The organism is Clostridium mobile, assembly GCF_018918285.1.
Classification (GTDB): domain Bacteria; phylum Bacillota; class Clostridia; order Clostridiales; family Clostridiaceae; genus Clostridium_AW; species Clostridium_AW mobile.
Genome location: NZ_JAHLQF010000004.1, coordinates 173,014 through 288,356, shown reverse-complemented (window position 1 = coordinate 288,356; position 115,343 = coordinate 173,014). Strand labels below are relative to the sequence as shown.

Genomic DNA, 115,343 nt, shown 5'->3' with positions numbered 1-115,343 from the left:
AGAAATTTATAATTTTATAACATTAGCCGCTTGAATTCCTTTAGGACCTTTTTCTACATCGAATTGAACTTCTTGCCCTTCATCAAGACTTTTTCTTGCTTCATTTCCTTGTATTGCTGTGAAGTGAACAAAAACGTCTTCTTCTCCTTCAACTTCGATGAATCCAAAACCTTTTTCAGAATTAAACCATTTTACTTTTCCAGTTTTCATTAACTGACCTCCTATAGTAAACACTCAACATTAGTGTTTTTTTCTTTATATTACTAGTATACCACAATAATTAAAAATTAACAAAAAACTTTATTCTATCACAGATTATAAAATCCATGCAATATAAATTTTAAGAAGAAAAGAATTAAATTTAGGATTTTTTTTCATATATTGATAGAAATGTTATGAATAAATACGAAGTAATAAGTGTAAGAGCTCTTATAGGAATTAAAGGAGGATAAAAATGAGGACTAGGGAGGACGACGTTGTAAAGCTTTTAAAAAGAAGAAAAGAAAAAGCTTTAGATTTACTCATAAATGATTATGGTGGACTTATAAAAAGTATAGTTGGAAAACATCTAGAGAAGGAAGCTTATGAAGTAAATATTAGATAGTACAATTTTTAATATGAATTAGTATATAAAAATAACATCCAGTCTTTAAAAAAGAAAGGATGTTATTTTGTATATGGAAGTACTATTTCTTAAATAACAACATATATCTTGTTAAGTTATAAAAAGAAATTACATTGCCCTAATAACCCCACAAGCCAAACGTTTACCAGCGTTGCCAGCGGGTTGTGTTCTATAGTCGTCAGGATTCTCATGTATTATCACTGCTTTACCAATTACATCAGTTACTTTAAATCTGTCTGTAAAGAAGCACATCATAGCACGACCGTTATTTGAAAATAATACTGGAAAATCCCCAGCATGATTACCATGAGGTTGATTATCGGGATTCCAATGTTCTCCAGCAGCTTGAAAAGGGTCTTTTGGATCTCCTACTTGGCAGTTGCCAAATTGATGCAAATGAAAACCGTGAGGACCAACAGGTTGAGTTTTTGCGGTACCTGGCTTGTATTTTGGAAGTCCATTAATCGTGGCGCATACTTGTGTTCCACCTGGTACATCTATGAAATATACTATTCCATTTATGTTAGGGGCAAGTGGTCCACCTTTTACATTAGCATAAGCAGTTGAACTCATATTTCTAAAATAAGGATTATACATTTTATACCTCTTTTTTAATATTATTCATATTTATAATATGATGTATTAAAGAGAATTGTGAGCGGGTAAGTATATAAACGCAACCTGTGAAGTGGTTGAAATATTAAATAGTAGTTGATATAATCATTCATATATAATAAAAATTTCATAAACTATTTTGGTACCTATAAGGTTTAATAGGGAAAGTGGTGAAAATCCGCTGCAGCCCCCGCTACTGTAGACGAGTACAAAGCCAATTCCACTGGAGTAAACCTCTGGGAAGGATGGTAGAGGATGATTCGTGAGCCAGGAGACCTGCCAAGATCAATATATGTAACTTCGGAGGGAAGTGAAATTATATAAAAACATTAGATAAGGATGAAATGTTTTATTTGCTGACCATTGAGTTTTATCCTGTTTTATATAAGCATTTTGCATATAAAACCTCCGTTTGTGCGGAGGTTTTATTTTTGCAAAGAATATGTATCTAAGATAAATATTGTTATAAGTAAAATGAATTTATAAAAGAAATGGAGGATTTAAATGGAATATGCGCAAAATATATTAAACAATTTTGAAGATGAGGCAAGTGTAGTGGAGAAGAGAATATTTGGAACTGCTCCAGAAGGGAAAAAAATTGAAAATTTGGTTTCGGTTCTTTTGAAATTGTCTAATGGGGAAGTTCCTTCCATAATGGAAGGTTTATGTAAGGCATATAATATGAATTATAAGTATATGAAAAATAATCCTTATGAACGAGACAAAGATGGGGATACCAATCTAATGGTATTAAATACTATAGAGGATATAGGTAGAACAATAATAAGCAAACTTCACAGTTTGGACTATAGGGAGGAAGCAATAGAAATTATATTAAATGAATATTTTGTAGGGGAGAGCAGAGACAAAATCGAAGACCTAGTTAAGACTCTTAAATTTGCAACAAACATAGTTATGGATAACTTAATTAAAGCTAATGATGAAACCCACTACGTTATAGATGAAATAAATGGGGAATTTATCCCATTAATGGTTTAGGTGCTCCGAAGATGTTTTTAATAAATAGGCTTATCTTTAAGATAAGCCTATTTATTTTTTTAACGAATTTGTCTAGAGGAGTATATAAAAAATAGTAGATAAAATAACTAATTTCACCAATAAGTTAGTAGAAATTTATAAAAGATTAAAGAAAATGTAATTCAATTGCGAGATAATTTGATAAAAATTTATCAAATTATTCATTTTAAATTGTTAAAATTTTAATTAATTTATAATTTAATTAAAAAAATTATGTAAAAAAGGGAAATTTAAGAGGAATATTCTAAAATACATAGAATAAATATATATGAGGAAATAGTTCAAAAAATCAAAAATTCAAATATCAGAATATTCTTGATTATTTTTAAGAAAAGTAGATGAGTTCAAGGGGGGATTTAAATTGTCAGTAAATGAAAAACATTGCTGCTGTGGAGATATTAGAGAAGATGAAAGAATTGAGGAAGTTAAAAAGATAATTGAAGAACTAAGAGATGTAAGGGGGAGGTTAATTCCGTTATTGCATGGTATTCAAGGTATATATGGATATCTCCCGGAGGAAATTTTACAATATGCTTCAGAAAGTTTAGATATACCCATGTCTGAAATATATGGTGTAGCTTCATTTTATCATTTCTTTTCTCTTGAGCCAAAGGGAAAACATATCATAAGAGTATGTATGGGTACTGCTTGTTATGTTAAAGGAGGACAGACAATTCTCAATAGATTATCTCAGGAGTTAAATGTTAAGGCAGGAAATACCACAGAAGATAGGAAGTTTACATTGGAGGCGACAAGATGTGTAGGAGCTTGCGGTCTTGCTCCTGTTATTACTATAGACGATAAGGTTTACTCAAAAGTAACTCTAGATGATATAGGAAGAATTCTTGATGAGTATATAGAAGAGGAGGAGTAATATGAAGACTATAGAGGAATTAAACGAAATAAGAAAAAATACTTTTGATAAAGTTAATCAAGGGAGAGATAGAAAAAAACCTAGAGTAGTAGTAGGAATGGCAACTTGTGGTATAGCCGCAGGGTCAAAATATGTAATGGAAGCTATAGAAGATGAGATAAGAGAACTAGGTATTGAAGATGTGGATTTAGTAAAAGCAGGATGTATTGGAATATGTAGATTAGAGCCTATAGTAGAGGTTATAATGCCGGGACATGAGAAGGTTACCTATGTAAAAATGAGTGCAATGAAGGCTAGAAGGGTTATAAGAGAGCATATTAGAAACGGTAAAATTATTGAAGATTATACTATGCACGTCATTGAAGATAAAATTATGAATGATTACGTAGTGCTAAGCGACTAATTAGAGGGGGGATATATATGAATTTATTTCGTGCTCAAGTTTTAGTTTGCGGTGGAGTGGGATGTAGCAGCGAAGGTTCTATGGATATTGCTAATGCATTAAAGATTGAGCTTAAGAAACATAGAATGGAAAATGAAATAGAATTAATAAGAATAGGTTGCCTAGGCCTTTGTCACTTAGGGCCTATGCTTATTGTGTTTCCAGAAGGAACTTTTTATAGCAAAATAAGTATAAAGGATATACCTGAAATAGTAGAGCAGCACTTAGTAAGTGGCAGGAAAGTAAATAGGTTAGCATATTACAAGTCCTTTTATAACTATAGTGTAAGATCTTTAGAAGATGTAGAATTTTTCAATAAACAGACAAGAATAGCTCTTAAAAATTGTGGGGTTATTGATCCTGAGAATATAGATGAATATCTTGCTTTTAATGGATATAAAGCACTAGAGAAAGCTTTAATGGACATGACTTCAGAAGAAGTTACAGATATATTAAAAAAATCAGGATTAAGAGGAAGAGGTGGCGGTGGCTTCCCAACAGGAGTAAAATGGGAGCTTACAGCTAAGCAAGTAAATGATCAAAAATACATGATATGTAATGCAGATGAAGGAGACCCAGGAGCTTTTATGGATCGTTCTATATTGGAAGGAGACCCACATTCTGTGATAGAAGCTATGGCTATTGGTGGATATGCTATAGGAGCTAATGAAGGATATATATATATTAGAGCAGAATATCCATTGGCTGTTGAAAGATTAAAATTAGCTATAAAACAAGCAGAGGAGTATGGACTTTTAGGTGAAAATATATTAGGTACAGGCTTTGATTTTAAAATAAGTATAAGACTAGGTGCTGGAGCCTTCGTATGTGGTGAAGAAACGGCATTGATAAATTCAATAGAAGGAAAAAGAGGAATGCCTAATCCTAAGCCACCATTCCCAGCGCAAAGTGGTTTATGGAGAAAGCCTACAGTAATAAATAATGTTGAAACCTATGCTAATATACCTCAAATAATATTAAATGGACCAGAATGGTTTTCAAATATTGGTACTGAGAAAAGCAAAGGAACAAAAGTTTTCGCATTAGGAGGCAAAATTACAAATACAGGTCTTATAGAAGTGCCTATGGGAATTACTTTAAGAGAAGTTATTTATGATATCGGTGGAGGAATACCAAACGAAAAGAAATTTAAGGCTGTTCAAACGGGAGGACCTTCAGGAGGATGTATTACCACGGAAAATCTTGATACACCAATTGATTATGATACACTAAGCGCATTAGGATCCATGATGGGATCAGGAGGAATGATTGTATTAGATGAAGATAATTGCATGGTAGATGTAGCAAAGTTTTATCTTGATTTTATAAAAGATGAATCCTGTGGTAAATGTACACCTTGTAGAGTTGGAACTAAAAGAATGCTTGAAATTTTAGAGAAGATAACTAAAGGTGAAGGTACCATGGAAGATTTAGACAGGTTAGAATATCTAGCAAAGCAAGTCAAATCAATATCTCTATGTGGGCTTGGTCAGACTGCCCCTAATCCTGTATTATCAACCTTAAAGTATTTTAAAGATGAATATATTGCACATATAGTAGATAAGAAGTGCCCTGCAGGAGTTTGTCAAGAGTTAGTGCAATATGTGATAAATAGTAGTGAATGTAAGGGATGTAGTATTTGCGCAAGGCAGTGTCCTGTTAATGCTATAAGCGGAGAGATTAGACATCCTTATACTATAGACATGGAAAAATGTATTAAGTGTGGAGCCTGTGTAGCTAAGTGTCCATTTAAGGCAATCGAGAGAAGATAATTTTCAGTGAGAGGAGTGAAGATTGTGGATTTTGTAAAACTTAAAATAGATGACAAGGAAGTTCAAGTAAAAAAAGGAACGACAGTATTAGAAGCAGCTAGAAGCATAGGTATTAAAATACCTACATTATGTTACCTAAAAGATGTTAATCAATGTTCTTCCTGCAGAATTTGTGTTGTGGAAGTAGGAAATAAATTTATAGCATCCTGTTCTCTTCAAGCTGAGGATGGTATGGTAGTTAAGGTTAATACTCCAGCAGTAAGAGAGGCTAGAAGAATTGTAGTAGAGCTTTTATTATCCAACCATAAGAGAGAATGCACAACTTGTAATAGAAGTGAAAATTGTGAATTACAAATAGCTGCCAGAGATCTTAATGTTAGAGATATAAAATATATTGGAGAAAAAATAAATGAGCCATTGGATATATCATCTCCTTCAGTAGTAAGAGATAGGGAAAAATGTATACTATGTGGTAGATGTATAAGCACCTGCTCCAACGTACAAACGGTTAGTGCCATAGGATTTGCGAATAGAGGCTTTAATACAAAAGTTGAAACCCCATATGAAAAGCCTTTAGGAGAAACGGTATGTATAAATTGTGGACAATGTATAATGGCATGTCCTGTTGGAGCGTTAAGTGAAAAAAGTGATATTGATAAAGTTTGGAAGGCTTTAGAAGATAAAGACAAGTATGTAGTTGTTCAAACAGCTCCAGCAGTAAGAGTAGCTCTAGGAGAAGAGTTTGCTATGAAAGTGGGTTCTAGAGTTACAGGTAAGATGGTATCAGCTCTTAGAAGACTTGGATTCTACAAGGTCTTTGATACAAACTTTGGAGCAGATTTAACTATTATGGAAGAAGGTACTGAATTGCTAGGAAGACTAGAAAAAGGAGGGGACCTTCCATTGATGACTTCATGTTGTCCAGGATGGGTTAAGTTTGTTGAGCATTTTTATCCAGAAATGATCAATAATCTATCTACCTGTAAGTCCCCTCACGAAATGGAAGGAGCACTTATTAAGAGTTATTTTGCTAAGAAGATGGGCATAGATCCAAAGAAAATAGTAGTTGTATCTATAATGCCTTGTTCAGCTAAAAAATTTGAAAATGGAAGGGAAGAGTTAGGCAATAATAACCTTCAGGATGTAGACTATGTTTTAACCACAAGAGAGTTAGCTCAAATGATTAAAGAAAGTGGTATGTACTTTGAAGATTTACCTGATGAGGAGTTTGACAATCCTATGGGAGAATCTACCGGTGCTGGAGCAATATTTGGTGCTACAGGCGGGGTGGCAGAGGCAGCTCTAAGAACAATATTTGAAATAGTTGGAGAAGAAGAGCTTAAAGAAATAGATTTTAAAGCTATTAGAGGTATAGAAGATATAAAAATAGCAGAAATTGAGCTTCCAAATGGCAATACTATTACCACAGCAGTAGCCCATGGTCTAGGTAATGCTAGAAAACTTATAGACATGGTTAAAAGCGGAGAAAAAGAAATTCATTTTATTGAGGTAATGGCATGTGAAGGAGGATGTGTAACTGGAGGAGGTCAACCAATTGTAAATCCTCACATATTAGAACATTTAAATATAAAATTAGAAAGAGCAAAAGCTATTTATGAAGAAGATAAAGAAAAGCCTATAAGAAAGTCTCATAAGAATCCATATATAATTAAAGCTTATGAGGAGTTCTTAGGAAAGCCTAATAGTGAATTAAGTCATACTTTACTTCATACTCACTATGAAAGAAGAAAAAAATATTAAATTATAGCAAATAATTGTAAATGTTGTACAAGAATTCTTGTACAACATTTATTTTAATTTTTATTTCTAGTTCCTTGATCAGCAAATTCTTTGCTAGAATTTCCTCTATTCATATATCCGTGTTTAGAGTATCTACTATCATTACTGGCAGCTTCAGCAGCTTGATTTATAGTTTTTATAGTCTTCTTTTTTGACATTGTAAATTTCCACCCTTTCATTAATTAGTTTAAATTAAGAGTAATCATCTAATAACTTGGGCTAATTTATAATAACACTAATAATATTATTATGAAACGTAGCTTATTTAATTATTCATAGTAAATCATGCTTAAAATCACTAATTTTTAGAATACAGTAACCTAACTATTCACATAATAAAGGTAAAATTACATTATGTTGGAGGGTACTGTTTATGGAAAAGTTTGAAAAATTATTGATGGTAATGTGCATTATTTTTTTAATAGGATTTAATTACTCTAATAAGATGATGCTAAGCTCTAAAGGTGTAAAATCAAATAATATAGTGCGTTCTAAATTATATGATGATAAAAACATAGTTGAGCTTAAAAGTATAGATAATATAGATTTATCAGGCATTCAATATTTTATTTCTGAAAAAAATAGAGATCCAAGACTTGAAGAAGCTATAGCAAAAGCCTATAACTTAGAAAAGGGAAAAGATAAGTTTAAATATTATTTCAATAGAGTGCAGCTTAATAATGATATGGAACCTGAAACTTTTGTATATCTTGTAGGGCCAAAATTTTCTGGAGAAGATGGATGTAGTGCGGCAATTTTTTCCTGTGAAAATGGAGAGTACAAATTACTTTCAAGATTTACATTGGTTAATAATCCTATAATAATTACTAACGGCTGGACTAATGGATATCGTGATATTATAGTACATGTGTCAGGCGGAGGAGCTAAAGAATCATATGCTTACATGAAATTTGATGGTGCTAAATATCCAGAAAATCCATACATTCAACAAAAAGTAGTGCCTAATACTAAGTTAACAGGAGTAGCAATAATTGCAGATGATGTTAATAAGAGTTCGGGAATAGAATTTTAAGAAAAATAGCGATGTATTAAAAATTATAATTTAAAATAAAGGATTTTAAAAATTTTAGAATGAACTAAATTATTTTCATGTTGTAAGTCTCTATAGAGATAATTTGCTGTACGAAGTAGAGAGCTAAGTAGGTAGTGAGGCTGCTCCGGAAAAAGTCGATATTTTACTACATGCTTAGTTTTTTGTGATTTACAGATATATTTCTAAATTTATATTGTGATAGATTATTTTTTCGTTTGTAAGTTTTTACAAAGATATTTTAGTATCCAAAAGGAGAACTAAGTACATAATGACGTCACTTCGAAAAAGGCGTTCCTCCCATTATATACTTAGTTCTTTTATGTTTTACAGATGTATTTTCAAATATATGTTATGACAGATTAGTTTCCTAAATATTTATCTTTATAATTTTAGTGTGTAAAACTTAAAAATGCTACATAATGCTTCTTATTGCAGTGAATTAGCATAAGAAGCATTATGTAGCATTTTTTATTTGTTGAATACCTAAATTGTTTTCACATTTATAAGTTTCTACAAGAATAATTTAGGTTTTACAAATATATTTCTAAATATTGATTATTATATATTGTGAATACTTATATATTGTGGGGATAAGATTTATAAGCTTTAAAAGTTTTATCGCAATTTTTGCTTTTTATGATAAAATTATTATATTATAATGCTAATTACATATTTAAAAATGTTGATTACATATTTAAAGTTAGGAGGATTTCATGCTGAAGATATGGGGAAAAATAATGAAAGATAACAAAATAGTTAGAGATGAAGTAGTTCAATGTGACACTCATGAAAGCTATCAAGAAAATTTAAAAGCATGTATTATAGAGTTATGTTATAAATTTGATATTTCAAAGCCTTATTGGCTACCATCTAATGTAAATGAATATAATAGAAGGTTAAAAACAAGCTTTGACCAAAACAACTTTATAGAAGAAATAGATTTTCACCAATTTGTAATAGAAGAGTTAGGAGAGAAAAAATAATGTATACATTAATTGCAACATCAACTTTTGGACTTGAAAAGGTAGTGGCGGATGAGTTAAAAGAATTAGGCTATGATGATTTAACCATTGAGAATGGAAAGGTAACCTTTGAAGGAGACGAAATGGATATAGTCACCTGTAATATGTGGTTGAGAACAGCGGATAGAGTACTAATAAAAATGGCAGAATTTAAGGCGGAAAGCTTTGAAGAGTTATTCCAAGGAACTCTAGCTGTAAATTGGGGTGATATCATACCTATAACAGGCTTTATGCATGTAGTGGGCAAGTCAGTTAAATCCAAGCTTTATAGCGTACCTGATTGTCAATCGATAGTTAAAAAAGCTGTGGTGGAGGCCATGAAAAGAAAATATAGAAGGGATTTGTTTCCTGAAGATGGAGCTACATACAAAATAGAAGTAGCAATATTAAAAGATATAGTAACCTTAACTTTAGATACTACAGGACCAGGATTACATAAAAGAGGATATAGAGAGCTGGCTGGAGAAGCTCCTATGAAAGAAACCTTAGCAGCAGCCCTTGTACTCTTAAGCAAATGGGAGCCGTCAAGAATGCTTGCTGATCCATTTTGTGGTTCAGGAACTATTGCCATAGAGGCAGCAATGATTGGTAAGAACATAGCACCAGGACTTAATAGAAGTTTTGTATCGGAACAATGGGAAATAATATCCCAGGACTTATGGGAAGACATAAGAAAACATGCAAGAAATTCTATAAATAATAAGGAATTCAGAATAATGGCGTCAGATTTTAATGGAAGAGTGTTGAAAACTGCCATGGAAAATGCTAAAAAAGCAGGGGTAGGAGATTATATTGCTTTTCAAAAGATGGATATGAGAGATTTTTCCTCTAAGAAAAAGTATGGATTTATTATAACTAACCCTCCTTATGGAGAAAGAATTGGAGAATTAAAAGAGGTTGAATGCTTATATAAAGCCATGGGAGAGGTTTTTGAAAAATTGCAGGATTGGTCCTATTTTGTGATTACTTCTCATGATGAATTTGAAAAGTTATTTGGCAAAAAATCAGATAAGAATAGAAAATTATATAATGGAAGATTAAAATGCTATTATTATCAGTATTTTGGATTAGAGCCAGAGGAAAAATGGAGTAGTAAAAAATAATAAGAATTTTAAAATGAGTATTTCTTACAAGTAGAGATGCTCATTTTTATTATACAGACTTTATGTATAGATTGAGCATATAAACTGTGAATATTAAATGCTTCATATCCATAACTGTATAAATAATTTGGTATAATAAATAAAGATATAGTTAAAATTTTCATATTTTTACAAGAGAAAGGAATGAGGATATGAAACGAATACTTCTTATTGAAGATGATGAAACAATTCGTGGAGAGTTGTCTATAGTCCTAGAAAACCACGGTTATTCTGTATATGCTGTTACAGATTTTCCAAAAGTAATAAATGAGATAAAAGAGCAAAATCCACATTTGATTCTTTTAGATATTAATTTGCCTTGTAAAGATGGTTTTAAACTGTGCACTCAAATACGTTCCTTCTCAACGGTCCCAATTATTTTTGTTACTAGTCGCAATACAGATATGGATGAACTAAGCAGTATAACTTTAGGTGGGGATGATTATATAACAAAACCTTATAATATTTCTATTTTACTTGCAAGGATTGATTCACTGTTAAAACGCGCTTATGGTGATTTTAATGAACAGTATGAATTAAGATATCGAGATTTGAAGCTATGTTTAGATGTTGGAGAAGTAGAATATAGAGGTAAATGCGTAGAACTTACAAAAAATGAAATGAAGATATTATATTATCTTTTTAAACATAACGGAAAAATTGTCTCCCGCGCAGATATTATTGAATATCTTTGGGACAATAAGATGTTTGTAGATGATAACACGTTGAGCGTAAATATAACGAGAATACGAAATAAGCTTGCTGAAATAGGGATAGCTAATTTTATTATTACAAAACATGGGCAGGGATATATGATATGAGATTCATAGACTATTTAAAAAATAAAATTTATAGTATTTTATTGAATATTATCTGCATGGTTTTCCTATCTGCTTATCTGTTATCAATTGGAACGGGTATCAGTGAAATATTAACAATTCTTATATTCTGGGCTATGGTTTTAAGCATATTCTTATTTGCTTCTTTTCATAGTAGAAAGAAATATTTATCTAAACTTATGGAGGGCGTTGAAAGTCTAGACCAGAAATATCTGATTTCAGAAGTTATGGACAAGCCTGATAGATTTGATGACATGGTGTATTATGAGGTTTTAAGGCTTGCCAATAAATCCATGCTTGAAAACATAGCTCATGTAAGAAATGAGAGAAAAGAGTACAAAGAGTATATAGAACGGTGGATTCATGAAGTTAAGACCCCGATATCGGCAATAAAACTTATTTGTGAGAATAACAAGTTCGACACAACAAGAAGAATTATCACAGAACTTATAAAAACGGAAAATTATGTGGAGCAAGCTTTATTTTTTGCAAGAAGCGAAAATGTGGAAAAAGATTATATGATAAAAGAAATAAAACTTTGTGATTGCATAGACGACATGATAATTAAAAATAAACAGATGCTAATACAAAATAATATTAACATACAGATAGAAGGTTGCTCAGATACTGTGTATACCGATAGCAAATGGTTGGAGTTTATCTTAAACCAGTTGATTATCAATTCTGTTAAATATAGAAAGGAAGGTAAAGCTGTTATAAAAATCTATTCTAAAAATATTGATAACGGTATCGCTCTTAGTGTTGAGGACAATGGTATTGGAGTTTCCCAAAGCGACTTGCCGCGTATGTTTGAAAAAGGCTTTACAGGTAAAAACGGAAGAAATAATCAAAAGTCTACAGGTATTGGATTATACCTTTGCAAGCGGCTCTGCGATAAGCTTGGGTTAAAAATAACAGCAAACTCGGAAACTTACCGATATACAAGGATAACTATATTTTTTCCAAAAGGTACACTTGTAAAAATTCAGGATTGATGTTTTTCAGTTCTTTCACTTTTGTAAGAACTTTGTAAGATAAATCAATACACTTCAAATGCTTATTAAATTAAACTTGAATGGAGGTGAAGAATATGAGGCAAATTTTGAAAATAGACCACATGGAAAAATATTATGGAAATAAAAGCAACGTTACAAAAGCAATTGATGACATTAGCATTGAAGTATTTGAAGGGGAATTTATTGGTATTATGGGAGCATCAGGCTCAGGGAAAACAACAATGCTTAACTGTATTTCAACAATTGATACTGTTAGTGCAGGCCATATATTTCTTGATGGAAGAGATATTACAGAACTAAAAGAGAAAGAGATTGCAAAATTCCGACGAGAAAATTTAGGGTTTATTTTTCAGGATTTTAACTTATTAGATACTCTTACTGTTGGAGAAAATATAGCCCTTGCCCTAACCATTAACAGAGTGTCCCCAAAGGAAATTGACAGGAAGGTTGAGGAAATTGCAAGTAAGCTGGATATATCATATATACTTGAGAAATATCCTTATGAAACATCAGGAGGACAAAAACAGCGATGTGCCTGTGCAAGAGCTATTATTAATAATCCAAAACTTATTCTTGCCGATGAGCCAACAGGGGCTCTGGACAGCAAATCGGCTCAAATGTTGCTTGAAACTATAAAAAGTATGAATGAGGATTTGGGTGCTACAATTCTAATGGTTACACATGATGCCTTTTCAGCCAGTTATGCTAAACGAATTTTATTTTTAAAAGACGGAAGGATTTTTAATGAGCTGATAAAAGGCGAAAAATCAAGGAAACAGTTTTTTAACGAAATCCTTGATGTGATGTCGTTGTTAGGGGGGAACCTTTCTGATGTACTTTAAGTTAATCAATAAAAACTTTAAAAAGACATTTCAGAACTATGCTATTTATTTTGCAACATTAAGTATCAGTGCAGGATTATTTTTTGCTTTTATGTCTTTGACAAGTAGAAATAACACTATTTTAAGTGATACCCCCCAATATTCTTTTGGGATGTTTCAACAAATAATAAAATATGCTACTTATAGTATTTCCCTTGCATTTGTAGTTCTGATTAATTATGTAAATAAACATATGCTAAAAAAGCGATCAAGAGAATTTTCAACTTATATGATATTAGGCATGGAGCAATCAAATGTAGCGTTCTTATTTTTTATGGAAACCCTGATGGTCGGTATTCTTGCTGTTATTGTAGGAAGTGTACTGGGGACTATTTTATCTGGAGCATTGACATCATTAATTCTAATATCCATAACAAATAGCTTTAAATTCCACTTAGGTTTCTACCCTGATACATTTGTGATAACTCTACTTTTCTTTACTATTGTTTTCATTTTAATTGGTTTTATGAATATTAGAAAGTTAGCAAAATCTAAATTAATCGATTTACTGTCAGATGATAAAATAGCAGAGGGTAAAAAAATTAGCAGTATCCGATATATCCTTTCTACGGTGATTACTGTTATCTGTTTTTCCTGTGCTTTTACAATCATAAAGGATTTTTTTAGCATGGGCAGAAATTATACAGGCAATATTCCTCCTGATATAAGCAATAGATTTCAAACATTATTATTTATAAGTCTTATTTTAGGTGTATTTTCAGGATATTATAGCATTTCTTACGTCATAGTCTTAGTTAAGAAAAAACTGACAAGCTTTAAATATTTAAACTTGAATTTAATCTTACTCAACAATTTGTATTCTAAGATTTCTTCCAATGCAAAAGTGATGACAACTGTAACCATCGCCATTGTGATTGCTGTGGCAGGATTTATGTTAGCTCCTGTTCTTGCGGATATTTCCGAAGGATATTTAGACTACAGGGTGCCTTATGACATTATAATCAATAACCAATACAACTATATTGATAAAATTGAGGATATTCCAGAGATAGATTACAGTTTTATAGATGATATTTTACAGGAACATGATATTGAAATAGAGAAAAGCTGTCAGATGGAAGGGTATTTTATATGGGATGATTTCAAAAACAAGGAGACAAGGAAAAATAAATGGGATTATCCAAGGCTAGCAATTTCCATTAGTGACTATAATCAGATAAGAAAAATGTCAGGATATGAGCCAATCAGTTTAGATGATAATGAATTTGTCATGCATTTAGACTATGAAATGGATAAACAACAGGTATTAAAAAGTATAGAGGCTAGTTCTAAATCCATCAAACTAAATGATGGAACTGTATTAAATCTGAATCCCGTTAAAATTTATAATGAACCATTAACTAGCTATATGTTTAATTTTAACACAGATGATGTGTTGGTGTTTCCAGATGAGGTTTGTGAAGGTCTTCATATTGCCATAACAAACTATTATGCTAATACAAAGCAGCCCATAAATTATAACTTATGTGAAAAATTAGAGATGACTATAGGGCAGACCTTCAAAGAAAAATACAGCTATTTATATGACAAATATGAAGTTAAATATAGTAGTGATAAGGATTATAGGGATTTTATTCACCCCATACGATTTAAAACAAAAGAAAAGAATGATGTTATGTTAGGGGCAGTCTCTGTAAGATTATTGGGCATCTATATAGGTATTATTTTCTTCATTATGTGCTTAACTGTCCTTGCATTACAACAGCTTACAGACTCTATAGAAAATAAAGGGAAGTTTGCTGTTTTAAACAAGATGGGGGTTGATAAAGAAAATATATTTAAAATTATTACAAAGCAAGTCACCATCTACTTCGGAGTGCCCTGTGTCTTTTCTGTTTTATGTTCTGTTATGCTCTTGTATACATTTATACTTCGTTTTGGAAATAAAGTAGGAGTTTATATAGGCAATCTACAATTTATTTATAACATATCTATTCCTATGGTTTTAATGGCTATTATATTAATAAGTTATTTCATGGCCACCATTTACAGTTATAGACATAACGTTAGAAGTATTTTTAATAACAAGCACAGATTATAAATTTATGGTCATATGATTATGATTAAGTATTTTTGCTTAGAACCAGAGAAAAAAATGGAGTAGTAAAAAATAATAAAATTTTTTAGAATGAGTATTTCTTAAAAGTAGATATACTCATTTTTTTATTGTATAGATTGTATATATAGATTGTGAAGATTAAATGTTTCATATCGATAACTGTATGGAGAACTTGATATGATTAATTAGATATATAGTTAAAATTTGCATTTATTCAGGAGGTTTATATGGAAAAAAATTATAATTTTCAAGTGAATTTAGATGGAATAATTTCTCTGCTCTCAGAAAACTTATATAGCAATCCAGGAGTATATATAAGGGAAGTACTGCAAAATGCAGTTGATGCTATTACAGCACATAAAAAAGTAAATGATGATTTAGAAGGTGTTGTTAATTTTGAATTATATAGTAATACACTAATTATTGAAGATAATGGCATAGGATTAACATTAGAAGATATTCATACTTTCTTATCCGTTATTGGACAATCATCAAAACGTAAAAATTCAGAGTTAAGCAGCAATGATTTCATAGGAAGATTTGGAATAGGGTTGCTGTCCTGCTTTATTGTTTGTGATGAAATAACATTAATCACAAAATCTATACATAGTGATGAAACTTATGAGTGGAAAGGAAAAAATGATGGTACATACACCATAAAGAAAATAGATGGATCTTTAGAGGCTGGAACACGAGTATATCTAAAGGCAAAAGAAGACTGCGAAGAATTTTTTGATTATGATTACGTATATGATACTTTAAAATATTATGGTAAGTTTTTACCTTATAAAATCCTATTAAATAGCGAAGATAAAAATAAAAAAGTCAATAAATATTTTGCTCCATGGAAAAAAGATGTATTAAACAAAGAATACTGGCTTTTAGTAGGGAAAGAAGAATTTAAGGAAAACTTTATAGATTGTATACCTATAAAGTCTTCTACAGGAAATTTAAATGGGGTAGCTTATATTTTATCTAGAAGCATTAGTATCAGTTCGAAAATTAAAGGGAAGATTTATGTAAAAGATATGTTTGTTTCTGATAATTGTGAGAAATTAATGCCTTCTTGGGCCTTTTTTATAAAACCATTGCTTAATGCTGAAGACATAAGACTTACGGCATCCAGGGAAGACTTCTTTGAAGATAAGGCTTTGGAAAAAATGAGAGATGAAATTTCAGACTGCATTAAAAATTATTTTTATAAATTAGCAGCAGCAGATCAAAAAAAATTAGTTGATATCATCAATGTGCATTATGATTCTTTAAAATTAATGGCAATTGAAGAGGACGAGCTGTATTCTATTTTAATTAATTATCTTCCCTTCCAAACCACTTTAGGAAAGAAGAGCCTTTGGAATATTTATGAAGAATTTAAATATATAAAATACACATTAACAGTAGATGAATTTAAGCAAATAGAAAAAACGGCCAAAGCTCAAAATATTTGTATTATCAACGGAGGGTATGTAAATGATGCAGATTTAGTAGAAAAATTTAATGAATGCATCAAACTAGGAGCTGTAGAGAGGGTAAAACCAGAAGATATTACGGAAGAATTTGAAGGATTAAGTATTAATGAAATGAATAAGACTTTTGATTTTATTGATTTTGCTGATGGAGTTTTAAGAAGAGAAAAATGTAGTTGTAGCATTAAAAAATTTGAACCTGAAGAAATTCCAGCTATATATAACATTAGTGAAGAAGCAAAATTTTTAAAAGAAATTAAGGAAACTAAAGAAGAGTCATTTAGTAGCAGTATTAACCTATTTGGAGAAATAGCAAGTATATTTGAGGAGGAAATTCAGGAAAGCTTTGCTAGTTTATGCTTCAATTACAATAATTTTTTAGTAAAAAGACTTATAGGATGTAATGATAAGGAAGTGAAAAAAGCTGTTATAGAAATTCTTTATGTTCAAAGTTTAATGCTTGGGAATCATCCTATTAAAAATGTAGATAATGAACTTTTTACAAATGGAGTTAATAAGTTAATAAACTTAGTATTAGAGGAGAAATAGGCATATGAATTATGAAGATGAAATGAAAGAATTGGTTTTTAAAGCTTATGATTATGATGATGCAGGAAAATATTCTTTAGCTGTACCCTTATTAGAAAAGGCAGCAAGTATAGCAAGAGAGAATAATGATATATTAAATGAGATGTATTGTAAATTTGATTTAATAAAAGTATATATATTTTCCGGACAGGGAAAAAAGGGGATAATTACTTTCTTCTGGTGTGTGGCTCAAATGGAGAAAGGATATACAAATGATGAAGTAGTATATCAAGTTCTTTGGGAGTACAAATATATACTGAGTAATATGGTTGAATACATAGCTATTCCTAGTGAGAAAATAAATGAGACTTTTGAAAAAATGAAAAAGTTATATTTAGAAAATAATTTAAGCCTTAGTCCATACTATTCCCTAAAAGTACGAGCTTGTAGGTCAGGGATTGATGATGGTACTAGTATAGAAGAATATTATAAAAAGTGGATTACATCATCTGTAGATGATAGATATGAAGATTGCAAAGCTTGTACTATAAATAAAAAAGTAAATTATCATATTTTTATGGGAGATTATAAAAGAGCCCTACAAGAATCAGAAGATATTATAAATAGGAGATTTGAATGTGGAGAAGTTCCCGACACTACCTTTGCTGACTTCTTGATTCCAGCTTATTCTTTAGGAGAATATGAATTAGCAGAAGAATTTCATAGAAAAGGGCTTAGGTTAGTCAACGGAGATGAAGACTGTATTATGTATGTATCAGCTCATATAATGTACTTATCTATTACTAATATAGAAAAGGGAATTGAAGTTTTCCAAAAAAATTATCCTAATTTATTCAAAAGTGAGAATGATGAGGATAATATGTGGTTTAATGCTGCTTCCTTTGCCTTATTCTCGAACCTACAGAAAAAAGATGTACAGAAAATTAAATTAAAAATTTCAAAAAAATCACCTATATATTCACAAAGCGAATACGATGTTATCAAATTAAAAGAGTTTTTTGAAGAAGAAGCTAGAAGGTTTATGGATGGATTTGATAAAAGAAATGGAAATACTGTTGTATCAGATGAATTGAAAAGATATTTAAAAGTTTGTGGATGTTAAAATTATTTATAAAACTTCTATGGAGTTTGCTTATATAAAATGCAAACTCCATAAGAAAATTATATAACTAATATATAACTAAAGAATTTTTACTTTATTGGACTTTATCTTATACAATTCCGAAAAGAGCAAAAATAGTATAGAAATTATTGCAAAATATCTTGCTGAATATAAACTTATAATCATATTTATATCAATATTTATAGTAGGAGCTACAGCGATTACTATAAGCTTTGATAAAATAGCTATTGGTAATACATATGAAAAAGATTCAATAGCTGATTTTATATTATCCTCTGATGAATTTGTTATTTTAGATTTTTTTATAAAAGTTATAATACAAAATAGCGAGGCTGTTATTAAAGAGCCCAACTTAAACTGTAGTTTGAAGGAAAATAACATATCTAAGGAAAGCCACATGATTATGTAAATAATAAATTCTTCAATAAATCCTACAGATTTTAATACAAAACTTTTTGATTCATTGTATTCATCTATTATGGAGTCACAAAACTCTTTATGATCCTTTCCTAAAAATAAGTTTATATCTTTATTTTCCATTTGTGATTGGAGCATTATATCCAATATTTGCTGAAAAACTTCTTCTTTCTCGAAAAAACTCAAAGTACTTTTTACTATATATTCTTCCATTACTTTAAAAATTTCATGATTTTCTCTATTAAGCTTCTTTTCTTCTCTACCTCTTATTTTTAAAAGTTTTAATTCTAAAAACATAGTCATTCCCCCAATACGTTCTCTACATTTTTTTTGATTTCATTCCAAGTGATAATAAAATTATTTAATTCAATACTACCCTCATTACTAATATAATAATATTTTCGCATAGGGCCTAAAGGAGAGGGCTTCATAACAGAATATATAAGTTCTTTTTTTTCTAGCCTTATAAGAATTGGATAGACGCTTCCTTCTGTCACTTGATTAAATCCAAATGTTAGTAGCTTCTCACATATTTCATAACCATAAGTTTCATTTTCACTTATGATTTTCAATATACATCCCTCTAATATACCCTTTAACATTTGAGTGTTTTGTGCCATTATATCACCTACTTTGCATTACATAGTAGTTTATATAAAAATAATACTACGACTACTTTGTAATGTCAAGTAGTCGTAGTAAATGCACTTTTAGAATGTATCCATACATTTTGAATATTATAGTTTTTATTATATCATGTAATTAAAGGTAAAATTACAAAAATATGAAAGAGTTAGGGGGAGTCTAAATGAAAGAGGACATTGTAAGAAGAGAGTTGGGCAATTCAAGAACACTGGAGATTACTCAAATGGCTCTTATGACGTCTATAATATGTGTGGCTACTATGATGATAAGGATACCTACGATTATGGGCATTGGGTATGTTCATTTAGGTGATAGCATGGTTTTTCTAGCGGCAATTTTATTTGGAAGAAGAAAAGGTATAATAACATCGGCACTTGGAATGAGTTTAGCGGATTTTTTATCAGGATATGCCTATTATGTGCCATTCACTTTTTTAATAAAAGGAATAATGGCGTTGATAGTTTCATCTATTGCTTATAGAAAAGACTACCGAGGTAAGAATTTATTAAACAACATATTTGCATTTGCAGTCTCAGGAGTTTGGATGGTATTTGGATATTTTATAACCAAAATAATTCTAGTTAAATTTATACTATTTAAAGCGGATACTTATAGAGAGGCATTAGCAATAGCGCTTGCAAGTATTCCAAATAATATTGGACAGGTAACTGTAGGAGCGATTATTGCAATACCCTTGGTTAAATTATTGTATGGAAAAATAAATATTATAAGAAAATAAACTGAAAGTAAAAAATAATATATTTTCAAATTTTGATTGTAATCATATTTTTAAAAAATATAAACCTATATAATAAAAACATAATAAAGATTAATTAAGATTATAAATAGAAAAGTTTTATTTATATAGGAGGCATAAATTATGGATAATAAAAAAATCGAAAAATTAACAGAGATTTTAAGGAAGCTAAATACTTACGGAATAACAGAAGAACTAAGAAATGAAGCTTTAGATATTGTTAAGAACATCAATCCAATAGAACTATCCATAGCAGAACAAAAACTTATAGAAGAAGGTATGAATCCTCAAGACTTAAGACATTTATGTGATATTCATATGGAAGTGTTAAAAGATGAACTAAATAAAATAAAGACAAAAATTTATTCGGGGCATGTAATTCATACCATGATAGCAGAACATGATAAAATACTTCAATTTTTAACTGAGCTAGAAGAAGTGAATTCATATATTCAACAAATGAATTTATATAAGTCTTCCAAAGTAGAATTTGACAAATTGATAGTATTAGCAGACAACATTTTAGATGCAGAAAATCATCATCAAAGGGAAGAAAAAGTTTTATTCATGGAATTAGAAAATAGAGAAATAACAGGACCTACTAGAATTATGAGAATGGAACATGAAGATTTAAGAGAAAAGAAAAGAGAATTAAAAAACCTAGCTAAAGGCATCAGTCAATTGGATTTTGATGAATTTAAAAAGTCATTGGATCAGGTTGCTAAATATATAATATTTAATTTGAGGGATCATATATTTAAAGAAAATTACATTTTATATCCATCTGCAATAGAAGCTATTAAAGAAAAAGAAAAATGGGATGAGATGAAAAAAGAGTGTGATAAAATAGGATATTGTAGCTTTACACCATAATATAAGAAATAAATCCCTACTTTTATAAGTACGGATTTATTTCTTTTAAATTTTTATTAACCTTATCTATTGCAGGATATATATAGTCTTTATTATATTTTGATACTCCTATTTTAGGATGTTTGCACATTTCGTAATGATAATTAGTTGATTTCATATCGTTATATATGGTTGATAAAGTATTGACTAAAATGACAATATTTTCCTTTGATAGTTTGTGTGGAATAGAATCTGTATTATTTAGATTTTCGGAATAAATTTTTAAATTCGATTGTAAAAGTCGATAACATTCATCTAAGGCTGAATTTTCTGGAAATTGCATTGATATAAGCTATAGGTCTTTAAAAGTATTAAGCATATATTTGCAATCATCTTTAGACCAATCATCTATACTATCAACACGATCTAGTTCTATATTTAATTTTCCACGTAAATGCTGAATATTATTAAAATATATGTAGTTTAATCTACTTTGAAGATTAAGATTTGATTTATATTGAGTATAGCTTATAGAAGATAGAATGATAATAATTAATAGTAATATATAACCATAATATTTTTTTAGGACTTTCATTAACATCACTCCTAACATTCTTCCAAGGTAAATACTATTATAACATTTTATACCAAAATATGGAACAAGGTAGTGCTAATTTATTTTGCACTATCTTGTATTATATAATACCGTATATTATACTATACAGTAGGAGGTGGAAATTTGGATATTCAGTTAAAAAAGGGTGTACTTGAATTGTGTGTATTAGAAAGTTTATATAGAAAAGATTGTTATGGCTATGAATTAGTGGATCAGGTTTCTAAAATTATAGATATTTCAGAAGGAACAATATACCCTCTTCTTAAAAGACTGCAGAACGACAAATATTTAGAATACTATATAAAAGAGTCTTCAGTAGGACCTCCAAGAAAGTATTATAAAATAACTTTGAGCGGTATTGAACATTATAAAAATCAAAGGGAAGAATGGTTTAGAATATTCAATTCAGTAACAGATTTTTTAAAAGGAGTTGATATTAATGAATAAGGTCAGTTATTTAGAGCAGTTAGAAAAAAGCCTGGGGAATTTACCTAAAAATTATAGAAATGATATATTAAAAGATTATTATAATCACTTTGAAGAAGGTATACTAATTGGTAAGTCAGAAGAAGAAATATCAAGTAATCTTGGTGATGTTAATGTTATTGCAAGAAATATTATATCAGAATATCATGCTGAGCATTCAGATCAGGTTAAAAACACAAAGAATAATTCTAGTAAATTGTTTGCCATTGCAAATATAATAATTGGAATATTCAATATGCTTGCAATTGTACCATTAATTTTGAGTATAAGTCTCCTTATTATTACTTTATATATTTTAGCTTATATATTGCTCACAACGCCTGTTTTCCTTATATTACATTGGATCTTCCCAAGTCTTCCAATAAATATAGGTTTCGAAAACTACTTAGTACAGTTGGTAGTTACGGCCTTATGTACAGCACTTGGTTATTATCTACATAAATTATTAAAAACATATACAGGAAATTACTTTAAATGGGTTTCTATATATCTTAATAAAAGTGTAAAGTTTCAAATATTGAGCAATGGATATGAGAGCTAATGTAAAATGGTATGCTAAAATAATAAACTAGCATACCGTTTTTATCGAAAAAATGTTTTAATTAAGTAAGGATTTTTCTCATTTTGCATTGTACCATCTCTTTGAAAAAATGAATGTTACTACTCCATTAAAAATAAGGTAAAATAGCATAATATTGAAGGAATAATGAAAAACTTCAAATCTATTTAATAGTTTGGACAATATACCTAATGAAAGAATGATGGGCATAATGGATAATAGCCAAGTATTAATCGCCCAAAATAAATACTGGTTTTTTATTTCAAAATGCTTACTAAAATATAAAACCTCAAAAATGCATATTCCAGCGATTTGAATACCCATGCCTAATGCAGCAGAGGTAAATTGCCAATAGAAAAACAGAGTTCCATCATTAGCCATTGCTAAAGCGATAATAAGACCTATTGCAATTATTGCGGTAGAAATAGCAATAGGGATATTTCCGCTCTGTTTCTTTGTTTCAGTTCTTAAGATCACATTTTCATCTATATACTCATCTTTTAACAGATAGTCTGTGGTAACACTAAAATAGTTGCTTAACGCAATAATTTTATCAACATCAGGAATTGATGTATTACACTCCCATTTTGATAGAGCCTGTCTAGACACTCCAAGACCAGAAGCCATTTCCTCTTGTGATAAGCCCTTTGACTTTCTACACATTTGAATTTTTTCACCTAATGTCATTGAAACACCTCCCTTGTTTTATGGAATAAGTTTAACATTCTTTACGGTTGCACACCATCAAATGGCCCTTTCAATTTCGCAACTGCCAGTTGCAACCCTTATGTTAAGATGATAAGAAAATAGAAAACAGCAATAATACTTGTTAATATTACTGCTGTTTCAATGCTAGTATTTATAGTACTTTCAATAAAGTGCTACATATTGAACTACTAGAAAATTTTAGTAGTCCAATTTTCGCAGTTCCACACTTCTGTTACCACATCTTTATAAAATTCTGGTTCATGGCAGATTAAAAGTACGCTTCCTTTATAGGACTTAAGTGCACGTTTAAGCTCTTCTTTAGCATCTACATCTAAGTGGTTTGTTGGTTCGTCTAGAACTAGTAGGTTAGTTTCTTTATTGATTAATTTACATAATCTAACTTTAGCTTGTTCTCCACCACTTAATACAACTATTTTACTTTCTATATGCTTTGTGGTAAGTCCACATTTTGCAAGGGCTGCACGCACTTCGTATTGAGTAAAGCCTGGGAAATCGCCCCATACCTCATCTATACAAGTGTTATAATTAGCTTCTTTAATTTCCTGTTCAAAATATCCTATGTGCAGGTAGTCACCTAGAGCTGCATAACCTGATATTGGATTAATTTCTCCTAAAATACTTTTTAATAGTGTAGTTTTTCCTAGTCCATTAGCTCCAACAAGAGCAATCTTTTGACCTCGTTCCATGCGAAGATTTAAAGGTTTAGACAAAGGTTCACTATATCCAATTACTAAATCCTTCGTTTCAAAAATTAGCTTTCCAGAGGTTCTAGCATCTTTGAAATTGAACTCAGGTTTTGGCTTTTCTTTAGCAAGTTCTATTACTTCCATTTTGTCTAATTTCTTTTGTCTAGACATAGCCATATTTCTTGTAGAAACTCTAGCTTTATTTCTAGAAACGAAGTCTTTTAAATCTTCAATTTCTTGTTGTTGCTTTTTATAAGCAGCCTCTAATTGTTGCTTTCTTGCTTCATAAACTTTCATAAAATCATCATAAGAGCCAACATAACGGTTTAATTCTTGATTTTCCATATGGTATATAAGATTAATAACACTATTTAAGAATGGAATATCATGAGAAATTAAAATAAATGCATTCTCATATTCTTGAAGATAACGCTTTAACCATTCTATATGTTGTTCATCTAAGTAGTTAGTAGGCTCGTCTAAAAGAAGGATATCTGGCTTTTCAAGCAATAATTTTGCTAGTAAAACTTTAGTTCTTTGACCACCGCTAAGATCACTTACATCTTTATCTAAGCCTATATCTATTAATCCCATACCACGGGCTACTTCGTCAACCTTTGCATCTATGATATAAAAGTCATTATGCGTTAAAATATCTTGAATTGTACTCATATCTTCTAATAATTGTTCTAATTCTTCAGGCGTGGCAGTTGCCATTTTATCGCATATTTCATTCATTTCAGTTTCTAAATCAAATAAATATTTAAATGCACCTTTTAAAACCTCTCTAATTGTCATTCCACGCTCTAATGCTGTATGTTGGTCTAGGTAACCAATTCTAACACGCTTAGCCCATTCTATTTCTCCTTCATCTGGATCTAATTTGCCAGTTATGATACTCATAAAAGAAGATTTTCCTTCACCATTAGCGCCGATAAGTCCAATGTGTTCTCCTTTTAAAAGTTTAAAGGACACATTATTTAGAATAGCTCTGTCACCAAAACCGTGGCTAAGATTTTTAACTGATAGAATACTCATTTCTCAATTCCTTTCTCAATGGTTTCAAATTTTAAAACATACATAAAAGATTATATAAGATTGTAGAAATTTTTTAAAGTAAAATTATTATATTTGCTCTTTTTTTTACTATATGTTATAAAGAAAATAAAAGTAAATCTCTTTAAGAAAGGAAATAACATGAATTTAATAAGTATAGAAAACCTATGTAAAAGTTATAGTGAAAAAGAACTGTTTAAAAATATAAATTTAGGCATAAATGATGGAGATAAAATTGGAGTAATAGGTATAAATGGGACAGGAAAAACCACATTACTTAAGATAATAGCTGGAGAAGAAAGTATAGATGAAGGAAGAATAATAAAGGGTAACTCAGTAAATATAGAATACCTTTCTCAAAATCCATATTTTGAAACTGAAGCTACAGTATTAGAACAAGTATTTAAAGGAAATTCACCAATTATGGAGTTGATAAGAGAATATGAAAAAGCCATAGAAAATGTTAATAGCTCAAGTGAATATATAATGAAGCTTACTGGTAAAATGGATGCTATGAATGCCTGGGGAATAGAAAGTGAAGCTAAATCCATATTGATGAAATTGGGTATATCAGATTTTAACGCCAAGGTAGGGAGTTTATCTGGAGGGCAGAGAAAAAGAATAGCCTTAGCCTCAGCTCTTATCAATCCTTGTGAATTGCTTATTTTAGATGAGCCTACAAATCATTTGGATAATGAAACTATAGATTGGCTAGAAGAGTACTTGAATAAAAGAAAAGGAGCTCTTCTTATGGTTACCCATGATAGATATTTTTTAGATAGAGTAGTAAATAAAATTGCTGAGATAGATAGAGGAAATATATACACATATGATGGTAACTATGAAAGCTTCTTAGAAAAGAAGATGGAAAGAGAAGAGATGGAAGAATCTCTTGAAAAAAAGAGACAAAATATTTTAAGAAAAGAACTTTCTTGGATAAAAAGAGGTGCAAAAGCAAGAAGTACTAAACAAAAAGCTAGAATAGACCGTTTTGAAAAGTTAAGCGAAGAAAGTATAGAATCTTTTGATAAAAAAGTTGAAATCTCTGTGGCAGGGAGCTATCTAGGTAAAAAAGTTATGGAATTAAAAAATATAAATAAATCCTTTGGTGACAAGGAAATAATAAAGGACTTTAATTATATAGTAACTAGAAATGATAGAATAGGAATAGTTGGCCCAAATGGTTTTGGGAAATCAACTCTTATAAATATAATGTCTAATAGAATGAAGCCAGATAGTGGAGAAGTTGAAGTTGGAGAGACAGTTAAAATAGGTCTATTTTCTCAAGAAACCAATCATATGAATGAAGACTTGAGGGTTATAGAATATATAAAAGAAGGGGGAGAAATAATAACAACTGCTGATGGTGAGAAAATAAGTGCATCGCAAATGTTAGAAAGATTTTTATTTACCCCATCTATGCAATGGACACCTGTATCTAAACTTTCTGGTGGGGAAAAGAGAAGATTATACTTACTAAGAACGCTTATGGAGGGCCCTAATGTATTGCTTTTAGATGAGCCTACTAATGATCTAGATATTGAAACATTAACAATTTTAGAAGATTATATTGATAATTTTCAGGGGGCAGTTGTCGCTGTTTCTCATGATAGATATTTTTTAGATAGGGTAGCAGAAAAAATATTTTTATTTAAAGGTTATGGAAATATATCTCAAAATACTGGTAATTACTCGGATTTAAAAGAAAAAATTAATAATGATAGAGAAATAAATAAAAATATAAACAATAATAATGAAGGAATACAGATAACACATAAGGAAAATAATTCACAAAGAAGAAAAGATAAGCCATTAAAGTTTTCATATAAAGAGCAGAGGGAGTATGAAGAAATAGACAGCGTTATTTCTGAACTTGAGGATAAATTACAACAACTTGAGATTAATATTAATAATGCCGCTGCAGAATATAGCAAATTGCAAAATCTATTGATAGAGAAGGAAGAGGTTGAAAAGCAATTAGAAGAAAAAATGGAGACATGGGTTTATCTTAATGAAATAGCAGAAAAAATTGCTGAAGAGAAAGCTAATGATAATACAATAGATTAAATTATTGTTGTGGACATATAATGTCAAAAAAGATATAATTATATTAAATATATAATTAAAACCTTTGAAGGTAAATCTAAGAAGATAAAAAATAATTATTTTGTGGATACAGATAACCTCCGCAAAAGTATGGGCCGTATACATAATGTGTATACGGCCTTTATAGGATAAAAATTAATGTTATTATAAATCACTCAATTATTACTCTTATGTATGTTTATTATATTGAAATGCTAATATATTATCTACTTTGGTAAAGACTTAACATTCTTTCTTGGTCATCGAAAACCCTTACAAATTTAATAGAATATATATCACACATTAACATATCATTTGTTCCACTTTCTCGTATGACAACATAACTAATTCCAACCTCTAATAAAACACCTTCACGGTCAATTAGCATATTGGTTCCAATTAGAAACTCGATTTTAACATAGTTTCCTATTTGTGTTGTTAACCAACCTTGAGTATAATTTGTATCTTGTTGAACCGGTGGAGCAGGTTCTATTACTAAGCTAGGGCCTCCTGTGGTACCAGGACGTGGTGGAGGTGTTGGTGTTGGTGTTGGTGTTGGTGTTGGGGTTGGGGTTGTAGCAGGTGGAAATTCTTGTCTCTCGTAAGATGGTGTATCAAAATGAATTTCTGGTTTTGTTGTATAGGGATAATCCATAGCTGGTTCGTCCCACATTGGATAATCGTAATAATTATTTGGCATTCTTGTAAACAAAAGAACGACCTCCTTATAAATTATATTATTATAGATTAAGTTTGGGCATAAAGCTCTGTAGGATTGTAGAAACAATGATTGGCAACCCTAACTTGAAAGCTACCGCTACCATTACGAGGGAAGATATAAGGGCATGTTTCTACATAAGGATTAAAATACCATAAAGAAGCACCGGTAGTATACAATCTATTTCCAGCTAATGCCCAATCCGCAATTTCAAAATGTATTTCCTCCGGAGGACTGGCCCAAATTGTTTGGGGATTAGGCACCCCATATAGTTCAGAAGCAACACAATCAAATTGACCAGGTTGGAAAATAATTTTTCTTATATCACCTTGGCCTAGTCTATGATACTCACCGTAAGATACATTAACCCTGTTCATAACTACTGAAGCAACTGCTCTCATGCCATTATCACCTTCACCGCCGGCTTCACATTTTATAAGCCTAGCTAATAGCTCTCTATTATCATAAGACATTAAGTTCATCTCCTTAATAAAGCTACAGTATTAGTATATTTATTAGAGAGATAAAAAGTTCTTGAAAAACTACAATATTTTAACTAAATTAAATTATTTATGTTAATATTTAAATATAAAGTAAAATGTAATATAAAGCATAAGTTGAAATGTATAATAATTTTTAAGGGGGTATTAGTATGGATATTGCTGTAATCGCAGGAACTCCAGTTGATACAAAGTTGGGGCAAAAATTTTTAAAAAAGCATGGATATGATTCTGAAGGGTATCCTATTTCAAGAATACCAGATGAGCAATCGATTCTTCAGGTTTTATATCCAGATTTACTAAAAGATATGGTTAAAGAGAAAATAAAAACTATTAAAAGCAAGGGCATAAAAAATATATTTGTATATTGCAATTCATTAAGTGCAGCTGTTGATATGGAAGAGTTAGCTAGGGAATTTAATATAAATATTGTGACTCCTCTTCAAGTATATGTTGATATGGGGGAAAAATTTAATATTATAGGAGTATTGGCAGCTAATAATCAAAGTACTTTTGGTATTGAAAAAATTATACAAAAGTGCAATCCGAAAGCTCATATAATAGGAATTGGCGCATTACCTATTGTAAATGCAATTGAAATGAGTATGGAACCAAAAGAAATTATAGAGAAACTTGCTTTAGATAAGGCTATGGAATTTTTAAAAGGCATTAAATGTGAAGTAATAATTTTAGGTTGCACTCATTTTCCTTATTTTTGCAAAGAGTTAAAGGAAAAAAGCTCTATACCCATTATAGATCCGGCTGTTAAAATGTTAGATAAATTAATAGTTTAAGAATAAAGATTTAAAGGTGAAGAATTAAGAATGAAGAATATTGGTATGAACTTTGTGGAAGGCCTATCATTATATTCTTCATTTTTTATTTGTCGCTATTCACTTCAATTTAAGTATAAATATAGGATTGTGTTGCAAAATATACTTAAGAGGATTTATAGATAGAGGTGGATAAATTGAGTGAAGGATTGGTAGTTGTAGTAAGATCTATTATAGGGTATTTTTCTCTTTTTATTTTTACTAGAGCTTTAGGAAAACAACAAATAAGTCAGTTAACATTTTTTGACTACGTATTAGGGATAACAATTGGTTCCATTGCTGCTTCATTGACTACGGATTTATCTAGTAGGGCATGGCCACACTGGGTAGGGCTTTTTACATGGGCAATACTAAGTTTTTTACTGCAATCCATGACTATAAAATGGATGTATATAGCTAAATATGTAGATGGCGAACCTACCATAGTAATTATGAATGGCGAAATAATGGAAGATGCGCTAAGAAAAATGAAATATAGAATAGAGGATGTTTTGCAACTCTTAAGAAATAAGGATATTTTTGATTTGAGTGAAGTTGAATTTGCTATATTAGAGCCTAATGGCAACATTTCTGTTCTAAAAAAAGCAGAGCATAATCCATTAACACCTAAAGATATGAACATATCTGTTCAGCCATCTAATATTAGTACTGAATTAATCTATGATGGAATGATTATTGAGGAAAACCTAGCTAAAATTAAAAAGGATAAAAATTGGCTTATAAAAGAATTAAAGAAACAAAAAGTAAAAGATATATCACAAGTGTTTTTAGCTACGTTAGAGTCTACAGGGAATCTTTATATTGATAAATATGAGGATAATGGAAAAAATAAAGATAATACAAAAAAATAAGTAAGGAGAATATAATATGAGGAAGTTTTTCGAGAAAGCCATTCCAGTTGTTATATTGATATTCTTTATATTAATTATGTTAAGTGGTAATTATTTAAAAAGACCCTTAGGTAAAAATGATAATCTTCCGCTAATTATTGAAACAACTATAGATCAGGTTAATCATGAGAATTGGAAGCAGGTTGATGAAAGTATAAATTTATTGGACGATGCATGGAGAAGAATAGTGAAAAGGGTGCAATATAGCTCAGAGAGAGACGAAATAAATTCACTAGGAGCTAGTTTAGCTCGTTTAAAAGGAGCTGTTATGGCTCAGGATAAGTCATCAGCTTTAATGGAATTAAATGAAGCTTATGAGCATTGGCGAAATTTAGGAAAGTAAATAAAATTTTATTAACATATACCACTGTTTTTATTTTATTGTATAATATATTCTATATCATACAATATTTATTTAGATATTTTTGATTACAGGCTTAACATAAGTCAATTAGGAGGATTTTATGAACATCATCATAATTGGAGCGGGTAAAGTAGGTTATAACTTAGCTGAAAATTTAGAAAAGGAAAACCATAATGTGGTTATAATTGATAAAAGCCCCCAAATTTTAAGAAAAGCAGAAGAAAATTTAGATGTAATGTGTATTAAAGGCAGTGGTACTAGCACTAATATTCTATTAGAAGCAGGGGTAAATGAAGCAGATTTGCTTATGGCTGTAACTGGAAGTGATGAAATAAACATGGTAGCTTGCCTAACTGGGAAAAAATTAGGAGCGGCACATACTATTGCAAGGATTAGAGATCCGGAATATGCCAAAGAACTTTCTTTATTAAGAGAAGAGTTGGAACTAGAAATGGTCATCAACCCAGAATTAGCTGCAGCGGATGAAATAGCACAATCTCTCAATTTCTCTCCAGCTATAAATGTAGAAAGCTTTGCAAAAGGTAGAGTAAAAATGATTCAATTAAAGTTGACAGAAGGTATGCCCATCATTGGGAAAAATTTAAAGAATATTTTTTATAACACCAATATATCAGCTTTAGCTGGTGCTATTATAAGAGGAGAGGAAGTAATTGTTCCTAGTGGAAATATAGTGCTTCAAGAAAATGATAGTATTTATGTTATAGGAAAGTCTTCGAGTTTATATAACTTTTGTAAATTAGTAGGGTTAATACCTTTAAAATTTAAGAATGTTATGATCCTAGGCGGAGGAAGAATTGCTTATTATTTAACTAATATAATATCGGAGATGGGAATGAAGGTTAAGATTATTGAAATAGATAGAGAGCGCTGTGTAGAGCTTTCAGAGCTTCTCCCTAAAGCGCTTATTATTAATGCAGATGGTACTGATGAAGATATATTACTATCAGAAAATTTACAGGACATGGATGCATTTATTGCTGTAACAGGAATTGATGAAGAAAACTTATTATCATCTCTTTTGGCAAAACAAAGTGGAGTGAAAAAGGTTATAGCTAAAAATAGTAGAAGCAATTATATGAATGTATTAAATAACTTAGGTATTGACCATGTTATAAGTCCTAAGGCAATTACTACAAATCAAATATTGAAATATGTCAGAGGAAATAAAGTGGAATCTTTATATCGTATTGTAGAAGGAAAGGCTGAAATATTAGAATTTATAGCAAAGGATAAAAGTAGCTATATAAATAAGCCATTAAAGAATATAAAATTTAAAGAAGATTCTATTATTGCAACCATAGTTAGAAAAAATGATATTATAATTCCCAATGGTAATGATTCTATTATTCAAGGAGATCGTGTTATTGTAATCACAAAATGTAAAAATGTTAATAGCATTGATGATTTAATCGCAAGTGCAAATGGAGGATTGGAAAATGAATTTTGGAATGGTCTTAAAAAATTTGGGGATTTTATTAATATGTGAAGCTTTTATAATGGTTCCTTCTCTTTTTGTATCTATTATAAATAAAGGTTACGATATTAGAGCTTTTATAATTACCATAGTTATACTATTAATAGTAGGATTTTTAGCAGCATCAGTAAAACCTAAAAATAAAAATATCTACGCTAGGGATGGATTCGCTATTGTTGCTATTGGGTGGATACTAATTTCTTTTTTTGGATCACTACCCTTTGTTTTTAGTGGAGTAACCTCTTCTTTTATAGATGGTTTTTTTGAAGCAAGCTCAGGGTTCACTACGACAGGTGCAAGTATTTTGACGGAGATTGAAGGGTTGCCTAAGGGTATTTTGTTTTGGAGAAGCTTTACTCATTGGGCAGGAGGAATGGGAGTACTAGTGATGACCTTAGCTCTATTACCTTCTGTTGGAAAAGGAAGTCTTCAGATAATGAAGGCAGAAAGTCCTGGCCCAACACCAGGAAAGATTGTTCCAAGACTAGGACATACAGCTAAGATATTGTATATAATATACTTCGGTATAACTATTATTCAGGTAGTACTACTTGTGCTAGCAGGCATGCCCCTATATGATTCCTTGGTACATACCTTTGGAACAGTAGGGACGGGAGGATTTTCTATTAAGAATTTAAGTATAGGAGCATATAATAACGTTTATATAGAGATTATAATTACAATTTTTATGCTAGCTTGTGGAGTAAACTTTTCTTTATATTACCAAGCTTTAAAAGGAAATGTTAAAGCAATTTTTAAAGATGAAGAATTTAGACTTTATATGGGAATAGTTGCAACATCAATAATTCTAATAACAATAAATATTTATGGTAATGTATTTAAGAGTTTAGGACAAGCGTTGAGACACTCCTCATTTCAAGTAGCGTCAGTTATAACTACTACAGGATATGCTACTACAGATTTTAATCAATGGCCGTCTTTTAGTAAGATAATATTAATATTATTAATGTTTGTGGGAGGATCCGCTGGCTCTACAGGTGGAGGAATAAAAAATATTAGAATACTCCTACTTTTTAAAGCTATGAAAAGAGAATTATTGAAGATAATACATCCTAGAGCAGTTTATACAGTTAAATTCGGTAATAAATCTATTGAAGAGGAAACTTTAACAGAGATACTTTCATTCTTCTTTATGTATATTTTCATATTTATTATAGCTCTTTTAATAATATCATTAGAAGGAAAGGACATGTTAACTTCCTTTACATCTGTAGCTGCTACTTTGGGAAATATAGGTCCAGGACTTGGAATGGTAGGACCAATGGGAAACTTCTCACAGTTTTCAGATCTATCAAAGATGGTATTATCCTTATGTATGATTATAGGTAGACTTGAAATATATCCAATGTTATTATTGATATTTCCAACCTTTTGGAAAAAGGTAAATGTATAAAATAAAGTATAGATGAAACCGTATACCTGATGTGTATACGGTTTTATTGCATTATATTTTAGTATAAATCCCCAAATATGTCACACAATATATTATAAGATCATATTCTATCAAGTTAATTTAATTAAAATAAGGTTAAAAAATAAAGTTAAATGTGAGGTAAAATACTATTGTTTAATAGAAAACATATAAGAGGTATTGTTGCTTTTGTATGGCTTATAGCTTTTATTGGTTTATGGGCTATATTTTATAAAATTTTACCCAAAAATGATATAGAAATTAAGCTTCAACAGATAGAGCATAGCATAAGTAATGACAATTGGCAGGAGGCCAAAAAAGGTATGAAAGAGTTAAAAGAAATTTATATTGAAAAAAGGCCTATAATTCAAATGAATAATGCTACAGAGGCATTTATTAATTTTGACTACATATTTGGACAATTGGATTATGCAGTTCAACAGGAATCTAAAACGGCCTTAGAGTATATAGGATCCCTTAAGTATTCTATTGATTATGTAATTAGACCCTTTTCTGGACCTTAATGTAAATGATGGCTATCGTATAAATGAGGATTTGATTTCAAGGAGGGTTAAATATGCAACAGTTTTTTATATATACTTTTAGAGTTGTAGTAGTATATTTCTTCACTTATCTTTGTGCAAGAACTTTGACTAAAAAGGCTATTGCACAGATGACTGCTTATGAAATTGCTGGTATCATGATTTTATCTAACGTAGCTGCAGAGCCACTAGTGGATAAAGTAATTGTAAAATCAGTATATGGTTCAGGATTATTAATATTACTGATGCTACTGACTTCTCGTTTGGCTATTATAAATAAACTAAACCCAATATTTGAACATCTCCCAACTATTGTTATAGAAAATGGACAGTTAGATATGAAGGCTTTAAAATATATGGGATTAAGTTTAAACCAATTAAAAGGTCTACTTCGCCAGCAGGGGTATGATAATATATCAGAGATACATACAGCAATAATAGAACCGCAGGGTAATGTATCAGTATTTCCTAAAGCTGAGAATAGTCCTGTTAAGCTAAAAGATTTAAATATAAAATCTAAAGAGGAAGGAATTACTATTCCGCTGATTATGGATGGAGCCATTTTGCATACTAATATAATACATATTAAACGTAATGAAGAGTGGCTTATGCATCAGTTAAAGAAAGAAGGAGTAAAGGATTATAGAGAAATAGCCTTAGCTGAATTAACTCCATCATGGAAATTAAATATTGTAAAAAAATAATCATATTGTAATTGTAAGAAAAGCAGTATGATTTTTTTTACCCCTTAACGACTTTTTGTGCTAAAATATTACTTGTTGTAAATTTAGAATATTATTAAGAGGTAAAGGAAGATATGGAGAAAAAATTAAACTTAACTGAAGGAAATATATTAACAACACTAGTGAAATTATCTATGCCAATTATAGGGACATCCTTTATTCAAATGGCATACAATCTTACGGATATGCTGTATCTAGGAAGATTAAGCAGTAAGGCTGTAGCAGCGGTAGGTACTGCTGGTTTCTTTACTTGGTTTGCTAACTCAATCATTTTTTTGTCGAAAGCAGGAGCGGAAATTGGAGTAGCCCAGTCCATTGGTAGAGGAGACACTAAAAGGGCTAAAAAATATATAAAGAATACAGTAAAGCTAAATATTATAATGGGATTTGTTTATGCATTAATTTTGATTATATTTAGGAAAAGTTTAATAGGATTTTTTAATTTAGGAGAAAACTCTATTGTGAAAATGGCAGAAGACTATCTTTTAATTGCTGCGCTAGGATTAAATTTCTTTTTTATAAATCCTATTTGTACATCAATATTTAATGGATATGGAGATAGTAAGACGCCTTTTAAAACTAATATTATAGGATTGTTAGTTAATATAGTTTTAAATCCTGTATTGATTTTTGGCTTTGGACCTATTCCTAAGCTTGGGGTAGCAGGGGCGGCCATAGCTACAGTTTTTGCGCAATTTGTAGTTTCATTTTGCTTTATATATACAATAGTTAAAAAGACGGATTTATTAAAAGATGTGAATCTATTAGAGAAATTTGATATTGATTGTGTAAAATCAGTATTTAGATATGGGATGCCTGTAGCATTGCAAAATGGACTATTTTGTATATTCGCTATGATTATAGCTAGAATAGTTTCGGACTTTGGCGATGCATCTATTGCGGTTCAAAAGGTAGGGTCTCAAATAGAAGCGATTTCCTGGATGACTGCTGGAGGATTTTCTACAGCTCTAAGTGCCTATGTAGGACAAAATTATGGAGCGAAAAAATGGGATAGAATTTACGAAGGATATTATAAGGCATTATTAGCAGCTAGCATTTTAGGAATAGGTACTACTCTTTTACTTTATTTTGGATCCAAGCCTTTATTCGCTTTATTTATTCCAGAGAAGCATGTTATACCATTAGGTGTGGACTACCTTAAAATATTGTCTTATTCTCAGCTATTTATGTGCATTGAAATTACAACTGCAGGAGCTTTTAATGGTTTAGGTAAAACTGTACCACCTTCATTGATAGGAATAATATTTACAGCACTTAGAATACCAGCAGCTTTAATATTATCTTCTGAAAAATTATTAGGACTTAATGGAGTATGGTGGAGTATAAGTTTAAGTAGTGTGCTTAAAGGAATAATTCTAACATCATGGTTTGTAATATACTTAAACAGGAAATATAAAAAAGTTAGAATAAAAGAAAATTTACCCGTACCAAACGGATATTAGTTTCAAGGATAAATTTTATTAGTAGTCTAAAGAAGATTAATTATGTATAATTACATTAAAACTTTTTTTATGTAAAATTTTAATTCTTAATTCTTATGTAAAAATTGTACAAGCAATTTTTAAAAAAGGAGGTTCTTATGTTTAATTTAGATGATTGTATCGGAATTATAACTAGTAGAGGCACGAAGGAAATTGTGGAGGCTTTTAATCATAGATTAGCTCTTCATGACATAACAAGAGTTCAATGGATTGCCCTTTATTATATAGGAGAAGAAAAAGGAATAACTCAAAAAGATTTAGCAGATAAGATGAATATTAAAGAATCTACTGTTGCAAGATTGATTGATAGAATGGAGAAGGAAGGCACTGTAGAAAGGATAAAAAATACTGAAGACAGAAGAGTAACAAAGCTTCATTTGACAGAGAAAGGTAGTGAAAAAAGGGAGGCGGTTATACCTATCGGAGAAGAATTTTCAAGAGAGGGAATCCATGGTATTAGCCAAGAACATTTAAAGATATTTAAAGAAGTATTGCAACAGATTATAACAAATGTAAATACAAAAAATAACCAGTAGAAATACATTGAAAACTTTTTAACAAACTACTATTGATAATACCACCTTATAGTGGTATTATTATTTATAAGAATACTTGCTATAGCAAGTATTGGCATGTAAACAATTAGCATAACAAGTTAAATTAATAAGGAGTGAAGAGGTATTATGAAGAAAGATCCAAGAGAAATGTTAAATGCTTTTTTAGGTGGATTACAAGATTTAGGAGCTACTAATGGTGAACATGTAGAAGCTTTTATGAATTTATTAGGGACTACATATGCTCCAGGAAAATTAGATGTTAAAACAAAAGAGCTTATAAGTGTAGCAGTTGCAGCATATAACCGTTGTGAATATTGCATAGTATTCCATGTATTCAAAGCATTAGAAGCAGGTGCAACTAGAGATGAAATAATGGAAGCAGCTATGGTAGCAGTTGCCTTTGGTGGTGGTCCAGCAATGGCATACTCAGTAACTCTTCTTAAAGATTCAATTGATGAATTCGAAAAAGATTTTAAATAATTTCAAGTAATCTCAAATAATTTTAAATATATACCTGTGCATGAACTTGCACAGGTATAGTTATATTCTTTTTAGGAGGGAAAATAATGGTTGAATTGAAGATAGAAAAATTAGCAGGTCATAGCAAAAAGGGAAAAGTAGGTAAAATAAACGCTAATGTAGGGAGCGATTTAAAAGAAGGCGACCTTATTTTACAAGTTGAATGTGATAAAGGAAATGCGTCAATAAAATCTAATTGTTCCGGTTTGTTAAAGGAATTAAAGGTAGAAGAAGGTGACGAAGTAAATGTAGGAGATATTGTTGCCCTCATAGAAGGAGTAGTAAAAACTGAGCAAAAACCTAAAGGAATGGACTATTTTGCTTCTATGCTAAAACCAACAAAAAGAGAAGTAGAATGTGATTTAACTGTTATAGGTGCTGGTCCAGGAGGATATGTAGCTGCCATTTATGCTGCAAAAAAAGGGCTGAAAACTGTATTAGTTGAAAAAGATAGATTAGGTGGCACATGTTTAAATGTTGGATGCATACCGACAAAGGCTTTAGTGAGATCTTCAGAAGTATTTAATGATATAAAGCATAGCGAAGATTTTGGTATAAAGGTTTCAGAAGCGTCAGTAGACATGGGGAAAGTTATAGATAGAAAAAATGGAATAGTAGATAAATTAGTAGGTGGTATAGACTTTTTATTAGGAAAAAATTCTATAGAAAAAATCACTGGTGCTGGTGAGATAATAGATAAAAACAAAGTATTTGTAAAAGGTAAAAGAGAAGAAGTGACTATCAATACAAAAAATATTATTATTGCGACAGGTTCAAAGATTTCTAAAATTAATATAGAAGGTTTTGATAGCGATAAGGTATTAAATAGTACTACAGCTTTAGATATGAGAAAACTTCCAAGCAAAATGGTAGTAATAGGCGGTGGAGTTATTGGAATGGAATTTGCATTTATATATGCTAATTTTGGTGTAGATGTTACTGTAGTAGAATATATGCCAAAAGTACTTTGTACAATGGATGATGATGTAATTGATGAAATAGTTTCTATAGGAAAAGAAAAGGGAATAAAATTCTACACATCATCTAAAGTAACCAGTGTTAAAAACAGTGAAGATGGAGAGGCTATTGTTGTTTTTGAAACCAATGGAGAGGAAAAATTAGTAACTTGTGATAACGTTATAGTAGCCATTGGAAGAGAACCTAATTTAGAAGGCTTAGGCATTGAAAAAGTTGGAATAGAATTGAATGATAATAAAAAAGGAATAAAGGTTGATGACAGATTAAGAACCAATGTAGAAAATATTTATGCAATAGGAGATGTAAACAATAAGATAGGGCTTGCCCATGTAGCATCTCATGGTGGCATGATAGCAGTAGACAATATTTTAGGAGAAGAAAAAGAAATAGATTATTCAGCAGTTCCAGGAGTAGTATACACAATACCTGAGGTTGCAACTGTGGGAATAACAGAAAACTTGGCTCTAGAAAAAGGAATGAATATAAAGGTTGGTAAGTTCCCATTTATGGCTAACGGAAAAGCACTAACCTATGGTGAAGAAAAGGGCTTTGTTAAAATAATAAAGAATATGGATTCAAATGCTCTAGTTGGTGCTTCTGTAGTTGGACCACATGCTTCAGATTTAATTGGAGTATTGACTTTAGCAATTAAAAACAACCTTACAGAAGAACAAATTAAAGAAACAATATTTGCTCATCCTACTACCGGAGAAGCTATACATGAAGCTGCATTAGCATTGACAGGTGGTGCTATACATTTTGATATCTAAAAGAAAAGTAATAATATCAAATAGCTTTAATCCATACTTTAATCTTTCTTTAGAAGAATACCTATTAAATAATATAGAGGAAGATGAGATGGTATTATACCTTTGGAGAAATGAAAATACAGTAGTTATAGGTAGAAACCAAAATCCCTGGAAGGAATGTAATTTAGAAAAACTTTCTAATATGAAAGGTAAGATAGCTAGAAGACTCTCAGGGGGAGGAGCTGTCTATCATGATTTAGGAAATCTTAATTTTACTTTTTTAACTGGGGAGAAAAACGAGGATTTATCTAAGCAATTATCAGTAATAATAGAGGCTTTGAAAGAACAGGGAATTGAAAGTAGTTTTTCTGGAAGAAACGATATTTTAGTAGATGGCAAGAAGATATCAGGGAATGCTTTCTATTGGGATAATAACAAATATTATCACCATGGAACTTTACTTTATAAAGTAGATGTGGAAAAACTTACGGCAATATTAACTCCACCAACTCATAAATTAACCTCCAAGGGTATAGATTCTGTAAAGAGCAGAGTTGCTAACTTAAAAGAATATAGGGAGGACTTAACAATAGAGTCCCTTATGAAATCTCTAATAAGAGCTTTTGAAGTTAAGTATGGAGAGATAAATGATATAAAATATTTGGATGAAGAAGTTTTAGACCTCCATGAACTCACAAATAAATACTCAAGCTCTCAATGGATATATGGAGATAGTCCTGATTTTCATATTTCTATAGATAGAGTAACCAGCGAGGGTAAAATAGAAATCAATATTTCTGCAGAAGATAGTGAAATTAAAAAATGTAAGATATATACGGATTCTCTTTACACAAAAGAATTTACAATAATAGAAAAAATACTTGAAGGCTGTGTATTTAATAAAGATAATATCATTGAAGTTTTAGACAAAAATAGACAGCTGTTTTCCTGTAAAGGAAAGATTATATTAGATTTAGTTAAAGAAATGATTATAGAAAATGTTCCAAAATTAATATGAATAGTAAAAGTAAGAAATAGACTTTTTAATTGATAATTATAATAAATTAAGAGTTGAGAATTCTCTCAACTCTTAATTCTTAACTTTTTAATCAACTTTATGTTCTTACAAAAATGTTGTACATTTTTTAAATATATAAAACATATCTAACCATTAACCAATAATGGCAAAAGCTTCCCGCAAGTGTGAATATATGAAATACTTCATGAAAACCAAAATGTTTAAAACTAATATTTGGCCATTTCGTTCCATATATAACGCCTCCAATAGTATAAGCTATTCCTCCTATTACTAACCATAACATTCCGCCACTTGGAATAACCTTAGATAAAGGATAGATAGCTATAATTACTAACCAGCCCATAAGAAGATAAAAGGAGGTAGAAAGCCATCTAGGCGCATTAAACCAAAAGTTTTTAACAACTATCCCAATAATGGCAAGACTCCAGATAATAGTAAATATGCTCCAACCCCAAACGCCTTTTAATGCAATGAGGCAAATGGGCGTATAGCTTCCGGCAATGAGTACATAAATCATAGAATGATCTATTCTTCGTAGTAATTTTATTAATTTTTCAGAGCCCGGGATGAGATGGTAAATAGAACTGGCAGTATATAAAAGTATTAAACTAGCGCCAAAAATAGAAAAAGCTATCACATGCCAGCTCGTTTCATTAATGGATAGTATTATTAATACTATTAAACCTACCACAGAGGCAAGTGCGCCGAATAAGTGAGTCAATCCGCTAACAGGATCTCTAAAATTTTTGAACATATATACCAATCCTCTCTTCTTATATAGTTAATACCATGATATGTAGTATTGAAAACTATATTATGTTATATTAATATATTATACTAATTAAAATAATATTTCAATAGGTATAATTAATATATTTTAGTGTTATTTTTATTATGAACTAATATTTTAAATTTATCCGATGGATGAGGAGTAATGAACTGTCATTTACAAAAATATTAAATAGTATTAAGAAATATTAAAGAGTATTAATATGTAGATTAGTAGTATTAAATACTATATAATTATACTATGAGGTGATAGGAGTGGCATTTAGAGAAGAAGAAATATATGAAGTAATTAATGAAGTTACTTCTTTTGAGGATATTAATCTTTCTGATATTCCAGATATTGATTTATATATGGATCAAGTTATTACTTTATTTGAAATGAAGCTTAATAATTTAAGAAGAAATAAAGATGAAAAAATAATGACAAAAACTATGATAAATAACTATGCTAAAGCTAAGATTCTTCCGCCAGTAAAGGGAAAAAAGTATAATAAAGAGCAGATAATACTATTAAATTTAATATATAATTTAAAGCAAAATTTATCTTTAGCTGATATTAGCACTTTATTTAATCATATTTCAAAGATTCCACAACAAGAAGAAAGTAACCTGTCAACAGTTGAAAACCTATATCAAAATTTTTTGGAAATTAAACAAAGTCAAGAAAAAGTAGCTCAGGAACAATTGAATGAATTAGTACATATTATCAACGAAAAAGCGGATAATTTTAAAGAAGATGAAGAATATATTAAGTTGATATTACTAGTACTTACCCTTATAAATAGAGCCAATATAGAAAAAAGATTAGCGGAAAAAATTATTGATAAATTTTTCTAAAAAAGCAGAAAACATATTGACTGAGAAAGAGTTATATGTTATGATGTAAAAGTTAGAAGAAATCTAACGTATTATTGAAAAAGATTTAAGTGATGAACAACATTCCCATTTTGAGGAAAGTAGGTTAGTCATGTTTTAAATCTTGAATCAAAAGGGAGGAATGTTGAAATGGCAGATAAAACATTAGTATGTAAAGACTGCGGAAAAGAATTCATATTCACTGAAGGAGAACAAGCGTTCTACAAAGAAAAAGGATTCGAAAACGAACCACAAAGATGTGCTGATTGCAGAAGAGCAAGAAAGCAACAAAACAACAACAGAGGATTCAGAAGATAATTTTTGAATGCTATACCCCTATAAGATTAATCTTATAGGGGTTTTTGTTTATTGTCTAAAACACCTAATTTCAAGTCTCTGGAATCTCATCAACAGTATGTTACATTTCTTCTTTAATAAAATTCAAAATATCTAAATTTTCCAAGTGGGGAGAACCTACAGCATTTGAAATCCATTTACAAATAATGTTAATATTGTTTTTAAGTGCTATAATAGTATTAAGGATGGTAGTCATCGGATAAATTTTTCCTACTAATGTTTGGAGGGAATGTTTTGAGAAATAAAGATAAAATATTACAGACTGTTTCGGTATTGCAGAGAAAAATGCCAGAAGGTGTATCAGCTATTGATATTAGTAAGACTTTAAATCTTAATAGAGCAAATGTCAGCAGATGTCTTAATGAGCTTTATTCAGAAAAAAAACTTGAAAAAATTCAAGGGCGCCCTGTACTATATAAAATCATAGAAGAAGATGTGATTAAAATTGAAGAGGTTAAGAATAGTAGTCTGGATAGTCTTATAGGTGCTCAAGATACTTTGCAAGTAGCTATTCAGCAGGCAAAAGCAGCTATACTTTATCCCCCAAGAGGATTAAATACTCTCATACTTGGAGAAACTGGAGTTGGAAAATCTCTTTTTGCGGAACTTATGTATAAGTTTTCTGTGGAAACAGGAATGCTTTTTTCTGGAGCACCATTTGTACATTTTAATTGTGCAGACTACGCAGATAATCCTCAGCTTTTGATAGCTTATATTTTTGGAGTAAAAAAGGGTGCTTATACTGGTGCAGATAAAGATAGAGAAGGATTACTAAAAAAAGCTGATGGTGGAATTATATTTCTTGACGAGGTACACAGATTACCTCCTCATGGGCAAGAAATTCTTTTTACATTTATAGATAAAGGATATTTTAGAGCTTTAGGAGAAACAGAAAAAAAAGAACAAGTATCAGTTCAAATAATAGCAGCGACTACAGAAAATCCTCAATCTTATCTTTTAAGTACATTTACTAGAAGAATCCCAATGATAATAACCTTACCAACCTTGATGAATAGATCTATGAAAGAAAGGTATAGGCTTATTGAATTATTTATAAAAGATGAGTCAAAAAGATTGGCTAAAAGTATATATATAAATCGAAACTCTTTAGAATCTTTGTTATTATATGATTGTCCCAATAATGTAGGACAATTGAAAAGTGATATACAGTTAGCTTGTGCAAAGGCCTTTTTGAATTATAAAGCTCAAAAAAAGAATTATATAGTAATCACTCAAGAAGATTTACCTAGCTATGTGAAAAGAGGAATTTTAAAGATAAAAAACAATAGAGAAGAAATAAATAATATTTTAAAAAGTAGTGGAGAAGTTCTTAAATTTTACTATAAGGAAAAAGAATATAAAAACTTAGGACAGAGTCATAAAGGACAAGGAGATTTTTATGATGATATAGAAAGAAAACTTCAAAGTTTAAAGGCATCCGGTATTCAAGACAATGAAATTAATCAAATTCTTAATATTGATATAGAAAGTCATTTTAAAAAACATATTGAAGATATGACATTGAAGGTTAATAGAGATGAAATAATAAATATAATTGGAGAAAAGATAGTTAATACAGTGGATTATATATTAAATTATGCACAAAACAAATTATATAGAGAATATGATGAAAATCTATATTTTGCTTTTGCATTACATTTAAATGGAAGCGTAAAAAGAATTGAAAATGGAAATAAGATATATAACCCAAAGTTAAATTTTATAAGAGCAAAATATAATGAAGAATTTTTAATAGCTATGGAGATGGCGAAAGTTATTGATAATAATTTTCATATTGAAACACCTCTTGATGAAATAGGTTATATTGCCATGTTTTTAGCAGCAAGTTCTTTTGAATTAGAAAGTGAAGATAAGGATAAAGTTGGAGTACTTGTGATGTTTCATGGGAATAGTACAGCTAGTAGTATGCTTCAAGTGGCTAATGAATTGATTGGGATAAATCACGGAGCTGCCTTGGACATGCCTTTAAATATGAATGTAGAAGAGGCGTATAAACGAGCAAAAGAGAAGGTTGAAGAGATAAATAAAGGCAAGGGGGTGTTACTTTTAGTAGATATGGGATCCTTAGTAAACTTTGGAGATATGATATATGAAGAAACAGGGATAGTTGCTAAAACTGTAGACGGAGTAAGTACACCTATAGTAATTGAAGCCTTAAGAAAAGCAGTTTTAGGCAGAGATTTAATTGAGATATATGAAAGTTGTAGAGAAAACAATTATTCTACAAGAAGAATAATTAGAAAAACCAATATAAAAAAGAAAAACATTATAATAACTGCTTGCTTTACTGGAGATGGGGCAGCAGAAAGATTAAAAAGAGTTATTTACGAAAAGTTGTCAAATCTTGAAAATATAGAGATAATTCCAATGAATATTATAAATAGAAGAGAATTTTTAAGTTCAATAGATTACTACAAAGAAAATTATAATATTTTAGCTATAGTTGGAACGGTAAAAATTCATATAGATGACATACAATTTATATCTGCTAAAGATTTATTAATAGACAGTGGAATAAATACTCTAAAAGAGATAATTGAAACTAATAATAACTATACTAAAATCAGTTCATCACTTAAAGAACATTTAAACTTTGAGGGCTCTGAGAGAATTGTTGAGGATGTAAAACAAGCAATTGAAGATATAAAAGCCCAATTAAAAAAAGTTATTAGTGATGAAGTGGAAATAGGAATAATAATTCACATGTGCTTTTTAATAGATAAACTTAAAAATGGCGGTGGAGAATCGACATTCAAAGGTTTGGAAGAATTTATGAATGAATACAGCAGAGAAATTGTGCAAATAAAACAAAGCTTGAGAAATCTTGAAGAGCAATATGATGTAAAAATTGGAGATAATGAATTGACTTATATTTGCCGCATGTTTATGTATAATGAATCAGATTAGTGTTTTCAGTGTAATCTGTGTAGCATATAAAAATAGTGTGTAATTGAATATACACACTATTTTTGTACATAAATATATTTTAATCCTTTAAATAAAATTAGTACTTAGTTAACTTTATTTCATAGCTGAAGTAAGAATATTTACGCTTTAAGCTGTTGAAAGAAGCTATTTATTATTGATAAAGAAGAAAATTTAAAGCTGTTATATATAAACAAAAGTTTTGGCACGGTATTTGCTTTAATTATTAGTGTAAAGGAGGTAAGCTATGAAAAAATTAAATGTAACGGTAAAAAGTAAATCAGGGCTTCATGCACGGCCAGCAGCTGCATTGGTTAATTTGACACAACGATTTAAATCTAACATTACCATTGAAAAAGATGGAAGATCAGTAAATGCAAAAAGTATAATAGGAGTTTTAAGTATTGGGGCAGAAAGGGAGGACATTATATCTGTCTTAATAGATGGAGAAGACGAGACAAGAGCATTCAATGAACTAGAAGAATTATTCAATAAAACTTTACTTAATGAATAACAATTAATGTCCCATTACGAGAAGGAGGATTATATGGGTTATTATATTGGAATTGATGGAGGCGGCACCAAAACTATTTGCCTTTTAGGAAACTGCAATAATGAAGTTATAGACAGTTTTAAATCTGGTCCTACAAATTATCACAGTATAGGCGTAAAGCAAACAGAAGAAGTATTCAGCTCTATGTTTACTTATTTTTATAATAAACACAATATTGATAAAGATAATATTATCGCAATATGTTTAGGCGGAGCTGGAGTTGACTGTGAGGAGGATGAAAACCTTTTAAGGAATATTTTTAAGGCATTAGGTTATAAAAATAAATTATTAATATTTAATGACTCCATAACTACTTTGGTTGGTGCAAATGGTGACATGAAAGGTGCCATTTTAATTAGTGGTACTGGCTCAATATCCTATGGCATTGATATTCATGGGAATGCGGTTAGAGTGGGAGGCTGGGGACACATAATTGATGATGATGGAAGTGGATTTGCTATTGGAAGGGATGCTTTAAAGAAGATAATGGAAAGCTACGATGGAAGAAGTGAAGAAACTATACTATGGGAAAAGGTAAGTAAAACTCTTGAAATTTCAAACTATGAAGAACTTATACCATTTATTTATAATTCAAAAAAACAATATATTGCGGACCTTGCACCTCTTGTATTAGAAAGCTATTATTCCGATAAAATTTCTAGAGATATTGTAGATAAAGCAGTAGAGGACTTATTTAAAATAGTTAAAACTCTTTCATTTAAAATTAAAATTCAGAATTTTCAACTAAGTTTTGGAGGCAGCATACTTTTAAAATCATCTCTTATGAATAATTTATTAAAGAAAAAGATAAATGATGAATTCCCTAGAATAATAATTCATACTCCTTATGACGACTCAGCCCATGGTGCATTAAATTTAGCCTTAAAAAGTAATGGATATTAAAAAGGAGAGGAAATTATGAAAAAAATAATGTTGGTTTGCTGTGCAGGAATGTCTACTAGTTTACTAGTAAAAAAGATGGAGGATGCTGCAACTAAAGAAAACTTAAAAGTTGAAATATTTGCAGTAGGAGAAGCAGATGTGAAAAATCATGAAGATGTAGATGTGGTTTTACTTGGACCTCAAGTTAGATATTTGCTTAAAAAGATGGAGAAATTAATGGTACCAAAAGGAATACCAGTAAAAGTCATTGATAGTATTTTATATGGAACTATGAATGGAGAGGCAGTATTAAAGCAAGCTATCGATATGATTAAGTAAATAAAATCTCTTTTATAAATATTGGGGGGGTAAAAAATGAAAAAATTTATTAGTTTTATGGAAGAACATTTTGTCCCTATAGCAGGGAGAATAGGTGCTCAAAGACATCTTGTAGCCATAAGAGATGGATTCGTAACTTTAATGCCGCTAATTATAGCGGGTTCATTAGCTACATTAATCAATGCATTACCAATACCAGCATATCAAAATTTTATGACTAATGTGTTTGGTGAATCGTGGAAAAGTTTTGGAGGAAATATTTGGTCAGGATCTTTTGCTATAATGTCTTTTCTTGTGGTATTTACTATAGCTTATAATCTTGCAAAGTCCTATGAATCTGATGGACTTACAGCAGGTGTTGTAGCTTTTGCAGCATTATTAGCTATAACAAAACCTACAGCAGATGGTTCTGGAATACCTTATAGTGCAGCTGGAGGAGTAGGATTATTCTTAGCAATAATTGTAGCAATTATCTCTACAGAAATATTTGTAAGGCTAAGAAGAAAGAAGTCACTTATTATTAAAATGCCAGATAATGTTCCGCCAGCAGTTTCTAAATCCTTTGCATCATTATTACCGGTTATGATAACAATAGCTATATTTTCAGTAATTAAAATTTTATTTGCTGTAATTGGAGTAGATGATATTCATAAATTGATTTATGATGCACTACAAGCACCTTTAGAAGCTGTAGCAAATACACTTTGGTCAGCAATATTAATTGCACTTTTAAATCATTTATTCTGGTTCTTTGGATTACATGGTTCAAATATATTAGAACCAGTTATGCAAGCAGTTTATCTTCCAGCACTTGAGAAGAATATGGCAGCTGCTGTAGCTGGAACGGCTATACCAAATATCGTTACAAAACCATTCTTCGATGCTTTTGTATATATGGGAGGTTCAGGTGCAACAATTTGTTTGATAATTGCTATTTATATAGCTTCAAAGCGTAAGCATCATAGAAATATGGCTAATCTTTCATTAGGACCAGGATTATTTAATATAAATGAATCTATGATATACGGTATGCCTATTGTATTAAATCCAGCATTTATAATACCATTTATTTTAACACCAGTGCTATTAACAATAATAAGCTATATTGCTATTGCCACAGGGCTAGTTCCTCATACTATTGCTATGGTACCATGGACAACACCACCTTTAATTAGTGGATGGATTGCAACTGGATCAATTAGGGGTTCCATATTGCAAATAGTAAATCTTGTTATCGGTGTGATTATATATATTCCTTTCATTGTTTTAGCAGAAAGAATTGATGATAAAAAATCTGAAACTATTGTGAAAGAAACAGATAATAGTATAAAAGGTTAAGGTTTAAAACTATGCATGGAATCTACAATATTCATTGTAAATTCCATGCATAATTCAAAAAAACTGCTTTCCTATTTAAAGGAAAAGTATTATACAATTATACAATTGGAGGGGGAAACATGGAAGGTATTAAAATTGCTGTAATTGGTGGAGGTAGTAGTTATACTCCGGAACTTATTCATGGAATAATACAAAGAATTGAGGAATTCCCTGTAAGAGAAATAGCATTAGTAGATATACAAGAGGGAAAATGGAAACTTGATATAATTAGCAAACTTTCTTTAAGAATGTTAAATAAACATAATATCAAAACGAAAATAACTTCAACTTTAAATAGAAGAGAAGCTATAAAAGATGCAGATTTTGTTGTTGCTCAATTTAGGGTAGGAGGGCTAGAAGCAAGATCAAAGGATGAGACAATGCCATTAAAGTATGATCTCATTGGTCAAGAAACTACTGGAGTAGGAGGATTTATTAAAGCACTCAGAACAATACCAGTGATACTTGATATATGTAAAGATATTAGTGAGTTAGCTCCAGATGCATTTTTAATTAATTTCACAAATCCAGCAGGAATTATTACTGAAACTGTCTTAAATCATACAAAAGTTAAAGCTATTGGAGTATGTAATGTTCCAATAACAATGAAAAATAATATTGGAAAATTACTTGATGTAGAAGTAAATAGAATAAGAATAGATTTTTTAGGACTTAATCATATGGTTTATGGAAAATCTGTTTATCTTGATGGTAAAGATATAACAAGAGAGATAATCGAAAGGCTTTCTAATGGTGCTTCTATAAATATGAATAATATTCCTGATTTAAAATGGAATGAAGAATTTTTGAAATGTTTAAATATGATTCCTTGTCCTTATCATAGATATTTTTATATGAAAGATGAAGTTTTAAAAGAAGAGTTAGAAAGTATAAAAAGAGGAGAAGGAACTAGAGCGAAACAAGTAATGGAGATAGAAAATAAATTATTTAAAATATATGATGACGAGAACCTTGATGAAAAACCATCAGAGTTAGATAAAAGAGGAGGTGCATATTATTCAGAAGCAGCAGTTTCTCTTATGAGTGCTATATATAATGATAAAAATGAAATTCATACTGTAAATGTAAAAAACAATGGAGCTATATTAGATTTACCATATAATTCTGTTATAGAAACAAATGCCATTGTAAATAAAACTGGAGCAGTACCTATATCATCAGGGGCTTTACTAAATTCTGTAAAGGGTCTTGTGCAACAGATAAAGCTCTACGAAATTCTTACAATAGAAGCGGCAGTAAATGGAGATTATAATCAAGCTTTTTTAGCATTAATCAATAATCCACTAGGCGGTTCAATAAATATTACTAAAAAATTACTAAAAGATATATTAGATAAAAATAAGGAATATTTACCTCAATTTAAGTAGGGAGGAATTAAAAATGGAGAATATAATATTTAAAATAATATCTTATAGCGGAGAGGCTAGAAGTCTTTCTATGGAATCTATAGTTCATGCAAAAGCAGGTGATTTTAAAAAAGCTGAAAGATGTATTGAATTAGCAGATACAAGCCTAGAAGAAGCACACAAAGAACAAACAAAGCTTATTCAATCAGAGGCAAGAGATGAAAAAGTCAAGATTACATTGCTTATGATTCATGCGCAGGATCATTTAATGAATGCCATAACAGTAAAAGATTTAGCAATAGAGTTTATAGATATGTATAAAAAAATCTTAAATAATAATTAAATTTTAAAGTAAAAATGGAGGGAGTTAAATGGGTAAGTTAGGAGTATCAGTATATCCTCCACAAGGAGAGATAAAGAAATATAAGGATTATTTAAAAATGGCTGCAAAATATGGATTTACTAGAGTGTTTACTTGTCTTATATCCTTAGGAGAAGATATAGATAATAATTTAAATCAATTTAAAGAAATAACCAATACTGCAAAAGAACTGGGAATGAAAGTTATTGCAGATGTAGATCCTTCAATTTTTAAAAAGCTAAATTTAAGTTATAAAGATCTTCAATTTTTCTCTGAACTAAATTTAAGTGGAATAAGATTAGATTTGGGATTCTCGGGAATGGAAGAAAGTATAATGAGTGTAAATCCTTATGATCTCAAGATTGAAATAAATATGAGTAATGGAACAAAATATCTTGATAATATTTTAAGTTATTGTCCTAATAAAGATAACATAATAGGATGTCATAATTTTTATCCACATAGATATACAGGATTGTCAAGAGAACATTTTTTAAATACGTCAAGAGAGTTTAAGGAAAAGGGTATAAGAACTGCTGCTTTTATTAGTTCATCCAGCGGAACCTTTGGACCATGGCCAACCTACCATGGACTCTGTACTTTAGAAGAACATAGATTTTTACCTATTGATGTTCAAGCAAAGGATTTATTTAATACAGGATTGATAGATGATGTTGTAATAGCAAATTGTTTTGCATCAGAAGAAGAACTTTATACACTTGGTGTGCTAAATAAAGATATTATAGAATTTAAGGTTAAACTATTAGAAGATTTACCAGAAATAGAGAAAAGGATAGTTTTAGAAGAAAGTCATTTTAATAGAGGAGATATATCTGAATATATGATCAGATCAACGGAAAGCCGTGTAAAATATAAAGATCATAAATTTGAGTTATTTAATGCAAAACCTATAAAGAGAGGAGATGTATTGATTGAAAGCTCTCTTTATGAAAGATATAGCGGAGAACTTCAAATAGCATTAAAAGATATGGAGAATAGCGGTAAAACCAATGTGGTAGGCAGAATTGATGAGGATGAAATTTATTTATTAGATTATATTAAACCATGGCAAAAATTTAAGTTTAAATTATAGATTTTAAGATATGGCAAAAAGCCAATATTTTTATGAAAATGTACAAGTTATTAGTCAATTATGGAATAAGGAAATAAATTGGGAAAAATATAAAGGTAGGTAAATATATGACCGTAAAATGTATCAAAAATGGTAAGATAATTTTAAAAGATAAAATTTTACATGGAAAATCAATTATATATGATGAAAAAATAATTAAAATTGTAGAAGATAAATATTTGAATGAAGATATAGAAACTATTGATGTGGAAGGAAATTATATATCTCCTGGATTTATAGATATGCATGTCCATGGATCTAAAGGTTCTGATGTTATGGATGGTAATATTGAAAATATGGAGACTATTAGTAAAAGTCTTTGTAGTCATGGAGTTACGGCATTCCTTCCTACAACTATGACAATGCCAATGGAGGATATTCACAAAGCTTTAGATGTAATAAAAATTTCTATGAACAAAAATTTCCATGGTTCTAAAATTCTTGGAGCGCATTTAGAAGGTCCTTTTATCAGTCCGAAATATAAAGGAGCACAAAATGAAAAATATATTTTAACACCATCAGCGGAGACCATAAAATCTTATGTTGATATAATTAAGGTAATTACTATTGCTCCCGAAATGGATGAAAATCACACTTTTATTAAATCAATGAACGGGAATAAAAATATATTATTATCAATAGGACATACAAATTCTACTTATGAAGAAGCTATGAGTGCTATAGAAGATGGTATAAAAAGTGCAACTCATTGTTTTAATGCTATGACTCCACTTCATCATAGAAATCCTGGCACAGTTGGAGCAATTTTAAACAGTGATATTTACTGTGAACTTATTGCAGACACAATTCATGTACATCCTGCATTATTTAATATTTTAGAAAAAATTAAAGGAGATGATAGGATAATTTTAATAAGTGACGCTATGAGAGCAGCTTGCATGAAATCTGGCAGTTATGATTTAGGGGGACAAAAGGTATATGTGTCTAAGGATAGAGCAGTTCTTGAGGATGGTACATTAGCTGGAAGTCTCTTAACTTTAGATAGGGCAGTAAAGAACATGAGAATCAACACAGAATTGGAACTAGAAAAAATAATTAAGATGGTTACAATAAATCCTGCCAGTGCCATTGGTATGGATAATATGAGGGGAAGCATAGAAGTAGGGAAGTATGCTGATTTTGTAGTGTTTAATGAAAATATAGATATTTTATATACAATTGTAGAAGGAAACTTATGCTTTAGAAAGGAATCTTAAATTATGAAAATTATCAAAGTGAAAGATTATAAAGAGCTAAGTAGAAAGGCATCAAGTATATTAGCCGGTCAACTTATATTAAAACCTAAAAGTGTTTTAGGGCTTGCAACAGGGTCTACACCTATAGGTACTTATGAAGAACTAATTCGTTTATATAATGAAGGAGTTGTAAGCTTTTCAAATGTAATTACTTTTAACTTAGATGAATATTGTGGATTGAAATCTAATGATATAAATAGTTATTGCAATTTTATGAAAACTAAATTGTTTAATCATATAGACATAAGAGAAGAAAATATCCATATTCCAAATGGATTAGCCAAAGATATTCAAAAAGAATGTGAAGATTATGAGAAAAAAATTAAAAAATTTGGTGGCATAGACATACAGTTACTTGGGATAGGAAGGAACGGACATATTGGTTTTAATGAACCAAATCTTAAATTTGAATCAAAAACGTTTTTAGTAAATTTAGATGAGGATACAATTAAGGCTAACTCAAGGTTTTTTAATAGTATTGAAGATGTACCAAGACAAGCAATAAGTATGGGAATAAAAACTATTATGAGTTCTAAGAAAATTCTTTTACTTGCTAATGGTGAAGAAAAAGCAGAAATATTATATAGAGCTATTTATGGTGATATAATTCCACAGGTACCTGCATCAATACTACAATTACATCCAGATGTAACCATAATTGTAGACGAAAAGGCAGGTAGTTGCTTAAAATAGTTATTTTCTAAAAGTTTGCAATTAAAACTATGAAGAGGTGCTGGAGGAGGTCGTTATATGAAAGGAATAGGCGCATCTGCAGGTATTGCTATTGGCAACGTATTAGTTAAAGGTAATAAAATTGAAGTTAAAAAATATAAAATTGAAGATTGTGATAATGAGATAAAAAGATTTAGAAAAGCATTAGATACATCAATTAGCCAAATAAAAGACCTCATTGTATTTACAGAAGATACATTGGGAAAGGAAGAAGGAAAAGTTTTTGAAGCTCATATTCATATGTTAAAAGATGAAGAGCTCATTACTCTTATTGAAAGCAAAGTTAAAGAATCTAAGTTTAATATTGAATGGGCGGTTAAAGATGCCACAGATTTTTATGTAGACATGTTCAATTCTTTAGATAATAGCTATATGCGTGAAAGAAGCATTGATCTTATAGATGTTTCAAATAGAATAATAAATAATTTACTAAATTTGGACACCATTGATTACAGTAAGTTAAATGAAGCTGTCATATTAGCAGCTAATGATTTAACACCATCTGAAACAGCCCAGTTACCTAAAAATAAGGTGCTTGGTTTTATAACAGAGGCAGGAGGCCCAACATCTCATGTTGCTATTATAGCTAAAAATTTGGGGATTCCAGCTATTGTAGGTGCCGGTAAAGTATTAGATTCATTTAATGAAAAATCTTTAATAGTCATGGACGGTGGCACAGGTGAATTTTTTATTAACCCAGATAATCTTATAATAAATCAATTTAATGAGAAAAAGAACTATTTAGAGAAGGAAGAAGAACTTAATAAACATGTACTTGGTATGGAATCTATTTCAAAGGACGGTAAAACCTTTGAAATAGTGTGTAATATTGGTGCGCCAGAAGAACTGAATCAAGTAATAGAAAATGATGGTGAAGGAATAGGACTTTTTAGAAGCGAATTTATATATATGGGCAGAGGAGAAGCACCTAGTGAAGAAGAACAATTAAATTGCTATAAAAAAGTGGTGCAAGGTATGAATGGAAAACCTGTAATAATTAGAACTTTAGATGTGGGAGGAGATAAAGAAATTCCTTATTTAAACATCGAAAAGGAACAAAATCCTTTCCTCGGCTTTAGAGCTTCAAGATATTGTTTAAAAGAAAAAGAATTATTTAAAGTTCAATTAAGGGCAATTTTAAGATCAAGTGCTTTTGGAAATGTAAGAGTGATGTTTCCTATGATATCTAGTGTTCAAGAAGTTAGAGCTATAAAGAAACTTCTTGAAGAATGTAAAAGTGAATTAAAAGCTAATAAAATAGCTTATGACGAAAACATAAAAATAGGTATAATGATTGAAATACCTTCAGCTGCTATTATTTCTGATATTCTTGCAAAAGAAGTGGATTTTTTTAGTATAGGCACTAATGACCTTATACAATACACTATTGCTGTAGACAGATTAAATGAAAGTATATCAGAATTATATACTCCATACCATCCAGCAATACTTAGACTTATTAGCACTGTAATAAAAAATGGACATAAAGAAGGTATAACAGTAGGTATTTGTGGTGAAGCAGCCAGTGATATAAAACTTCTTCCTGTATTTATGGGAATGGATCTTGATGAGTTTAGTGTAAGTCCAGCTTTAGTTTTAAAACTAAGAAGACACATGAAGAAGTTTTCCACTACAGAGGCAAAGGAAATTAGCAATAAAATTCTTAAATTAGAGGATTCTGAGATCATTAATAAGCTATTGGAAGATACAATGAATTGTTATGAAAAAATTGAATAATGAAAGTAAGTTTATCTTCTCTTTTAACAATAAAGTGCTGTCTCACAATAGAAATATTTCTAGGTGTGACAGCACTTTTGCTTTTTGTGTACACCCAGCATGGGCGACAACTCAAGAATTAACTTTTATATTTGATGAGGAATTTTCTAAATATATTGAAGCCCTAGGATACAAACACGATTTTTGCTGAGTTTTTGAATGATAAGTGAAATCCATGTAGAATATTAATAATAGGTTTCGAAATATTATGGATATTCAAGAGGGTTTAAAAAGGTGAGGGGATGGAATTTGATTAAGATAACTTTTGTTATTCCATACAGTGAAATTCAAAATGAAGTTTATAATTCTCTTATGGAGTCTAAGGAAGAGGGGGTTTCCTTTAAAACTATTCACATAATTGGCACACAAGACCTTTTATTAAAAGAAATAGATTCTGATATTATTATTGCTAGAGGGTTAACTTATCTAGCTCTTAAAAATGCTCTAGTAGATATACCGGTGATAGAAATAGAGGTGACTGGATATGATGTTATTAGGGCTATTAACGAATGCAAAAATAAATATAATCCAAAGAAAATTGCAGTTGTAGGCTCTGAAACAATGATATTTGGTGCTGAAAGTTTAGGAGAAATTATGAATCTTCATATAGAGGTTTTTAAGATTGATAATGAAGAAGATGTATTAAAAACTTTACAAACTGCTAAAGAGCATGATATAGACGCTATTGTAGGAGGATTAACTACTTATAATATGGCGGAAAGTCAAGGATGGAAATGTGTATGGATAAGAACTGGTAAAGAAGCCATAAGGCAGGCTATCAAGGAAGCCATTAATGCTGGAAGTGTAGTAAAACATGAAAGAGCTAAGAATCAGTTATTTAAAATAATACTTGATAATGCTAAAGAAGGCATTGTAGCAGTAGACAAATTTGGAAGGATAAAAGAAATTAATAAATCTGCATATAAGAATTTGCAAATATCTCATAATAGAAATATAAAAGGAGAATTTTTGAAGAAATTTCTTCCTAAAAGCAGATTAGTAAAGTCAGTTGAAATTGGGGAAGAGGAAAGTGACATTATCGATAATATAAATGAAACTATGATAGTATCAAGCTTAGCTCCTATAAGAGTCATGGGAAATAATGAAGGTGCAGTCATTACAATGCAAAATGTTGATAAGATACAAGAAACTGAGAGTAAAATTAGAATGGGTCTAAGTGATAAAGGGTTAAGAGCCAAATATAGCTTTGGAAATATTGTAGGTGAAAGTAAAGAATTAAATAGTATTATTCAGATGGCATATAAATATAGCCAGGTGGAATCAAATATTTTATTGATTGGAGAAACGGGTACTGGAAAGGAGCTATTTGCGCAAAGTATTCATAATGCTAGCAATCGAAAGTTTCAGCCCTTCGTAGCAGTAAACTGTGCAGCTTTACCAGAAAATTTATTGGAAAGTGAATTATTTGGGTATGTAGAAGGAGCATTTTCTGGAGCTTCAAAAGGAGGGAAGATAGGATTATTTGAGTTAGCCCATAATGGAAGTATTTTTCTAGATGAGGTTGGAGAAATATCCCTTACTTTGCAAGCTAAACTTTTAAGAGTGCTTCAGGAAAGAGAAATAAGAAGAATAGGTGATAATAAAGTAATTCCCATAGATGTTAGAGTTATCTCTGCAACTAATATTGATATTAAGGAAAAAGTTAAGAAAGGGGAATTTAGACAAGACCTACTCTATAGATTGGATGTATTAAACTTAAGAATACTGCCATTAAGAGAAAGAAAAGAAGATATAAAGCATATTGTATATCATTTTATTGAACAGTACTGTAAAAAAATCAATAAAAGTACAGCTATGATAAAACCTGAAGGATTAAGTATCTTAAGCAGTTATAGTTGGCCGGGAAATATAAGAGAACTGAGAAATATATGTGAGAGATTAGTTGTACTAATGGAAGGAGAGTATATCACTGAAAAGGATGTTTTAGAACAGCTAAATTTAAAAGAAGAAGTAGAAATATTTGAGGGAGAAGTAGAGGAATGCAAAGAGGAATATAAAAATGAAGATATAATTTGTACATCCATTGAAGATATAGAGATGGATGCCATAAAAAAAGTTTTACATACTGTAAATAACAATAAAACTGAAGCTGCTAAAATACTAGGAATAAGTAGAACTACTCTATGGAGAAAAATAAAACGTTTAGAGGGTATTTCAAAATGAAACATTTATAAGTTCCATAATGAAACATCATTGTTTCGTTATGGAACTTATTTTGATTATTAATAAAGAAATATTTGAAAAAATAGGCTAATATACAATATTTCATCATTGGCATAATCTTTGCTCAATATGTTAGTGAAATGAAAACTACATATTTTAAATAAGGGGGAGAGAGACAATGTCTAGTAATCAACTTGGAGAAAAACCCGTGTTAGGTATCCTCTTAGGGGATGCAGCGGGAATTGGTCCTGAGATTGTTGCTAAAGTGGCGGCAAAGGGCATACTTGAAAAATATTGTTATCCAATAATTATTGGAGATGTTAGAGTGTTAGAAATGGGAATGGATATAGCAAAGGTTAATTTCCCATATAAAATTGTTGAAAATGTGGATAACTTAGATTTTACCAATGGAATAATTGTTTTTGATCAAAAGAACTTAAACTCAGAAGAGGTAAAAGTAGGAGAAGTGGACTCTTATGTAGGAAAAGTTACTGGAGATATGCTTATAACTGCTATTAATCTTTATAAAGAAGGGAAAATTGAAGGTTTTTGTTTTGCGCCTTTAAATAAAGGGGCGATGAAAAAAGGAGGCCATACTTTTGAAAGTGAACAAATGCTATTTGCTCATTATTTTAATTGGACAGGACCTTTTGGGGAAATGAATGTTTTAGGAGATCTATGGACATCACGTGTAACAAGTCATATACCGGTTAAAGAAATAAGCAATAAATTAACTTCTGAGTCAATTTTAAGAGCAGTACGTTTGGCGGATAGAACGCTAAAGCGTGCAGGATTAGAAAATGCTAGAATAGCCGTAGCTGCGCTAAATCCTCATGCTGGTGAAAATGGTTTATGTGGAAGAGAAGAAATAGATGTTATTGAACCAGTCATAGAAGAAGCAAAAAAACAAGGTATAAATATAGTTGGTATGTATCCTGCTGATATATTGTTTGTAAAAGCCTTTGAGGGGAATTTTGATGCGGTGGTTACCATGTATCATGATCAAGGACAAATAGCTATGAAGCTTAAGGGATTTGATCAGGGAATAACTGTTGCGGCGGGCTTTCCAGCACCAATTGTCACAGCAGCTCATGGAACGGCTTTCGATATTGCAGGAAAGGGAATAGCAAAGACAACAGCGTTTGAAAATGCAATAAAAATGACAGCTAGAATTGCTCAATGCGATAGAAGGAATAAGGGGATCTAAGTAAAAATATTTAGATAAAAATATTTAAATAAATAGGAGGGGCTAAAATGAAAAAATCCATAAACTTATTAATTTCTTTGGGATTGACATTAGGTTTGCTTGCAGGATGTGGCAATGCTGAGGGTAAAAAAGAGGAGGGGAAATATCCTCAAAAAGAAATTGAATTTGTAGTTCCGTCAAGTGCTGGTGGTGGAAGTGACTTAAACGCTAGAACAATTGCGGATATAGCTTTTAAGAATAAATTTACTCCTAAAAATTTTATGGTAGTAAATAAGCCAGGTGGATCAGGGGCGGTTTCTTTTTCTTATGTTTATAACAAAAAAGAAGATCCACATACTTTGATGGTTCTACACTCAGGGCAAGTTATGAGCGCTATTGTAAACGATTCCCCGATTAAAGCAGATGCTCTTACTTATATCGGTACAGTTGCGTTAGATGAGTTAGCTATATGTGTAAAATCTGATGGAAAATATAAGAACTTAGAGACTATGTTAAAAGATATAAAAGAGAAGTCAGAAAGTATTAAAATAGGCGGATCTCAAAGAGGTAATGGAGATCATTTAGCTTTTGAAATGTTAAATAAGTATACAAATTCAAAGTTCACATATGTTCAATTCAATAGTTCAGGAGACGCTATGTCAGCATTATTAGGTGGCCATATAGATGCTGGTATATTTAATCCACTAGAATGCATAGGTCAAATTGAGGCTAAGAAAGTTACACCAATTGCTGTTTACTCACCTGAAAGATTGACGGAATTATTCAAAGATGCACCTACTTTTAAGGAATTAGGTTATGAAGAAATTGAATTAAGGGAAATAAGAGCTATATCAGGTCCTCCTAACATGCCAGCAGAAGCAGTTAAATTCTATGAAGACTTATTAAAGAAAGTTACAGAAACTGAAGAGTGGAAGAAGAATTATATAGAGAAGAACCTAATGACCAATTACTATTTAAATTCCGCAGATACTAAGAAATACTTCGATGAACAGTCAAAATTATATCATGACATGTTTAAAGAAGTAGGTTTAATCAAGTAATTTTATAGAATTGGGGGGCTTTAATTGAAAAAGATAATTCCAATATTATCGATAATAACTGGATGTTATTGGGTCATATATGGATTTAAGTATGGATTTTGGATAAGAAAAGGTCCAGGAGGGGGATTTTTGCCTGTAATTTCAGGAATTTTAGCAGTAATCTTCGCAATATTAGTACTTAAATCACAAAAAAATGATAAAGACAAGATTAAGTTTAATTGGAAAGCTTTTTTACCTGTAGTTGGTGTGATTTCTATGTTGTTAATCTCATATTTACTAGGGTTAATATTAGCTATCGCTATATACATTTTCTTATGGCTTAAATATATAGAAAAATATAAAACATTAAAATCATTAATTATAGGTTCTTGTTGCTCTGTTGTAGTTTATGGAATATTTGTCCTGTGGCTAAGTGTTCCATTACCAACAGGCATATTAGGATTATTATAAAAGTATCAATAATTTAAAAGAAAGTGAGCTTGATACTATGAATAATTTAGATTTATTAATGGAAGGAATTAAAACTGCTTTGGGTATTCAAAATCTTATAGCGGCTTTTGCAGGAGCGATAATGGGGTTAATAGTAGGGGCTATGCCTGGCATCGGGTCTTTAGCGGGGGTAGCATTGTTGCTTCCAATTACTTTTAAGATGAACCCTACTACAGCAATTATAATGCTAGCAACCCTTTACTATTCTAATATGTATGGTGGATCTTTTAGTGCAATTTTATTAAACATTCCAGGAGACTCTCCAGCGGTGGCAACATCTTTAGACGGATATCCACTAGCTAGAAAAGGAAAGGCTGGTAGAGCTTTATTTACTGCTACAATTTCATCTTTTATAGGTGGAACAGTTGGAATAATTATACTTACCATATTTGGTCCTATGCTTGCAAATTGGGGATTGGTTTTTGGTCCACCAGAACTTGCTTGGTTAATATTATTTGCCTTAACATCCATAGGATGGGTATTAGGAGATAATCCAAGTGCAGGGTTACTATCTACAGCATTAGGAATCATGCTAGCAACCGTTGGAGTTGATAAAACACTGGGTCAGCCTAGATTTGATTTTGGTAGTGTCAATCTTTTAAGTGGGATTGCATTTATACCACTTGTTATAGGAGTGTTTGGGTTTAGTCAGGTTATAGATATGGTTGTAAATAGGAGTAGCTATGAGAATGAAGAAGTTAAAAGTCCTACTATTAAAGAAAGCATATTGTCCAAAGAAGAAATGAAAAAAGTTTTCCCCGTAGCTACTAGATCTGGTTTATTTGGATGCTTTGTTGGAGTTTTACCAGGAGCAGGAGCTACTATGGCAGCGTTCTTAGCTTATATCATGGAAAAAAGGATAGGTAAGAATAGAGAAAATATGGGGAAGGGAGCATTAGAGGGAGTTGCAGCTCCAGAAGGAGCTAATAATGGAGCGGCAATGGGGGCTTTTGCACCGCTACTTTCTTTAGGAATTCCAGGGTCAGGAACCACTGCAGTACTTTTAGGAGGGCTTATGATGTGGGGGCTTAGGCCAGGACCTATGTTATTTAGTGAAAATCCTGAATTTGTTTGGGGATTAATTGGATCAATGTATATTGGTAACATTATTTGCCTTGCAATAGCTATCGCTTGTATACCAATACTTATGAGAATTGTTAAAGTTCCAAGTTCTATTATGATACCAGTAATTTCGGTGGTATGTGTAATTGGAACCTATTCTGTAAACAACAGTATGTTTGATGTTATATTTATGCTGGCTATGGGGATTTTAGGATACATTATGAAAATGGGAGATATTCCGGCAGCTCCACTATTATTAGCTTTTGTTCTAACTCCTATGCTTGAAACTTATGTAAGGCAAGCCTTTGATATGTCAGCTGGTAGTATAAGTGTATTTTTAGGCAGCACTATATCAATTGTATTGATGATTTTAACTATAAGTTTCTGCTTGATTCCTATCATCATGAAAAAGATTGAAAAGGCTAGACAGAGCAGTAGTAAATCAGTAGCTTAAAATTTAGATGTTTTGATAAATGTAAGAAAACTATATTAAGTTTTGAAGGTAACATCAAAGAATTTTAAAAAGAGTTTATTAAATAGTCATATAAGGAGGAATGAATATGAAGTTATGCTATCAAGTGGCAACGCCAGATGTGGCTATATCACCTGCAGTAACAGCTTTCCAAGGTAAGCTTGATTACACTTTTGGGCGTTTAGGGGAGCTTGGGTACGATGGTGTTGAGCTTATGACATTAAATCCCTCAGAACTTAGCTGGGATGAAGTTTGTGAAGAGGCTCAAAAAAATAATTTAGATATAGTTCTTGTATGCACGGGAGAAATATTTGGTCAACAAAATCTATCCTTTATGGATAAAAATTTAGAAGTAAGAAATAAATCAATAGAAAGAGTAAAGGAAATAATTGATTTTGCCTCATATTTAGGAGCAAACATAAACATTGGAAGGGTTAGAGGTGAATATTGTCATGATCTCCCTAGAGAAATTTCTTATGGGTATGCTATAGATGCTTTTAAAAATATTAGTGAATACGGTGGAAAAAAAGATGTAAAGATCGCTTTGGAAAGTGTGACATTAATGCAGACTAATTTTATAAACACAGTAGAAGAAGGAGTTAAAGTAGTACAGGATGTAGACAATGAATATTTTAGGATTATGATGGATATTTTCCATCTTAATATTGAAGAAAAAGATATGTTTAAGGCTATAGAAAAGTATGCAGATTATAATATTCATGTCCATCTTGCAGATAACAATAGAAGATATCCAGGTCATTGTGCTTTTGATTTTGAAAAAATTATACAAGCTTTTAAGGATACAGGATACGATGGGGCTTTTTGTACAGAGATATTTCAAATTCCTAACCAAGAAATTGCCACAGAAGAAGCAATAAAACATCTAAGACCAATATTTAATAAAATTTATGGAGGAAAATAGTTATGACAATAGTTCTAATTCATACTGTACAAAGCGTACTTCAAAACTTTGGTGAAAAAGTGAAAAAAGAACTAGGAGATATAAAAATTATAAATATCTTAGATGAATTCTTGGCTAGTGATCCTGCGGAAAAAGGAGAATTTACAATAAATAATATGAATAGGCTATTTAACACAATAAAAAATGGAGAAATGACTGGTGCAGATGTCGTGGTGGTAACTTGTTCAACTTTATCTCCTACAGTTGAAAAGATAAGAGATTTTATCTCAATTCCTCTTATAACAATAGATGAGGCTATGATAAAAAAAGCAGTGAGCATGGGAACAAAAGTTACTATTATGGCTACAGCGGAAAGTACAATAAAGCCTACCAGAGATAAGTTATTAAGTGAATCTATTAAATTAAATAAAGCCTTAGATATAGATATAATTTGTTGTGACCAAGCTTATGATGCCATAAAAAAAGGAGATAAGGAGCTTCATGATGAGTTGTTAAGGAAAGGGGCATTACAAATAAAACAAAGGGACGTTGTTGTTTTAGCTCAAGCTTCTATGTCTCATATGGAAGAAATAATCGAAAAAATATGTGGATGCCCTGTATTGTCTAGTCCTAAGCACTGCATAAATGAGCTCAAATCTATAATTTGTAGAGAGAAATATTAAATTAAAGAAAGGAGTAATAGACTTGGTATTATCGCCTGAAAGAATAAAATTTTTAGAAAGCAAATGTAGAGAGTTTAGAATTGAATTAATAAAAACTCTATATCCTATACAAACGGGACATCCTGGAGGATCCTTATCTACTGTAGAAATATTAACCACATTATATTATGAAAAGCTTAATGTAAATCCACAAGATCCCAAAGATGAGAATAGGGATAGGTTTATACTTGCAAAAGGACATGCAGCACCAATGTTATATATTGTATTAGCTGATAAGGGTTACTTTAAAAAAGAAGAATTAAAGACTTTAAGGCAAGTAAATAGCATACTGCAAGGTCATCCTTGCTCTGTGAAAACGCCAGGAGTTGAATTGTCAACTGGACCATTGGGATTAGGGTTATCTGCTGGAGTTGGAATGGCAACAGCTCTAAAGTTAGATAAGAAAGAGAACTATGTTTATGTGTTAATGGGAGATGGAGAACTTCAAGAGGGAATTGTTTGGGAAGCTTCCATGGCGGCTAGCAAATATAAGTTAGATAATTTGATAGCTATAATTGACAGCAATGGGGTACAACTTGACGGTACTACTGAGGAAGTTATGCCCCTTGGGGATCTAGCGAAAAAGTGGGATGCATTTGGATGGAATGTAATAGAAACGGATGGACATGATATACAAGCTCTTTCACAAGCATTGGATAAAGCTAAAAGTATTAAAGGAAAGCCAGCAGTTATTATAGCTAAAACCGTTAAAGGAAAAGGAATTTCATTCATGGAAGGCAAGAACACATGGCATGGAAAACCTATTGGAGACGAAGAATATGCCAAAGCTTTAATGGAATTGGAGGTAAGGTAAATGAAAAAGAAAGGAATAAGAGATGCCTATGGAGAGGCTTTATTAAAGCTTGGTGGAGAAAGAGAAGATATAGTAGTACTGGATGCTGATGTGTCAGGATCAACAAAGAGTGCCTTGTTTGGAGGAAAGTTTCCTGAAAGATTTTTTAATGTAGGAATTTCTGAGGCAAATATGGCAGGAATGGCAGCGGGAATGGCCCTTATGGGAAAGATTCCATTTATAAATACCTTTGCAGTTTTTATGATGCTTAGAGCAGGAGATCCTATAAGAAGTCTTATAGCTTATCAAAAATTAAACGTGAAAATATGTGGAGCATATTCAGGATTATCGGACTCTTATGATGGTGCAAGTCACCATGGAAATAAGGATATAGCATTTTTTAGGACAATTCCTAATATGACTGTTATATGTCCATGCGATGGAGTTGAAACAGAAAAGGCAGTAAGGGAATGTTTAAATATTGAAGGGCCTGTTTATTTAAGACTTAGTAGAGCAGAGATGCCAATTATATTCGATGAAAACTACCAATTTCAAATAGGAAAAGGAGCAGTATTAAGAGAAGGAAAAGATATTTCTATAGTTGCTACAGGATTAATGGTTCACAAAGCACTAGAGGCAGCAGAAATACTAGAAAAAGAAGGAATAAATGCTAAGGTAGTAAACATGCATACTATTAAACCTATAGATAGAAAATTGATAATAGATTGTGCAAAAGATACAGGAGCTATTGTTACTGCGGAGGAACATAGCATATATGGAGGATTATATGGAGCAGTAACAGAAGTTTTGGCTGGAGAATGTCCAGTAATATCTGGAAGAGTAGGCATTGAAGATACCTTTACCGAGTCAGGGGACTATGATAATCTCTTACAAAAATATGGGTTAAGCACAGAAAAAATCATTTATGAAGTAAGAGAAGTTATAAATAAAAAGAAGGGGGAATAAGAAATGACAGAATCAATGTATAAGTATATGAAGGTAGGTATAATACACTTTATGGTATATCCTTCAACTATTAAAGGTGAAGGTCCTATACTGGAGAGCCTAAAAAAAGTAGCTATAGATGATTATTTTAATGCAATCGAAATAACATGGATTAAAGATGATGAAACAAGAGAAAAGGCTAAAGAAATTCTTGAACAAAGCCATATAACTGTTGCTTATGGAGGACAACCAAGACTACTCACCACAGGACTTAATATTAATGCTATAGATGAAGAAGAAAGATTAAAGGCTTTAGATTCTTTAAAAGAAGGCATAGATGAGGCTGAATACATGGGAGCTAAGGGATTTGCTTTCTTAAGTGGAAAATATGAAGAAGAAACAAAAGAGGAAGCCTATAATGCTTTAGTTAAATCCACAAAAGAACTCTGTGAGTATGCAAAAGATAAAGGAATAACTGTAGTTTTGGAAGTATTTGATTACGATGTAGATAAAAAATCTTTAATAGGACCTGTGGATCTTGCTAAAAGATATGCTGAGGACATTAGAAAAGAATATGATAATTTTGGTTTAATGGTTGATTTAAGTCACATTCCTCAGCTTCATGAAACAATTGAGGAATCTATACTTCCTATAAAGGACTATATAGTTCATGCTCATATGGGGAATTGCGTAATTAAGGATAGCTCCATGCCGGCCTATGGAGATCAGCATCCAAGATTTGGTTTCCCTAATGGAGAAAATGATGTAGAAGAATTAGTTCAGTATTTGAGAGTTTTAAAATCTATAGGATTTTTAAATACAGAAAATCCTCCAATAGTAAGTTTCGAAGTAAAACCATGGGGGGATGAAGATCCTGAAATAGTTGTAGCCAATGCTAAACGTACATTAAACGAAGCTTGGGCTAAATTATAAATATTCTAAATATTGAAACATATGCTTTTGTATAGTAGAGTTTATATAACAATTATAAAATAAGTATATTTTATGAAAGGAGAATTGTTCATGAAAATTGTAGTTTTAGATGGGTACACATTGAATCCAGGGGATTTGACTTGGGATGAATTAAAAGAATTGGGAGATCTAGAGATTTATGATAGAACTTCAAGTGATAAAATATTAGAAAGAATAGGAGACGCTGAAGCTGTATTTACAAACAAGGTACCTATAACAAGGGATACTTTAGAAAAAACTAACTTGAAATTCATAGGAGTACTTGCTACAGGATACAATATAGTAGATGTGGAAGCGGCAAAGGAAAAGAGAGTTGTTGTTACAAACATACCGACTTATGGAACAGATTCCGTAGCTCAAATGGTTTTGGCTCACATTCTTCACATATGTCATCATGTATCTGAACATAATGCAGCGGTGAAAAATGGAGAATGGACAAACAATGTAGATTGGTGTTTTTGGAATTATCCGTTGATAGAACTAGCTAATAAGACTATAGGTGTAATAGGTTATGGTAGAATAGGTCAAGCTACAGGAAGAGTAGCTCAAGCTTTAGGAATGAAGGTTCTTGCCTATGATGAATACAAAAATAAAGATTTGGAAGATGAAAATATGAAGTATGCAAAGGACTTAGATGAATTATTAGCCAACTCAGATGTAATAAGCTTACATTGTCCGCTGCTTCCAAACACTAAGGGTATAATAAACAAGGATACTATAGCAAAAATGAAGGATGGAGTAATAATAGTAAATACTTCAAGGGGGCCTCTGGTAGTAGATGAAGATTTAGCAGAAGCTTTAAACAGTGGTAAGGTTTATGCAGCAGGATTAGATGTGGTTTCAGTAGAGCCTATAAAAGCTGATAATCCTTTACTCAAAGCTAAAAATGCATTTATAACTCCTCATATAGCTTGGGCTCCAAGGGAATCCAGGGATAGGCTTATGAATATAGCAGTGAGTAATTTAAAAGCCTTTATGAGTGGAGAGCCTGTAAATGTAGTTGACTAATCAAGAGAGTATACTTTTTACCTATTTACAGATAATAAAGTGGTAAATTTATTATTTGGAGGGTTAAAAGATGTATACTGGCATTGTAAAATGGTATGACAACAAGAAGGGATATGGATTTATCTCTGGAAATGATGGAGAAGATGTTTTTGTTCATCATTCTAACATAAAAGAAAAGGGGCATGACAAAGACTTGCATGAGGGTCAACACGTTACCTTCGATGTAGTGGAAAGAGAAAAAGGACTTCAGGCCACCAATGTTCAAAAAATGGAATAAAAATTTTAGGCTGTTGTAGATTTACAACAGCCTTTTAATATTATTGATGAAATTATAATTTTACAAACGTATGCTTAAATAGTTAAAGTATTCTTTTTATATTAAGTCATCTACATAAAGGTTTAATGGATAAGTAATGTATTTTGCGTTAGGCATTTTTTCAGTAGTATAATAACCAGCTGGAGACATAATAAGTTGAGGTATACGGTTTACTGTAGTTGCGCATGTAAGCTCAACAGTTGCTGGTTGTTCAATTCTAACAGTGGTATTTGGCTCTCCTTCTATAGTCCAAATATTTTTATCAACTTCCCCTTCAGGATAAACCTTTCCTATACACTCAGTTACCAATACAGGACCTTGATTTGTCACAATCGTAACAACAGCAGACATACCTAATGCATTACCAGCTTTAATAGTCATTCCAAGAGTAGATGAATATATATCTTTGTCATGGAATATAGGAACTAATTTTTGCTCTATGGATTTTATGCTCCATCCAAATTGAGAACATAACCATTCGCTAGCATTCCACATATAAGATGGTAGGTTTTCATTTTTAACTATATTTTCTTCGAATTCTTCTGGAGTTAAACCAGCACCATGAACTTCTGCTAATGCAATACCGTAATCTTCTACATTATAGCTTGAAGATCCGTGAATTTTAATTATTTTATGAGTTGAACCAGCTAAAGTTGTTATAAGGTTTCCCCAGTAAACATCTTGATATCCAGAGCCAGCTAGGGTACAATTATTTTCTTTTGCTAACTTATCTAATTTATTAGTTATTGCTGGTGAAGTAGTCCAAGGATATAAAGCTTCTTCGCATGTAGAAATAGCATTTACACCGTGCTTTGCAGCAAGCTCAAAAGCTTCATAAACATCTTCCATAAGGCTAAGTGTAGATATTATACAAACATGTGCATCGCACTCTTTAAAAACATTCTCTGCGTCTGAACGAACTGGTATATTTAATTTAAAGCCAAGACCAGCAATTTCTCCAACGTCTTTTCCTACAATAGCTGGATTGCTATCGATAGCGCCAACTATTTCTGCTCCCTTTTCATAAAGATAACGTAAAAATACCCTTCCCATTTTTCCACATCCATATTGGATAACTCTAATTTTTTCCTTCATGATTAAAACCTTCCTTTCAAAATATTGTCTATATTTTAACAATACACTTTATACTAAGTATAAAGTCAAGAGGTTATTTCAATTCTATAGGAATTTGTAATTTTATAAACATATTCCTTTCATTTTCAAGGAATACAGGGAGATCTGCCACTACTTCACAAATATAATCTCCAATTATTTTATACCCTTTTTCTTTGATATGATTTAGGAGTTGTTTTGCATATTTTTTCTCTTCCCAGAAACTATTACAATAGATGCATGCAAATGTGTTAGAGGATATTATTTCTACATTATCTTCAATTTGAAAATCTTCATCAATAAAAAGACAAACCTCAGTAGATATGAGCTTTTCTTGATTTAATATATCTTTACGGAGTATTGAACCAACATTAGAAAAATACATCATAGGCAATTTGTTTAGTAGTATATGCTCTTTTAAGTGCCTTAATATATATTCATATGTCTCTAATCCATAGTCATATATATTTATTCCTCCGTCATAGCAATATATTCTACGCTCCGGTATATATTCTAGTACAACCACGCCTTCTTTAGGTGCAACTTCATAGCGATCAAAGTTTTCTACTGATTTTGTTATAGCTCTTTTCATTAGTTGAAGCTCGATAATTTTTTCGTCTATAAGCTTCTTTTGACTATTGAGCATTTTCTTCACTGTGCCAATTTCCTTATAATCCAACTGTTCTTGTATCTTTTTTAAAGGCATTCCAAGAGATTTCATATATTGTATCATGTCTAGACGAGCGCATTGTTTTATGTTGTAATACCTATAACCTGTATTTTCATCAATATAACAAGGTTTTAAAAGACCTTTGCGATCATATAATCTTAAAGTTTGTTCAGAAACATTATTTAGTTTTGCCATTTTCCCTATTGATATTCGTTCCATAACCATACCCCCTTGTATAGTATTATTTTATAATATAAACTTTATGCATACTATAAGGTTTTGCAAAATTTTAATGCATTTTATGGAAAATTTAAGGAGGATTTTAAACCTTTACTGTTAAATATAATATAATTAGTGATATAATTTATATTAAGAAGAATTTACAAGGAGAGTAAGATTATGGTAAGTATTACTTCGATTATATCTATGATTATAACTATTATACTATCAATTGGATTCCCTATAATTATTGGAATATATTTTTATAGAAAACATAAAATGTCCCTATGGCCTGTAGCTGTAGGAGCCTTTGTATTTATATTATTTGTAATGATTTTAGAAAGAAGGATGCATAACTATTTATTATTCACTAATTTTAATACCTCTACTTTTTTAGAAAATCCATGGGCATATGCCATATATGGCTCTTTTGCTGCAGGAATTTTTGAGGAATGTGGAAGGTTTTTAGCCTACATAACATTGCTTAGGAAGAAAAGAAGCTGGACTGATGGAATAGCTTTTGGTATAGGCCATGGAGGCATAGAAGCTATACTTATAGGTGGGATGACTGCAATACAAAATTTAATACTTTCTATAAATATAAATTTAGGCAATATAAATGCTCTAAATAAATATAACATGCCATCTGCTATGATAGAGAGAATTAAAAGTTCTTTAATAGACACCCCTTCATATGCTTTTTTAGTACCGGGAATAGAAAGGATGTTTGTAATTTTTATACAAATTGGGCTTTCGGTTCTAGTATTGCAAGGTGTCAAAAACAAAAAATATATTTATCTACTCTATGCTATATTATTACACGCGCTTATTGATTTTCCAGCGGCGTTGTTTCAAAAGGGTATGCTTACAAATATTTGGGCCATAGAAGGATGGGTAGCTATAGCAAGTATTTTACTGCTGCTATTTACCTTAAGATCTAAATCCAATTTCGGTGGGGAAAAGGGGGAAATACAAGATGAAATATAGAAAAATATTATATTTAACTATAATATTATCTCTATTTATATTTGCTGGTTGTACAGCAAAGAAAGTGGATAATGTGGATAAAACAAATAAAGTAGATACAATAAATAAAGAGGAGGGCGAAAAGATTAAAGCCAAAGTAGAGCCTGTGGCTGAGAATATTTTACAGAGTTTAAAAGATAAAGACTATGAATCTTTTTCTAAGGATTTTGATGATGATATGAAAAATATTATGACAGAAGAGCTTTTTAAAGAGTTATATGATACTATTACTCCAAGTATAGGGAAATATCAATCAAAGGAATTTTGGATGATAGAAGAAGATGAAGAAAATTACACAGTGTTCTATAAAAGTAAATTTGACAAAGAGCGTAAGGATGTCATAGTCAAAGTTGTTGTTTCAAATAAAGATGAAGATGCTAAGGTTACAGGATTTTTCGTAGATTCTCCTAATTTAAGAAAGTAAATTTAAGAAAGTAAAATATAAACCGTATGAGATTTAATCATACGGTTTTGTTTTAATGAGAAGATGATATAATTATCAAATAGGATTAATCTTATAAGAAATTATCATCAAAGGGGGCTTTAAAATGAAAATAAATATAGAAAGAGTCATGAGAGATTTAAAAAACCTATCAAAATTTAATGAAACGCCAGAAGAAGGATGCACAAGATATTCCTATACAAAAGAAGATAAAGAGGCAAGAGATTATCTGATAAATGAAATGAAAGCTTTAGGTATGAAAGTAGAAGTGGATTCTATAGGAAATATAAGGGGAAGATTAGAAAATGAACATAACAAAGATAAGCCTTTAGTCATCAGTGGCTCTCACATAGATACTGTTTATAAAGGTGGAATTTATGACGGAATATTAGGCGTAGTAGCTTCCTTAGAATCTGCGAGAGTTTTTGTAGAGAAGGGAACAAAAATGAGCTATCCCTATGAAGTAGTTATTTTTACAGAAGAAGAAGGTTCTAATTTTGGGTATAATCTTGTGGGAAGTAAAGCATTAGTAGGAAAATGTACTTTAGAAGATATAAAAAAAGTTAAAGATAAAAACAATAAGAGTATGTATGAAAGAGTAAAAGAATTTGGTTATCCTATAGATTCTTTAGAAAAATGTAGGATAAGAGAAGCTATAAAAGCCTTTATAGAACTACATATTGAACAAGGAAGTGTTCTACATACAGAAAAGAAATCTCTTGGTCTAGTTAAAGGCATTGTAGGATTAAGATGGTTTGAGATAGAGATAGAAGGAAAGGCGAATCATGCAGGGGCTACCCCTATGAATCTTAGAAGGGACCCCATGGTAAAGGCTAGTGAACTTATAAGTAAACTTCCTCATATAGTTGAAGATATTGATGATGATAGCATGGTTGTAACTGTAGGAAGTGTTAAATGTTATCCTGGCAATGTAAATGTAATCGCTGAGAAGGTAGTTTTTACAGTAGACCTTAGAGGAATAAATCCTTCAAATTTAGATAAAGCAGAAGAGGAAATTAAAGAGAGACTAAAGTTTATTGAAGAGGAAGGTTTTGCTTACAGTATAAAAAGGCTAACAGAAGTTAGTGAAGTTAATATGGATAAAAACCTTATGGAAGTAATAAAAAATTCAATTGAGGAAGAAGATATAAGCTATAGAGAAATGTATAGTGGGGCAAATCACGACACTAGTTTAATGGCTTCTATTTCCCCTGTAGCTATGATATTTGTTCCAAGTGTGGAGGGAAGAAGCCATTGTCCAGAAGAATTTACTGAAGAGGAAGATATAGCTTTCGGTATAGAGATATTATATAAAACATTGCATAAATTAATAACTGAATAGATTTTTCGAAATAAGCATCAAAGAAATAATGTTCGTAAATTATTTCTTTGATGCTTGTTTTTTTAGTTTTAAACTATAATTATTAGCGAAAACACGAACAATATAATATAAAATAGCAATTAATGTTGACAAATGTCTTAATAGCTATTACAATGGTCATATCAATATAGAGAAATATCTCGGGAGGTAATTTATGTTAGAAAGTCTATTTAAACTAAAAGAACGTAATACAAACGCAAAAACAGAAATAGCAGCGGGCATAACAACTTTCATGACCATGGCCTATATTCTTATTGTTCAGCCTTCATTTATGAAAGCAGCAGGCATGGATGTGGGAGCAGTAACCGTGGTAACAGCACTACTTTCAGCAGTATTTAGTATTTTTATGGGACTTTATACAAATCTCCCATTTGCTTTAGCGCCAGCAATGGGAAGTAATGCATTTTTTGCTTTCACTTTAGTGGCTGGTGGACTTGCAACTTGGCAACAAGGATTAGGAATGACATTTATATCAGGAATTATATTTATATTATTAACTATATTTGGACTAAGAGAAGTTATTGTGAAGGTCATACCTAAAAATGTAAAAATTGCTATAGGAGCGGCAATTGGTTTTTATATTGCACAATTAGGATTTAAGAATGGACACTTAATGCTTATAGCTGATGGTTCAATAAAGATGGGAAATTTACATGATCCTAAAACTCTACTTACAGTAATCGGAATATTAATATTAGTAGCTTTAATGGCAAATAAGGTAAAGGGAGATGTGCTTATTGGTATTATTTTAACTACATTAATTGGAATACCAATGGGAATAACAAAAATACCAGACTCCTTTATTTCCATGCCACCTTCAATAGCACCAATAGCTTTTCAGTTAGATATACTTGGAGCTCTAAAGTGGAGTTTCTTCCCACTTATGTTTACCTTCTTTGTAGGAGATTTCTTCTCTACATTAGGAACGGTTTTAGGGGTATCTGCTAAGGCAGGCTTATTAGATGAAAATGGAGATTTACCAGGAATAAACAAGCCATTTTTAGTAGATGCAATTGCTACAGTGGTTGGTGCAGTAATGGGTTCTACTGTTGTTACAACATATATAGAATCAGCATCAGGAGTTGAAGCAGGAGGAAGAACAGGATTAACTGCAATATCTACAGGAATGTGTTTCTTATTTACACTATTCTTTACTCCTATTGCAGCGATGATACCTGCTGAAGCTACAGCGCCAGCATTAATTTTAATAGGATTACTTATGATTTCTTGTGTTAAAGACATAGATTTCTCAGATTTTACAGAAGCTTTTCCAGCTTTTGCAACAATTATATTTACTACATTTACTTCTAGCATTTCAAATGGTATCAGTATAGGTATAATATCCTACGCTCTTACTAAAATTGTATCAGGAAGAATAAAGGAACTAAATTGGGGAATATTTATACTTTGTATTCCACTAGTGTTTTACTTTATAATTATGTAAAAGGTATCTATGGCTATGATTTAAAATTAATATTTTAAATCATAGCCTGTTAAGTATAAAAATTAGATGAGAAGGAGCGAGATTACAATGAGAATACAGCCAAAGGATAAAAAAGCGTTAATAGAAGCAGCTTTAGGAAAAAGAGAGTGTCATTTAGTTATAGAAAACGCTAATATTTTAAATTTATTTACTGGGGAAATATATGAAGGGGATGTTGGAATTTACAACGGCTTTATAGCTCACATAGAGTGTAATCCTGACGGTAATGTAGAAAAGAAGAAGATCAAAGGTAAAGAATATTATGATGCAAAGGGCATGTATTTAATACCAGGTCTTATTGACGCTCATATACATATTGAAAGTACTATGATGACACCAAGAAATTTTGCCAAAGCAGTTATACCACACGGAACAACTACTGCAGTTACAGATCCTCATGAAATAGCTAATGTTTTAGGTATTGAGGGAGTTAAATATATGCACGAGTGCAGCAAAGGTGTTCCTATGAGACAGTATATTTTAGCTCCTTCCTGTGTGCCAGCAGTACCAGGAAAGGAAAATGCAGGAGCAGAATTTTTAAGAAAAGAAATAGAAGAATTATTCAGCCTTGATAGAATAATAGGACTTGGAGAAGTTATGGACTTTTTAGGGGTTATAAATAATAATCCTAGAATGGTAGAAATATTAGCTGCAGCGGAAGAAAAAGGATTGTTCATTCAAGGACACGCTCCATTTTTAGATGGTAGAGCTCTATCTGCTTATCTTTGTGCTGGACCTGTAAGTGACCACGAATCAAGATCTCAAAAGGAAGTAAGGGATAAATTGAGAGTGGGAATGTATGTAGACGCAAGAGAGAGCTCTATTTCAAAGGATATAAAATCTTTAGTTGCAGGAGCAAAGGATTTTAGATATTTAGATAATTTAACTGTGTGTACGGATGATAGAGAACCAGAAGATATTGTAGAAGCAGGTCATGTAAATGATGTTATAAAGCAAGCTGTATTAGGAGGGCTGCATCCAATTGATGCAATAAGATGTGCTACTTTTAACTCTGCAAGAGAATTAGGAATAAACAACTTAGGTGCAATAGCTCCAGGATACGTAGCAGACTTGATAATTACAGAGTCTTTAGAGGACATAAAGCCAAAAGCGGTATTCTTTGAAGGAGATTTAGTTGCAGAGGAAGGTAAACTTGCAGTAGATATGGAATTCATGGACTTTGAAGTAGAAAATAGAAATACTGTATATGTAAAAGATTTAACTTTAGAGGACTTTAGAATAAAAGCTCCAATAAAAGAAGGAAAAGTTAGAGTAAATGTAATCAACTATACGAGCTTACTTTTCTCACCAACAAAGTTGAATACGGAAGAAATTGAAGTTAAAGATGGATATCTAGACATATCAAAAGATGAAAATCTAAAATTTGCAATAGTAGTAAATAGACATAATGGATTTGATACAAAAGCATATGCTATAATAAGAAACTTTGGAACAAAAGAAGGGGCAGTAGGCAGTACTGTTTCTCATGACTGTCATAATATCACTATAGTTTACGACAAACCAGAAAATGCTTTAATGGTATTTAATGATTTAAAAGCTACAGGTGGAGGAATAAGCTGTGCTAAAGATGGAGAAGCATTAAATCATCTAGCGCTACCAGTTGCTGGACTTATTTCAACAAAACCTTGTGAAGAATTAGCAAAGGAATGTGGCTCAATGAAAGATACCCTTAGAGAGCTAGGATTAAAAGAAACCCCTAATCCTCTTTTAAGAATTGCTACACTAGCATTACCTGTAATACCAGAAGTTAAAATGTCCGACTTAGGAATGATTGAGGTTGCAACTCAAAATATAATTCCATTATTTGCAGAATAAATCAAGTGATTCTTAGCTTCAGATGGAGTTTGCTTAAAAGGAATACTTACTCCAACTGAAGTTTAGAAGAACTTATCCAGGGACGTAGCATCCGTTATTTCTCACTAGTAGAAGATGAGAGTATTATGGATGGTAGTCATTGGATAAAGTTTGGGAAGCAAAACTAGCTAGAACAAATTTTTTCGTAAGCATAAGTTTTTACAAAAATAATTATGGTTCCGAAGCATAGAGCTAAGCAGGTAATGAAGCCGCTCCAATAAAAAGTCGCTATTTCACTACCTACTTAGCTCTTTTGTATTTTACAAAAATATTTTTAGAATTAGGTTATATAAGATTAGTTCACAATTATAAATTTTCACGATGATAGTTGAGTATTTAAAAGAAGAACTAAATACATAATGATGTCACTTCAGAAAGAAACGTTCCTCCCATTATATACTTAGTTCCTTTATGTTTTACAATTATATTCCAAATATTGATTATTATAAGCATTATGAATACTTACTTATTGTCTAAAACTTTAAAAATGCTATGTAATGTGACCTATGCATTTGAGCGAAATCTAGAAATTCTTAATTTATTTTAGAAGTTCTTATTAAAGCGAGACAGCATAACAAACATTATATAGCATTTTTTATTTATTGAAATTAAAAGCTTACAAATGCATTTATTCCCCATTACGATATTTATTTGGAGACACTCCCATATAGTTTTTAAAGGCTCTGCTAAAATAGTGTTGGCTGCTATAGCCCACCATGTTAGAAATATCGTTTATGCTGTAGTTATTATCCTTATCTGTCAGAAGTTTTGTTGCCATGTTGATTCTTAGTCTATTAAGGTAGTCTGTGAAACTAACTCCTGTTTTTTGCTTAATCACTCTAGTAAGATAGGATTGACTAATATGAAACTGCTGGGCTACTAAATTTAAAGATAGCTGATTTTGAGAAAAATTTTCTTTCATATAGGCAATTGCAAGTTTGCCTACATCCTTACAGCCTTCATTTTCAGCATCTCCTTCTTTTAGTTTACTTACCTCCCACATTCTTTGGGAATAAGCGTCCATTGCCTTGAGAAGAATGTTTTTAAAGTCACGATAGTTGATAGGTTTAAGTATATAGCTAAACACTCCTAGTTCTAAAGCTTTTTGAGCGTACTCAAACTGGCTATATCCAGATATTATAATAATTTTAGCATCTTTATCTGTTTCACGGACTGTTTCAATGATTTCTAATCCGTTCATAAAGGGCATATTGATATCCATTAAAATAATTTCAGGGTGGTATTTTTTAATGACCTCTATGGCTTCTTCACCGTCTTGGGCAGTGGCAATTACTGATAAATCCAGTTCATAGGATTCAATCAAGCGTTTTAAACCATTGCGAATGGTCTCCTCATCATCGGCAATTACTACTCTAAACATTCAAATCCCTCACTTATTACAGGTATTTTCAACAATACCTTTGTACCTATTTCAAATTCACTTTCTATTATAATGCTATATTTTTCTCCAAAGGCAAGTTTTAATCGTTCGTTAATGTTATATAGTCCATAATGATCTGATTCAATGGATTGAGCCAGATTTTTACGAAGGATTGTCAGTTGCTCACTGTCCATACCCAAACCATTGTCTATAACCTGAATAATAAGATATCCCTCCTCAGTGGAGATGTTTATATAAATTGTGCCATTTTGCTTTCGAAGTTTCAATCCATGATATATAGAGTTTTCCACCAAGGGTTGTATAATTAGCTTAGGGATAAGATATTGTTCAACTGAATCATCCACATCAATATGATAACTGATTTTGTCTTTATAACGCATCTTTTGAATTTCTAAGTAGCTTTTTACGTGTTCTGCTTCATCAGTAATGGTGATGAATTCCTTTCCATCACTGAGAGAAATTCTAAAAAATCCAGATAGAGAATTAATCATATCAGCAACCTCAAAGGCATCGTACTCCAAAGCTTTCCACTGTACTGTATCTAGCGTGTTATATAAAAAATGTGGGTTTATTTGGGATTGTAGTGCCTTTAGTTCCGTACTTCGTTTCTGTGCCTGTACCTGATAGACTTGATTAATTAGATTCTTAATATCAGCTACCATTTTGTTAAAAACTTGTCCTAGTATAGAAATTTCATCATTATGTTCTATCTTATAATAGCTATGGAGATTACCATTAGATACTTCCACCATATTTTCTTTCAATCGCTGAATAGGCTTTACAATAGAGCCTGAAATAGCAATAGCTAGTAGTGTAGCAGTCAACAGCAGAATGATTCCCATGACAATAGTTAGATTAATGATGCTATTGGTTTGTTCATGAATCATACTATTTTCTATCATGATGCACAAAAGCCAATCTTCTGTATAGGGGACAGAGGAAAAAAATACTGTAGTATCATTGTTAGATAGATTTTTCAGTGCAACTGTGCCTGAATTTTTTATTTCTGCATCTTCAATAATTGTATTAAGTGACTCAGAAGAAATATATTGATTATTCAATTCCTCTTTAGTAATAGAGTAGGTGTCTGTATCTTTGTTCATAATCCATGCAAATCCATCATAAATATCGATATCATGGGCGATTTGAGAGATCTTGTCCAAATTTACAGAACCATTGATAAACCCCATTTTATCATTTTTATCATTGATAATGGGATAGCATATAAGAAAAATGGGCGTATTGTCAGATTTTGAAACAACGGGCTTGCTGATAACATATTCTACATTCGTTGACATTGCCTTTTTGAAATATTCACGATTAGACACGTCAATGGTAAGGGTATCATTAATCCAGCCTTTTCCGTCCAATCCTCCAACGGCGAAAGTTCCGTACCTATCTCCCAGCACATGATTTAACTGCGTTAAATAAAGTTTTAGTTCAGGAAAGTCCAGTTCTTTACAGGAAGGATGCTCATGGATAACTTTAATTTCGCTTATACGCTGATTCAGCCAAGAACCGATTTCATTGCTTTTAGAATCGATTAACTGCAGGGTTTGATGCTCCAGCTGTTTCATATTGTAAGTTTTAGCTTTGGTTTGCATCATATATAACAGAGGAGAAAAAGTAAGCATAATGCACAACATAAAAGCTGTAATAATTTTTAAACGCAAAGACATGGTTACCCTCCTCATTTTTGTATAGTATTTCACATTTAAAATATTAATTTAGTGTGTATATTCACTATTTATTATATATGGTTCGCATATTTTTTCAAATATTGTAGCTTAAAATGCAAAAACAAGCAAATAAATGTAAATACTTTGTGAATATTAAATGTTAAAATAATATCAATATAAGTTAATGATTTAACAAATTATAAAGCATAATTAGGAGGAATGAAATTGAAAAGATTTTTGACAATTTTACTAGCAATTTTTATGACTATAAGCCTTGTTGCTTGTGGTAATGCTAATAAATCACAGACAGCAATTGCTAACGGTACATATAAAGGAGAAGGAAATGGTAAAGGCGGAAAAATCTCCGTTGAAGTAACTATTAAAGATGATACTATCACTGATGTTAAGGTTTTAGAGCAGAAGGAAACCCCTGGGTATGAAACTGCTATGGATACCTTAAAAGAAAACATTCTTTCAAAAAACAGTCTTGAGGTTGATATAGTTGCAGGTTGTACATTAACTTCTAAAGGTTATCTTGAAGCAATTACTGCAGCTTTAAAAGCAGCAGGTGCAACACCTGATATGTTAAAGAAGAACCAAGGAAAAGACGCGGATGTAACTAAAAAAGAAGTTAGTAAAACTCATGACATAGTTATTATTGGTGCAGGTGGTGCAGGTCTTTCAGCTGCAATAGAAGCAAAGCAGGCAGGTGCTGATGTAATTGTTTTAGAAAAAATGCCTATGGCCGGTGGAAACACATTAATTTCTGGTGCTGAATATGCTGCTCCAAATAACTGGATACAGAAGAAGGAAGGAATTAAAGATAGTCCTGACCAGTTTGCAAAAGACACGATTAAAGGTGGGGACAATGAAAATGACCCTGAATTAGTAAAGGTTGTGGCAGAAAATGCCCTTGCAGGTGCGGAATGGCTTAGAGATGAAGTTGGAGTTGTATGGCAAGATGATTTAATGTTTTTCGGTGGACATTCTGTAAAGAGAAGCTTAATTCCAGCTGGCGCAAATGGTAAAGAAATTATTAGAAAACAAGTTGCTAAAGCTGAGAGTTTAAATATTCCTATATTATATAATACCACTGCAATGTCCCTTATTACTGATTCTAATGGTAAAGTTATTGGTGTAGAAGCAGAGGGCGAAGATACAAAATATACCTTTAATACAAACAAAGCAGTAATAATTGCATCAGGTGGATTTGGTTCAAATATTGAAATGAGAGTTAAATACAATCCTGCTATGGATAAAAAAGTTCTTTCTACAAATACAGTAGGAAGTACAGGGGATGGTATTGTTATGGGAGAAAAGATTGGAGCAGAATTAGTTGGCATGGAACATATCCAAACCTATCCAGTTTGTGATCCATTAACAGGTACACTACTTTACTTTGGTGATGCAAGAATGTATGGACATACAATAATGGTAAATAAAGAAGGTAGACGTTTTGTTGAAGAACTTGAAAGACGTGATGTAATATCTATGGCAATCAAGGAACAGACAGATAGTGTATGCTATCAGTTACTTGACCAAAAAGGTTTAGAAGCAAGCAAGTTAGAAGAACAACATGGAGCAGAAATGGAATACTTATACAAAAATAAGTTACTTGTAAAAGCAAACACAATAGAAGAAGCAGCAGCTTTCTTTGATATAGACGCAAAAGAGTTTAAAGCAACTCTTGATAGATACAATGGTTATGTTAAAGATGGTAAGGATAAAGAATTTAATAAGAGAAGTATGCCATCTACTATAGATACAGCTCCATTTTATATATTAAAAGCAGCTCCTGCTGTTCATCATACAATGGGAGGACTTAAAATTAATACTAAAGCTGAAGTAATTAACAAAGATGGTAAAGTAATTGAAGGACTGTATGCAGCAGGTGAAGTTACTGGAGGAGTACACGGTACAAATAGATTAGGAAGTAACGCTCTTGCAGACATTACTGTATTTGGTAGAATTGCTGGCCAAAATGCAGCTAAATAGAATTAAAATTTAAAAAAGATTTATAACATATAAAAGAGTTAAGTATATAGTGAAATAGTGACTTTTAGAGCTACTTCATTATATGCTTAACTCTTTATTTGTATATGTAAAATATAAAGTTTTATGTAATTATACTAATGCTTTCATTATGAAATGAGAACCTTGTATAATTAGTAATTGAAAAAAGTTTCATAATTGGAATAAAAAAATTTTTAAGACTTATTGTCGTTTATTTGCTAATAATATATAATATTTAAGAATAATCATTGTCTATTCATATCGATTATAGGTAAAAATTTGTATAATATGAATTAAAACCAGGAATATACATATTTATCATTACAAGATTTAAAAAATATCTATATAAAAGAGTATAGGGGGAGGGGGAAAATTTATGGATGTTTGGAAAAAAGAATTAAAAAGAAAGAAATTACACCTTATTATTTTAATTCTGCTTATGATATCAATGTTACTTACATCTTGTTATAAAGGTAAAAATAAAGCAGATACAAAAAATCCTGATTTTAATGAATATAATTCCTATGCATTAGATGAAAATATGGATGAAGAAAAGATATTGGCACTTGTTCAGTCTGCTGATACATCCAAACTAAAAACTATTTCTAAAGTTAATACAATTTCAAAATCTATAGCCTTAACTTTAGAGGGTATGGGTGATAAGGATACTATGGATAGAATACTGGACTTATTAGATAAATACAATTCAAAAGCAACTTTTTTTCTTCCGGGAATGCGTGTTGCGGAAGAACCTGATATTGCTATGAACATTGTAAAAAGAGGACATGATATTGGAAATAACACACTTAATAGAAAAAGCAAGTTGGACAGTTTAGATATTAAAGAAATTTATAAAGAAATTGCTTTATCAAATCAAATTATTGAAAAGGAAACAAAGGTAAAAACTAATCTGTTGAGGGTTAAGGGAGCAAATTATACAGATCATATCTTAAAAGCCGCTGCTGCAGATGGATATGTTGCTGCTGTAGGCTACAATTTCAATATGCAAACCACTAGCAAGACTAACTCAGAAATCAAGAAATACTTTAGTTCTCATATAAATCGAGGAGATATTGTAACTATAGACGCAAATAAAGAAGATGCCTTAGACCTTACGGAATTTGTTTTAAAAGATGCAGTAAGACAAGGGTATAACATATTAAATGTCAATGAATTATTAAAAAAGGAGTACATAACAGATAAAAGTATATTTTCAGCATCTGAAAATAAAGGGAGAAATAAAGGAGTTTTCTCTTATGCATATACAACAAAGAAAGCGGTAGCACTTACCTTTGAAGGTATGGGAGATAAAGCAATGATGAACGGTATTTTAAATGCTTTAGATGAAAATCATATAAAAGCAACATTTTTTCTACCAGCCTTTGCAGTTTACGACCATACGGATATAGCAAAAGAAATATTAAAAAGAGGGCATGAGATTGAAAGTAATTCATTAGAAAGAAAAGATTTAACACAACTTGATTATAATAAAGTCCTTGAACAAATTCATATGGCGGATAAAATATTTAAGGACAAATTAGGGATATCACCTAAATATTTACGACCAACCTTTGGGAGTGCTAATGACACTGTATGTAAAGCAGCGGATGCATTGGGGTATACCGTAGTGACTTACAGTAAAAATCCTAAAGATACGGATATGAAAAGCGCTAAAGAGATTGAAGAATATATCAAGAAGAAGATTACTAGGGGAGAAATTATTACTTTAAATGCTAGTACTAATCCTGCTGTAATAGAAGCCATACCTCTAATTGCAAAACATGTAAGATATACAGGATATGATTTTGTAACTATAGATGAACTATATAAAAGTCAATATGAGCGTAAACCATTAGAACAAATTCCTGGGTTTAATGCTGCAAGTGTAAAATTAAATAATGGTGGTATTCAAAAGGAGCTTATTCATAAACTTCCTAAATCAGCAGGAAAAACTGTGGCTTTAACCTTTGATGATTGGGGTAGTGATAGAACTGTCACAGCAGTTTTAGATATTCTAAAAGCTAATGGAATAAAAGCTAGTTTCTTTATTCGTGGTAAGGGGGCTGAGGCTAATCCTAATCTGCTTATGGCAATAGCTCAAGATGGTCATGATATAGCAAATCATACCTACAGTCATACAACCACAGGTGAACAAAGCATTCAGGAATTACAGGAGGATATTGTTAAATGTCATCAGGTATTAACCTCTGCAATTCAGCGTCAGCCAGAGATGTTTTTCAGACCTCCCCAGTTTAAAATCGATGAAGAGAGAGCTGCCGCAATTCAAGCCTCTGGTTATAGAAATGTAATTATGTCTGAATTAAGTCCTCACGACTGGAATACTCAAAAAAGTCCTAAGGAAATCTTGGATGATATTTTTAATAGAGTAGAAGATGGTAGCATTATAACTTTGCATATTTTAGACGATTCCAGCGTATTGGAAGTTTTACAGCCTACAATTGATGAACTTAGAAGAAGAGGATATTCCTTTGCAAAAATATCAGATTATATTAAATAGGTAAAATGTGAGATAAAAACAAAAGAAAGGAGAGTAAACTAAGTTGAGAAAAGATAAGAAGAAAATTGTTAAAGAAGTATTTCCTATATCGAAATCTGATAGAAGAATGTTACCTAATGTTCCAGATAGCGAAAAAATTAGGATAAAGTTAGATAGAAGGGGACTTAGCCAAAAGGATGATTCTATTAAAGAGAAGAAAAAATCTATTGAAGATTTTTATAATGTTGGGAAGCGTTATGTTACTGATTATAATGTAGAAATTAGACTAGATAAAAAGACAGGAAAGATGTATCAAGAGAAATGCATTACAAAATCCATTGATACATCTGCCTCTGGTATGTTAGTGGAAATTTCAGATCCTGATATAAAATTAAGCCTAGGAGAAGTTTATTGGCTAAAATTTAAGATTCTCCCCGGTAGCATGCCTGAAGGATTTGAATCAATGATTAAAATCAAAGCAAAGGTTGTAAGGATGGAGGATGCTGCTAGTAATCGAGGAAAATTAGTGGCATTTCAGTACGAAGAAACTTTGCTAGAATATTTTCAAAAACGTAGGTGGAGATATTCTATCAGCTTTTCTAGCTTACTTATTTTTATTACAGTCGCCTTTATTATGCTAATGCGTGCAGAAAATATCATATACTTTAGGTATAATAAATTTTTGTATTTATATAGCATTATTGCTGCAGTATTCTTACTCTCCCGTTATTTGTTTGGAGCACTTTATAGAGATGTTCCCATTAATCCTAATTTTACTCCAGGTGTATCAATAATAATTCCTTGCTTTAATGAAGAGGAATGGATTAGTAGAACTATTATGAGTTGTATGAATCAAGATTATCCTATTGATAAGATTGAAGTAATTGTGGTGGACGATTGTTCAAATGATGACTCCCTTGAAAAGATACGAGAAACTATGGATAAAATGGTTAATGAGGGGCAACGATTTAAAATTGGTGAACGCTTAAAACTTGTAGTACAAGAAAAGAATGAGGGTAAAAGAGCAGCCCTTGTTGCCGGAGCTGAAATAGCTAAGCATGAGTTAGTTGTGTTTGTCGATTCAGATAGTTTTTTAGAACCTACAGCTATTAAAAACCTTATTCAGCCTTTCCAAGATCAAAAAATGGGTGGAGTTACTGGACGTACTGATGTTGAAAATAAGTATACAAACATAATTACAAAGATGCAGGCAGTTAGATACTATGTAGCTTTTCGCATTATGAAAGCAGCGGAATCTTATTTTGATGCAGTTACCTGCCTTTCAGGACCTATTTCCTGTTATCGAAAGGATTTAGTTTTAAAATATAAAGAGGAATGGCTTAACCAAAAGTTTTTAGGCCACCCAGCAACTTTTGGCGATGATAGAAGTATGACAAATTTTATTCTTAGAACTCATAGGACAAGCTATCAAGATAATGCTATTTGTCATACTATTGTTCCCTCTGATCAAAAGGTGTTTTTAAAGCAGCAAATGCGTTGGAAAAGGTCTTGGCTTAGGGAATCCCTCATTGCATCAAAATTTATATGGAGAAAAGAGCCTTTCATGTTCTCACTTTTCTATATGGGTTTGATTGTACCTATCGCAGCACCTATTGTTGTAGTTTATAATCTCATTATTATACCTATTACTCAGAGCATTTTTCCAACTACCTTTTTAACAGGGCTTTTGCTAATGGCTTTACTTATGAGTTTTGTAGATCTGTTCTTTAGGAAAAGTTCTATTTGGATTTTTGGTTTTATTTTCTGTTTATATTATGAATTTATTTTATTGTGGCAGATGCCTATAGCGTGGGTGACCTTCTGGAAATCTACATGGGGAACTAGGATGACACCTGAAGACATTAATGCTATAAATAGAAAGAAAAATAGATGGAGCAAAGAGAAAAAAGAAGTGGAGTGAAGGAGGTAGTGAACGATGGAAAAGAATGAAAAATATATTTTAGATTATAAGAAAAAAGATAGGAAAAAATCCATAAGAACAGTTTTTCAAATGTCATTTTTAGTAGTGGTTTTTGGAATTTTAATAAATGCATTTTTTAATATAAAGAGCTATGAACCCTTAAATTCTTCACTTTACAATAACAATGAAGGTTTTATTGCTATCTCCTATTTTGGTGTGGATAGAATTCAAAAGCCTACCTTAATAGATAATGATATGCTGTCTAAACATCTTAGTGCCATGAAGGCTTCTGGATTTGAAACCATATCTCAGCAAGATATAATAGAATATTATAAAGAAGGAAAACCTCTTCCTCAAAAGGCAATGTATATTTCTTTTGAGGATGGGCGTAAAGATTCTGCTTTATTTGCACAGCCTATAATGGAAAAACTTAATTATAAGGCTACCATGTTTACATATGCTAATAAATTTGTCATAGGTGATATGAAATTTCTTATGCCAAAAGACTTAAAGAAAATGGAGAAAAGTACTTTTTGGGAATTGGGTTCAAATGGTTATCGATTTGAATACATTAATGTATTTGATAGGTTTAACAATTTTTTAAATATATTAAATCAAGATCAGTTTAATATGGTAGCTAAATATATGGAAGAGGATTATAATCATTATCTTATGGACTTTATTCGAGATAAAAATGGAATTCCAGTGGAAAATCGTACGGAAATGGAAAAACGTATTAAGTGGGATTACGCACAGATGAGGGATATCTATACTAAGGAACTAGGGGGAATCCCAAATGCTTACATGATTATGCACGCCAATGGACTATATGGAGACGCAAGTCCACTAGCCACTAATGTAAACAATGAGGAAATTAAAAAGACTTTTAAACTTCATTTCAATAATGAGGGAAAAAGTTTTAATGGAAAAGAAGAGGATATTTATAAATTAACACGTCTACAAGTACAACCTTATTGGTATACTAATCATTTACTTATGAGAGTATGGCAGGAAACAGGTAAGGATGTAGCTTTTGAGCAAGGTGATGTTGAGCGTGCAAGGTTATGGGAAATCGTTGAGGGGCAAGGGGAATTTATAAAAAGTAAAATAGTTTTAACATCTCCTCCAGAAAAACCAGCGTTTATGTATCTTAAAGATAAAAAAGAACTTAGGGACCTTAAAATATCCGCAAGTCTTGAGGGAAATGTTGTTGGAGAACAAGCTATTTACCTTCGCTATAATTCAGATAATAGTTCATTTGTACGGGTTTCACTGAAGGATAATGAATTATTTGTACATGAAAAAAAATCAGATAATAGTATTACTGAAATTTTCAAATGTAATTTAAAAGATATTGATAAAAAACCTGCACAGTCTATTGCTGAAGTTATGTTAGAAGCTGAGATAAATGAAGGTAATCTTAATATGAAAAGGGCTAGAAATGAAGAAGAAAAGAACAAAATAAAAGAACAAGTTACGAAAAAGAAAGAGCAAATTACTGAAAGCATAGAGGATGGTGCAAAGGAATTTGTACCAAATTTAAAAGCTAATCAACTGGGAAAACGTATGGTTGAAATCAGAATAAAAGGCAGTAATCTAGACATTTTAGTTGATGGAAAAGTGGCGGTGAAAGATTTGAAAATTGATGAAAGTATTACAAGTGGATATTTAGCTCTTGAAGCTTCTGCAAGTGAAAGAAACACTAAGGACAAGGTGTATGATGGTGTCTTTGATAATATTTTTGTACAAGAGCTTTTAGAAGGGCAGAATGAAGAAGGAAAAATAATCTTTGATAGCCGCTTAAAGGGTTTTGAGAAGATATACACATCAGTAAAAGAGCATTATAATCATATATTAGACTGGTTTATAGAAACCTTTTAGAGAAAGGGAGAGGTTATATGGTTTGGTTCAGGAAGAAATTTATAGGAAGATATTTTATAATACTTGTTTTGTCTTTAGTAATATTGGTATCAATATTTTATGCCATAGCTACTTCTAAATCAAATAAACCAAATAAACCAAATAAACCAAAGAAAATGACTAATATAGAGATGTCTGGCTGGGTAGCTTATTGGAATGGAGAGCAAGCACTAGAAGAGCTGCCAATATTGATTGACAATATGAGTTTGGTGCAGGCGTTTGGGGCTATTTTTGATGAGAATGACAAGATAACTTTCCCATCAAAATATAAAAATATATTACCTAAAATTAAATCGATATGTAATGAATATAATAAAAAATTATATCTAACCATTGTAAATGATAGAATAAATGAGGATGAAAGTATTACACAAAAGGATAGTAAGATGCTAAAAAGAATTCTACTATCAAAAGAAAAACGTGATGCACATATATCAGAAATTGTAGGCCATGCTAAACAGGGTGGTTACAATGGAGTTGAAATTGATTATGAAAAAATAGATAAGGATACGTTGGACAGTTTTTCTATATTCATAAAAGAGCTTTATTCTCAATTAAAGGTGGAAGGTATAGAGCTTAGAATTATTCTTGAGCCTAATATAAAATTAGATAAAATAAATCTTCCAGAAGGTCCAGATTATTTAATCATGGCTTATAATCTCTATGGCAACCATAGTGGCCCTGGTCCTAAAGCAGATATTGAATTTATCAAAAAACTTTCTACAAAGATGGATAACATACCAGGTAAAAAATGGATGGCTTTTTCTATAGGAGGTTTTGATTGGAAAGAGGGAGGTAACTCTCGCTCCCTTACAGAAAAAGAAGCTGTCTTACTAGCTAAAAATAAAAATGCTAAGATAAATCGTGATGAAGCAAGCGGAGCAGCATATTTTCAATACATAGATGAGGATGGCACAAACCATTCTGTATGGTATGCTGATGAAAAAACTTTAGAATTATGGGTTAAAACATCTAAGGAATGTGGGTATGAAAATATTGCGTTCTGGAAGCTTGGAGGCAATGAGGAAGGAACACTTAAATATATACAAAATTTTTAGTAAAAAACTTTGTATAAATACAAAAAAACTTATTGATATTTATACACCGTTATGATATATTCTTTTCAGTTATAATTGAGTGGTATTTTTGCGGGATTATAACTCCTATTTAATAAAACTTCTTAATAGGCCCCATGTAGCCCATGGGACTAATAGGAGGTTTTTCTTTTTTGAGAACGATAATTATATAATAAAAGGAGTTGTTGCGGAGTGGCTGCAGATGCTTTTCTTCAGTTGGAAAACATAGTAAAAACTTTCGATGATGGAGAAACATTAGTAAAAAACCTTAATCTTCACATTAGAAAGGGAGAATTCTTAACTTTGCTAGGACCTAGTGGTTGCGGAAAGACAACTACGTTAAGGATGATAGCTGGTTTTGAAATGCCTTCAAGTGGCAAGATAATTATTGATGGGGAAGATGTTACAGATAAGTCCCCAAATGAAAGATGCGTTAATACTGTGTTTCAGAATTATGCTCTTTTCCCACATATGAATATTGCTGATAATATTGCTTTTGGTTTAAAGATGAAAAAGGTACCAAAGAAACAAATTGAGGCAAAGGTACAGGAAATGCTTAAAATAGTTAAACTAGAAGGGTATGAAAGTAGAATGCCATCTCAATTAAGTGGTGGGCAAATGCAGCGCGTAGCCATAGCTAGAGCCATAATAAACAACCCTAAGGTTCTTCTTTTAGATGAACCATTAAGTGCTCTTGACTTAAAACTTCGCAAACAAATGCAATTAGAACTTAAACACCTTCAAAGAGAGTTAGGAATAACCTTTATATTTGTAACCCATGATCAAGAAGAAGCATTGACTATGTCGGACAGAATTGTGGTTATGAATAAAGGAGATATAGAACAATTAGGAACCCCTGAGGAACTCTATGAGAGACCTAGAACTAAATTTGTAGCAGATTTCTTAGGTGAAACTAATATATTGGAAGGTGAAACTATAAAAGTAAAGGAAACAGAAGTACTTTTAAATCTTGAAGAAGAAAAAGATATAATAAGAATTCCAAATTTGAATTATCATATTGGGGATAAATTTATTGTCTCTGTAAGGCCTGAAAGAATTAGGATTAAAGATGAAGTGGAAGAAGGAGACGTATGGCTTCAATGTAAATTTAAAGAGAGAATTTACATTGGTTCAAATATAAAGACTGTTATGGTCCTTAAGAATGGAAAAGAAATAATAGTCAACGAACCTATAGGGCAAAACTTTAAGTTTGATGATGAATCAGCTGAGGTTTTTGTAACTTGGAATCCAAACCATACAGTGGTTATAAAAGCATAAGGGGGTAGAGAGGTGAAAGATAAACTGTCTAATATTGGTACTGCTAAGTTAAACCCAAAAAGAGGATTAGGTAGAGATATAAAAAAGAAGCTATCTAATATATTGGGACCCTGCGTCACGGTGTTGCCAATAGCTCTTTGGATGATTGGCTTTTTTATAGTACCCATCATTTTGATAGTATTGGTTAGTTTTTGTACAAGAGGAGAAGTAGGAGATATAGTTTATAATTTTACATTATCAAACTACGCTAGACTACTAAACCCTTTATATATAAATATATTTATTAAATCCATATTAATTGCAGTAGCCACAACGGTGTTGTGTTTAATATTTGGATATCCCTTTGCTTTTATCATAGCAAAATCAAATAAAAGGATAAAACCTATACTACTACTTTTGATTATATTACCTTTTTGGACGAACTCTTTAGTTCGAACTTATGCCATGATAATATTGCTTAGAACAGAAGGTATAATTAATACATTGCTTTTAAACTTAGCGCTAATAGAGGCTCCTTTACAAATGATGTATAATAATGCAGCGGTAATGATAGGAATGTTATATATGATGTTTCCATTTATGGTGCTTCCTCTATATGCTTCTATTGAAAAATTGGATTTAAGATTACTGGAAGCTGCTGATGATTTAGGAGCTAGTACTATTAATAAATTTCTACAGGTTACTTTACCCCTTACTAAGGGAGGTATAATTTCAGGCTGCCTATTGGTATTTGTTCCAAGCCTAGGACTGTTCTTTATAACGGATTTAATGGGGGGAAGCAAAGTAGTACTTATGAGTAACCTTATAAAAAATCAATTTTTAACTGCAAGAGACTGGCCTTTTGGATCCGCTATATCTGTTGTTTTAATGATAGTTATGATGATATTCATTGGCTATTATGCTAAAAATGGTGGAACAAAGAATGGTGGGGGGGTGCTATAAGAAATGAAGAAAAATAAAGGAAGTATTTTAAAATCTCTTTATATGTTTCTAATATTCATGTTTTTATATATACCTATAATGGTTCTTATAGCTTTCTCATTCAATGAATCTAAGCTTAATGTAGTTTGGACAGGTTTTACTTTTAAGTGGTATGCTAGTTTAATTCATAATAAAGGAATAATGGAGGCTCTTAAAAATTCATTTCAGGTTGCTATTGTTAGTACCATAATATCTGTTATTTTAGGAACCTTAGCCTCTGTTGGATTGTATAGATATAAATTTAAAGGTAAGAGCATATTAGATTCCATTTTAAATATACCTTTAGTTATACCGGAAATAGTCATGGGTATATCGCTACTAGCCTTTTTTGCAATAATAGGTCTTCCTCTAGGAAGAACTTCACTGATTATTTCTCACGTTACTTTCAGTGTAGCTTACGTAATAGCGGTAGTTAAGACAAGATTAGATGGATTTGACAGATCACTAGAAGAGGCGGCTATGGATCTTGGAGCTTCCTCATTAAATACATTTTTACATGTAACGTTACCTATAATAATGCCTGGTGTAATAGCTGGTGGACTTTTGGCATTCACTCTTTCTTTAGATGATGTAATAATCAGCTTTTTCGTAGGAGGACCAGGAAGTGTAACTTTACCGTTAAAGGTTTTTTCTATGGTGAAATTTGGAGTTACTCCTGAGATAAATGCACTTTCAACGCTAATAATGCTATTTACAGTATTAATGATAGTTGGTGCACTCCTAATGAAAAATATCAATATAAATATGAAAAAAGGAACTGCTCTGTTTACAGCAATTTGTTTGGCTGTAGGTGGCTTTGGATATGGAGCGTATGCAATTGGAAAAAACAATAATGAACCTCAGGAAGTTTTAAATGTATTTAACTGGTCGGAGTATTTACCACAATCGGTAATAGACAAATTTGAGGAAAAATATAATGTAAAAGTTAATTACAGTACCTTCTCCTCCAACGAAGAAATGCTTGCTAAATTAATGGCAGGGGGAGGACAGTATGATGTTGTAGTAGCCAGTGATTTTATGGTAGAAATATTAAAAAAGCAAAATTTAATACAGGAAATAAATAAAGATAATCTCCCTAATATAAGCAATATAGGAGAACAATTTATGAATCTTCCCTTTGATGAAGGAAATAAGTATAGTGTTCCTTATATGTGGCTTGCAGGGATTATAGCTTATGATAGTTCTAAAATACCAGAAGGAACTATAAAGGGATATAAAGACCTTTGGAAACCAGAGCTTAAAAAGTCTTTAACACTTTTAGACGATCAAAGAGTTATTATAGGAATTACTCTTAAAAAGCTAGGATACTCACTTAATGAAACTAGCCCAGAAGCATTAGCAAAGGTTAAGGTGGAGCTTAAAAAACTTCAGGAGAATGTAAAATCCTATGATAGCGATAGCCCTAAGACAAGTCTTATAAACAAGGAGTCTAAAGCAATATTTGCCTGGGGCGCTGAGGGAAGCCTTGCTAAAAGAGAAAATCCTAATGTAAAATATGTAGTTCCAGAAGAAGGCTTATTCCTTCAACAAGATAATTTTGTTATTCCAAAGGGTGCACAAAATGTAAAAGCAGCAGAAGATTTTATAAATTTCATAATGGAGCCAGAAATAAGTGCGGAAATATCCAGCTATTTCCCATATGGAAATCCTAATGTAGCTGCATACCCATATATAGATAAAGAAGTTATGGAAGATATGGCGGTATACCCTCCAGAAAGTGCAATGAAAAATGGAGAGTACTTAAAAGACATTGGAGACGCCATTAAGACTTTAGATCAGATATGGTCTGAGGTTAAACAATAATCTTATATAATTAAGAGTTGAAAACCTATTAAATATATTAATAAGACTACAAAAGAGCTAAGTATGTAGTGAAAAGCGACTTTTTATTGGAGCAGCTTCACTGTGTGCTTAGCTTTCTATTTTGGAAACTAAATTATATTTGTAGAAATCTATAATTTAGAAACTAATTTATAGGTGTAACAAATAAAAAATGCTATATAATGCTTATTATGCTGATTCGCTGCAATAAGAACTTCTAGAATTTATTTTATAAAAATCCCTAATGCTGACAAACTCCCTTCGGTCAAACATGTACAGCATCTTAACGGCATTTCTAAAATAAATTAAGAATTTCTAGATTTTGCTCAAATGCATAGGGCGCATTACATAGCATTTTTAAGTTTTATACAATAGAATTATAAAGATAAATATTCGAGAAATTAATTTGGCATAATATAAATTTGGAAATAGATCTGTAAAACATAAAGGAATTGAGGTATGTAGTGGGAGGAGCGCCTTTTTTGAAGCGGCTTCACTATGTGCTTAGCTCTCTATTTTGGAAACCAAATTATATTTGTAGAGATCTATACTTGAGAAACTAATTTTATTTAGATGGTTAGATATTTAGTTTTTTAGATATTTAGATATTGAAGAAATCCCCTTAAAAAATGTTATGTTATCAACACTATTCTTTAACAGAGCGTTAATTTTTAATTCAAGTTTTTCATAATATTATATATAGATACTAAGGTTATTAAAGTAGAGAAAATTATATTTCGTATAATTATCTTATTTTCACTTATAATCCTAGAGCCTTTAAATTTGAAGTAGATTGAGATTAGAAGCAGCAAGGCTATTGCACTTAAAATAAAAATAGGTATATTTAAAAGTAAATTAATTAGTTTATATGAGTCAAATAGAACATCAAGTAAAAAAAGTGCGCAAAGAATATATATATATGTTCTATAATGTCCTTTTTCATCACAAATGTCTCTTTGTAAGTTGTGTAAGATTTTATCAATCATAAAACTCCTCCAAAAATATAAAAAATCAATCTTACGTTATTTCGTCATATCTTACTAAAGCGATACAATATTGAACTTACATCGCTTAATGTCCATAAGACTATACCTGTATATCCACTTATCTTCGTGCTGTGAATTAAACTTCTTTTTCAAAACAAGCCCCTTCCTTAAATCTAATACACACTTTTCTATAAGACAACATATTAACAAGATTGTTCATCTTTTTTCCATCTTGAGTAAGTATAGATTAACTGTATAACAAACACAACGACACCAAATGTTGTTAATATAGTATTCATCACACTATTGCTATTTATAAACCATATAAATGCTAATACAGCAATGCAAAAAGGTATCATCCATAAAGTTCTAATAAATTTTCTTCTATAACTCAAGTTCCAGTATATAAGTTCAAATCCTTTATCTACTTTATTGTCTCTCATAGATCATCCTCTCCTTTATTATAACTCACCTAATATTACTATTAAGTATTTTATTACAATTATATACTAATATATCCATTTTCTAAAGAGTAAATTCTATTTCTTATTTCGTAATATAACTCAAAATTAACGTAAATTCAATTTTACATCGCTTAATAAAAAACCATGCGTTAGCTACAAATAATATCCACTACATCAATTAACCTATTAATCTATCATCTAAAAATCTATTATCTATTAAGTACATAGGGCGCATCACATAGCATTTTTAAGTTTTGCACAATGAAATTATAAATATAAATATTTGTAATTATAAAAGAGCTAAGTATATAGTAAAAAAGCGACTTTTTCTGGAGCGGCTTTACTATGTACTTAGCTCTCTATTTTCGTAAACTAAATTACATTTGTAGAAACTTATAAATGTGAAAGCAATTTATCGCAATATATATTTGTAAAATCTTATCTATCAATTAATTAATATTATTGGTGTAAAAAGGAATTATTTAAAGAGAAATTGAATACTAAAATAGTAAATAGATACGGAAGGGGAATGGTTATATGTTTTTATCAGAGTATAAATTTATTGATACACCTTCTTTATTAATTGACTATGATCTTATGTTTAATAATGTTCGCTTTATGCAGAATAAAGTTGATGAATACGGAGTAAAATTGAGACCTCATACTAAAACTCATAGGATGCCTGAGTTAGCAAATATTCAAGTACAAGAAGGAGCTTTTGGAATTACTGTAGCTAAAGTTGGGGAAGCTGAGGTAATGGCGGAGAATGGCATAATGGATATTTTTATTGCAAATGAAATAATAGGAATATCCAAACTAGAAAGAATTAGAGAACTAAATAGAAAAATAAAAATAAGATTAGGTGTTGACAGTGAGTATGGGGTAGACCAGCTAGAAGAAGTATTTAAAAATGAGGAAAAAGCAATAGAAGTATTAATCGAAATAGAAGTGGGAGAAGAAAGATCTGGGGTAATAACAGATGAACAATTGATAAATTTAGTAAACCACATAAAAAAGAAGAAGAAAGTCCATCTTAAAGGAGTATTTTCACATGAGGGACACTCATATAATGTGGATAATGTTGATGAATGTAAAAAGGTTACATTGGAAGCGCAGAAGAGAACTTTAGATGCAGCTAAAATAGTTAGAAACTTAGGTGTGGAAATAGACACAATAAGTATAGGTGCTACTCCTTCATTGATGCATGCACATATATTAGAAGGAATTACAGAAATTAGACCAGGGACATATATATTGATGGATGTTGGACAAAGCAATGCAATTAAAGACTTTAGTAGGTGCGCTGCAACGATTTTAACAACAGTAATAAGTATACCAACGGAAACAAGGGTAGTATTAGATGCAGGAGCAAAAGCATTAACTGCTCAAAAAAGAGTAAAAGGTATATGTTCAACACCAGGAAATGGGGCAATTAATGGAATGACAAACGTACACTTAAGTGGAGTTTTTGATGAACATGGACTAATAAATGATAAGGACTTTAGAAAGAAAGTAAAAATAGGAGATAAAATTGAAATAATTCCTAACCATATATGTCCTACTTGCAATCTATATGAAAAAGCTTATCTGGTTTCAAAGGGAGAGGTTATTAAAGAGATTCCTATATTATGTAGAGGCAAATCTTATTAAGTAGGTTTTCAAACGAAAAGATTGAAAAATGATATTACAAAATATACACAAAAGAGCTAAGCATGTAGTGAAAAAGCGACTTTTCCCGGAGCGGCTTCACTATGTGCTTAGCTCTCAGTTTGAGAAATTAAATTGCTTTTGTAAAAACTTACAGTTGATAAATCAATTTGGGGGTGTGGCAAATGAAAAATCACTCTTCATAAATACATCTAAAATATTTAAACTCAAGAGGCAGGCTAGAATCTAGTCCTGTTGAAAAGGAGCGATTTCCTATATAATCTTCTCTTTGGAGTAAATTCTCATTATCATAAATATCTTTGAATAACTTAGTACAGATGATTAGAGAATCTTCAATAGCTTTATTAAACATATCTATAAAAGATGATTTATATAGTAAAGAATTATCACAGGGGTTACACCAAGTATTTTCTTTAAGATTTAAATAATCAAGATTGTCATCTACCTTAAGTGGATAAATCATATTACCGATAAAAGGAATCTTTTTAAATAGCCTTTTCTTTATACCAGAAGAGTCCCTTAACACTCTCTGAACTAATACCATGTCTTTAGTAGATTTTGCTATTTGTTTTTCAGTAATTTCTATATTGAGAATATTTTTAAGTATATGCTGATACATTTTTCCTATGGCATAAGCCTCATCATCTTTTACTGATACAAGAGAATGAGGATTTACTTGAGATGGTCTTTTATGCCACAGCCTATCTAACATAATAAAATCAAGTGTGGTTTCAAAGTCCCTGTGATAGCATTTATATTTTAGGCTATAAGGCTCCTTTGGACGTATAAACCCTGTTCTATAAAAGATATAAGGGTGAGTATTAGAATCGAGGGAATAGTGACATGCGTATCCACACATATAGGCCGTAATTAATTCTTTTAAATCTCCTTTTATATCTATAAGATATTCTATAGCGTTTAGAAAAAACAGTGTGGTGTTATTTTCATGAATAGTGCTACCGATTTTCCTTAAGCCTTTATTACTAGTCCATGGATAAGATATATAGTAGAAAAATATATCTGGGCCTTGAGTTCCTATATTAAATACCTGTCTGTGCTTTAGAATTATATCCTTTAATTTAGGATTATCTAAAATTTTAATCATCTCATCTCCGCAAAGATAATGTGATAAAAGTCCAGGCATAAGATCACTTCCTCTCTAAAACAATTATAATATTTTCAAATACAATATGTAATATATACTATATAATATATAACATTCATAGAAATATTAAACGCGGCTACATTTTGGAAAAAGGATGTAGTCGCTTTTTTACCCTCAAAAATAAAGAAAGAACATAAAGAAAAAGATTAAATAACTAAAGGATAATAAAAGGATATAGCATAAAAGATTGTTTTTACTTTATTTAATTTAAATCCTTTTTGAAAATTTTACCGTTATACTAAATGTAGAACGTTCTAAAATATAATTTTTTATGATAGGAGGTGCAATGTTGGAGGATAAAGTACTTATTAAGAAAATACAACAAGGGGAGACAGAGTTGATTGAGTTACTTATTGAGAAATACTATAGCAATATCTACGCATTCTGTTATCGCAAAATAAGCAATTCCAACATTGCTTACGATCTAACTCAAGAAGTATTCCTACGCCTTGTTCAGTATATCAATACATATGTTGATAAAAATAATTTCAAAAGTTATCTGTTTAAAATTGCAGTAAATATCTGCAATGATTACTATCGAAAAAACAGGATTCATATGGAAGACATAGATGCTATAAATTATGTTGCTTATACCAATGACAAGATAGCAGATTTAGAAACTGCAGATGTAGTGCGTCAAGCACTTAATACTTTACCGGATATACAAAAGGACGTTATAATTTTGCGTTACTATCATGACATGAAAGTAAGAGAAATTGCAAAAATAGTTGGAACAAGCCTTCCTACAGCAAAATCAAGATTAAAACAAGGGTTAGATAAATTAAAAAAGCAGCTTAGAGAGGAGGATTTATTTTGAAAAATAAAAAGATAGAGAAGTTATTAAACAGTTATCAACCACCTGATGTTTCTGATGAACAGATGAGAAGTACAATTTTACTTGCAAAACAAGAACTAAATAAAAAACAATCTTTTTCCAAAGCCTCTTTTATTGAAGTTTTAAGAGAACAGATACATTATATTTCACCTGTTGTTTGGATTGCACAACTAACAGTACTTTGCTTTGCTTCAATTCTCTTATGGTATTCTGGAAATGATGTAAAAGAAACAATTTCTGTTTTCTCTATTCTTTCTATATCAGCCCCAATTGTTGCTTTAATAGGGATTCCGGAAATTGCAAAAAGCTTTACCTGTAATATGTGGGAGATAGAGCAGTATTGCAGGTATAATCTACAAAAAATAATGGCTATTAGAATGGTTATTATTGGTGCAACAGATTTGCTCAGTATGAGCATTTTGTTTTCTATTTCAGCATTTTATTATGATGGTAATATACTCAGCCTTATTTTGTATGTGTTGGTACCCTTTAATATTTCAAGTATTATTTATCTTTTTATATTTAACTGGGTAAAAGGTAAGACTGCAAGCTATACTGTTATGGCAATTGGATTATTTCTGACAGCAGGCTTTTCACAGCTATCAAAACATCCTAAACTTTATCAATCAACATCAATATGGATATGGGGTGTGCTATTTGTTATCACATCATTGGTACTTATTTGGAAGATAGCTGAAACATTAAATAATATGAAAAACAAGGAGGAATTGTTGTGGAACTTACAATAGATAGGCTCACAAAACAATACGGCAGTAAAATTGCTGTTGATAGATTTACAAGTACCTTTACCCCAGGAGTTTATGGATTGCTTGGGGCCAATGGATCAGGTAAAACAACCTTAATGCGATTAATTTGCGATATTCTGGATCCCACTTCTGGTGAGATAAGGCTAAACAATAAGAATATAAAAAAGATGGATGAGGATTATCGAAGCCTGTTAGGTTACCTACCTCAAAATTTTGGATATTATCCCGAATTTACGGCCTATGATTTTCTTATGTATATTTCTTCTCTTAAAGGACTTCCACATGGGGCAGCAAAACGAAAAACCTTTGAGCTTTTGGACATGGTGGGATTAAAAGAAGAAAAAAAGGGTAAGATAAAAACTTTTTCTGGAGGAATGCGTCAAAGGCTCGGAATCGCACAGGCTATGCTTAATGATCCACAAGTGATTATACTGGACGAGCCAACAGCGGGGCTTGATCCAAAGGAGCGAGTACGCTTTCGCAACCTAATAAGTTCTTTTTCTAAGGATAAAATTGTTATCCTCTCCACCCATATAGTATCTGATATAGAGTATATAGCTGATACTATATTAATGATGAGGCGAGGAACATTAATTCATAAAGGTGATGCGCACACCATTACTTCTGCTATTAAAGGATGTGTATGGCAGTGTCAGGTTTCAAAGGAGGAAGCTGATCGCCTTAATGCCATCTATTGTGTCAGTAATTTAAAGCATATAGGTGATAATATTAGTCTAAGGATTGTATCTGAAAATAAGCCCTGTGAAAATTCAATAACTGTAGAGCCAAATATTGAGGACTTATATCTCTATTGCTTTAAGGGGGAGAACGCACAATGAAAGGTCTTATTAAGTTTGAACTAAAAAAAATATTTCAAAAGCGCTTAACAATTATAGTGCTTTTGGGAGCGTTAGTTATTAATTTATTTAACTTTTTTGTAAATGGTGTATTGCAGCAAATGGATGTTTCACCAAATGGGGAAGAAAAAAGGGGATTACAAGCCATTGCGCAAAGACGGGAACAAGAACAGACTTTTTCAGGGTATCTTACTGAAGAAAGATTAATGGAAATTGTATCTCATGTAAATCAAATACAAAATAATCCTAAAAACGTTCAGGAAGATGATATTGGCACTTTGCGTAAGAAGGAGAGAATGCGTCAGCAAGGACACTCAGAGGAAGAGATTGCAAATATAAAACCTGTTAGCAGCATTAAGACAGATGTTTATTGGAAAGAAATCCATCCATATGAACCTATTCTAAACTTTATAAAACCTGGTTATATTCCAGGTATTGTTAATGAATTTACAGAGGATGATATCATAGGTATTTATGACAGAAAGACATATCAGAATATTGAACATACCCAAATACCATCAAATCTATCAATGGCACAGTTTGAAAAATTGAAATCTATGTATTCCGAAATCCAAACACCTTTTTACTATAATTACTATGATGGATGGCGTGAGCTTAATGATGATTTTTCAAGTTTTCTCGTTTGGGGGCTGGGTATGGTCCTTATCATATGCTTAGCACCTGTTTTTTCTGAGGAGTATAGCTATGGAACCGATGCTATCATTTTGACAACAAGGTATGGGAAAAGCAAACTAACTACAGCAAAGATAATAAGTTCATTTTTGTTTGTAATTGGAATTTTTGTGGCTTTTGCCCTTTTAAATTTTGCTCTATATGGAATAACCTATGGCTTTGTGGGAGGAGAATGCCCAATTCAGCTTTCTGTTTCAAATAATACATCACCATATAATATTAACTTTGCTCAAATGTTTTTGTTGGTATTAGGTTTAGGTATAGTTGGGCTGCTGTTCCAAGGGGCAATTACCTTATATATATCATCAAAAATGAAAAGCCCATTTTTGTCTATTATTTTTACTGTTTTACTTTTCTTTCTACCTACAATTAATCTTCCTGAGAAACTCCTTACCATAGAGCTCTATCCTTCTCAAAAGATATTATACTTGTTTCCTGTAAATATCATGAATGTACCAGCTACAGTTTCTGAGGGTGTATTATACAGTTTCTTTGGCAAAGTTTTGACACAACCTGTAACAATGGTAATAAGCGCTATATTATTATCCATGTTACTTATATTACTTTCATGCAGAGCATTTCGAGGTCATAAAGTATAAGTGTAGTTATATAGTAATACATCTTTCCATAGGTGAAAAAACAAAATAAGGAATTCTTTTAGAACAATAATAATATGTATAAATATGAAATTAAATAAGAGCGTGATATCCCTTTTACATGAGTGGAGAATCATGCTTTTTCCTGTTTATTTATGCGTAGAAACTTAAGGGAAATAATGTAAATTTTTTCAAAAACGTAATTTAAAATTAATATATTGACATTGGATTGGTAATATGATAAAACTACATTGTTATACATGAATATTTCCAAGTCGAAATATGTTTAATCTAAACATATTTGTATAATAAAATATGGTATTGGGGGCAGATAAATGCATGAGAAAATTATCAGATTATCACAAATATCGAAAGATTATGATGGACAAACAGTTCTAGACAATATAGATCTTTATATTTGTCGAAATGAATTTTTAACCCTCTTGGGTCCTAGTGGATGTGGTAAGACCACAACACTTAGAATTATTGGTGGATTTGAAAGTCCTACTAGTGGTGAAGTTCTTTTTGAGGGAGAAAATATCACAAACCTTCCTCCGTATAAAAGAAAAGTAAATACCGTATTTCAAAAATATGCACTTTTTACTCATATGAATGTATATGAAAATATTGCATTCGGTCTTAAAATTAAGAAACTCAGCAAAACGGAAATAGACAAAAAAGTTAAGGAAATGTTGGAGTTGGTTAATCTAGTTGGATTTGAGAGAAGATCCATAGATTCCTTGAGTGGAGGCCAACAGCAGCGTATTGCTATTGCAAGAGCACTGGTAAATGAACCAGAGGTTTTGCTTCTTGATGAGCCTTTAGGTGCCCTCGACTTAAAGCTTAGAAAAGATATGCAATTAGAACTGAAAAATATCCAGCAAAGGCTTGGAATAACATTTGTATTTGTAACTCATGACCAAGAAGAAGCTCTTACCATGTCAGATACAATAGTAGTAATGAATGAAGGAAAAATTCAGCAAATTGGAACTCCAGTAGACATATATAATGAACCTAAAAATGCTTTTGTGGCGGATTTTATAGGTGAAAGCAATATAGTAGATGGAGTAATGGTTAAGGATTGCTTTGTGGAATTTGCAGGTCATGGATTTGTTTGTGTAGATAAAGGTTTTGAACCAAATGAAAACATAGATGTGGTTATAAGACCTGAAGATATAAAATTAGTAGATGTAAGTGAAGGAATGATTGAAGGGGAAGTACAATCAGTTATATTTAAGGGTGTACATTATGAAATGGCTGTTATGGCTAAAGGAATTAAATGGTTGGTTCATAGCACTACAATGGAACCAGTAAACACTAAGGTAGGCATGAAGATAATTCCTTCAGATATTCACATAATGAAAAAGGTGAGTAGATAGATGAAAAGGAAATGGATGGCATACCCTTATGTATTGTGGATGATAATCTTTACTATTATCCCCCTTGCTTTAGTTCTATGCTACAGTGTAGTATCAGTAGATGCTAACGGAATTCACTTTACACTTGAACATATAAAAAGAGTATTTGAACCTATATATATAATGGTTTTTAAGAGATCTTTATCCCTGGCAGCTATTAGTACTGCTATATGTCTAATACTGGGATATCCTATGGCTATGATATTAGCGAGCAAAAATTTAACAAAGAAAAGTACTTTAGTTGTTCTCTTTGTTATACCAATGTGGATGAACTTTCTTGCTAGAACATATGCATGGATGACTTTGCTAGAGAAAAACGGCATAGTAGCTTCTATTTTTAATTTTTTCGGTTTAAACGCTCCAAACCTTCTATATACAGAGAAAGCTGTTGTATTAGGTATGGTGTATAATTTTTTACCTTTTATGGTATTACCAATTTATTCTGTTCTGGTTAAGATGGATAAGGCTGTACTTGACGCAGCAGAAGATTTAGGTGCTCCACCATTTACAGTTTTCAAGAGAATAATATTTCCATTGAGTCTTCCAGGAGTTTTATCAGGAGTTATAATGGTGTTTATGCCTGCATTAACTACCTTTGTAATATCTAGATTGCTTGGTGGAGGTCAATTTACTCTCATTGGAAACTTAATCCAAGAACAATTCCTAACTACAAGGAATTGGGGATTTGGATCTGCCCTTTCTATTGTGTTAATGCTCATTATGGTAGTTGGTATGGGTATTAACTTGAAATATGAAAAAGAAAATGAAGGGGGAGGTTTATGGTGAAGTCAGCTTTAAAAAAAATATATACAGCTATGATATTTACATTTTTATATGCTCCAATAGTGGTGCTAATAGTTTTTTCTTTTAATAGCTCTAAATCAAGAGCGAACTGGACGGGCTTTACCTTTGATTGGTATATACAATTGTTTAAGGATCAGCAAATTATGACTTCCCTTTATAATACAATTATGATAGCCCTTATTGCATCAGTTTGTGCAACGATTATAGGAACTCTTGCAGCAATTGGTATGCAAGATATGAAGAAATTTACTAAAGCAATGGTAATGAATATAACATATTTGCCTGTGTTAAATCCTGATATTGTTACAGGTATATCCCTAATGCTTCTTTTTATATTTGCTAACAAGCAATTGGGATTCTTTACCATGTTACTTGCGCATATAACTATAAATATACCTTATGTAATACTTTCTGTATTACCTAAATTGAAGCAATTGGATGTAAGAGTATATGACGCGGCATTAGATCTAGGAGCAACTCCTATGTATGCCTTCAGAAAGGTTATAATACCTCAAATTGCTCCTGGAATATTTACTGGATTCTTATTAGCATTTACTATGTCTATAGATGATTTTGTAATAAGTTTCTTTACTACTGGCTCAGGAGTTTCAAATTTATCTATAACCATATGGTCTATGGCAAGAAGAGGAGTTAATCCTAAAATTAACGCACTTTTAAGCATAATGTTTGCTAGCGTTATATTATTATTATTGATAGTCAACAATAGAATGTCTGGAGATGGAGGGAGAAAGGGGAAAATAAAATGAAAAGAGTTTTAAAAAATCTAGTATTATTATCATTATCACTGGTTATGATTTTAAGCCTTACAGCTTGCGGAAAAAGTGATAAGGAAGTTTTAAAAGTCTACAACTGGGGAGATTATATCGATAAGTCAGTTATAGAAAGCTTTGAAAAAGAAAACAATGTAAAAGTTATATATGAAGAATTTGCTACAAATGAAGAAATGTATGCAAAGATGAAAGCAGGATCAGATGACTACGATGTTTTAATTCCTTCAGATTATATGATAAAGAAAATGATAGATGAAGATATGCTTCACAAAATAGATATGAATAATGTATCAAACTATGGACTAATTCAAGACAGATTTAAGAATTTAGCTTTCGATCCTAAAAATGAATATTCAGTACCATATATGTGGGGAACAGTAGGAATTATATATAATAAAACTATGGTTAAAGAACCTGTAGATAGTTGGAAGATACTATGGGATGAAAAATACAGCAAGAAAATATTTATGCTTGACAGTATTCGTGACTCCATAGGAATTACACAAAAAATGCTAGGCTACTCATTAAACAGTAAGGATCAAAACGAATTACAAAATGTAAAGAAAGCCTTAATAGAGCAGTTGCCATTGGTTCTTGCTTATGTGGGAGACGAAGTTAAGGATAAAATGATAGGTGGAGAAGCGGCATTAGCTGTTGTTTGGTCAGGTGATGCTATGTACATGAAAAGAGAAAATCCTGACTTAGAATATGTAATTCCAAAGGAAGGTACAAACATTTGGTATGATTCTATGGTTATACCAAAAGGAAGCAATAATAAAGAGTTATCAGAAAAGTTCATAAATTACATGTGTAAAACAGATGTAGCTCTTAAAAATGTAGAATTTATAGGATATTCATCACCACAGGATGAAGTAATAAAACAACTTCCAAAGGAGTTAACTTCAGATAAAGCTGCTTATCCAAATATAGAAGATCTTGAAAATAGTGAGGTATTTGAAGATTTATCCTCATCATTAGAATTGTATGATAGAATTTGGACTGAAGTAAAATCAAAATACTAAAAATATACTTGTAAGACATAAAAGAGCTAAGTATGTAGTGAAATATCCACTTTTTTTAAGCGGTTTCACTATGTACTTAGTTTTCTATTTACATAACAAATTATATTTATAGAAACTTGAAACTGCAAAAATAATTTATGATACATTAAAATTTTGAAAAATATTTGTATTAAATTATAATTTTTAATGCAGGGCAATTTTTCTATAGTATAATTCTATATATAAGTAAGTTTAGCAATAAACTACAGGAGATATTATAAGGAGGATGTGGAAAAATGATAAATAGAGAAAGATTAATAAACAATTTTTTAGAATATGTTCAAATTGATAGCGAAACCTTAAATGAAGGAAATATGATGAAAAGACTTATTCAGGATATGGAAAGCTTAGGTATGAAAGTGTGGACAGACAATGCTGGAGAAAAAATAAATTCTGATGGAAACAATGTATATGGATATTTAGAAGGGGAGTTAGATTTAGAACCATTATTATTTTCAGCTCATATGGATACTGTAAAACCTGGGATAAACGTAAAACCCATAATCAAAGAGGATACTATATATAGCAGTGGAGACACAATACTTGGTGGAGATGACAAATCAGGAATAGCTGGAATAATTGAAGCTATTAGAGTAATAAAAGAAAAAAATCTTCCTCATGGCCCTATTGAAGTAGTATTTACTATATGTGAAGAAGGCGGTTTAAAGGGATCTAAGAATTTACAGTATGATACTTTAAAATCTAAAAAAGCCTATATATTAGACAGTGGTGATAATGTAGGAAAAGTAATAACAAAAGCACCAGCACAGGATAAAATTCTGGCTAAGATAAAAGGAAAGGCTGCCCATGCAGGGGTGGCACCAGAAGAAGGAATTAGTGCTATTCAAGTAGCAGCAGAAGCTATTGTCAACATGAAACTACTTAGAATAGATGAAGAGACTACTGCTAATCTAGGAACTATAAGCGGTGGAAAGGCTACAAATATAGTATGCCCAGAAGTAGAAATCGTAGGAGAAGCTAGAAGTTTAAACAATGATAAATTAAAGGTTCAAACAGAGCATATGGTAGAATGTTTAAATAAAGCTGTAGAAAAGTTTGGAGCATCAATGGAACTTGAAGTGGCTCATAACTATGATGCATTTGACATAGATGAAAATGACGAAATACTTTCCATTACAAGAGAGGCTTGCAAGAGAGCAGGTGTAACTTTTAGCACAGGTTCCAGTGGCGGTGGAAGTGATGCAAATATACTAAATGGCAATGGAATCAAGGCAGTGACTTTAGCTACAGGAATGTCTAAGGTTCATACTGTGGACGAGTTTATTACTATAGAAAACTTAGTTAATACAGCAAAATTGACACTTGAAATAATGCTTAGAAAATAAAGAATTATTCCTTTTGAATTAAGGCATGAATAGCTTAATTAAAGCTTGTTCATGTCTTTTTTTATTGCAATGTTTTGTAGTTCTCCATGGAACTTAATTTTTATATAAAAGGCATTCGAATAACTATAATTATAGCTTATGGTTTCATAAGTAATCATAATTTCTATTTATAATAAACCTGTGATACAATTTTATTAGTTTATTATGATGGAGGAATTTTTATGAAAAAATTAATTATAATGTTTCTAAGCTTTTTTAAAATTGGAGCATTTACTTTTGGTGGAGGATATGCAATGATTCCTTTAATTGAAAAAGAGGTGGTTGAATCAAAAGAATGGATTTCTAAAGAAGAATTTACAGATATACTTGTAATATCTCAGAGCTTCCCAGGTGCATTACCAGTGAATTCTTCTTTATTTATAGGGTATAAATTAGGAGGAGTTTTAGGCGCGATTTTTGCTCTATTAGGAGTAATATTGCCTTCTTTTTTAATAATATTAATAATAGCTGCTTTTTTTATGCAATTTAGAGAAAACCCCATAGTGGATAATATATTTAAAGGAATCAGTGGGGCTGTACCTGTTTTAGTATTAATTGCAGTAAAGAGTTTATCAAAATCTGTGGAAAAGAAAAAAATCAACATTATTATAACTATAACATGTGTAGTAGCCATTACAATGTTTAACTTCCATCCTGTTGGAATGATTTTTCTTTCAGCTATTTATGGAATAGTTTTTTTAAGAAAGAAGGTGGCTTAAAATGGACATGCTTTTAAAGTTATTTATGAGCTTTTTTAAAATAGGTGTTTTTGGTTATGGTGGCGGATATGCTATGTTACCTTTAATTGAAAGAGAAATAGTGACATCAAACAATTGGTTAAGTTCTTCTCAGTTTCTAGACATAATAGGTATTTCACAGATGACTCCTGGACCCATATCTATTAATTCTGCTACTTTCGTAGGATACACAATCAGTGGATTTTGGGGAAGTGTTTTTGCAACACTTGGAGTGGTAGCTTTCCCATTTATTCTAGTGTCAATAGCAACTCATTATGTATTAAGATTTAAAAATTCTTCCCTTATGAAGTCAGCATTAATGGGAATGAGACCGGCTTTAATTGGGCTTATAATAAGTGCTTTCTTATCTCTTGCAAAACAATCATATATAGATTTTAAATCTATAATAATAGGGGCCATAATTTTGATTATTAGTTTAAAATCAAAACTTCATCCTATACTTGTAATTGTTGTAGCTGCAATTTTAGGGATTATATTTTATGGAGTATTTTGATAGATTAGAATATTAGAACTGACTCACTATGGAAAAGAGTCAATAATTTAATAATAAAGATTAACGGCATAGGAGATTATTGATTTTACAAGTAATCCTCTATGTCGATTTTTTTAATCTAAATTTTACTTAATTTCACATAATACTACTTGGATATTATATGAAATTATGCTAAATTAATAATTGGACTGCAGAAGGGGGATATTTATGAAAAGCAAAAGCAAAACAGGTTTAAGACAATCCTTATATTCATCTTTTGTTCTTATCGCTATAATAATTACTGGGGCCATGCTTGCCTTTGGATTATTAAGCTACTTTTATCAGACAAAAGAATTGACCAACCTAGGAATAAGAGCTCTAGAAAACAAGGCAAATATTGGTATAGAAACAATGAAAATACTTGATGAACAGGTTAAACAGGGGAAATATACATTAGAAGAAGCTCAAGAAACCTTTAGAAGAATAATGTTAAACCCGAAATCAAGTGATGGAAAAACAAGAGAGTTTAAACCTTCAGTAGATTTTGAGGATATAAAAGCATATATGTATGCAATAGATAGTACCGGATTAGAAGTTATGCATCCTGCTAAAGAAGGGGAAAACATAATGGAATTCCAAGATGCTAAAGGAAAGTACGTGGCAAAGTCAATAATCGAAGAAGGTAAAAATCCTGTAAACAATGGTGTAATATATTTCATGTGGCAAAATCCTGGCGAAAAGGATCAGAAACCTAAGGTAAATATAGTTAGATATTTTGAACCTTGGGATTGGTATATAAATGTAGGATGTTATGAGAAAGATTTCTATAAAAGTGCAGATAGATTATTTAAAATATCCATTGCTATAATCATAGTATTTAGTGTATTAGTTACTATTTTATTAGCGTTTATCATAGGTAAAAAAATATTACCTCTTGAAGAAATAATAAAATGTATGAAAGAGTTATCCCATGGTAATTTACATAGTAGATCACTTTATAATAAGAATGATGAAATAGGATATGTAAGTCAGGTGTTCAATCATATGGCAGACGATATTGAAAATTTAATAAATAAAGTAAAAGATTCATTTAATGGATTAAATGAATTATCTTTAGATTTAACAAACTCTTCAGAGGAACTAAATAGTTCCAGTGAGGGGATAGAAGATGTAATGGGAGAAATAGCTAAAGGATCTACAGAGCAATCTTCTGAATTAGTTGATATATCAACCTTCGTTGAAAATCTATCAGAGAGTTTAGATATTGTAGGAGAAAAAATTCATCATATATCTAGCAGCAGCACACAAATAAAATCTTCTGCAGATATAAATGAAGAGAGTCTAAAAAAATTAATGCAATCAATTGAAGATATCAAAAAATCTTTTGGCGAAGTTATAGAAAAGGTAAATAGCTTTGAAGACAACATGAAGAAAATTAATTTAATAACAGAAGCCATAGATAATATTGCTAAAGAAACCAATCTATTAGCTTTAAACGCATCAATAGAAGCGGCAAGAGCTGGAGAAGAGGGAAAAGGTTTTGCTGTTGTTGCAGATGAAATAAGAAAGTTAGCAGAGGAAAGTATTCAATCATCAAGGAATATAGATGAAATTACAAGAAATATGACAAAGGATTTTGATGCAGTGGTAACTACAACTAGTTCTGCTACATCAATACTAGAAAACCAAGTGGAAACAATTAAAGATTCAATGGTTAACTTTGAAAATATTCTTGATGAGATTAACTATATACTTCCATCTATAAGTGATGTTAATACAACAATAGATAACACCATAGGAAAGAAGGATGAATTGTTAGATAAGACTCAAGTGGTAGCTAGCATATCTCAAGAGCTTTCAGCTTCAACAGAAGAAGTAGCAGCTACTGTAGAAGAACAAAATAAATTAGTTCATAAGCTATCTACAATGGCTCAAGATTTAAACAAGACATCAGAGGATATTAATAAATATATAGATAAAATTATAACTAAGTAGATAAAATAAGGATGAATAGCTCAAAATTGAGTTATGCATCCTTATTCTTTTAGCACTGATGTACAGTTTTTATTATGCTTTTAGGCATCTTAAATAAAATAACTAAATATAAGCTTTTAAGAGTGTATAATTAATTATGTAGGTAATATTGAAACCTAAGAATATAAATTTAAAAACACAGTGAAAAGGGGTTAAGATAATGATAGAAATTAATTCAAAATTAGCTCAAACAATTGTGGATAAAATGATGAAAGTAATACCATATAACATAAACATAATGAATAATAAAGGAGTTATAATTGGGAGCGGAGATAAAAGCAGGGTAGGAACTTTACATCAAGGAGCAGTGCAAGCCATACAGGAAAATAGAATGATTGAAATCACTGAGGACACGAAATATGTAAAAAAAGGTGTTAACATGCCTATCAAATATGAAGGGGTAATTATGGGGGTTATAGGTATAAGTGGTGAAGCTAATGTTGTAAAGCCTTTTGGGGAGTTAGTTAAAATAACAGCAGAACTTTTGCTATCCCAAGAAAATATAGCTAATCTACAGAGAGTGAAAGAGAAAGAAAAAGAGGAATATATATTCAAATGGGTATATGGTTACAACGATTATGCTAAAGAATTCATTGAAAAAGGTAAGATGCTCCACATAGATATTTTAATAAAAAGAAGAGCGGTTTTGATTCAAAGTAAGAAAAAAATAAAGGATAAAGAAAATTTTTTAAAATACCTATCTTTAGATGAATACCATATAACTTTAGAAGAGGAAAAACTTCTTCTACTTATAAGAGAAGATAGACTTGAAAAGTTTATAGAAGATATTAAAGAGGAAATAGATTTAAGTAATTATTATATGGGAATAAGTGAAGAAAAATTAAACATGGGAAGAGCTTTTTATGAAAGTATAGATGCTGCTGAAATTGGAATAAAATTAAATTTAAACAACAATATAATCTATTATGAGAATGTAAGTTATATATTTTCTATTCTAGAATCTAAAAACCTGGGAAGTATGCTCCAACTTGGAGAAAAGTTCTGTTCTAAAGGATATGAGGGAGAGTTAACAAAAACTTTTATGGCTTATTTAGAACTTAATGGAGAAATGAACAAAATTGCCAAATATTTAAATATACATAGAAATACCTTAAACTATAGGATTGAAAAGATAAAAAGCGTTACAGGTAAAGATATCAGGAATTATTCAGATTTAATTAATCTATATTTAGCTTATGTAATTTATGTTATGAGAAATAGCTATTATGCAAATGACCAATAACTCTCTATAAATTTTATGTTTAATACCGATGAATTTATAACCCCAAACGTTTACAATAATATTATAAATTAAAAAATGGGGGGATTTAAAAATGCAGATAACTGCTTTAGGAGCAATAATTGGATTAATTTTAGCAATTGTATTAATTATTAAAAAAGTTCACCCAGCTTATGGTTTAATGGCAGGTGCCATTGTCGGGGGACTTGTTGGTGGAGCGTCTGTTGTTCAAACAGTTGACTTCATGATAGGTGGAACAAAAGGAATTGTTACAGCCATATTAAGAATATTGGCAGCAGGAATTTTAGCAGGAGTATTAATTGAATCAGGTGCTGCAGCAAAGATAGCTGAAACAATAATAGACAAAATAGGTGAATCTAATTCCCTTATTGCTTTGGCTATTGCTACTATGGTGTTAACTTCTGTAGGAGTATTTATTGATGTTGCTGTTATAACTGTTTCATCAATAGCTTTGGAAGTAGCATATAAAGCTAACTTATCTAAGACTTCTATTTTAATGGCTATGATAGGAGGGGGTAAAGCGGGAAACTTAATGTCTCCAAATCCTAATGCCATTGCAGCTTCGGATGCTTTTAAGGTCCCATTAACTTCTGTCATGGCAGCAGGAATTATACCAGGTATATTTGGACTTATAGTTACTTGCATAATAGCTAAAAAACTTACAGATAAAGGACCTAAAGTTGAAAAAAGTGAGATTCTTATAAACAAGGAAGAAAGACCAGGCTTTTTTGGAGCAATAATTGGACCTATAGTTTCAATATTAATTCTAGCTCTAAGACCTATGGCAAATATTAATATTGATCCATTAATAGCGTTACCAGTAGGTGGAATTGTAGGAGCCTTATGCATGGGAAAAATTAAGAATATAAATCATTACATGCAGTCTGGATTGGCTAAAATGAGTGGAGTAGCAATATTATTAATCGGTACAGGTACTATTTCTGGCATAATCGCAAATTCAAGTTTGAAGGATGTTATAGTAAATGCTTTAGGCTCATCAGGACTACCAGCTTTCGTACTTGCGCCTATAGCAGGGATACTTATGTCTGCAGCAACAGCTTCTACAACTTCTGGAACAGCAGTAGGAAGTCAGGTGTTTGGCCCTACAATTTTACAACTAGGAGTAGGAAACTTAGGGGCAGCGGCTATGATTCATTCAGGAGCGACAGTGTTAGATCATTTACCACACGGAAGCTTTTTCCATGCTACTGGAGGAAGCATAAATATGGATATGAAGGATAGATTAAAGTTAATTCCTTATGAAACAATAATAGGGCTTGTTATGACTATAGTATCAACAATAATATTTGGAGTATTGAAATTTTAGCCTTATAAAGGGGGATGTATATGAAAGTTGTTATAGCGCCAGATTCCTTTAAAGAAAGCATGACAGCAAAGGAAGCAGGAGAGTCAATAAAAAGAGGAATAGAAAAAGTATTTAAAGATAGCGAATGTATAGTTGTACCTATGGGTGATGGAGGAGAGGGGACCCTTCAGTCCTTGGTTGATGCTACTTCAGGAGAATTAGTATATTTAGATGTATTAGGACCTTTAGGTAAAAAAACTAAAGCATACTATGGAATATCTGGAGATGGAGAGAGAGCATTCATAGAAATGGCAGTAGCTAGTGGTCTTCAACTGGTACCTAGGGATGAGAGAAATCCTTTAATAACTACTACTTATGGTACGGGCGAACTGATAAAAGGAGCATTAGATAAAGGCGTAAAAAACATACTAGTTTGTATTGGTGGAAGTGCTACTAATGATGGAGGAGCAGGTATGATTCAAGCATTAGGAGCAAGACTACTAGATAGCGAAGGAAAAGAAATAGGTTTCGGAGGAGGAGAACTCCATAAAATTAAAAATATAGATTTATCCTCATTAGACAAAAGAATTGAGGATGTATCAATAGAAGTAGCTTGCGATGTAAATAACCCACTATTAGGTGAGAGAGGGGCATCAAGGATATTTGGACCTCAAAAAGGAGCAGATAAAGAAACTGTAGAAATACTAGAAGAAAATATGGCTCACTATGCAAAAGTTATAGAAGAAGAACTAGGGATAAAAGTAAATGGTATACCAGGAGGAGGAGCGGCTGGAGGCCTTGGAATGGCGCTAATGGCATTTTTAAAGGGCAAGCTATCTCCGGGAATAGATTTAGTAATTCAATATACTGACTTAGAGAATAAAATAAAGGGAGCAGAACTTGTAATTACAGGAGAAGGTAGCATGGATAGCCAAACTAACTATGGTAAAACTCCAATTGGAGTATCCAAAGTAGCAAAGAAATATGGAATTCCCGTAATAGCTTTTGCAGGCAGGATTGGAGAAGGCATAGAAGGATTATATGAAAATGGTATAAGCTCCGTTATAGGAATTTTAAGAGAAGCATCTACAATAGAAAAGGCTTTAGAAGATGGAAAATTTAATTTAGAAAAGGCTGCTGAAAATGTGGCTAGGATACTGAAATTTAATAAATAAATTTAAAGAGAAAGTTAATGCTTTTATTAAAAAGTCATTGATTTTCTCTTTTACTTTGTAAATATATAAGATCATTGCTATAATATCCCTAAGTATAACAAGAATATAAGGGGGGCTTTATATGCTAAAAATATTGAATTCAAATTGTATATATAGTTTTTCAAAAGAAAATAAGCCAATAGCCAAAGTTAAAAGTGGGGACAGTGTAGAGTTTTATACTATGGATTGCTTTGGAGAACAGGTAAAATCTATGGATGATAAGTTAGAAGCCATAGATTGGAATAAAATAAATCCTGCAACTGGATCAGTATATATAGAAAATGTTATGCCAGGAGATGTACTTAAGGTAACTATAGAAAAAATAGAAATTGGAAATCAAGCAGTTATAGCTACAGGAGAAAATTTAGGTGTGCTTGGAGATAAACTAGAAGGAATGACTTCAAGAATATTACCTATTGAAAATGATGAAATCATATTTGACCATAAATTAAGAATTCCATTAAAAAAGATGATAGGTGTCATAGGGGTAGCGCCAGAAGGTGAAGGAATAAACTGCGGTACTCCCGGAGAGCATGGAGGAAATATGGACAACGCTATGATAGGAGAAGGGGCAACACTATATTTTCCCGTATTCGTAGAAGGAGGTCTCTTTGCATTAGGTGATCTACATGCTGTTATGGGTGATGGAGAAATTTCTGTAACAGGAGCAGAAGCTAGTGGAAGAGTGCAAGTTAAGCTAGAAGTAGTAAAGGGTATTAAAATCAATAGTCCTTTATTAGAAAATGATGAAATCATAAGTACAATAGCTTCAAAAGAAACTTTAGATGAGGCGGTAGATGCATCAGTACATCAAATGGCTGAATTGCTAAAAGAAAGAGTGGACATGTCACTTAGCGAGATAGCAATGCTTTTAAGCTTAGTTGGAAATACAGAAATATGTCAGGTAGTTGATCCTTTAAAGACTGCAAGATTCAATGTGCCAAAATGGGTACTTGAGAAATATAGCTTTAAATTGTATTAAAAAATATATATTTGCATTACTAAAAATATTTAGTACTATTAATGAATTACAATCCTATGAATTTTTTATACAAAAATAATTACTAAAATTGAAAGATAAAGTAAATAATATTGCTAGGGAATTATAAAAGCTGTACACTTATATTATATATAAGTGTACAGTATTTTTTTAGGAGGGGTAATATGCAAACTAAAGCTTTTACTTTTAAAGCTATAGATGGTATAAGAATATTCGTATATAATTGGCTACCTGATAATATTGAAGATGCAAAAGGTGTGGTTCAGATAGCTCACGGTATGGCAGAGCACGCAAAAAGATATGAAAGGTTTGCAAAGGAATTAACAAAAGAAGGTTATATAGTATATGCAAATGATCATAGAGGACATGGAAGGACAGCAGCAAGCGAAGATGAAATAGGTTTCTTTGGAGAAGAAAATGGATGGAATTTAGTTTTAAGTGATTTTTATAGACTATCTATCATAATACAGCAAAGACATAGAGAATTACCGCATTTTGTACTTGGCCACAGTATGGGAAGCTTTATTACTAGAACTTTTATTCAAAAATACAATCATAATTTAAAAGGTGTTGTACTTTGTGGTACTGGGATGAAGAATGCACTTGAACTAGAACTAGGTACCTTACTAGCAAGGGCACAGGGAAGAATACATGGGAAGAATAAAAGAAGTAAACTAATAGATAGACTTTCTTTTGGAAGATTTAACTCTAGTTTTGAGGAAAACAGAACAATTTCAGATTGGCTTACTAGAGATGAAAAGGAAGTAGATAAATATATTGAAGACCCTTTATGTGGAAAAGTGCCAACCCATCAGTTTTTCTGCGATTTATTTCAGGGAATAAAAGAGGCCAATGGAAGCAAAGCCATTAATAATACTCCTAAGTGTTTGCCCATACTCATGATATCTGGAGATAGTGACCCAGTTGGTGGCAATGGACGAGATGTAATTAAACTATATAATTTATATAGAAAAGCAGGAATAAAAGATATAAGCATGAAACTTTACAAAGATGCCAGACATGAATTGCTAAATGAAATTAATAAAGATGAAGTCAGTAGAGATATAATAATGTGGTTAAATAATCATATATAGCTCTTATTCTTTGGGTTTAACTTAGTTTAGATTAGTTTAAATTAGTAATTCAAAATTAATAGTACTTTCTAAAAAAATTTTAATCAAATAGTAAAGGGGGTAATTCAATGAACTATGAAATTAAAGGTGATAATCTTCCAGTAGTGATATGTGAGCTTCAAAGAGGAGAGAGTATGGTTACAGAATCTGGTGGCATGGGATGGATGACGTCTAATATAGAGATGAGCACAAATATGGAAGGTGGATTTTTCGGGGGTATAGCGAGAAAGTTGTCTGGAGAATCACTTTTTTTAACGACCTATACATGTACAAATGGGGTAGGGACTATAGCATTCCCTTCATCTTTTCCAGGAAGCATAATAAGTTTTGATTTAATGCATGGAGAAAGTATTATATGTCAGAAAAAATCATTTCTATGTGCAGAGAGAAGCGTTCAATTAGAAATTTTTTTCAGGAAAAAAGCTAGTGTAGGTTTCTTTGGAGGGGAAGGTTTCATAATGCAGAAATTAACCGGACCGGGAAGAGTATTTTTAGAGATTGATGGAAGTGCTATAAAACATACTCTAAATCAAGGAGAAAAGCTGATGGTTGATACGGGACATGTAGCCATATTAAGTAAATCTGTTTCCATGGAAGTGGTTACAGTAAAGGGGTTTAAAAATGTGTTTTTCGGAGGAGAAGGATTATTTCTTACTGAATTAAGAGGACCAGGGGATGTTTGGCTTCAAACAATGCCAATTCAGAATGTAGCAAGAAATATAATACCTTTTATACCTACTGGTAGCAATAATAGTTAAGGCATCTTCAAAAAATATTTGTCGCATCATTGACTAGCTATTTTATTTTAGATGCCTAATAAAAAGTCGATAATAAAATAAAAAATTTGAAAAAATGCTACGAAAAATTGGAGTTTTCCCAGGAAATAATGTTAAGTAACCTAGGTAATTATACCGTAAAAATTGTCAGAATAAAAAGTATGTAAAATTAATGAAGAACC

The 115,343-nt window shown here is 31.2% G+C and carries 108 protein-coding genes and 1 riboswitch; of the genes, 90 read left to right on the top strand and 18 right to left on the bottom strand.

The genetic code is table 11. From position 1 onward, the window contains the following. Positions 1-6 precede the first annotated feature (6 nt). On the bottom strand, positions 7-210 hold the full coding sequence (locus KQI86_RS16580) for a cold-shock protein (RefSeq protein WP_216440538.1): 204 nt from the start codon (positions 208-210) through the stop codon (positions 7-9). Positions 211-454: 244 nt separating this feature from the next. Here KQI86_RS16580 and KQI86_RS16575 point away from each other — a divergent pair, with 244 nt between their 5' ends. Next, positions 455-604 carry a hypothetical protein gene (locus tag KQI86_RS16575; protein ID WP_216440537.1) on the top strand — a complete coding sequence of 50 codons (150 nt, stop codon included), beginning with the start codon at positions 455-457 and terminating at the stop codon, positions 602-604. A gap of 129 nt (positions 605-733) precedes the next feature. Here KQI86_RS16575 and KQI86_RS16570 read toward each other — a convergent pair whose 3' ends face one another. Beyond that, entirely contained in the window at positions 734-1,222 is a 489-nt protein-coding gene (locus tag KQI86_RS16570; RefSeq protein WP_216440536.1) for a superoxide dismutase family protein, read from the bottom strand. 141 nt (positions 1,223-1,363) lie between these two features. Further along, a riboswitch (cobalamin riboswitch) is annotated at positions 1,364-1,538 on the top strand. Positions 1,539-1,744: 206 nt separating this feature from the next. On the opposite strand from KQI86_RS16570, the gene KQI86_RS16565 reads away from it, so the two are divergent. From KQI86_RS16565 to KQI86_RS16545, 5 genes are all read left to right on the top strand, one after another. After that, positions 1,745-2,239, top strand: coding sequence for a cobaltochelatase subunit CobN (locus tag KQI86_RS16565; protein WP_216440535.1), 495 nt, complete (start codon positions 1,745-1,747; stop codon positions 2,237-2,239). A gap of 400 nt (positions 2,240-2,639) precedes the next feature. After that, the gene (gene nuoE, locus KQI86_RS16560) at positions 2,640-3,152 is read left to right on the top strand and encodes an NADH-quinone oxidoreductase subunit NuoE (protein WP_216440534.1); all 513 of its coding nucleotides are present in this window, start codon (positions 2,640-2,642) and stop codon (positions 3,150-3,152) included. A gap of 1 nt (position 3,153) precedes the next feature. Continuing rightward, positions 3,154-3,555, top strand: a complete 402-nt coding sequence (locus KQI86_RS16555; RefSeq protein ID WP_216440533.1) for a (2Fe-2S) ferredoxin domain-containing protein — start codon at positions 3,154-3,156, stop codon at positions 3,553-3,555. A gap of 17 nt (positions 3,556-3,572) precedes the next feature. After that, the gene (gene nuoF / locus KQI86_RS16550; protein WP_216440532.1) at positions 3,573-5,366 is read left to right on the top strand and encodes an NADH-quinone oxidoreductase subunit NuoF; all 1,794 of its coding nucleotides are present in this window, start codon (positions 3,573-3,575) and stop codon (positions 5,364-5,366) included. A gap of 24 nt (positions 5,367-5,390) precedes the next feature. Next, entirely contained in the window at positions 5,391-7,127 is a 1,737-nt protein-coding gene (locus KQI86_RS16545; RefSeq protein WP_216440531.1) for an NADH-dependent [FeFe] hydrogenase, group A6, read from the top strand. 53 nt (positions 7,128-7,180) lie between these two features. Here KQI86_RS16545 and KQI86_RS16540 read toward each other — a convergent pair whose 3' ends face one another. Next, complete coding sequence (locus tag KQI86_RS16540; protein ID WP_216440530.1) at positions 7,181-7,324, bottom strand: hypothetical protein; 144 nt, start codon at positions 7,322-7,324, stop codon at positions 7,181-7,183. Positions 7,325-7,539: 215 nt separating this feature from the next. On the opposite strand from KQI86_RS16540, the gene KQI86_RS16535 reads away from it, so the two are divergent. The 9 genes from KQI86_RS16535 (at position 7,540) to KQI86_RS16495 (ending at position 18,317) form a co-directional block, all read left to right on the top strand. Continuing rightward, the gene (locus KQI86_RS16535) at positions 7,540-8,199 is read left to right on the top strand and encodes a hypothetical protein (RefSeq protein ID WP_216440529.1); all 660 of its coding nucleotides are present in this window, start codon (positions 7,540-7,542) and stop codon (positions 8,197-8,199) included. A gap of 734 nt (positions 8,200-8,933) precedes the next feature. Then, positions 8,934-9,203: a hypothetical protein gene (locus KQI86_RS16530; RefSeq protein WP_216440528.1), complete on the top strand. Its 270-nt coding sequence runs from the start codon at positions 8,934-8,936 to the stop codon at positions 9,201-9,203. Then, positions 9,200-10,345, top strand: coding sequence for a THUMP domain-containing class I SAM-dependent RNA methyltransferase (locus KQI86_RS16525; RefSeq protein ID WP_216440837.1), 1,146 nt, complete (start codon positions 9,200-9,202; stop codon positions 10,343-10,345). Before KQI86_RS16530 ends, KQI86_RS16525 begins: the two co-directional genes overlap by 4 nt. A gap of 191 nt (positions 10,346-10,536) precedes the next feature. Beyond that, the gene (locus KQI86_RS16520) at positions 10,537-11,205 is read left to right on the top strand and encodes a response regulator transcription factor (RefSeq protein ID WP_216440527.1); all 669 of its coding nucleotides are present in this window, start codon (positions 10,537-10,539) and stop codon (positions 11,203-11,205) included. After that, entirely contained in the window at positions 11,202-12,218 is a 1,017-nt protein-coding gene (locus KQI86_RS16515; protein ID WP_216440526.1) for a sensor histidine kinase, read from the top strand. The genes KQI86_RS16520 and KQI86_RS16515 overlap by 4 nt, the downstream gene beginning before the upstream one ends. Positions 12,219-12,313: 95 nt before the next feature. After that, the gene (locus KQI86_RS16510) at positions 12,314-13,081 is read left to right on the top strand and encodes an ABC transporter ATP-binding protein (RefSeq protein WP_216440525.1); all 768 of its coding nucleotides are present in this window, start codon (positions 12,314-12,316) and stop codon (positions 13,079-13,081) included. Further along, positions 13,071-15,182, top strand: coding sequence for an FtsX-like permease family protein (locus KQI86_RS16505; protein ID WP_216440524.1), 2,112 nt, complete (start codon positions 13,071-13,073; stop codon positions 15,180-15,182). The genes KQI86_RS16510 and KQI86_RS16505 overlap by 11 nt, the downstream gene beginning before the upstream one ends. Positions 15,183-15,427: 245 nt before the next feature. Further along, positions 15,428-17,215, top strand: a complete 1,788-nt coding sequence (locus tag KQI86_RS16500) for an HSP90 family protein (RefSeq protein ID WP_216440523.1) — start codon at positions 15,428-15,430, stop codon at positions 17,213-17,215. 4 nt (positions 17,216-17,219) lie between these two features. Further along, positions 17,220-18,317 (top strand): hypothetical protein, encoded by a 1,098-nt coding sequence (locus tag KQI86_RS16495; protein ID WP_216440522.1) that lies wholly within the window; start codon positions 17,220-17,222, stop codon positions 18,315-18,317. Between the two features lie 78 nt (positions 18,318-18,395). Here KQI86_RS16495 and KQI86_RS16490 read toward each other — a convergent pair whose 3' ends face one another. Then, positions 18,396-19,052, bottom strand: a complete 657-nt coding sequence (locus KQI86_RS16490; RefSeq protein ID WP_216440521.1) for a DUF1048 domain-containing protein — start codon at positions 19,050-19,052, stop codon at positions 18,396-18,398. Positions 19,053-19,054: 2 nt separating this feature from the next. Further along, positions 19,055-19,375, bottom strand: a complete 321-nt coding sequence (locus KQI86_RS16485) for a PadR family transcriptional regulator (RefSeq protein WP_216440520.1) — start codon at positions 19,373-19,375, stop codon at positions 19,055-19,057. A 188-nt stretch (positions 19,376-19,563) separates the two neighbouring features. On the opposite strand from KQI86_RS16485, the gene KQI86_RS16480 reads away from it, so the two are divergent. Both KQI86_RS16480 and KQI86_RS16475 read left to right on the top strand, forming a co-directional pair. Next, positions 19,564-20,139, top strand: a complete 576-nt coding sequence (locus tag KQI86_RS16480) for an ECF transporter S component (protein WP_216440519.1) — start codon at positions 19,564-19,566, stop codon at positions 20,137-20,139. Between the two features lie 141 nt (positions 20,140-20,280). Next, complete coding sequence (locus tag KQI86_RS16475) at positions 20,281-21,030, top strand: DUF438 domain-containing protein (RefSeq protein ID WP_216440518.1); 750 nt, start codon at positions 20,281-20,283, stop codon at positions 21,028-21,030. 22 nt (positions 21,031-21,052) lie between these two features. Here the strand turns inward: KQI86_RS16475 and KQI86_RS16470 are convergent, their stop codons facing one another. Both KQI86_RS16470 and KQI86_RS16465 read right to left on the bottom strand, forming a co-directional pair. Next, on the bottom strand, positions 21,053-21,352 hold the full coding sequence (locus KQI86_RS16470; RefSeq protein ID WP_216440517.1) for a hypothetical protein: 300 nt from the start codon (positions 21,350-21,352) through the stop codon (positions 21,053-21,055). 9 nt (positions 21,353-21,361) lie between these two features. Further along, positions 21,362-21,604, bottom strand: coding sequence for a hypothetical protein (locus KQI86_RS16465; RefSeq protein ID WP_216440516.1), 243 nt, complete (start codon positions 21,602-21,604; stop codon positions 21,362-21,364). Between the two features lie 144 nt (positions 21,605-21,748). On the opposite strand from KQI86_RS16465, the gene KQI86_RS16460 reads away from it, so the two are divergent. Together KQI86_RS16460 and KQI86_RS16455 are read left to right on the top strand one after the other, a co-directional pair. Beyond that, positions 21,749-22,072 carry a PadR family transcriptional regulator gene (locus KQI86_RS16460; protein ID WP_216440515.1) on the top strand — a complete coding sequence of 108 codons (324 nt, stop codon included), beginning with the start codon at positions 21,749-21,751 and terminating at the stop codon, positions 22,070-22,072. Continuing rightward, positions 22,065-22,652 carry a DUF1700 domain-containing protein gene (locus tag KQI86_RS16455; RefSeq protein WP_216440514.1) on the top strand — a complete coding sequence of 196 codons (588 nt, stop codon included), beginning with the start codon at positions 22,065-22,067 and terminating at the stop codon, positions 22,650-22,652. The genes KQI86_RS16460 and KQI86_RS16455 overlap by 8 nt, the downstream gene beginning before the upstream one ends. Before the next feature lie 78 nt (positions 22,653-22,730). Here KQI86_RS16455 and KQI86_RS16450 read toward each other — a convergent pair whose 3' ends face one another. After that, entirely contained in the window at positions 22,731-23,357 is a 627-nt protein-coding gene (locus tag KQI86_RS16450) for a helix-turn-helix domain-containing protein (protein ID WP_216440513.1), read from the bottom strand. A 209-nt stretch (positions 23,358-23,566) separates the two neighbouring features. Further along, on the bottom strand, positions 23,567-25,123 hold the full coding sequence (locus tag KQI86_RS16445; protein ID WP_216440512.1) for an ABC-F family ATP-binding cassette domain-containing protein: 1,557 nt from the start codon (positions 25,121-25,123) through the stop codon (positions 23,567-23,569). Positions 25,124-25,282: 159 nt separating this feature from the next. Between KQI86_RS16445 and KQI86_RS16440 the strand changes: the two genes are divergently transcribed. Beyond that, a complete protein-coding gene (locus KQI86_RS16440) occupies positions 25,283-27,208 on the top strand; it encodes an ABC-F family ATP-binding cassette domain-containing protein (RefSeq protein WP_216440511.1) in 1,926 nt (641 codons plus the stop codon). A 241-nt stretch (positions 27,209-27,449) separates the two neighbouring features. Here the strand turns inward: KQI86_RS16440 and KQI86_RS16435 are convergent, their stop codons facing one another. Both KQI86_RS16435 and KQI86_RS16430 read right to left on the bottom strand, forming a co-directional pair. Next, complete coding sequence (locus KQI86_RS16435) at positions 27,450-27,938, bottom strand: hypothetical protein (RefSeq protein ID WP_216440510.1); 489 nt, start codon at positions 27,936-27,938, stop codon at positions 27,450-27,452. A gap of 35 nt (positions 27,939-27,973) precedes the next feature. Continuing rightward, positions 27,974-28,417 carry a cell wall hydrolase gene (locus KQI86_RS16430; RefSeq protein ID WP_216440509.1) on the bottom strand — a complete coding sequence of 148 codons (444 nt, stop codon included), beginning with the start codon at positions 28,415-28,417 and terminating at the stop codon, positions 27,974-27,976. 179 nt (positions 28,418-28,596) lie between these two features. On the opposite strand from KQI86_RS16430, the gene KQI86_RS16425 reads away from it, so the two are divergent. The 12 genes from KQI86_RS16425 (at position 28,597) to lplA (ending at position 40,066) form a co-directional block, all read left to right on the top strand. After that, positions 28,597-29,238, top strand: coding sequence for an aspartate/glutamate racemase family protein (locus KQI86_RS16425; RefSeq protein ID WP_216440508.1), 642 nt, complete (start codon positions 28,597-28,599; stop codon positions 29,236-29,238). 176 nt (positions 29,239-29,414) lie between these two features. Further along, on the top strand, positions 29,415-30,128 hold the full coding sequence (locus KQI86_RS16420) for a YetF domain-containing protein (protein WP_216440836.1): 714 nt from the start codon (positions 29,415-29,417) through the stop codon (positions 30,126-30,128). 16 nt (positions 30,129-30,144) lie between these two features. Continuing rightward, complete coding sequence (locus tag KQI86_RS16415) at positions 30,145-30,510, top strand: DUF4363 family protein (protein WP_216440507.1); 366 nt, start codon at positions 30,145-30,147, stop codon at positions 30,508-30,510. A gap of 121 nt (positions 30,511-30,631) precedes the next feature. Further along, a complete protein-coding gene (gene trkA, locus KQI86_RS16410; protein WP_216440506.1) occupies positions 30,632-32,038 on the top strand; it encodes a Trk system potassium transporter TrkA in 1,407 nt (468 codons plus the stop codon). Continuing rightward, a complete protein-coding gene (locus KQI86_RS16405; RefSeq protein WP_216440505.1) occupies positions 31,989-33,440 on the top strand; it encodes a TrkH family potassium uptake protein in 1,452 nt (483 codons plus the stop codon). The genes trkA and KQI86_RS16405 overlap by 50 nt, the downstream gene beginning before the upstream one ends. Before the next feature lie 170 nt (positions 33,441-33,610). Continuing rightward, entirely contained in the window at positions 33,611-33,982 is a 372-nt protein-coding gene (locus KQI86_RS16400; protein ID WP_216440504.1) for a DUF4363 family protein, read from the top strand. A 53-nt stretch (positions 33,983-34,035) separates the two neighbouring features. Beyond that, positions 34,036-34,704: a DUF421 domain-containing protein gene (locus tag KQI86_RS16395; protein WP_216440503.1), complete on the top strand. Its 669-nt coding sequence runs from the start codon at positions 34,036-34,038 to the stop codon at positions 34,702-34,704. A 113-nt stretch (positions 34,705-34,817) separates the two neighbouring features. Continuing rightward, on the top strand, positions 34,818-36,206 hold the full coding sequence (locus KQI86_RS16390) for an MATE family efflux transporter (RefSeq protein WP_216440502.1): 1,389 nt from the start codon (positions 34,818-34,820) through the stop codon (positions 36,204-36,206). Positions 36,207-36,343: 137 nt separating this feature from the next. Beyond that, positions 36,344-36,781 (top strand): MarR family winged helix-turn-helix transcriptional regulator, encoded by a 438-nt coding sequence (locus KQI86_RS16385; RefSeq protein ID WP_216440501.1) that lies wholly within the window; start codon positions 36,344-36,346, stop codon positions 36,779-36,781. A gap of 147 nt (positions 36,782-36,928) precedes the next feature. Beyond that, positions 36,929-37,282, top strand: a complete 354-nt coding sequence (locus KQI86_RS16380) for a carboxymuconolactone decarboxylase family protein (protein WP_216440500.1) — start codon at positions 36,929-36,931, stop codon at positions 37,280-37,282. A gap of 86 nt (positions 37,283-37,368) precedes the next feature. Further along, positions 37,369-39,069: a dihydrolipoyl dehydrogenase gene (gene lpdA, locus KQI86_RS16375; protein WP_216440499.1), complete on the top strand. Its 1,701-nt coding sequence runs from the start codon at positions 37,369-37,371 to the stop codon at positions 39,067-39,069. Then, positions 39,059-40,066 (top strand): lipoate--protein ligase, encoded by a 1,008-nt coding sequence (gene lplA, locus KQI86_RS16370; RefSeq protein WP_216440498.1) that lies wholly within the window; start codon positions 39,059-39,061, stop codon positions 40,064-40,066. Before lpdA ends, lplA begins: the two co-directional genes overlap by 11 nt. 127 nt (positions 40,067-40,193) lie before the next feature. Here lplA and trhA read toward each other — a convergent pair whose 3' ends face one another. After that, on the bottom strand, positions 40,194-40,841 hold the full coding sequence (gene trhA / locus KQI86_RS16365; protein ID WP_216440497.1) for a PAQR family membrane homeostasis protein TrhA: 648 nt from the start codon (positions 40,839-40,841) through the stop codon (positions 40,194-40,196). A gap of 290 nt (positions 40,842-41,131) precedes the next feature. Between trhA and KQI86_RS16360 the strand changes: the two genes are divergently transcribed. From KQI86_RS16360 to KQI86_RS16235, 26 genes are all read left to right on the top strand, one after another. Then, on the top strand, positions 41,132-41,713 hold the full coding sequence (locus tag KQI86_RS16360; RefSeq protein ID WP_216440496.1) for a DUF1836 domain-containing protein: 582 nt from the start codon (positions 41,132-41,134) through the stop codon (positions 41,711-41,713). 168 nt (positions 41,714-41,881) lie between these two features. Beyond that, positions 41,882-42,049, top strand: a complete 168-nt coding sequence (locus KQI86_RS16355; RefSeq protein ID WP_027623829.1) for a zinc-ribbon domain-containing protein — start codon at positions 41,882-41,884, stop codon at positions 42,047-42,049. Positions 42,050-42,322: 273 nt separating this feature from the next. Continuing rightward, positions 42,323-45,016: a sigma-54-dependent transcriptional regulator gene (locus KQI86_RS16350; RefSeq protein ID WP_216440495.1), complete on the top strand. Its 2,694-nt coding sequence runs from the start codon at positions 42,323-42,325 to the stop codon at positions 45,014-45,016. 265 nt (positions 45,017-45,281) lie between these two features. Beyond that, positions 45,282-45,548 carry an HPr family phosphocarrier protein gene (locus tag KQI86_RS16345; RefSeq protein WP_216440494.1) on the top strand — a complete coding sequence of 89 codons (267 nt, stop codon included), beginning with the start codon at positions 45,282-45,284 and terminating at the stop codon, positions 45,546-45,548. 33 nt (positions 45,549-45,581) lie between these two features. After that, positions 45,582-46,490 (top strand): N-acetylglucosamine kinase, encoded by a 909-nt coding sequence (locus tag KQI86_RS16340; protein WP_216440493.1) that lies wholly within the window; start codon positions 45,582-45,584, stop codon positions 46,488-46,490. Positions 46,491-46,505: 15 nt separating this feature from the next. Further along, positions 46,506-46,808 carry a PTS sugar transporter subunit IIB gene (locus KQI86_RS16335; RefSeq protein ID WP_216440492.1) on the top strand — a complete coding sequence of 101 codons (303 nt, stop codon included), beginning with the start codon at positions 46,506-46,508 and terminating at the stop codon, positions 46,806-46,808. Between the two features lie 36 nt (positions 46,809-46,844). After that, the gene (locus KQI86_RS16330; RefSeq protein ID WP_216440491.1) at positions 46,845-48,146 is read left to right on the top strand and encodes a PTS sugar transporter subunit IIC; all 1,302 of its coding nucleotides are present in this window, start codon (positions 46,845-46,847) and stop codon (positions 48,144-48,146) included. Positions 48,147-48,265: 119 nt separating this feature from the next. Next, positions 48,266-49,573 (top strand): 6-phospho-beta-glucosidase, encoded by a 1,308-nt coding sequence (locus KQI86_RS16325; protein WP_216440490.1) that lies wholly within the window; start codon positions 48,266-48,268, stop codon positions 49,571-49,573. A 13-nt stretch (positions 49,574-49,586) separates the two neighbouring features. Further along, positions 49,587-49,895 carry a PTS lactose/cellobiose transporter subunit IIA gene (locus tag KQI86_RS16320; protein WP_216440489.1) on the top strand — a complete coding sequence of 103 codons (309 nt, stop codon included), beginning with the start codon at positions 49,587-49,589 and terminating at the stop codon, positions 49,893-49,895. A gap of 28 nt (positions 49,896-49,923) precedes the next feature. Next, a complete protein-coding gene (locus tag KQI86_RS16315; protein ID WP_216440488.1) occupies positions 49,924-51,006 on the top strand; it encodes a DUF871 domain-containing protein in 1,083 nt (360 codons plus the stop codon). 107 nt (positions 51,007-51,113) lie between these two features. After that, positions 51,114-52,262, top strand: coding sequence for an N-acetylglucosamine-6-phosphate deacetylase (nagA, locus tag KQI86_RS16310; protein ID WP_216440487.1), 1,149 nt, complete (start codon positions 51,114-51,116; stop codon positions 52,260-52,262). A gap of 3 nt (positions 52,263-52,265) precedes the next feature. Next, a complete protein-coding gene (nagB, locus tag KQI86_RS16305; RefSeq protein WP_216440486.1) occupies positions 52,266-52,994 on the top strand; it encodes a glucosamine-6-phosphate deaminase in 729 nt (242 codons plus the stop codon). Positions 52,995-53,051: 57 nt separating this feature from the next. Next, entirely contained in the window at positions 53,052-54,770 is a 1,719-nt protein-coding gene (gene ptsP / locus KQI86_RS16300; RefSeq protein ID WP_216440485.1) for a phosphoenolpyruvate--protein phosphotransferase, read from the top strand. After that, on the top strand, positions 54,754-54,960 hold the full coding sequence (locus KQI86_RS16295; RefSeq protein WP_216440484.1) for a hypothetical protein: 207 nt from the start codon (positions 54,754-54,756) through the stop codon (positions 54,958-54,960). Before ptsP ends, KQI86_RS16295 begins: the two co-directional genes overlap by 17 nt. 98 nt (positions 54,961-55,058) lie before the next feature. Further along, entirely contained in the window at positions 55,059-56,993 is a 1,935-nt protein-coding gene (locus KQI86_RS16290; RefSeq protein ID WP_216440483.1) for a sigma 54-interacting transcriptional regulator, read from the top strand. Positions 56,994-57,171: 178 nt separating this feature from the next. Beyond that, entirely contained in the window at positions 57,172-58,200 is a 1,029-nt protein-coding gene (locus tag KQI86_RS16285; RefSeq protein WP_216440482.1) for a 4-hydroxythreonine-4-phosphate dehydrogenase PdxA, read from the top strand. 47 nt (positions 58,201-58,247) lie between these two features. Next, positions 58,248-59,240 carry a tripartite tricarboxylate transporter substrate binding protein gene (locus KQI86_RS16280; protein WP_216440481.1) on the top strand — a complete coding sequence of 331 codons (993 nt, stop codon included), beginning with the start codon at positions 58,248-58,250 and terminating at the stop codon, positions 59,238-59,240. Positions 59,241-59,264: 24 nt separating this feature from the next. Then, positions 59,265-59,690: a tripartite tricarboxylate transporter TctB family protein gene (locus tag KQI86_RS16275; protein WP_216440480.1), complete on the top strand. Its 426-nt coding sequence runs from the start codon at positions 59,265-59,267 to the stop codon at positions 59,688-59,690. A 37-nt stretch (positions 59,691-59,727) separates the two neighbouring features. Beyond that, positions 59,728-61,245 (top strand): tripartite tricarboxylate transporter permease, encoded by a 1,518-nt coding sequence (locus KQI86_RS16270; RefSeq protein WP_216440479.1) that lies wholly within the window; start codon positions 59,728-59,730, stop codon positions 61,243-61,245. Between the two features lie 106 nt (positions 61,246-61,351). Further along, a complete protein-coding gene (locus KQI86_RS16265) occupies positions 61,352-62,185 on the top strand; it encodes a sugar phosphate isomerase/epimerase family protein (protein ID WP_216440478.1) in 834 nt (277 codons plus the stop codon). A gap of 2 nt (positions 62,186-62,187) precedes the next feature. Further along, on the top strand, positions 62,188-62,847 hold the full coding sequence (locus KQI86_RS16260) for an aspartate/glutamate racemase family protein (protein WP_216440477.1): 660 nt from the start codon (positions 62,188-62,190) through the stop codon (positions 62,845-62,847). 22 nt (positions 62,848-62,869) lie between these two features. Further along, positions 62,870-63,700, top strand: coding sequence for a transketolase (locus KQI86_RS16255; RefSeq protein ID WP_216440476.1), 831 nt, complete (start codon positions 62,870-62,872; stop codon positions 63,698-63,700). After that, the gene (locus tag KQI86_RS16250) at positions 63,701-64,645 is read left to right on the top strand and encodes a transketolase family protein (RefSeq protein ID WP_216440475.1); all 945 of its coding nucleotides are present in this window, start codon (positions 63,701-63,703) and stop codon (positions 64,643-64,645) included. Positions 64,646-64,648: 3 nt separating this feature from the next. Next, positions 64,649-65,557, top strand: coding sequence for a sugar phosphate isomerase/epimerase family protein (locus tag KQI86_RS16245; RefSeq protein WP_216440474.1), 909 nt, complete (start codon positions 64,649-64,651; stop codon positions 65,555-65,557). Positions 65,558-65,647: 90 nt separating this feature from the next. After that, complete coding sequence (locus KQI86_RS16240) at positions 65,648-66,604, top strand: D-2-hydroxyacid dehydrogenase (RefSeq protein ID WP_216440473.1); 957 nt, start codon at positions 65,648-65,650, stop codon at positions 66,602-66,604. Positions 66,605-66,674: 70 nt separating this feature from the next. Beyond that, a complete protein-coding gene (locus tag KQI86_RS16235; RefSeq protein WP_216440472.1) occupies positions 66,675-66,881 on the top strand; it encodes a cold-shock protein in 207 nt (68 codons plus the stop codon). Positions 66,882-66,977: 96 nt separating this feature from the next. Here KQI86_RS16235 and KQI86_RS16230 read toward each other — a convergent pair whose 3' ends face one another. Beyond that, positions 66,978-68,015, bottom strand: a complete 1,038-nt coding sequence (locus tag KQI86_RS16230; RefSeq protein ID WP_216440471.1) for an NAD(P)H-dependent amine dehydrogenase family protein — start codon at positions 68,013-68,015, stop codon at positions 66,978-66,980. A gap of 73 nt (positions 68,016-68,088) precedes the next feature. Next, positions 68,089-68,922 carry a MerR family transcriptional regulator gene (locus KQI86_RS16225; RefSeq protein ID WP_216440470.1) on the bottom strand — a complete coding sequence of 278 codons (834 nt, stop codon included), beginning with the start codon at positions 68,920-68,922 and terminating at the stop codon, positions 68,089-68,091. A 180-nt stretch (positions 68,923-69,102) separates the two neighbouring features. On the opposite strand from KQI86_RS16225, the gene KQI86_RS16220 reads away from it, so the two are divergent. The 5 genes from KQI86_RS16220 to ade all read left to right on the top strand — a co-directional run bounded on the left by KQI86_RS16220 (position 69,103) and on the right by ade (position 75,090). Next, positions 69,103-69,909, top strand: a complete 807-nt coding sequence (locus tag KQI86_RS16220) for a YhfC family intramembrane metalloprotease (RefSeq protein ID WP_216440469.1) — start codon at positions 69,103-69,105, stop codon at positions 69,907-69,909. Continuing rightward, on the top strand, positions 69,899-70,372 hold the full coding sequence (locus tag KQI86_RS16215) for a DUF3887 domain-containing protein (protein WP_216440468.1): 474 nt from the start codon (positions 69,899-69,901) through the stop codon (positions 70,370-70,372). The genes KQI86_RS16220 and KQI86_RS16215 overlap by 11 nt, the downstream gene beginning before the upstream one ends. A 124-nt stretch (positions 70,373-70,496) precedes the next feature. Then, entirely contained in the window at positions 70,497-71,732 is a 1,236-nt protein-coding gene (locus KQI86_RS16210) for a M20 family metallo-hydrolase (RefSeq protein ID WP_216440467.1), read from the top strand. Positions 71,733-71,925: 193 nt separating this feature from the next. Next, on the top strand, positions 71,926-73,215 hold the full coding sequence (locus KQI86_RS16205; protein ID WP_216440466.1) for an NCS2 family permease: 1,290 nt from the start codon (positions 71,926-71,928) through the stop codon (positions 73,213-73,215). An 87-nt stretch (positions 73,216-73,302) separates the two neighbouring features. Continuing rightward, positions 73,303-75,090 carry an adenine deaminase gene (gene ade / locus KQI86_RS16200; RefSeq protein ID WP_216440465.1) on the top strand — a complete coding sequence of 596 codons (1,788 nt, stop codon included), beginning with the start codon at positions 73,303-73,305 and terminating at the stop codon, positions 75,088-75,090. A gap of 667 nt (positions 75,091-75,757) precedes the next feature. Here ade and KQI86_RS16195 read toward each other — a convergent pair. Further along, entirely contained in the window at positions 75,758-76,510 is a 753-nt protein-coding gene (locus KQI86_RS16195) for a response regulator transcription factor (protein WP_216440464.1), read from the bottom strand. Further along, positions 76,498-78,210, bottom strand: a complete 1,713-nt coding sequence (locus KQI86_RS16190; protein ID WP_216440463.1) for a sensor histidine kinase — start codon at positions 78,208-78,210, stop codon at positions 76,498-76,500. Before KQI86_RS16190 ends, KQI86_RS16195 begins: the two co-directional genes overlap by 13 nt. Before the next feature lie 225 nt (positions 78,211-78,435). Between KQI86_RS16190 and KQI86_RS16185 the strand changes: the two genes are divergently transcribed. From KQI86_RS16185 to KQI86_RS16150, 8 genes are all read left to right on the top strand, one after another. Then, on the top strand, positions 78,436-80,205 hold the full coding sequence (locus tag KQI86_RS16185) for a flavocytochrome c (RefSeq protein WP_216440462.1): 1,770 nt from the start codon (positions 78,436-78,438) through the stop codon (positions 80,203-80,205). A 394-nt stretch (positions 80,206-80,599) separates the two neighbouring features. After that, on the top strand, positions 80,600-82,741 hold the full coding sequence (locus KQI86_RS16180) for a polysaccharide deacetylase family protein (protein ID WP_216440461.1): 2,142 nt from the start codon (positions 80,600-80,602) through the stop codon (positions 82,739-82,741). Between the two features lie 43 nt (positions 82,742-82,784). Further along, on the top strand, positions 82,785-84,641 hold the full coding sequence (locus KQI86_RS16175) for a glycosyltransferase family 2 protein (RefSeq protein WP_246582861.1): 1,857 nt from the start codon (positions 82,785-82,787) through the stop codon (positions 84,639-84,641). Positions 84,642-84,656: 15 nt separating this feature from the next. Further along, positions 84,657-86,522: a polysaccharide deacetylase family protein gene (locus tag KQI86_RS16170; RefSeq protein ID WP_216440460.1), complete on the top strand. Its 1,866-nt coding sequence runs from the start codon at positions 84,657-84,659 to the stop codon at positions 86,520-86,522. Between the two features lie 17 nt (positions 86,523-86,539). After that, positions 86,540-87,619 (top strand): glycosyl hydrolase family 18 protein, encoded by a 1,080-nt coding sequence (locus tag KQI86_RS16165; RefSeq protein ID WP_216440459.1) that lies wholly within the window; start codon positions 86,540-86,542, stop codon positions 87,617-87,619. 210 nt (positions 87,620-87,829) lie between these two features. Continuing rightward, complete coding sequence (locus KQI86_RS16160) at positions 87,830-88,915, top strand: ABC transporter ATP-binding protein (protein WP_216440458.1); 1,086 nt, start codon at positions 87,830-87,832, stop codon at positions 88,913-88,915. Positions 88,916-88,993: 78 nt separating this feature from the next. Further along, entirely contained in the window at positions 88,994-89,857 is an 864-nt protein-coding gene (locus tag KQI86_RS16155; protein ID WP_425514394.1) for an ABC transporter permease, read from the top strand. 3 nt (positions 89,858-89,860) lie between these two features. Next, on the top strand, positions 89,861-91,699 hold the full coding sequence (locus KQI86_RS16150) for an extracellular solute-binding protein (protein ID WP_216440457.1): 1,839 nt from the start codon (positions 89,861-89,863) through the stop codon (positions 91,697-91,699). Positions 91,700-92,906: 1,207 nt separating this feature from the next. On the opposite strand, the gene KQI86_RS16145 is transcribed toward KQI86_RS16150, so the two are convergent. Beyond that, the gene (locus KQI86_RS16145) at positions 92,907-93,146 is read right to left on the bottom strand and encodes a hypothetical protein (protein ID WP_216440456.1); all 240 of its coding nucleotides are present in this window, start codon (positions 93,144-93,146) and stop codon (positions 92,907-92,909) included. A gap of 558 nt (positions 93,147-93,704) precedes the next feature. Between KQI86_RS16145 and KQI86_RS16140 the strand changes: the two genes are divergently transcribed. Next, positions 93,705-94,817 (top strand): alanine racemase, encoded by a 1,113-nt coding sequence (locus KQI86_RS16140; protein WP_216440455.1) that lies wholly within the window; start codon positions 93,705-93,707, stop codon positions 94,815-94,817. 190 nt (positions 94,818-95,007) lie between these two features. Here KQI86_RS16140 and KQI86_RS16135 read toward each other — a convergent pair whose 3' ends face one another. Further along, positions 95,008-95,979, bottom strand: a complete 972-nt coding sequence (locus KQI86_RS16135) for a zinc dependent phospholipase C family protein (protein ID WP_216440454.1) — start codon at positions 95,977-95,979, stop codon at positions 95,008-95,010. A gap of 310 nt (positions 95,980-96,289) precedes the next feature. Here KQI86_RS16135 and KQI86_RS16130 point away from each other — a divergent pair, with 310 nt between their 5' ends. From KQI86_RS16130 to KQI86_RS16045, 18 genes are all read left to right on the top strand, one after another. Then, complete coding sequence (locus KQI86_RS16130) at positions 96,290-96,817, top strand: RNA polymerase sigma factor (protein WP_216440453.1); 528 nt, start codon at positions 96,290-96,292, stop codon at positions 96,815-96,817. Further along, positions 96,814-97,584, top strand: coding sequence for a hypothetical protein (locus KQI86_RS16125; protein WP_216440452.1), 771 nt, complete (start codon positions 96,814-96,816; stop codon positions 97,582-97,584). The genes KQI86_RS16130 and KQI86_RS16125 overlap by 4 nt, the downstream gene beginning before the upstream one ends. Next, positions 97,569-98,441, top strand: coding sequence for an ABC transporter ATP-binding protein (locus KQI86_RS16120; RefSeq protein WP_216440451.1), 873 nt, complete (start codon positions 97,569-97,571; stop codon positions 98,439-98,441). The genes KQI86_RS16125 and KQI86_RS16120 overlap by 16 nt, the downstream gene beginning before the upstream one ends. Next, on the top strand, positions 98,438-99,751 hold the full coding sequence (locus KQI86_RS16115) for an ABC transporter permease (RefSeq protein WP_216440450.1): 1,314 nt from the start codon (positions 98,438-98,440) through the stop codon (positions 99,749-99,751). Before KQI86_RS16120 ends, KQI86_RS16115 begins: the two co-directional genes overlap by 4 nt. 332 nt (positions 99,752-100,083) lie before the next feature. Continuing rightward, positions 100,084-101,127, top strand: coding sequence for a spermidine/putrescine ABC transporter ATP-binding protein (gene potA / locus KQI86_RS16110; protein ID WP_216440449.1), 1,044 nt, complete (start codon positions 100,084-100,086; stop codon positions 101,125-101,127). After that, complete coding sequence (locus KQI86_RS16105) at positions 101,128-101,952, top strand: ABC transporter permease (RefSeq protein WP_216440448.1); 825 nt, start codon at positions 101,128-101,130, stop codon at positions 101,950-101,952. Beyond that, a complete protein-coding gene (locus tag KQI86_RS16100) occupies positions 101,946-102,737 on the top strand; it encodes an ABC transporter permease (RefSeq protein WP_216440447.1) in 792 nt (263 codons plus the stop codon). Before KQI86_RS16105 ends, KQI86_RS16100 begins: the two co-directional genes overlap by 7 nt. Further along, the gene (locus tag KQI86_RS16095; protein ID WP_216440446.1) at positions 102,734-103,783 is read left to right on the top strand and encodes an ABC transporter substrate-binding protein; all 1,050 of its coding nucleotides are present in this window, start codon (positions 102,734-102,736) and stop codon (positions 103,781-103,783) included. Before KQI86_RS16100 ends, KQI86_RS16095 begins: the two co-directional genes overlap by 4 nt. A 275-nt stretch (positions 103,784-104,058) precedes the next feature. Next, entirely contained in the window at positions 104,059-105,168 is a 1,110-nt protein-coding gene (locus tag KQI86_RS16090) for a M20/M25/M40 family metallo-hydrolase (RefSeq protein WP_216440445.1), read from the top strand. A gap of 221 nt (positions 105,169-105,389) precedes the next feature. Beyond that, entirely contained in the window at positions 105,390-105,926 is a 537-nt protein-coding gene (locus KQI86_RS16085; protein ID WP_216440444.1) for a chromate transporter, read from the top strand. 1 nt (position 105,927) lies between these two features. After that, positions 105,928-106,458: a chromate transporter gene (locus tag KQI86_RS16080; RefSeq protein ID WP_216440443.1), complete on the top strand. Its 531-nt coding sequence runs from the start codon at positions 105,928-105,930 to the stop codon at positions 106,456-106,458. A 207-nt stretch (positions 106,459-106,665) separates the two neighbouring features. Further along, entirely contained in the window at positions 106,666-108,432 is a 1,767-nt protein-coding gene (locus KQI86_RS16075) for a methyl-accepting chemotaxis protein (protein ID WP_216440442.1), read from the top strand. 199 nt (positions 108,433-108,631) lie between these two features. Then, on the top strand, positions 108,632-109,714 hold the full coding sequence (locus KQI86_RS16070; RefSeq protein WP_216440441.1) for a CdaR family transcriptional regulator: 1,083 nt from the start codon (positions 108,632-108,634) through the stop codon (positions 109,712-109,714). 91 nt (positions 109,715-109,805) lie between these two features. Continuing rightward, positions 109,806-111,059 carry a GntP family permease gene (locus tag KQI86_RS16065; protein WP_216440440.1) on the top strand — a complete coding sequence of 418 codons (1,254 nt, stop codon included), beginning with the start codon at positions 109,806-109,808 and terminating at the stop codon, positions 111,057-111,059. 20 nt (positions 111,060-111,079) lie between these two features. Further along, entirely contained in the window at positions 111,080-112,213 is a 1,134-nt protein-coding gene (locus tag KQI86_RS16060) for a glycerate kinase (protein ID WP_216440439.1), read from the top strand. A 121-nt stretch (positions 112,214-112,334) separates the two neighbouring features. After that, positions 112,335-113,234, top strand: a complete 900-nt coding sequence (locus KQI86_RS16055) for an acetamidase/formamidase family protein (protein WP_216440438.1) — start codon at positions 112,335-112,337, stop codon at positions 113,232-113,234. Positions 113,235-113,416: 182 nt separating this feature from the next. Next, positions 113,417-114,346: an alpha/beta hydrolase gene (locus KQI86_RS16050; protein WP_216440437.1), complete on the top strand. Its 930-nt coding sequence runs from the start codon at positions 113,417-113,419 to the stop codon at positions 114,344-114,346. Positions 114,347-114,453: 107 nt separating this feature from the next. Then, positions 114,454-115,143, top strand: a complete 690-nt coding sequence (locus KQI86_RS16045; RefSeq protein WP_216440436.1) for a TIGR00266 family protein — start codon at positions 114,454-114,456, stop codon at positions 115,141-115,143. Positions 115,144-115,343 lie beyond the last annotated feature (200 nt).

What these genes read in the sequence shown, in the direction of transcription:
- KQI86_RS16580 (WP_216440538.1), bottom strand. Translation starts at nt 210, where the DNA reads ATGAAAACTGGAAAAGTAAAATGGTTTAATTCTGAAAAAGGTTTTGGA.
- KQI86_RS16575 (WP_216440537.1), top strand. Translation starts at nt 455, where the DNA reads ATGAGGACTAGGGAGGACGACGTTGTAAAGCTTTTAAAAAGAAGAAAA.
- KQI86_RS16570 (WP_216440536.1), bottom strand. Translation starts at nt 1,222, where the DNA reads ATGTATAATCCTTATTTTAGAAATATGAGTTCAACTGCTTATGCTAAT.
- KQI86_RS16565 (WP_216440535.1), top strand. Translation starts at nt 1,745, where the DNA reads ATGGAATATGCGCAAAATATATTAAACAATTTTGAAGATGAGGCAAGT.
- KQI86_RS16555 (WP_216440533.1), top strand. Translation starts at nt 3,154, where the DNA reads ATGAAGACTATAGAGGAATTAAACGAAATAAGAAAAAATACTTTTGAT.
- nuoF (WP_216440532.1), top strand. Translation starts at nt 3,573, where the DNA reads ATGAATTTATTTCGTGCTCAAGTTTTAGTTTGCGGTGGAGTGGGATGT.
- KQI86_RS16540 (WP_216440530.1), bottom strand. Translation starts at nt 7,324, where the DNA reads ATGTCAAAAAAGAAGACTATAAAAACTATAAATCAAGCTGCTGAAGCT.
- KQI86_RS16535 (WP_216440529.1), top strand. Translation starts at nt 7,540, where the DNA reads ATGGAAAAGTTTGAAAAATTATTGATGGTAATGTGCATTATTTTTTTA.
- KQI86_RS16530 (WP_216440528.1), top strand. Translation starts at nt 8,934, where the DNA reads ATGCTGAAGATATGGGGAAAAATAATGAAAGATAACAAAATAGTTAGA.
- KQI86_RS16520 (WP_216440527.1), top strand. Translation starts at nt 10,537, where the DNA reads ATGAAACGAATACTTCTTATTGAAGATGATGAAACAATTCGTGGAGAG.
- KQI86_RS16515 (WP_216440526.1), top strand. Translation starts at nt 11,202, where the DNA reads ATGAGATTCATAGACTATTTAAAAAATAAAATTTATAGTATTTTATTG.
- KQI86_RS16510 (WP_216440525.1), top strand. Translation starts at nt 12,314, where the DNA reads ATGAGGCAAATTTTGAAAATAGACCACATGGAAAAATATTATGGAAAT.
- KQI86_RS16505 (WP_216440524.1), top strand. Translation starts at nt 13,071, where the DNA reads ATGTACTTTAAGTTAATCAATAAAAACTTTAAAAAGACATTTCAGAAC.
- KQI86_RS16500 (WP_216440523.1), top strand. Translation starts at nt 15,428, where the DNA reads ATGGAAAAAAATTATAATTTTCAAGTGAATTTAGATGGAATAATTTCT.
- KQI86_RS16495 (WP_216440522.1), top strand. Translation starts at nt 17,220, where the DNA reads ATGAATTATGAAGATGAAATGAAAGAATTGGTTTTTAAAGCTTATGAT.
- KQI86_RS16490 (WP_216440521.1), bottom strand. Translation starts at nt 19,052, where the DNA reads ATGTTTTTAGAATTAAAACTTTTAAAAATAAGAGGTAGAGAAGAAAAG.
- KQI86_RS16485 (WP_216440520.1), bottom strand. Translation starts at nt 19,375, where the DNA reads ATGGCACAAAACACTCAAATGTTAAAGGGTATATTAGAGGGATGTATA.
- KQI86_RS16480 (WP_216440519.1), top strand. Translation starts at nt 19,564, where the DNA reads ATGAAAGAGGACATTGTAAGAAGAGAGTTGGGCAATTCAAGAACACTG.
- KQI86_RS16475 (WP_216440518.1), top strand. Translation starts at nt 20,281, where the DNA reads ATGGATAATAAAAAAATCGAAAAATTAACAGAGATTTTAAGGAAGCTA.
- KQI86_RS16470 (WP_216440517.1), bottom strand. Translation starts at nt 21,352, where the DNA reads ATGCAATTTCCAGAAAATTCAGCCTTAGATGAATGTTATCGACTTTTA.
- KQI86_RS16465 (WP_216440516.1), bottom strand. Translation starts at nt 21,604, where the DNA reads ATGAAAGTCCTAAAAAAATATTATGGTTATATATTACTATTAATTATT.
- KQI86_RS16455 (WP_216440514.1), top strand. Translation starts at nt 22,065, where the DNA reads ATGAATAAGGTCAGTTATTTAGAGCAGTTAGAAAAAAGCCTGGGGAAT.
- KQI86_RS16450 (WP_216440513.1), bottom strand. Translation starts at nt 23,357, where the DNA reads ATGACATTAGGTGAAAAAATTCAAATGTGTAGAAAGTCAAAGGGCTTA.
- KQI86_RS16445 (WP_216440512.1), bottom strand. Translation starts at nt 25,123, where the DNA reads ATGAGTATTCTATCAGTTAAAAATCTTAGCCACGGTTTTGGTGACAGA.
- KQI86_RS16440 (WP_216440511.1), top strand. Translation starts at nt 25,283, where the DNA reads ATGAATTTAATAAGTATAGAAAACCTATGTAAAAGTTATAGTGAAAAA.
- KQI86_RS16430 (WP_216440509.1), bottom strand. Translation starts at nt 28,417, where the DNA reads ATGTCTTATGATAATAGAGAGCTATTAGCTAGGCTTATAAAATGTGAA.
- KQI86_RS16425 (WP_216440508.1), top strand. Translation starts at nt 28,597, where the DNA reads ATGGATATTGCTGTAATCGCAGGAACTCCAGTTGATACAAAGTTGGGG.
- KQI86_RS16415 (WP_216440507.1), top strand. Translation starts at nt 30,145, where the DNA reads ATGAGGAAGTTTTTCGAGAAAGCCATTCCAGTTGTTATATTGATATTC.
- trkA (WP_216440506.1), top strand. Translation starts at nt 30,632, where the DNA reads ATGAACATCATCATAATTGGAGCGGGTAAAGTAGGTTATAACTTAGCT.
- KQI86_RS16405 (WP_216440505.1), top strand. Translation starts at nt 31,989, where the DNA reads ATGAATTTTGGAATGGTCTTAAAAAATTTGGGGATTTTATTAATATGT.
- KQI86_RS16395 (WP_216440503.1), top strand. Translation starts at nt 34,036, where the DNA reads ATGCAACAGTTTTTTATATATACTTTTAGAGTTGTAGTAGTATATTTC.
- KQI86_RS16390 (WP_216440502.1), top strand. Translation starts at nt 34,818, where the DNA reads ATGGAGAAAAAATTAAACTTAACTGAAGGAAATATATTAACAACACTA.
- KQI86_RS16385 (WP_216440501.1), top strand. Translation starts at nt 36,344, where the DNA reads ATGTTTAATTTAGATGATTGTATCGGAATTATAACTAGTAGAGGCACG.
- KQI86_RS16380 (WP_216440500.1), top strand. Translation starts at nt 36,929, where the DNA reads ATGAAGAAAGATCCAAGAGAAATGTTAAATGCTTTTTTAGGTGGATTA.
- lpdA (WP_216440499.1), top strand. Translation starts at nt 37,369, where the DNA reads ATGGTTGAATTGAAGATAGAAAAATTAGCAGGTCATAGCAAAAAGGGA.
- trhA (WP_216440497.1), bottom strand. Translation starts at nt 40,841, where the DNA reads ATGTTCAAAAATTTTAGAGATCCTGTTAGCGGATTGACTCACTTATTC.
- KQI86_RS16355 (WP_027623829.1), top strand. Translation starts at nt 41,882, where the DNA reads ATGGCAGATAAAACATTAGTATGTAAAGACTGCGGAAAAGAATTCATA.
- KQI86_RS16345 (WP_216440494.1), top strand. Translation starts at nt 45,282, where the DNA reads ATGAAAAAATTAAATGTAACGGTAAAAAGTAAATCAGGGCTTCATGCA.
- KQI86_RS16340 (WP_216440493.1), top strand. Translation starts at nt 45,582, where the DNA reads ATGGGTTATTATATTGGAATTGATGGAGGCGGCACCAAAACTATTTGC.
- KQI86_RS16335 (WP_216440492.1), top strand. Translation starts at nt 46,506, where the DNA reads ATGAAAAAAATAATGTTGGTTTGCTGTGCAGGAATGTCTACTAGTTTA.
- KQI86_RS16330 (WP_216440491.1), top strand. Translation starts at nt 46,845, where the DNA reads ATGAAAAAATTTATTAGTTTTATGGAAGAACATTTTGTCCCTATAGCA.
- KQI86_RS16325 (WP_216440490.1), top strand. Translation starts at nt 48,266, where the DNA reads ATGGAAGGTATTAAAATTGCTGTAATTGGTGGAGGTAGTAGTTATACT.
- KQI86_RS16320 (WP_216440489.1), top strand. Translation starts at nt 49,587, where the DNA reads ATGGAGAATATAATATTTAAAATAATATCTTATAGCGGAGAGGCTAGA.
- KQI86_RS16315 (WP_216440488.1), top strand. Translation starts at nt 49,924, where the DNA reads ATGGGTAAGTTAGGAGTATCAGTATATCCTCCACAAGGAGAGATAAAG.
- nagA (WP_216440487.1), top strand. Translation starts at nt 51,114, where the DNA reads ATGACCGTAAAATGTATCAAAAATGGTAAGATAATTTTAAAAGATAAA.
- nagB (WP_216440486.1), top strand. Translation starts at nt 52,266, where the DNA reads ATGAAAATTATCAAAGTGAAAGATTATAAAGAGCTAAGTAGAAAGGCA.
- ptsP (WP_216440485.1), top strand. Translation starts at nt 53,052, where the DNA reads ATGAAAGGAATAGGCGCATCTGCAGGTATTGCTATTGGCAACGTATTA.
- KQI86_RS16295 (WP_216440484.1), top strand. Translation starts at nt 54,754, where the DNA reads ATGAAAAAATTGAATAATGAAAGTAAGTTTATCTTCTCTTTTAACAAT.
- KQI86_RS16285 (WP_216440482.1), top strand. Translation starts at nt 57,172, where the DNA reads ATGTCTAGTAATCAACTTGGAGAAAAACCCGTGTTAGGTATCCTCTTA.
- KQI86_RS16280 (WP_216440481.1), top strand. Translation starts at nt 58,248, where the DNA reads ATGAAAAAATCCATAAACTTATTAATTTCTTTGGGATTGACATTAGGT.
- KQI86_RS16270 (WP_216440479.1), top strand. Translation starts at nt 59,728, where the DNA reads ATGAATAATTTAGATTTATTAATGGAAGGAATTAAAACTGCTTTGGGT.
- KQI86_RS16265 (WP_216440478.1), top strand. Translation starts at nt 61,352, where the DNA reads ATGAAGTTATGCTATCAAGTGGCAACGCCAGATGTGGCTATATCACCT.
- KQI86_RS16260 (WP_216440477.1), top strand. Translation starts at nt 62,188, where the DNA reads ATGACAATAGTTCTAATTCATACTGTACAAAGCGTACTTCAAAACTTT.
- KQI86_RS16250 (WP_216440475.1), top strand. Translation starts at nt 63,701, where the DNA reads ATGAAAAAGAAAGGAATAAGAGATGCCTATGGAGAGGCTTTATTAAAG.
- KQI86_RS16245 (WP_216440474.1), top strand. Translation starts at nt 64,649, where the DNA reads ATGACAGAATCAATGTATAAGTATATGAAGGTAGGTATAATACACTTT.
- KQI86_RS16240 (WP_216440473.1), top strand. Translation starts at nt 65,648, where the DNA reads ATGAAAATTGTAGTTTTAGATGGGTACACATTGAATCCAGGGGATTTG.
- KQI86_RS16235 (WP_216440472.1), top strand. Translation starts at nt 66,675, where the DNA reads ATGTATACTGGCATTGTAAAATGGTATGACAACAAGAAGGGATATGGA.
- KQI86_RS16230 (WP_216440471.1), bottom strand. Translation starts at nt 68,015, where the DNA reads ATGAAGGAAAAAATTAGAGTTATCCAATATGGATGTGGAAAAATGGGA.
- KQI86_RS16225 (WP_216440470.1), bottom strand. Translation starts at nt 68,922, where the DNA reads ATGGAACGAATATCAATAGGGAAAATGGCAAAACTAAATAATGTTTCT.
- KQI86_RS16220 (WP_216440469.1), top strand. Translation starts at nt 69,103, where the DNA reads ATGGTAAGTATTACTTCGATTATATCTATGATTATAACTATTATACTA.
- KQI86_RS16215 (WP_216440468.1), top strand. Translation starts at nt 69,899, where the DNA reads ATGAAATATAGAAAAATATTATATTTAACTATAATATTATCTCTATTT.
- KQI86_RS16210 (WP_216440467.1), top strand. Translation starts at nt 70,497, where the DNA reads ATGAAAATAAATATAGAAAGAGTCATGAGAGATTTAAAAAACCTATCA.
- KQI86_RS16205 (WP_216440466.1), top strand. Translation starts at nt 71,926, where the DNA reads ATGTTAGAAAGTCTATTTAAACTAAAAGAACGTAATACAAACGCAAAA.
- ade (WP_216440465.1), top strand. Translation starts at nt 73,303, where the DNA reads ATGAGAATACAGCCAAAGGATAAAAAAGCGTTAATAGAAGCAGCTTTA.
- KQI86_RS16195 (WP_216440464.1), bottom strand. Translation starts at nt 76,510, where the DNA reads ATGTTTAGAGTAGTAATTGCCGATGATGAGGAGACCATTCGCAATGGT.
- KQI86_RS16190 (WP_216440463.1), bottom strand. Translation starts at nt 78,210, where the DNA reads ATGTCTTTGCGTTTAAAAATTATTACAGCTTTTATGTTGTGCATTATG.
- KQI86_RS16180 (WP_216440461.1), top strand. Translation starts at nt 80,600, where the DNA reads ATGGATGTTTGGAAAAAAGAATTAAAAAGAAAGAAATTACACCTTATT.
- KQI86_RS16170 (WP_216440460.1), top strand. Translation starts at nt 84,657, where the DNA reads ATGGAAAAGAATGAAAAATATATTTTAGATTATAAGAAAAAAGATAGG.
- KQI86_RS16165 (WP_216440459.1), top strand. Translation starts at nt 86,540, where the DNA reads ATGGTTTGGTTCAGGAAGAAATTTATAGGAAGATATTTTATAATACTT.
- KQI86_RS16150 (WP_216440457.1), top strand. Translation starts at nt 89,861, where the DNA reads ATGAAGAAAAATAAAGGAAGTATTTTAAAATCTCTTTATATGTTTCTA.
- KQI86_RS16145 (WP_216440456.1), bottom strand. Translation starts at nt 93,146, where the DNA reads ATGAGAGACAATAAAGTAGATAAAGGATTTGAACTTATATACTGGAAC.
- KQI86_RS16140 (WP_216440455.1), top strand. Translation starts at nt 93,705, where the DNA reads ATGTTTTTATCAGAGTATAAATTTATTGATACACCTTCTTTATTAATT.
- KQI86_RS16135 (WP_216440454.1), bottom strand. Translation starts at nt 95,979, where the DNA reads ATGCCTGGACTTTTATCACATTATCTTTGCGGAGATGAGATGATTAAA.
- KQI86_RS16115 (WP_216440450.1), top strand. Translation starts at nt 98,438, where the DNA reads ATGAAAGGTCTTATTAAGTTTGAACTAAAAAAAATATTTCAAAAGCGC.
- potA (WP_216440449.1), top strand. Translation starts at nt 100,084, where the DNA reads ATGCATGAGAAAATTATCAGATTATCACAAATATCGAAAGATTATGAT.
- KQI86_RS16105 (WP_216440448.1), top strand. Translation starts at nt 101,128, where the DNA reads ATGAAAAGGAAATGGATGGCATACCCTTATGTATTGTGGATGATAATC.
- KQI86_RS16100 (WP_216440447.1), top strand. Translation starts at nt 101,946, where the DNA reads ATGGTGAAGTCAGCTTTAAAAAAAATATATACAGCTATGATATTTACA.
- KQI86_RS16095 (WP_216440446.1), top strand. Translation starts at nt 102,734, where the DNA reads ATGAAAAGAGTTTTAAAAAATCTAGTATTATTATCATTATCACTGGTT.
- KQI86_RS16090 (WP_216440445.1), top strand. Translation starts at nt 104,059, where the DNA reads ATGATAAATAGAGAAAGATTAATAAACAATTTTTTAGAATATGTTCAA.
- KQI86_RS16085 (WP_216440444.1), top strand. Translation starts at nt 105,390, where the DNA reads ATGAAAAAATTAATTATAATGTTTCTAAGCTTTTTTAAAATTGGAGCA.
- KQI86_RS16080 (WP_216440443.1), top strand. Translation starts at nt 105,928, where the DNA reads ATGGACATGCTTTTAAAGTTATTTATGAGCTTTTTTAAAATAGGTGTT.
- KQI86_RS16075 (WP_216440442.1), top strand. Translation starts at nt 106,666, where the DNA reads ATGAAAAGCAAAAGCAAAACAGGTTTAAGACAATCCTTATATTCATCT.
- KQI86_RS16070 (WP_216440441.1), top strand. Translation starts at nt 108,632, where the DNA reads ATGATAGAAATTAATTCAAAATTAGCTCAAACAATTGTGGATAAAATG.
- KQI86_RS16065 (WP_216440440.1), top strand. Translation starts at nt 109,806, where the DNA reads ATGCAGATAACTGCTTTAGGAGCAATAATTGGATTAATTTTAGCAATT.
- KQI86_RS16060 (WP_216440439.1), top strand. Translation starts at nt 111,080, where the DNA reads ATGAAAGTTGTTATAGCGCCAGATTCCTTTAAAGAAAGCATGACAGCA.
- KQI86_RS16055 (WP_216440438.1), top strand. Translation starts at nt 112,335, where the DNA reads ATGCTAAAAATATTGAATTCAAATTGTATATATAGTTTTTCAAAAGAA.
- KQI86_RS16050 (WP_216440437.1), top strand. Translation starts at nt 113,417, where the DNA reads ATGCAAACTAAAGCTTTTACTTTTAAAGCTATAGATGGTATAAGAATA.
- KQI86_RS16045 (WP_216440436.1), top strand. Translation starts at nt 114,454, where the DNA reads ATGAACTATGAAATTAAAGGTGATAATCTTCCAGTAGTGATATGTGAG.